Here is a 115,343-nt window from a genome sequence, read left to right as displayed (position 1 = left end):
TCATTAGTCATACTCCTGAGACAGTGAAGGAAGCGATTCATTTGATCGAAGAAGCTGTAGCCACCGGTGATTTGGATGAAGCGCTAATTGATGCAGCTGTTACAAAAATTTTAGCTTATAAAGCACAATATGCGACGATTGAGGAGCTAGATTATGAACTAGTTGGCTGCGATGTACATCGCCGAGCAAATGAGCTAATGCGTACGGAAACGATCTGCCTCATTAAAGGTGAGCTCCAGCCCATTCATACCGGTGACGAGCAAGTGTTATTTATGGGTTCCTATTCATACCGCACCGATCTTGCGTCCAGCAGCTTGAATCAAGCTCTTAGCTTTCCGCAATATATGGGGGAGCATTTTAATACAGCTTATGAGATTATCGACATTGACCCGAGCGAGGAGCAAATCAACGCTGCGCTGCCAAAGGTACAAGGCTACAAGCATATTGTTATCGGCTTGTTCAATGCGCGTGAAAACAAAGGTCAGCTTGCGCTTGTTCAGAAGCTGCTGGCGGCAGGCTGCAAAGTAACGGCCATTACATTAGGTCGCCCGTATGATTTACCGTTAATCGAAGGCGAGTTCTGCGGAATTGCGGCATTTGAGTATACACTTGATACATTCAAATCACTCCTTCCAATCCTAAATGGTGAGGTTGTACCCACCGCCAAGATTACGATACAGATGTAGACAAGCATAAACGCCTTCGGCGTCCTTTCAAGGACGGCAAACGTTTATGCGAGAAATATAAGGATAATATATCGCGTGAAACATATAAATTCTTATCTTTGAAAAAAGTACAACAAGGGGACATAAGTATGGCATTTATCGTTGGAATTGATGGGGGTGGCACGAAAACAGCTGTCACCATTACGCATGACCAGGAAGACTCTTTATTCACCTTTACTGTAGGGCCTATTAATTATAACGGTGGTGATGCTGATGCTATTGCCGCCTCCTTTGAGGAAATTTTTAGTCAAACGAAGCTCTACTGCGGTAATTTACAAGAAGTTGCTCATATATGTATAGGTGCGGCAGGAATAAGTAATCCGCTGGTCATCAATTTTTTGGAGCAGCATGTGAGAAATAACGGTTATATCGGGTCATTAACGATTACAGGCGATCAAGAAACCGCATTATACGGGGCACAAAATGCGATGCAAGGCATCATTCTCATTGCCGGTACAGGATCGATTTGCTTTGGGGTCAATGAAAAAGGAGAGCAGCATCGCACAGGAGGCTTTGGTCATCTGATTGATGACGAGGGAAGCGGTTATAGCATTGGGCGCGATCTATTATCCGTATTAGTTCAAGTGGAGGACGGAAGAATAACCGATACGGTCATCCCAGCGATGGTATATGAGCAGCTTGGATTAAGCACTGTGAAAGAGATTATTGGCTTTGTTTATGATAAAAATACGACGAAAAAAGATATTGCGCAGCTCGCACCGATTATGACGACCGCATGCGAGAAGGGCGATGCACATGCAATAGCGTTAGCGGAGAAATGTGCAGCCAATCTATATGAGCTTGTTGTGCCTGTTATTGAACGGCTTAAGCTATATGAAAGTCCGATTGCGATTGCAGGAAGTGTGCTGCAAAAGTCTCGCTTTGTGAAAGAAGCCTTGGAGCGAAAACTCGCACAGAGCTACGCGCAAACAAAGCTGACTTTGCCGATTAAGGATGCAGCCTACGGTGCTGTCCTGTTAGGAAGATCAAAAATGAACAACGACTAGTTTTTGTCGCTATGGAAAATAAGGGTGTGTCATAAGTCCGAGCAGTTGGACTTGCGACACACGCTTATTTTAAAATGGTAGGAATCAAAAATGGCTTAAAATTTATCGGTCAAATAAAACACGGCTTGTTGTTTCGGAAATAGAGCTTGAAGGATGTTAGCGTGCTCAGTACTGTCCTTTGCTGCGCCTGCTTCATTATAGCCGAACATGATATAAGTCATTAGCTCACGTTCATCTACTTCTATTGAAGTATAGGGATTGGTATGATTACTAGTATCGGAAACAGTAAGCCGCTTTTGCTTATAATCCAAGTAGATACAGTCCTCATTGCTGCGAAGTGCAATATGCAGTTCCTGGTCTGCAATTATGTTGCTACGGTTTAGGCGATCTTCTAATTCAGGCTGAAGCTTATGGAAAGTTGAACTGAGATTGATCATTTTCCACATCGCCATATTGATTTGAATTGAATTTGCTTGATGTTGTTGGTAATAGGAATATAGCTTATGGTCCTCTGGGAGCATCGCTAATATTTGCTTTGCATTTTGGCGCAGCTGACATAAGGCATGAAACAAAGCTTCAACGCCGTTTTCGGCTTCGTTCAAATACAATAATTCATTAATAAATACTTGTTCAGTATCTTTCTTTTCAATGATGCCATAAGCGACGATTTTTCCATTTCTGCGAAGGAGCAAGCAGTCAACTTTCTTCCATTCCGGCCAGGTCAATAAATCATTCCAATACGTTCTACTTCGGATCACGGTGTAGGTACGATTCTTATTGAATTGTTCATAGATGAAACGGATATCATCGAGATAACATGCTTCAAAAGGAATGATTTCATCACTGTTTTGCTGCTGCTCCAAACTTGCTGGTTTTTCAATTGCGAAAGCAGTCTCCGGAATAAGTCTCCAGCCAGCCTTTTCATAAAACGCATGCTTGCTAGCCAAAAGCAAGCTTATATCATAATCGGTTTCTTTCATATAGTTGGTCTGCGCATGAAGAATTTTGTGTGCAAGCCCCAGCCCGCGGTAATTTAGATCTGTACCGACACTCCCCATTGCACCCGTTTTCAAGATCGCTTGACCGACTCTAATATGAAACGGAAAAATTTGTACATTAGATGCAATCTTATCGTCAACCATCGCAAACCATGTTGTATCTGGATCATATGTGGTGTCTAGGTCTAATCTTTCTTGGAAAAAAGCTCGGCCTACGGAAAAGCATTCATCTAAAATATCGTAAATCTTTTCAAGCTGCTCTCTAGTTGGATGGTTCATTACGATGATGTTTGGTGTCGTCGTCATCTTTCATTTCCTCCTGCGCCGTAATGTTGGGATAAATTTAATAAATGAAAAAAACGGTTTTTTTGAAATTTAATTTCTTAACTTATAGTTTAATGTTGAAAAAAAAATTCGTCAATAATGGAACGTGTGGAATCATAGAAGTGATACAAAATTTAGATTGCTCAATATAGTCTAAATGAGTATTAGGAAAATAGCGACTTCGGCTGAGCAATTACAAGCACAAAGCGCACAAATGAAGGCGCAGCTTAAAAAGAAGAATGATAAACCGTTCAAGAACTTTTTGCGAAAAATCGGAAATAATTTCATACCAATGATTCCTGCATTTGTTGGAGCGGGTTTAATTGCAGGGAAGTATGATTTCGCAAATTGAGCTAGACTTAAATGAATTGCCAGAATCAGAGAAAAAAGTAGCGGAGTACATTCTTGCAAATGCTAAAGAAGTGCTGCATATGACCATACATGAGTTAGCGACAAAAGCGGAGGCAAGCAGTGCGGCGGTTGTTCGTTTTTGTCGGTCGCTTGGAATAGAGGGCTTTCCAGCGCTGAAAATCCGTTTATCCGCGGAGGTAGAGAACACGCCGCATGTTAGATACTTTGATGTTGAATCGAATGAAACGTTGATTCCATCATTGATAAATTTCTGTCGAACACCATACTGACCTTTCAGAATACGGCCAGTTAACTCGACGCACAATCTATAGAGCAGGCAGTGAGCCTGTTACAACAGGCAGAAGTGATTTATGTTTATGGGATAGGTGCCTCATTTATTATTGCAGAAGATGCAGCACAAAAATGGCTTCGGCTAGGCAAAAATGTATATGCGATTTCAGATCGTCATTTATTGGCGGCAGCCATGGCTACGAAATCAGAAAATGCCGTCTTCTGGGGGATTTCGTATAGCGGTGAAACGAGAGAGGTTATTCAATTATTAAAACGAGCTAAGGAACAGGGGATAAAAACAATCAGCCTCACTCGTCCTGGTAATAACAAGCTCTCTCAGCTTGCCGATGTTTCTTTATTTACATCACGTGCGCCGGAAACGCAGCTTCGTAGTGCGGCAACAAGCTCAAGATTTGCGCAATTATTTGTGCTCGATATTGTCTTTAGCGCATATGCATCTGCTCAGCATGATTTTACTGTGGAGCAGCTAGCGAAGACAAGAAAAATGATTGAAATTTTGAATGATTAAATTGCGATAAGAAGCTTCTACCAGAGTATGGTGGAAGCTTTTTTATTGTAAAGTGCTTTAAGTAGATCGAACTATTCTTCCACTTAATAGTATAATCAAATAGTATTCCTTATTTTGAATGGAGGAGATTTTCTGGAAGCTAAAGTAGTAACATTATCCCCTTTTCATGTTGTAGGTTACAAAATTGAAGCAGATATTAATGAGTTTGAGTCTGGTCTTGGTAAGAACATTTATGATTCGCTATTTGAAAGAAAAGACGAAATTCAAGACAAGAAAAATGAGAATGTAATCTTAATACAGATTTATCCTATGGAGCCCGATTTTAATCCTCAGGTTGACAGGTTTACACATATTCTTTGTTATGAAGTAAGTAAACAAGGTGATGTTCCGTTAGATATGATAGGTCATGCTGTCGGTGAGAGTAAGTATGTTACTTACACACATCAGGGACTTGAATCCGATCTCAGTCGTTCATATGACTATGTATATGGACAATGGATTAGAGAAACTGGAAATGAACCAAAGGATTATGATTTTGAAATTTGGGATGAAAGATATAAACCAGAAAGTCTAGAGAATGAGATTGATTTGTTTGTAGCATTGAAGTAATTATTTATGCTTTAGCCTAGACGTGAACAAGCTCCTGTGAATATCACAGAAGCTTGTTTGTGTTGCGGATTATTAATTATTGCTGGGATAGCGCTTAGGGTTATCTGTCTGACCCAAAATATAGTCGATGCTTACTTTATGGAATTTAGCTAGCGTAATTAAAACGGCGCTGGGAACATCCAAATTTCCATTCTCGTAGCGGGAGTATCCGAATGAGCAAGTATTATATTAAGCATGGACGGACTTATTTATACTCTGACGCAGTAATCCGCACCATTGCAGATACGAGGCGAGTCCTTTACCTACATAGAATTTCAAACAGATGTACTTGCCATAATTCAGTTGTCAGATGAGTAGCTCTGCGTAGCGAAAAAACTGGATAAATTGTTAATTTCACCCCAATAGTCACTAAAATCGATTATAATAAAATTTATGTTCAAGTCGATTACCTATCCTAAGTTAATAGGATAATCATACGCAAAAAGGCATAGTGATGAATCGCCTATGCTATAAGGGTTATAGAGTTTTGAATACACACTTATATATAAGAGGAGGCGAATGATATGACGATAATGCCTGTTATAGTAATGATCTTTGTATTTGTACCTGCCATTGTACTCATGGTAAGCATGCCTTATTTAACAAGAGAGACGATTAGTTTTGGGGTCACCGTCAGCCCTGTACAATTCCATAGTGAGCCTCTGCGCCAGATGCGGAAGTCATATGCTAGGATTAGTGCTACCTTGCATACCATCCTATTCATGGTTTGTATCATCTGTCTAATATACGGTGATGAACATTCCAAGCAACAAAGTTGGATCATTGTCACTTATTCACTCGCCATGGTCGTAATCTCCCTAGTCATAAACATTAGCTATCATTTCAAAATGAAAAGTTTACTACCTATGCTGCCTATTGCTCTGGAACCATCGATCATGGCAGTGGACACTGGATTTCGGAAAAGAAACATTGGCTTGTCTAATAATTGGTTCCTCATTCATGTTTTAATTACTGTTGTTAGTATTGTAACTGTGCTATACAACTACGATCTGATTCCTGATCAGATTCCGATCCATTACAACAGCAGTTGGAACGTAGACCGCTATGCAGCTAAATCTTTTAGTTCTGTGTTTATGCCTACAATAATGCAAGTGTTCATAACACTTTTGTTCATATTTGAGAATTGGAGTATTCGCAGAGTAAAGCAGCAGGTTCAACCCAATGATCCTAACCGTTCCATCAGACAAGACGCAACTTACCGCCGTACTTGGTCATATTTTATGCTTACAGCAAGCTTCTTAATGGTTATCCTGTTTTCTGTCGTGCAACTAAACATGATATCTCTGCTTAACATGAATTTCGCTATCCCTATTATCCTAATCATAATAGCCCTTATTATCCTATACGCCTTGGCCTTAACGTTCTGGGCTGGTCAGGGCGAAAGCCGCTTGGAGCGATCTGCCGATAGCTCCAATGTCAGACCTGTCCATGATGATGATAAATGGCGATTTGGTATGATTTATTTCAATCCCAAAGATCCAAACCTAATCGTCAAGAAAAGGCTCGGAGTCGGCTGGGGATTAAATTTCGGTCACCCATTAAGCTGGCTGTTTTGGCTCGGAATTATTGTACTGTTAGTTGTGGTGCGGTAACAAGGCTTGGAGGTTAATACTCACCGGAGTATAGGCGAAGTTAGAGTTTCAAAACAAAATATTTACCGAAAAAAACGCCTAAAGGGCGTTTTTTATTATCTTTAAGTATCTCAGTAATATCTTTTTTGAATTAAATCGCATATCAAAGAGTATTTCTCGTATTAATATCTCTTTGTTACAATCAGATTGTTATCTAAAGGAGGGTATAAATTGAACTATCGCAAATTAGGAACGAGTGGTTTACATCTAAGTGAGATTGCTTATGGTAATTGGATTACACATGGTGCTCAAGTGGACAATGATACTGCCCATGCTTGTGTTCTCGCTGCATTGGATGTAGGGATCACAACATTTGATACTGCAGATGTATATTCCGATACGAAAGCTGAGATGGTGCTGGGCCAAGCATTAAAAGGAGTGCACAGAGCTGATATCGAATTGTGTACCAAGGTGTGCCATCCCACAGGGACGGGACGTAACGCAAGAGGTCTGTCTCGCAAGCATATTATGGAGGCGTGCCATGCTTCACTGAACAGATTACAGACCGATTATATTGATATCTATTATGCGCATCGCTTTGACGCAACAGTATCCCTTGAAGAGACCTTCTTGGCTTTTTCGGATCTGGTGCGTCAAGGTAAGGTTCTCTATGTCGGGATAAGTGAGTGGACGGCGGATCAGATAGCAGAAGGTGCTGTTTTGGCGAGGGAATTGAAGGTGCCATTGGTGGCTAGTCAACCTCAATATTCGATGTTATGGCGCGTAATGGAGACGGAGGTAGTTCAAGCTTGTGAGCGGGAAGGGATTGGACAGGTGGTCTGGTCACCGCTTGCTCAAGGGATTCTTTCAGGCAAATATATGCCAGGGCAACCATTGCCAGAGGGTTCTCGTGCTTCAACAGCTGCGGGCTCACCTTTTATGAATAAATTGGCGGGTCAATGGCTTCGGACTGAGGTGCTTGAGGCGATCTCGAATCTCTCTACCATCGCCAGCGAAGTTGGGTTGACGCTTCCGCAATTGGCTATAGCATGGGTGTTGCAAAATCCACAAGTCTCATCTGCAATTATTGGGGCATCCAAGCCTGAGCAAGTAATAGAAAATGCCAAAGCTGCGGGAGTTCGTCTGGATAGGGAAGTTATGATGCAAATCGATAGGGTGCTAGAAGGGCTCGTTGAACGTGATCCTAGAAAAACGGGCTGAATATTATATCATTCACCATTAATAACTTCTGAACTCATTTGTCCTATGATCTCTAGTAACGCGGATAAGGAGGCACGATCGGAATCGGTTCTCCAAGCGGCATAAAGGGGAATCGATGGTGTGCTTTCTTCAAAGGGACGAAATACGACACCTTCGCGCTGAAAAATAGCAACTGAAGAGGGCACAATGGAAACTCCAAGATTAGCAGCTACCAAGTTTACAATGGTGTACATCTGAATGGCTTCCTGTACAACATTCGGATACATGTCGTGTTGGGCGCAGAAGCTCATAATGAGGTCATGAAAAGGAGCTCCTAAATGACGTGGGAACGATATAAACGGCTCTAAAGCTAAAGAGCGAATGGATAACACCGGTAAATGAGCTAGGTGATGCTTCTCTGGCAAAACGGCAACAAGCGATTCATTGACTAAGGGACGATGGTCGATATGCTTGCCCGACTCTGTATAACGTACAAATCCAATGTGAATCGTTCCTTCATGTAAAGCCTGCCACTGCTGAGCAGATGTCATCTCATGTAATGTGAGTTGTACTTGTGGATAACGTTCCCGAAACATTTTTAACATATCGACCAATACTCCACCAGCTGCAGAATCTATAAATCCAATGTTCAAATGTCCGATAATTCCTTGATCGACTAATTGTGTTGTTTTAATAGAGCGTTCCAGTTGAGATAGAATGGATTTAGCCTCCTCTAGAAATACCGCCCCCGCTGGCGTTAGACGAACTTGTCTTTTGTTCCGTTCTAATAGTTTCACACCAATCTCATTCTCCAGAGCTTGAATTTGCTGGCTTAAGGGAGGCTGCGTCATATTCAGCTTCTCTGCTGCACGGTTAAAATGCAGTTCCTCTGCTACTGCGATAAAGTATTGCAATTTTTTTATGTCCATACTGTTCAATCTCCCTTGAAATGCTTCTCCAAGCAAGTATAAGGATCTTTGAACGAAAATGAAAGGAAGGGCTTGTCGTCCCCCCATAAGCCTCCTACCCCATCTTAATTTTTGACAAAAAACATTATTGCAATTAGATCGTAGAATTTGTTAAAGGGGACTAGAGATGGTTTTATTCGAGTGCACGATGCGCTAGACTAGATATGACGAACTGTTAGATTGGTCATAAGGGGGAGAACGACGATGATAAGAGGATTAACAACAGCAGGTTTGGGTGAACTCAGTTCTAATGAAGAATATATCAGACTTGCGAGCCAATTCGGCTTTCAGTCGATAGACGCAAATCCATTGGAGTTAGTGCAGCAGTATGGTAAGGATGGGGCTGTTCAATTGCTGGAAAGCCATGGCATCATGCTAGGATCATTTGGTTTAGTGGTAGATTGGCGCACAACAGAGGAAAGCTTTAGAGAAGGGTTGAAATCGCTTACCCAAATGGCTGAGGCCGCTGCTGCATTAAATTGTACGACATGTTGTACATATATTTTACCTTCGACAGATCTTCCGGTCGCAGCTTTTATGATTGCAGCCACGAGACGTTTAAGACTATGCGCGGAAATATTAGGCGCTTATGGAATTACATTAGCATTAGAGTTCGTAGGCCCTCATCACTTACGTACACAATGGGCAAATCCACTGATCTGGACGATGCAAGATACGTTGAGCTGGATGGAGACGATTCAAGTAAGGAACATCGGATTGTTATTGGATTCTTACCATTGGCATACGAATGGATTAACGAGTGAGGATCTGCTGAAATTACAACCGTATCAAATTGCATATGTCCATATTAATGATGCTAAACCTCTATCGACAGAGGAATTGTTAGATTTCGATCGATTGTATCCAGGAGAAGGTTCTATTGATCTCACAGGATTCTTGGGAAGCCTGAAAAAGATCGGGTATGCCGGTGTGATCGCCCAAGAAGTTCTGGCGCCAGCTTCCGCGCAAAGTTCATCTGAATTATTTTCTCGTTCTAAAGCAGGCTTCGATAAAGTATTCTCATCACTGGAAAACGTACCAATATAGAATGAACTTGAAAATATTCAAAAAAGGGAAAAGTGGTGGAAGGGAATTTTGGAACTGTAGGAGCGGTAGCGTCCGCCCGAAAGCTTACCGTAGGAAAGCTCGCTTCGAAAGCATAGGCAGTCTGCGGATTTCAACCGTTAAGAACGGTATAAATCAAGAAATCTGCAGACAACAGCGGCCGGAAGTCCAAACATTCTCTGGAGTCGCGACCAACCCGAAATAGGAAAATCATCAGATCAATCTATATAGCATTTGATGATCTCGCGTAAATTAAGTTCTATAAAAACTTCTGCCGAAGTGTTGGTAGAAGTTTTTTTCTGTTAGCAAACGCTCTCCCCATGTGATAGTATTTCACTAAAATACGGAGATGACTATTTAGCGGATCCAATGTTAGTGAGAGGGGAACAGTCGTGTCGATTCGGATAAAATTACTGTTATCTTATACGGGAATGCTAGTCGTTAGTTTACTTATCATCGTAATGACGGCAGCTTTATTTACAATTGCATCAACTGGAGATGTTCATAGTCTTAGGGATTTTTATAAAGTGCACTATCAATTAAATCCGTTGTCGGAGCAAGAAGAGTCGATTTTTTTAGAATTAAAGTATTTAGCCAAGCATGACCCGGATGAATTGCAGAACAAGGATTTGTTACTGGAATATGATTTTAAGCTAAAGACAGAGAAAGCGGGACTATTTGTAAGGCGAGTAAATGACCCTGTGTTTGAATCGCGCACCTTCAATCAACCTGAATTAAAGGATGCTTTACCTCCTTACGATCTCAATAACTATCAGATTCGTAACACGTTTAATATTAAAGAAAGATTTTATGGCTATGCCAAATTTGACTTTAAATATTCGGATGGGGCGAAAGGCAGTGTTTTCGTCATCAAAGAGCATAGCCCTTTTGCGGAACTCACACGGAGGCTGCTACCGATCTTTTCATTGATATTAATTGGCGTTCTTGTGGTTGCGAATGTACTATTATATCGCTGGATTACACGAAGTGTTATTAAGCCACTGAACAAGTTAAGGGATTCCGCAGAACGAATTCAAGAGGGTGACCTTCAATTTGAACTTAACCTGCAATCCAAAGATGAGATTGGGGAGTTAAATAAAGCGTTTGAGACGATGAGACAGAGGTTACAAGAGTCAGTGAGCCTTCGTCTGCAATATGAGGAGAATCGGAAAGAATTAATCTCAAATATTTCACATGATTTACGTACTCCGATTACGAATATTAAAGGGTTTATTGAAGGCATACGAGATGGTGTCGCCAATACACCTGAGAAGATGGACATGTACGTCGACATTATTTATAACAAAACCATTGGAATGGATAAATTGGTTGATGAATTGTTCCTATATTCCAAGCTGGATTTGAATCAGGTCCCATTTTCGTTCGAAGCTGTGGATATTATTGCATTCCTTGAGGATTGTATCGAAGAGATGCGCTACCATAACGAAAATAAAGGAGTTTCATTTCAGCTAGACGACCATAACTCCGAGCGTATTGAGGTTGTTGCAGATTTAGATAAATTAAAACGGGTATTACTGAATGTAATTGGAAATGCGCTGAAGTATATGGACAAGCCGGACCCTTTCATCCGTTTTTCTCTGCAAGTGGATAGTGAATGGGTGACTGTTGAAGTGAAGGATAATGGAATGGGTATTGATGCTGAAGCACTTCCACATATCTTTGAACGGTTTTATCGTGCAGAGCCTTCTCGGAATCTATCGACAGGCGGTAGCGGACTTGGTCTTGCGATAGCTCGTCAGATTATTGAAGGGCATGGTGGGTCGATATGGATGGAAAGTGAACCAGGTGTGGGATCAAGCTTGTTCTTTACTTTAAAGCGAACGACCGATGAAGGAGGATTTCATTCGCATGACACGGATTCTGATTATTGAAGATGAGGCAACGATAGCGCAATTGGAAAAAGATTATTTTGAACTGAACGGTTTTGCCGTTGATATATGTCATACAGGTTCTGAAGGGCTTGGGCAGGCTCTTGAAGGGGATTATAATCTTATTATCGTAGATTTGCAGTTACCTGGCATCGATGGCTTTGAATTATGCCGCCGTATTAGGGAGGCTAAGGAAGTGCCGATCTTTATCGTATCTGCGAAGAAAGAGGAGATCGATAAGCTTCGGGCGTTTAATCTCGGAGCGGATGATTATATTACGAAGCCCTTTAGTCCAAGTGAATTAGTGGCAAGAGCGAAAGCGCACCTAACGAGATATGAACGCATGCTCAGCAAGCTAGAGCCAATGGAGAAGCATGAGATCCAAATCCGTGGAGTTCATATCGATAAAAATGCCCGCAGAGTGTATGTACGTAATCATGAGGTTTTGTTTACCGCTCGGGAGTTCGATGTACTGGTCTTTTTAGCGAGTCATCCGAATCGGGTATTCAGCAAAGATGATTTATTCGAACGGATCTGGGGGATGGACTCCAGCGGAGATATCGCAACGGTTACGGTTCATATTCGCAAAATACGGGAGAAGCTGGAAGCGGACCCCTCGAATCCACAATATATTGAAACGGTGTGGGGTGCGGGATACCGGTTTACGGTGTAATGGCGTTTTTCTTTAAGGTTTTCGATAATTTTAAGCTCTAGTTAATACTTTATTAATAAATCGTTTCTGGGGAGTTTATTTCTTTCCTTTATCATTCAGTTATAGACATGAGCAACAAATAACTTAATGATTTTAGAGGGGGAAATACAGTGAGAATCGTTTCTAAAAAAGCAGCAGCATTAATGATCGCAGCAACACTAGGCGCAACCTCTTTACCCTTTGCCGTGTTAAATGTACAAGCAGCACCTACATCAGGCAACATAGGAATATCCGCAGCTGCATCTAAGTTATCAGATAAAGAAATTCAAGAAGCCGTTGAAGTACTTGCGGGATTAGGTGTGTTACAGGGTTATGCAGATCATTCGATGGGTGTGAACAATCCAATCAATCGTGCAGAATTAGCGAAAATGGTAGTATTGACTTTTAAATTACAAAGCACTGAAGAGAACACTGCCCCATTCACCGATGTGAATTCGAACGTATGGTATTACAAATATGCGTCAGTACTTGTTGGTTTAGGGATAATGGAAACGGAAGATGGTAAATTCAGCCCTAATAAAACGGTAACGGATGAAGAAATCGTGCAAGTTGTATCGAAGGCGTTGAAGCGTGATGTCTTATCGGTTAACTACTGGGCTAATAAATTGCAATCCACTTCTGGACCTGTAACACGTGGCGAAACAGCGGCCTTACTGAATACAGCACGTAAAGCAATGCCATCCGATAAAGCTCAAATTACAAGTGTGAAATCGATCAATGAAATTACATTAATCGTAACCTTAGATGCTCCTTTGACAGCTGAGAATGAGGTGTTTGCTAAAGCAAAAGAAGATTTTGTATTCAATGACGGTCTAACCTTAACGAATATGCCGCGGCTGAAATCGGGTTCTGTTGCAACGTACATTGTTCCTACATCGGTGCAAAAAGCTGGAACAACCTATAATTTAACGTACAAAGGTAAGAATGCAGGATCATTTGTAGGAAACGCAGCCAAGGTGGATATGACAGCAACCACTCAGGTAACCAACGACACCTTTGAGATTGAAGCACTGAAAACAAATGGCGTCATTGACTATGGATATGTCATCTCTGCATACAGTGGTGGACGTGGTGCTAACGCATTTGTTTTGGATGAGAACAACAGAGCAAATGGCATCACGTATCAAATCATTCCTTCCATGCAAGGTAGACAAGTAACGATTACCCCAGAAGATGGAGAATCCATCGTTGCCAAGTATGTTCCATTTACACAATCGACAGATGGTAAGATTGAGCCGAAATTCCGGCTTCCTGAAGGACAAGTCTTGAAACCAGGTGTGAAATATACCGTAACATCCGACTGGGCCAATATATCAAATCCTTCATTCGAAGCAAAAGAAATAGCGCCACTGCAAATCTCTGGCGCTGAAGCTGTCAGCGATACATCCATCAATGTATCCTTGGCTCAAGACCCTGGTGATGAATTGTTTTCGGGTCGTAGTGTACAACTAACCGCTCCAAACGGAGACAAATGGGCTGCAACCTATAAATTCTCCAGTCGTAAAGGTGCCGTAGGTGTATTCGATATTACGGATAGCGGTAAATTGGCTGCTGGGACAGTGTATACTGTGACACCACTAGGCGCATGGGCAACCTCTCAAGCCACATTCACTTCGAAATAAGGCGAGTCTACATGAAAGGTGTTGAATGTCATGCGCTTTCTCGTCTTAACACTCTTACTTTTTATATCAGGATGTCAGACCGATGATTTCAAGGTGTTAAACAACCAAGGGCAGCAATCAACTCAGGAGGTGAACAATGAAATGGATAAGCTGAACCAAGCACTGTTAGCTGCGACTCGTCAAGGAGATAAGGAGCTTATAACAAAACTATTAACAGACGGTGCAGATATTGATGTTACAGATAATGAGGGTAGAACGCCCGCTTTAATCGCTGTACACACGAATCAACTGGATATATTCAAATTATTGCTTGAAAAAGGTGCCAACATCAATATCCGCGACAATCGCTCGGATAATCCACTTCTTTATGCAGGAGCTGAAGGAATGCTTGATTTTGTGAAGGTATCTATTGCTGCAGGTGCTGATACCTCAATTGTGAATAGGTTTGGGGGGACCGCACTCATCCCTGCTGCAGACCGTGGTCATATGGATATTGTGGAAGAACTTCTTACAAGTTCTGACGTCAATATTGATCATGTCAATAATCTGGGTTGGACTGCATTACTAGAAGCTATCATACTGGGCGATGGGGGCAAAGAACATCAGGCTATAGTGCAATTGTTAATACATCATGGTGCTGATATTCATATAGCAGATTCTAACGGAGTTAGTCCCTTACAGCATGCGCAAAATAGGGGTTATCAAGAAATGGTAGAAATGCTAATGAACAAGAGTAGTGATTCGATATAATTTAAAAAAAGGGAACTCCGCTCAAAACGGAGTTTCTTTTTTTTGTCCTTTGAAACTAGGATTACCCACCTCTAGAAACCTCATAATATAGTATAATCAGACTATAATATTCAATAGCGGAAGATGGGAATATAGCACTATTAAATTTATCGAAGAATGAGGCGTACATGAGAACTTCGGAGAATAAAATTAAGTTAAGTCATATGTTATACATAGTAGTATTTATCAGTATTTTAATTATTGTACGTTGGGGCTGGTATAATCATTTTTCGTTATCCAATCCTCCTGCTGTGAAGCAAGGCGTGTTAGATTTACGTGGGGTGGACATTGAATCACTAAGCACCTTTCCGCTGGATGGTGAATGGGAATTTTATCCTGAACAATGGGTGAATGCTACCAATATCGACAACGCTACGAAGGGGCAGATGCTTCAGGTACCGGGTAACTGGAATGCTATATTTAAGCCTGAAGAGCAAAAAAAGGCATATGGATACGGAACTTATCATTTGCGAATTCTGCTGGATCAACCCTTATCTGAGCCACTTAGCTTTTGGTTCCAATCTATCTATACTGCATCTGAAGTGGAGATTAATGGAACAGTTCTCTCACGGTTTGGTGTGTTATCTGATGAGAAAGAAGGCCATGTTTCTGTCACCAAGTCATTCCTGATCAGTTATACATCGATAGATCAGAAACAAATGGATCTGTTTGTTCGGGCATCAAATTATGAGTCTCCGTTAAAAGGAGGCATTGTTAGGTCTGTAGAGTTTGGCATTCAACATGAGATAGATACAGTCTACTGGAATTCCATCGGCTTGCAGCTAATCGTAGGGGTACTGCTTCTACTACATGGGCTGTATTTATTGATCATCTATTTGATGGATGTGCGAAAAACAGAGTTGATTATTTTCTTCTCGATGATGGTTGCAGCGGCTGTATCCATTGGGGTTGAACATAATGGACTATTGTTCCGGTTTCTTCAGGTTGATTTTGCCTGGACGTTGAAGCTAAAGGTTCTTTCGTATATAGGGTTCTGCTTGTTCCTGTTCCTGATGGGTAGAGAGCTTTATGGGAATCTGCGGAAAGGCAAGGCCTTTTATAGTTACATCTTCTCACTCCTCGTTTTTACACTATTTATAATCTTTGGTCCAGAAGAGACAGTGCTATATTCAATCGAAAAAGGGGTCTATATGATCCTGTATTACGTTCCAGTATGTTGGACGGCTTATTATTTTATAAAGATGGTATCCATTCGAGCTGAGGGTGCACTATTTTTATTATGTTCAGTGCTTGCTGTGATTAACAATATACTATGGGCGTCTGTTTATTACGTAGGAACCTCGCAATTTATGTTTTATCCGGTAGATTTAATTGCTGCACTAGCCACTTTTTCTGCCTATTGGTTTAGAAGATACTTTAATCAGTCCCATCAGAATGTGTTATTAAACGCTCAATTGGCAGAGACGAATAAATTAAAAGACCGTTTTCTGGCGAATACGTCACATGAACTACGGACTCCCCTACATGGAATTATGAATATTGCCCAGAGCGTGTTAACGAGGAAAAAACATGTGCTGGATGAAGAGAGTCAACGTGATATGGAACTGCTAATTATGGTTAGTCGGCGGATGTCGCTCATGCTGAATGATTTGCTTGATGTGGTGAGATTGCAGGATAAACGGATTGTGATGAATATAAAAGCAGTGCATGTAAGCTCCTTGGCTGAGGGCGTGCTGGATATGTTACGCTTCCTTACCGGTGGAACAAAGGTGGAGCTTAGCATGCATATTAATGAGGATTTGCCGCGTGTACATGCTGATGAGGAGCGATTGGTACAGATTCTGATAAATCTTGTTCATAATGCACTTAAGTATACCGAACAGGGTAAGGTTGAACTGGTCGCTGAACAAGTGGGTAGGGATGTATGGATACATGTTACGGATACAGGAATAGGTATGGATGAGGCATTGAAGAAACGTGTCTTTATGCGCTATGAACAAGGGGCTTACGGGGAAGGTGGTATTGGACTGGGACTTAGCATCTGCAAGGAACTGGTCGAGCTGCACGGGAGTGAATTATTGCTGCAATCGCAGCCGGGTCAGGGGAGTAAGTTCAGCTTCAAATTACCCGTAGTAGATGAGCGTGTTCAATCATCTATTTCGGATGTTCAACTAGAAAAGGATACGATAACATTATCACCATTCAGCGCATGGATAACAGCTGAGACATCTACTATGGTAGCTGCCACATATTCCACGAAGGAAGTAGAGCCACTCTCTATGGTTGATTCAGACTCTGATATTATACGTGTTCTGGCAGTTGACGATGATTCGGTCAATCTAAAAGTTTTACAAAATATTTTGTCAGATGGAACCTATCAGATGGTTACTGCGACTTCTGCACGGGAAGCGCTGGATAAGTTAAACCATGATCGATTTGATCTGATCATCACTGATGTGATGATGCCGGGCATGTCTGGTTATGAATTGACAAGATTGATTCGTGAGCGGTTCACGATGTATGAATTACCTATTATACTACTGACTGCTCGTAGTGAGCGGGAGGATGTCTATGCGGGCTTCTTGGCTGGAGCAAATGATTATGTCACCAAACCGGTAGATGCGATGGAATTGAAGTATCGAGCCTTGTCCCTTTCATCTATGAAGCGAGCGGTCAATGATCGGTTGAGGATGGAGGGGGCTTATTTACAAGCGCAGATCCATCCACACTTTCTCTTCAATACACTGAATTCGATCATGTCCTTAAGTGACTTTGACACTGCCAAAATGAGAGAGCTATCAGATGCATTCACAACTTATTTGCGTATAAGTTTTGACTTCTTAAATGCAGGCAAGCTCGTTACGCTGTCACAGGAGCTTAAACTGGTGGAGAATTATATATATATCCAGCAGCAACGTTTTGAAGAGAGACTCCTTGTGGAATGGGAAGTAGATGCAAATCTTGAAATGTTGATGCCTCCGCTTACGATTCAACCACTAGTTGAGAATGCTGTTCGACATGGCGTTTTAAGTCGGGCTAAAGGTGGAACACTGCGCATTCACATTGAGACACGTGCGGATGCTGTCCATTTTAACATTGTAGACACAGGGTTGGGAATGGACGAAGCACAAGTCAGCATGCTGTTAAATCCGAATGGCTATAAGAATCAAGGTATTGGGCTGCTTAATACGGATAGAAGATTGACACAACTATATGGACGTGGCTTGCAAATTCAAAGTATCCCTGGTTTGGGAACTACGGTGTCATTTATCATTCCTGATAAGGATTGATTGTGATCATGGGGGAACTCCTTGGAGTTATCCCTTTTTGGTGTTTCTTTAGAAAATTATGTGAATATTTCACTATTGTTGCATCATTGATTGTAAAAATAAAAGCTACCTGCCATTATTACAGAGAAAGGAAAATTTGTGATCAAAAAACCATTCATGATAGGAGAATTAGAATGACTAATAACTTATTTGTAAAAGAGACAAGAGAACAACTGAGCTGGATGAATTGCCCCGAGCGTTGGGAGTTTACAGACTTAGATGAGCTTACAATAATTGCACCACCTAAATCGGATTTTTTCCAAGACCCGGCAGGTAAACATTTCGCAAGTTCAGCGCCATTCTTATCCATCCCTGTGGGTACTTCCTTTGAAATGACGACCAGAATTAGTGTCGATATGCGGCATAAATATGATTCAGGCTGCCTCATGTTTATGATGGACCATTATAACTGGGCCAAAATTTGCTTTGAGTTTGACGGACAGTATCCCATAATCGTGTCTGTGGTGACAAGGGAAGGGATGTCAGATGATTGTAACTCCGTACAAGTTGCTGTAGACAATCCGTATTTGCGTATTACCAAACAAAATCATTGTGTTACCTTCTCCTATTCAGAGGACGGAGCGAATTGGACACTGATCCGATATTTTGGAATGAAGGAAGGTGCTGAATGCGTAGCAGGTGTTGTCGCACAATCTCCCCAAGGTGAAGGCTGCTCAGTGAAATTCGACTATTTGAGTTTGTCGGAATCGAAGGGTGAAAGCCGCTTCTAACCAATCCAATGAAGCGAGGGATTCTATGAAAGCAGTTATCTGACTTTGATGGTTTAGTGCTTGATACGGAAACGCCATGGTATTACGTATTCAAAGAAGCTTATTTTGCGTATGGACTGGACTTGCCGTTGTTGCTTTGGGCACGGAATGTGGGCACAAACTTTGAAGAGTTTTACCCTTATCAATATTTGAAAAGCAAGTAGGGAAGCCAATTGACTAAAAGAGACTTCAGTCAGAATTAGAACAGAACTATGAGCTTCGTATGAACAATGCACAATTGCTTAATGGGTGCATAAGTATTTGCAATGGTTTGGGCTGCTTCCGCTATTTGATGCAGGAGTTACATCTGATGATGTCAAATGTGTAAAGCTAGACCCGGAACTATATAAGCCGGCGATGCAGCAATTAGGCGTAAGCCCAAACGAAACCATCGCGTTCGAAGATTCACCTAATGGCTTGAAAGCAGCCAATGCTACAGGAATTCGTTGTATTATTGTTCCGAATGAAGTGACTAGAGAGCTGGACTTTCCACCTTATGAAAGAAGACTTGAATCTCTCCTAGAATTTGTGATTTTGGGCAATTGTTGTTGGAGGGTGAGCTAACTCGATCTGGCATAAGGAAGTAAAAATAGGAGTTTAAATCAAGAGGTAACTCCTTGGAGTTATCTCTTTTTTGAGTAGATAATCAATTCCTAATAAACAATCCTTTTCGGTCCAACTGCAATTCTTTTGATGTGATTTGGATGATGAATTCCTCCACAGCAGATAAGGTTGCAATGATACATACAAAGACAGTCCAAATGGTGGAATGAATGAAGGAAAGCCATAGAGGAGTAACAAATAAGAGGAACCCGGTGAACTTATTGCCATAGGTGTGAATGCTTGCGTAAGTTTTGAATCTGCGAAGGGCAATCCCAATTGATGTTATACGGATGCCCCCAATCAAGAAGATCCACAAGATGATTACATGCGTAAGTCCGAGAAACGGATACAATGTAAATAAAGAGACAGCTATCAGTATTGTGTCGGCTACAGAATCTAGCTTTGCACCAAGACTACTTGTTGTGTTCGTCTTTCTAGCAATAGGTCCATCTATCAGATCGGTGATCCCACAAAGGACATAAATTACGAGGAAGACCGAACTTAGCGGCTTGAAGAATAACAGCATTATTGCCAAAATGATTCTGCTAAGCGTGATATAGTTAGGCACAAGCTTCAACTTCAACCCCACCTTTATTCATGACCTTATTTTATTCTATTTTACCAGAGGGAATCATGCATTATGCTTTCGATTATCTACTTTTTTAAAACACCGAGTAAGCTCATTAAAACAAATGAAGAAGCCGATAGATAATAGGATGCTTTCAATAAAAAACAGGGAGAATTATTATAAGATGCTAAAAAAGAGAAAAAAAGGTTATTTTGTATTTGGTCTTCTGATTACGGCATTTATTATGGCTTATGGAAGCTTAGATCCACAAGTAGCGGTAGCTCAGACAAGCGTTCCAACTACAGCAGCAAGTTATGATGTTGTTGTCATTGGCAGCGAGATTCAAGGTGTTTTACTGGCCAGAGAGGCCAAGAACTTGGGCTTAAAAGTGATGATTTTAGATCCTCGAAGTAAGCCAGGCGGTGAATTGATTCAAGGGCAGATGTTTTTTCTGGATGATGTGAACGACAATAAGAAGCGAAGTCTCGTGCAAGGGGAGATTAAAAATCTGTTCACAGCTTATAAGGCTGGATCTATACGTAAAAAGGAAGATTTCGAGAAATATTTCAACAAAGTAATTAAAGGGATTCCTTTAAAAAGTGGAATTGTCATTGATGCCGTTGCTACTGTTCCATCAAATAAAGATAAGGCACTAAAGACTCTTACATATCATACAAAGGATGGCACCCAAACTACTATACAGTCTAAATACTGGGTTGAAAATACAGATTTTAATGCGCTTAGCAGCCACTTGCAGGTTAAACGAATTCCAGGTATGGAGAGCATTTATAAGGGGAAACAAGCGGATTATATGGCGGCCACTTATATGTTGAATTTCAAAAATGTAGACTGGAACCGACTGCATCAAGCCATTCTGGAAGATTATCCATTAACAAATGTTCGTAACAAATATGGCCCTAACACCTACGTCGATTGGAATTTCGCCACAGGGTTCAGCAATATTACCAATAAGTACAAAGCGGATAACAGTGATCTTAAGCTTCGTGGACTGAATGCAACGTACCAGAAAAATGGACAGGTTATTATAAACGGACTCCTTATTTATAACGTGAATCCTGCTGATCCGAAGTCTGTTCAATCTGCGATTACAAAGGCTCGAGCCGCAGCCCCTAGTATATTAGCTTTTTTACGCAGCAATATACCTGGATTCTCCAAAGCAGAGCTTAATGGATTTCCTGAGTATCTTTATATTCGCGATTATAACCGTCATGAGACTAATTATGTGCTTGAATATTCTGATCTAATGAATGGGACGATGTTCTGGGATAATGTCAGTATTGGCGGTTATTCCATCGATCTTCAAGGAACTAAAACGATTCCTACCGGAATTGGCTTTGGTAAACCGGACCGTTATGGATTGCCTTTACGCTCTTTTGAATTGAAATCGTATGACAATGTTCTAGTAGTAGGAAAAAATGTAGGAGCTAATATTAAGGCTTACGGTAGCGCCCGTATCATGCCAACGACAGCTCTGGCGGCACAGACCATCGGGATTATCCTTGGTAAGGAGAGTAAGCGATTAGCGGATCTAAATCCTGCTGATTTTGAGCGGATTCATAAATATCTGGAAAAGGATTATAAGATTATACTGAAGAAATAAATGTAGATTAGAGATTGAAAGTTAATACGGTTTATACAAAAACAAGCCGGAGCGAATGAATCACGCTCCGGCTTATTTCTATATTTGTTAAAGCTTATTGCGCGGAAACAGACTTGAACCATTCGTTAACTTCTTTAGTGATTTGGTCACCGCCATTGGATTTCCAATTGGCAACGAATTGGTCAAAGGAATCTACTGGCAGTTTGCCGTAAATAATTTTGTTGAAAGTTTCCATTTCGGACTGACGAAGCAGGTTCCATTTGGAAACCATTGTTGGTGTAGCAGCACCAGTAAAGTAGTTTTGTTTACGAACGTCTAGTTGTGACATAACCACTTTTCCTGCCGCCCAGTTTTCTGGTTTACGGAACTCTGCCATTTGTTTTTCATAAGGTGTTACAGGTGTCTCGCCGTCAGCAAGTTTAACCAAAGTCTTCATAAACAGATCAGGAATACGGGCCGGACCTGTTAAGAATGGGAATTCATTGGAGAAGTCTTTAATCTTGTCTTTATCACTTGTTGGTTCTCCATCAATCATATCCCAGTCGTAACCTTTAGCAAAGCCATATTCATATTGACTGCCTGCAGCAGGGTTAGCTAAGTTATCAAGCAAGTAGTTATAGTACAAGAAAATAGCTTCTGGATGCTTAGCATCCTTGTTAATCATGATACTAGCATTTACACCGGAATTCTGCCATTTGGTTCCAATCAAACCATCTGGTCCTGCTGGAACCGGATAACCTTTAATCTTCGCTCCAGGTACATTCTTCATAAGATCGGGAGCAGGCCAGTCTGGAACCCAGTTGGCGCCTGGCAGAATACCAGCTGCACCTTTCGTGAAGCTCTCAGCGGATTTACCTTCATCCCAAAGGGCGGAGTCCGTGTGAATATATCCTTTATCCATCCATTCGCTAAGCTTTGCGAGTGCTTGCTTAGCACCTGGGTTAATGGAACCATATTCAAGATTGCCATCTTTATCTTTGTTCCATTGTTCCTCAATTGTACCGTATGCCCCGAATAACCAGTCTAGTTGGCCCATCCAGGTATTTGTGTTGTTTTTCAAAGAAATTGCAAGCGGGTACACATCTTTAGGCGCTAAGCCATCAGGGTTTTCGTTCTTAAATTTGTCCATGATGTTCTCAAGATCGGCGATGGTCTTAGGCGCTTCCAGCTTCAGCTTTTCCATCCAATCTTCACGTAACCACAAGAGCGTATCATCATTGTCGGTATATTCAAGGATCGGCAGATTATATTTCTTACCGTCTTTAGTGAATGGGTACCAAAGTTCTGGATGTGCTGCAACGTGATCTTTCAGAATTTTGTTTGCATACTTATCAAACAACTCATCGATAGCGATGAACTGACCGGAATCAATAAGCTGATTGGTCAATACTGCGTTAGTTGGTGCAAAAACGAAATCAGGAAGCTTTTCGCCGGAAGCAATGGCAAGTTGAAGCTTTTGTCTGTATTGATCGTCATTTGCAGGATACCAAGTATCTTTATGCTTCATACCCAATGTTTCAAGCATCCAGCGATCGTGAACGTTGTTTTCTTTGGTATCACCTTGAACATACTTCTTAGGCATCAATACGGCACTGAACTCGATCGGTGGATCGTATTTGCCTTTTGCGAAAGCAGCATCTGCTTCGGATTGGGTATTATTGGTAGCGTTACCATTTTTGGCATTCTCATTAGATGTGCCGCTACTGCCACATGCTGTGAGAGTGATAAGTGCTGTGACCGTGAGAAGCGACCACATTTTCTTGAACTTGATCATTCTTTAATTCCCCCTACTGTGTATGATCTTTACAAGTGTAACTTTAACAACTTGTCGGGGATGTCATCTATATGAGATTTTTAGTTTCGATAGGACTCTATCATGTTATTTGTTAGTATCTCTATATTCCTGCGGCGTTACCCCAAACTGCCGTTTGAATACTTTGATAAAATAAGCAGGGTCCATATATCCAATTTCCATGCTGATTTCATAGACTTTTTTATTGGTGGTCTTCAGCTTATGACAGGCACGATCCATCCGCAAGCGCGAGATATAATCGCTAATGCCTTCACCTGTTTCAATCTTATAAATTTTTGATAAATGGGTCGGATGGAGATTTACATGGTCAGCCAGAACACGTAATGATACATCATCATGCAAGTTCTTATCCGTATAATCTTGAATTTTCTTTACATACTCGGAACGTATGTCTTTGATTTCGTTGGATGTGCCTTCTTTTAGATTGGCTAGAACACTTAGCGACCATTTTCTTAGTTTACTAATGCTGGTAAAAGCATCCCCACTTTGCAACGCTTCTATATCGGTCCCCATTAAGTTTGCTAGCGTATGACCATTGCGATGTGCAAGATTCGTGAAAGAAGCAGTAATTAAAAAGCCAGCCTCCATGCAATGCTCCCACGATTCAGACCATTTCTCATCCAGTTCGGCACAGACGGCAAGCAATTTCTCTTCAGCCGCATCCCAATGTCCACTCTCCAGTAGATGAATCAAAGAGGGTGGGGTATAAAGAGCGTCTAAAGGCCCTTGTGTTGAGGGAAGCTCCAAGTCACTGACCCGCATAATGAATTCTCGCTCATCTCCGACAATTTGGCGGAAAGAGGAGGAGGCCTGATGAAAACGATTCGACAGCTGCTCAGGAAACTTGAACCACTCCGTGATTACAATGGATAGTGAGCCTTTCAGAAATTGCTTGACCTTATATTGAAGTTGTAAAGAAAGCTTCTCTAATATGGATTCTTTTCCAAGGTCAGTTCCTTGTTCTTTAAGCTGGAGCAGAAACACAAGATATCCATGTTCCTCTTTAACGCCCCAGACTTCCATAAATTCTCCCATAATCTCTTCAGCCATATTAATAATCGCATATTCAATCAAGGTTTGATCGGTATTATCAAATTCTCTGAATTCTTCTTCCATTCGTACCAGCATCAATGCGGATTCTCCGGATTGGAAGGGCAGATCGTAACTCACGAGCTTCCGTTCCCATTCACCGGCTTGAAAACGATGACCTTGTAAAGCATCCAGTAGCAAGCGCCCCCGTAAAACAGGGAGGTTCTCCCTGAGGGTAAACTGGGTTCGTTTAAGAGAACTTATAAGCTCCCATTCAGCATTCAATTGATTGATCGCATTTTTGACTGCTCCGAGTAATTCATCATCAGTCGGCGGTTTAAGCAAGTAATCCACGGTCTTGTTCTGAAGTGCTTTTTTGGCATAATCGAATTCTGAATGGCCGGATAATATAATACATTTAATTTTTTTGTTATGTTTTCTTATCCGCTCTATCAATTCGATTCCCGTCATTTCTGGCATTTGAATATCTGAGATTACTATATCAATGGGATGCGTATCGATAATTTGTAGCGCTTCACGTGCGGAATAAGCTTTATGCACATGTTCAATTCCTAGCGTATGCCAGGGTTTAGTCATGGAAAGATTATCTACCCAGTGTGCTTCGTCGTCTACTATGATCATCTGCATGTTGTTAGTCTCCTTGATGTTCCTTTAATTTATAACTATCATCCTCAGTTGGGATTTCCCAGATAATTTCTGTTCGGAATCCACCGAGAGGGGATGGCTTGAAGGTAAGACTTGAATGATTGCCGAACAGGTGAATGATCCGCTGATTTGTATTCCAAAGACCACAACCCATTTCCTCCTGCAAAGGCTCCTGCATTTTACAGTTTAATGCTTCTAGCTGATCCGGATTCAGGCCAGGACCATCGTCATCGATATAAATTCTACAGAAGCCGTTTGACTTCTCACCACTAATCTTGATCTCACCTGATGAATAGGACTTCGCTACTCCATGAATCACAGAATTCTCCACCATAGGTTGAAGCATTAGGCGAGGTACAGATTGGCTAAGCATATCCTCAGGAATATCAATATGATAATCAATTCTGCCATTGCGCAGTTTCTGGATATCTAAATAGTTGACCAAGAGCTTGATTTCTTCCTCCAAAGAAGCCGTCTCCCGTTCCATCCGGGTGGTATAACGATAGTAAGCACTTAGATTATAAGCCATTGAGACGACTGCGTCCTCATCTTTCATCTGGGCCATATTGATAATATAACCAAGACAGTTATAGAGAAAATGCGGGTTAATTTGTGCTTGGAGCTGCTTCAGGGTAGCTTCTCGAGCACGGATCTTTTCATTAAATACATTTTCTATCAGGTCTTGAATTTGATGGGACATATCGTTAAAACGACGGAACAGAAACGAAAACTCATTTTGCTCATTGCTATGAAGCCGTACGGAGTAATCACCTTGCTGTACGCGCTGTAAACCACTGACTAGTTTTTTAATCGGATATTGAACGTTTCTATACAGCAGAATGGAAGAGGATACTCCCACAACAAACAGCAGAATCATTGTGATATAGAATAAATCTCGACTAAGAGAAATCGGTTTGAGAATTTGATAAAGGGGGACAACATCTACTAAATGCCAATCCAAAGAGGCTGATTTCACAGAACTGACCAAATAGTTCTTCCCATTTAGCTTCACTACATCCTGAGTTGTATTCTCCGGAGAGTGATTATCCAGGTAATTAACTAGTTCGTCGGATAGCTGCTTGTCCGCGCTACGGTTGAGGATCGGTTTCTCCCCTTTGTGATAGAAGAACGGATCGCCTTGCCCACCTGCTTTGTACGAATCGAGCATGTTCTGAATGTTCGTATAACTGAAGCTGGCTTCAATGACTAGGCTACTTCCTGTTAACGTCCCCGGCTGAGCTAAGGAATCCGTTAAGAACCAGTAAAAGGATTTTAAATCGCCTTGAGATTCCACACCATGATCACCATACGTCCATCTTCCGCTCATATTTGCTTTTAAATAATCCTCATCATACCCGATGGGTCTGTCGTAATTGGCGATGACATCTTTATTCTGCTGTGAATGAACGGCGTATCTGGTCGGCCAAATATCTGTAACCCCAGCTTGAAGCACCATCTTTTCCTGGAGGATATATCTGGTCTGCATCTGATCATATCGATCTTCCCATACATTTAGTCCATTGAATGCCCTGACGTTGGGATCTCTTGAAAGAATAAGGGTGAAGTCCATCATCTGATTAATTCGAGAATCGATCTGATTGGATAAAAAAGTGAGTTGTTTCGTATTGGACGTCTGCAACTCTTTGCCTACAACCTCGAAGGTGACGTTATTTGAAAAGGTATACATGATAATGATGGGAATGAATAGGAGTATGATCAAGCTGTTTATTTTGGCAAACAGACTAAATCGAGATTGTAAGTTTCCTCTAAGTATTGTAAAGCGCTTCCATAAATTCATAAATGCCCCTCCAGATGTTGTCCTAATAAAACCCTATCAAGCCTAACAATGTTATATAGTCAAACCTGAGAAACGCCTGATACTATTTATAGCAGAGATCCCCATCACACACAAAATATTTTTTTTGGGAACAGGAGAGAGCTATGGAGGCTAATATGGAGGTTAACTCGATACCACAGGCGAGCCTAGAAAGTCAGCCGAGTAAAAAAAGAAAAAAAGGCTTTAATCAACCATGGATTCTCCATTTTATGGTGTTGCCAGCGGCAATCATGGTTTTTATTTTTTCTTATATTCCGATGTCCGGAATTCTTATGGCATTTCAAGACTATAAACCTGCACTAGGTTTTTTTGATTCCGAGTGGGTCGGACTTAAGCATTTCAGGTACATGTGGGAGAATGATTATTTCCTGTCCATTACGTGGAATACGTTGTTTTTTGCTTGCTCTAAAATTGTTTTGAACTTGATTATTCCGTTTATCTTCGCCTTATTGCTTAATGAGGTAAGAAGAATGGGCCTTAAAAGAACTATTCAAACACTCGTTTATCTTCCGCACTTTCTGTCTTGGGTTACACTTTCAGGGATTCTCATTGATATCCTTGCTCAGACAGGTATTGTCAATCAATTCCTCACATCTGTATTCGGCATCAAGCCGATTTTCTTCCTAGGAGACGGCAACTGGTTCAGGTTCACTATCATTGCTAGTGATGTTTGGAAAGAGTTTGGTTTCAATACGATTATCTTTTTAGCGGCACTTTCGGGTATCAATCCATCACTTTATGAAGCTGCTGAAGTGGATGGGGCGGGGCGTTGGAAACAAACGATGTATATCACAATTCCTGCGTTAATCCCAATCGCTATCGTAATCGCCACCTTGGCACTGGGTAATGTGCTCAACGCAAACTTTGACCAGATCTTTAACTTGTACAGTCCATTGATCTATCAGCAGGGAGATATCATTGATACTTTCGTGTATAGAGAAGGTCTACTAAGCGGACAGTTCAGTTTCGCAACCGCAGTTAATCTATTCAAATCGTTAATTAGCTTAGTCTTAATCGTAGTCTCTTACCGACTTGCTTATAGATTTGCAGGGTACAGAATTTTCTAGAAAGGATGACAACTGATGTACCATAAAACAATTCCATATCGAATATTCAGTATTATCAATAATGTGTGCTTGACTATCCTTTCCGTGCTCTGCCTGCTACCTTTGTACCACTTACTCATGGTATCTCTTAGTGCATCCGCACCTGCTAATGCTGGATTAGTCACATTCTGGCCGATTGGCTTTACCTTTGAAGCCTATGCAAAGACGTTTAATAATGTCAATTTCCTTAACTCCTTGTGGGTGTCTGTGGAACGGACAATACTCGGAACAGGACTTGCGCTGGTGGTAAATACGGTTGCAGCTTATGCGCTGTCTAAGGAAACAAGAGTCTTTCGTGCTAGAAACGTCTATCTTTGGTATTTTGTTGTCACCATGCTGTTCAGCGGTGGTCTGATACCGGGTTACATTCTAATTCTGAAGCTTGGTCTTATGAATTCATTGATGGCACTTATTCTTCCTGGATTAGTTGCTGTATTTAACATCATTTTACTTCTGAATTTCTTCCGTACCGTACCTAAAGATCTTGAGGAAGCAGCTTTTATTGATGGGGCAGGACACTTTCAGACCTTTGTGAAAATATATTTACCGGTCTCCTTACCTGTTATTGCAACCGTCTCTCTATTCCTTATGGTAGGACACTGGAACGCTTATTTTGACGGTATTATTTATATCAGAGATGCAGACAAGCTTCCGCTAGCGACGTTTATGCAGACGATTATCGTTCAAGCAGATATGTCTAAGCTTGATCCGGCAGCCGTTGCTAATTTATCACAACGAACCATCCGGGCCTCGCAGATTTTTATAAGTGCTTTGCCAATTCTATTGGTTTATCCTTTCCTGCAACGTTTCTTTGTAACTGGGATTGTGGTAGGTGCTGTAAAAGAATAATCTCTTTTTAGAAAAAGAGTTTGAAGAAGGAGCTACGGTTCTAGTCCAAGACTAGAACCGTAGCTCTTTTTTTATTTAGATGGATTTCATGGCTAAACTGGATAATTATTGAAAACAATAAAAATATTCAGAAAATTTTCATATGACGATCAAGCTAACATAGGCTATAATGAGGTCTAAAAAAGAAAAAAAGAAAACGGGGCATAAGAATGAATCAATTTAAAGGTGAAAAAAATCTTCTCACAGAGAAGAAGGAGCGGTTCTCTTCCGCCGGCTTTATTTTCGCAGCTATCGGGAGCTCAGTAGGACTGGGGAACATGTGGAAATTTCCGTATATCACTGGGGAAAATGGGGGAGCGGCTTTCTTCCTTCTTTTCATTGTATGTTTAGTGTTGATCGGTTTACCCGTATTGTTGGCAGAGTTGGCCATCGGTCGTAGCGGACGTGGAAGCGCGGCTACTGCATTTGTACGAGCCGGAGGCGGGAAGAACTGGATGGCAGTCGGATTTCTGCAAGTCCTTGCACCATTTTTAATTCTTTCCTTTTATATCATTGTTGCAGGATGGACGTTGAACTACGCAATGATTGCCTTCAATGGACAATTGTTCAGTTCCAGTAATTATGCAGGTGAATTCAGCTCCTTTATATCTGGACCTATGCCAATTGTTTGGCAGGGGATAGCAATCCTTATAACGGCGGGTGTTGTTATTCTTGGAGTATCAGGCGGGATAGAGAAATTTAATAAGGTATTGATTCCTGGTCTGGTTGTTCTCCTAATTGTATTGATGATTCGTGCGGTTACCTTACCAGGTGCAAACGAAGGAGTAGCCTTTTTCCTAAAACCAGACTTTTCGGTGCTGACGGCGGAATCTGCGCTAGTCGCATTGGGACATGCTTTCTTTTCATTGTCGCTTGGGATGGGAATTCTCCTGACTTACGGCTCTTATGTGGATAAAAAACAATCGCTAGGAACTGCTGCACTCGCAGTCGGGGCAGGAGATTTGTTATATGCGTTTATCGCAGGATTGATTATTTTTCCGACGACATTCTCATTTGGCATTGCTCCTGATCAAGGTCCTTCGCTAATTTTCATTGCTTTGCCAGCAGCTTTCTCAGCAATGCCATTTGGTGCATTCTTTGGTGGTTTGTTCTTTATCTTGCTGGCGATTGCCGCTTTAACTTCTGCCGTATCTCTGCTTGAGGTGCCTGTATCTTTCGCGATGGAGCGCTGGAATTGGAGCCGGAAACGTTCAGTTTGGATTTTGTCATTAGTATGTTTCCTCCTCAGTATTCCTTCGGCGATGTCACTGGGAATGGTCCCTGAGCTATCGTTTGGCGGCAAAGCGTTGTTCGATTGGGTGGATTTTGTAACTTCTAACATTATGTTGCCACTAGGCGGTCTGTTGGTTACCATCTTTGCCGGTTATTTCTGGAAAGGGGCAGCAGAAGCGGCTGGGCTTAAGGCAGGTTGGTTCCGCGTTTGGTTATTTATGCTCCGGTATGTTGCGCCGATTCTGGTGTTCTTGGTATTGCTTCATACTTCAGGGATTATTAAATTTTAATTTAATTCAATTTCTAAAAAATCATCAAAAAAAGCTCTACGACCCTTGTGGTTGTAGAGTTTTTTTTGATATTGAAGATAAATACATTATTCCTCTAAATCCTACTTGACTAGGTGGATTAATTGGAATATAGTATAAAAAAGATTGAACGAATCAATTCAAAACTAATAATTGTATACAATTATACAAATATATTGTTGAGGCTCTTGCCCGACAGATTATCGATGAGGAGCTACATAAATATGGCGATACGATCACGGAGGTTGTCAAAGGATAATACCTATGATGCATTAAAACAAAAAATTATTGATAGTGAATTAGAGCCGAATCAACCTGTACATGAAGAAAATTTGGCAGCGTTACTAGGGGTTAGTCGTACTCCACTAAGAGAGGCAATACAGAGATTGGAGAACGAGGATTTTCTCATTCGACAGCCAAATGGAAGACTGCGGGTGGCTTCTGTGACACTCAAAGAGGTTGAAGAAATATTCCAAATTCGCAGCATGCTTGAAGGCTATATCGCAAGAAATGCAGCTAAGCATGCTACAGAGAACGATATTGTTAATTTAACGACGATGATTACAAAAATGAAACACTCCTTCCAACTTGGCGACAATCAGAATTTTGTAACCTATGGATTTGAGTTCCATGATTATTTATCAGAAATCAGTGAACTAAAAACATTCGAGAAAGTTCTGAATCAATTAAGAGATCATTCCCTTCGCTATTGTCGATTCGTCTCCATGCATGGAGATTGGAATACACAGGCGGATGAAGAACATGATCTTATCTTGCAAATGATCGCTGACCACAATGAAGATGGCGCTGAAAAAGCAATGCGAGATCATATTTTAAGCAGTCTAGCTACTGCACTTGACCGGATTAAAGGTATTGAAGAAAAGTTGGAAGCATAAAGAAAGGGGAGCACTTTACTATGAATATACTTAATGAGGTTGATCAAGCATTAGCGAATCAATTAATTGATGTTCGTAGAAACCTACATAGAGAGCCTGAATTAGCTTATGAAGAATTTAAGACCACAGAGAAATTACGGGAATGGCTGACCCATGCCAATATTCATATTCTAGACCTTCCTTTACAAACCGGACTTATCGCAGAGATCGGACAAGGTAATGGACCTGTTGTAGCTATTCGCTGTGATATTGATGCACTTCCGATAGAGGAACAGACTGGATTATCTTTTGCTTCTGAGATTCCTGGAAAAATGCATGCTTGTGGGCACGATTTTCACACGGCTACGATTCTAGGAGCTGCCTTATTGTTAAAGGCACGTGAAAGTGAATTGCCTGGCAAGGTTAGAGTATTGTTCCAACCAGCAGAAGAAACAGGGCATGGAGCGGAGAGTGTCTTAGCATCAGGAGGACTCAAGGGTGTTGACGCTATATTCGGTTTACATAATTCACCAGACCTGCCTACAGGAGCTTTTGGAACAAGAACAGGAGCTTTAACAGCAGGTGTTGATCGGTTTGAAATTACGATAAAAGGTGTCGGCGCTCATGCTGCTTATCCTGAAAAAGGTGTGGATTCCATTGTCACTGCGGCTCAGATCATTACCTCGCTACAAACCATCGTAAGCCGTCAAAACAGTACCACTGAACCGGTTGTGTTAAGTGTCACCAGAATTAATGGGGGCTTCACATGGAATGTCCTACCGGAAAAAGTGGAATTAGAAGGTACGGTGCGAACTTACAATGAAGAGATTCGTCGCCAGATTCCAATCCAAATGACCCGAATCATCGAAGGAATTGCTGCAGCTGCTGGAGCAGAGGCTAAGCTACATTGGTATCCAGGACCACCAGCAACGATTAATCATGGCGAATGGGCTGACTTTACCAAAGAGGTCGCTTCAGATGCCGGATATATAGTACATGATATCCCTCCGCAAATGGGAGGAGAAGATTTCTCTTTTTATTTACAACAGATACCGGGTGCTTTTGTAAATATAGGATCAGGCCCAGCCTATGCTTTACATCACCCTCAGTTCGATGTGGATGAAGCTGCGATTTTACCCGCTGCGAAGTACTTCGCTTTATTGGCAGAACAAGCGCTGGTGAAGCTACAAGTCAAAGCTTAATTAATCTCCTAGACCTAAATCCTAAAGATGATTGAGAGGAATGTATATGATTGAACTAAAACAGGTTTCCAAAACGTTCACTCGGAAAGGAATCACGATTGATGCGCTTAAAGGGATCGATTTAAAGGTCGATAAAGGCGATATCTTTGGCGTTATCGGCTATAGTGGTGCGGGGAAAAGTACATTAATTCGTTTAGTCAATTATTTGGAAAGACCTACTGAAGGACAGGTCTTCGTTGCTGGGCGTGATTTAGGAACCTATAACGATAAAGAGTTACGGGCGGCTAAGAAGAATATCGGCATGATTTTTCAACATTTTAATCTATTAGAATCTAAAAAAGTATTTGATAATGTAGCGATTCCTCTTGTTCTCTTAAAAAAGAATAAGAATGAAATCCGCCAGCGTGTACAAGAGTTGCTAGAGTTTGTTGGATTAAGTGACAAAGCAGGGAGTTTCCCTAGTGAATTGTCAGGTGGACAGAAGCAGCGGGTCGGGATTGCCAGAGCGCTTGCCTCGAATCCATCCATCCTATTATGTGATGAAGCGACTTCTGCCTTAGATCCACAGACAACACATTCTATTTTACAGCTATTAAAAAAAATCAATGCAGAGTACAACATTACTGTGATGATCATTACACATGAAATGTCTGTCATTCAAGAGATTTGCAACAAGGTGGCGGTGATGGAAGAGGGCCGAATTATTGAGCAAGGAAGCGTTCTGGATGTATTCGGTAGTCCGAAGCATAAGACGACACAGAATTTTGTGAAGACGGTTATTCAAAATAGCATTACGCCAAGCGTCCAAAAATCCATCAAAACAGAACCCGGAAGTGTCCTTTATAAACTTAATTTTGTTGGAGAAAGCGCCTCTGAGCCTATCCTGTTCGAGATGATTCGATCCTTCGATATGAAGGTCAATATTTTATTTGCGAACACGACCGAGATTCAGGAAACGACACTGGGTACAGTAATTATTCAATGCAGTGGAGATACAGCTGAGATTAACAGAGCGTTATCTTTCTTAAAACGTCATGGAGTCGGTGTAGAGGAGGTAGAATCTAATGTTTTCGACCACATTAACAGGTGATCAATTTCTGCAGGCGATTATTGAAACGATTCAGATGGTTGGCGTCTCCTTGTTTGTTGGTTCTTTGATAGGGATACCCTTTGGTATATTGCTTGTAATCACTCGTCCTGGTGGGGTTTTGGAGAACAAAGCGCTTTACGCCATACTAAATCCGATCATCAACATTATACGCTCTCTGCCTTTTATTATTTTACTTGTAGCGATTGTACCTTTCACACGTTTGATTGTTCATACTTCGATTGGGACAAGCGCAGCGATCGTACCTTTAATTATCTACATCGCACCTTATATTGGCCGTTTAGTAGAGAACTCCTTGCTTGAAGTGAACCCGGGAATTCTCGAAGCTGCTGAAGCGATGGGTGCTACGCCATTTCAAGTGATTTGGTACTTTTTGTTGCCAGAGGCGGTTGGATCATTAATTCTGTCTTTGACAACGGCAACGATCGGGTTGATCGGTGCAACTGCAATGGCTGGAACGGTAGGGGGCGGCGGTGTCGGCGACTTGGCGATTGTATATGGATACCAACGTTTTGACACGGTTGTAGTCGTAGCCACTGTGGTTATTCTCATTATTTTAGTGCAAGGCATTCAATCTTTAGGCAACACGCTAGCAAGAAAAATTCGCCGTTATTAGTCATTACATATTCCGGGAGGGAGTTTGGCAGATGAGTGAATGGAGCAAGCAAGATCGATTTAAAGCGATATTATCTGGAGAAAAGGCAGATCGCCCAATTGTAAGTGGTTGGCGGCATTTTATCGACAAAGAACAAACTGCAGATGATTTAGCGCAAACTACGATTTCTTTTACGAAACAATATGATTGGGACTGGGTCAAGATCAATCCTAGAGCAACTTATTTGGCGGAAGCTTGGGGCAATCAATATGATTTTACGGATTATCAGACTGTATTTCCAAGGCAGCAAACAACAGCAATTCCATCAGCGGTTAATCTATGGGATATCGAAGTTAAAGAGGCGGTGCATACAGCTTCCTTGGCAGAACACTTAGAGGGTGTTAGAAAAATTCGGCAAGGACTACCTGATACCCCACTAATCCAAACGGTATTCTCACCATTGACTGTATTGCTATTTATTGTAGGACGTTCTGCTTATGTTACAAAAACAGTGTTTGGCATTGAGCATCCAGTAACTTTGCAGTCGTTATTTAAGGAGCATCGTGCGGCAGCGCACCATGCATTACATGCGATTTCATTAACCTTAGCCGATTATGTACAAGAGCTGCAGCAAGTGGGTTCTGACGGTTTGTTCTACGCTGTGACAGGCACCGCTCACCCAGGATTATTTGATGAAGCCATGTTTGACGAGTTCTCCAGACCTTATGACTCTATTGTCTTAGAAGCTGCAAGCTACGGCAAAAACATTCTTCATACTTGTGGGGCTTATGCCCAGCCTGAGAAATTTAATGATTATCGAATTGATGGGATCAGCTGGGATACTGTAGCCGAGGGGAACCCTGGTTTAGAGGCGGATCTTAAAGCTACTAAAGTAGGTGGCGTCGATCATGGGCTGTTCGCTGTAAACGATATCGCACAAATTAAGCAGCAGGCTAAAGAAGCACTGACATTAATGAAAGACCAGCCTTTTATTCTTTCTCCAAATTGCGCTATCCCGCTTAATGTGACGGATGAGGCGTTAGCACAACTAAAACAATCTATATTTGAATAGGAGATGAAGTTATGAAAAAGTTGATAGTAGTGTTGATGATAGGGGTTCTAGCGGTGTTGACGGCTTGCGGGAATAGTCAATCCGATAATTCTGGAGATAAGAAGAAGCTTACCATTGGATTTGGTGTGGGAACCTATGAGGAGCAATTCCGCCAATCGATCCTTCCGATCCTAGAGAAACAAGGCTATAGCGTTGAAATTAAGTCCTTTTCTCAAAACATGCAGGTCAATCCTGCGATGAAGGAAGGCTCCATTGACGCAAGTATCTTCCAAAGCACAGCATACATGGAGGCAATTAACAAAGAAATCAAAGCAGACATGGTAGGAATTGCTTATGCGCCTGGTGCACCACAAGGTCTTTATTCCGTAAATCATACTACACTTGACGATGTTAAAGATGGTACAACCGTAGCTGTTCCGAATGATCCGGTGAACCAAGAGCGTGCACTTCGTATCCTGGAAGAATTGGGTTGGATCAAGATTAAAGATGGCGCAGGCGTAGCTGATTTTAACATCAACAGCATGGAACCGGATAAATATAACATTGATATTAAAATATTGGACCCTGCTCAAATCCTAGTTTCACTGCAAGATGTTGATTACGGCGTTGTAAACGGGAATTATATTGCTAATTCAGACAGAAAGATTACGGATGCCTTGAAAATCGAAAATACGCCTATGGAACACAGAATTATCGTATCGGTTAATAAAAAGGATGAAAATACACAGTGGGCGAAAGACTTGAAAGCAGCTTATGAATCTAAAGAGTTCGAAGAATATATTCGTGGAATAGAGAAATATGATGGTTTCATTCTGCCTGAAGCATGGGACAACAATTAAGTAAGGAAGTGAACGCAAGTGACACAAGAAAAGATTCATTTTATCGGTGGAGGACAGATGGCGGAAGCGATCATTCGCGCATGTATATCCAACAACACCCTGTCGGTAGATCAAATTAGTGTATCTGACATTAATGAAGCTCGTCTTCAGTTTTTGAGTACCAAATACGGAATAGATACGAAGAGCTCACAGGAGCAAAGCCTATCTACTGCAGATCTGATTGTGGTTGCGGTGCGTCCACAGGATGATTTAACTACACTTGGACAAATCGTACAACAATTCGCTTCACCTACCGCAGTCATCGTATCGATTGTGGCAGGTGTGACGAATGTCCAATTAGCTGGTTATTTTGGAGCTGAGAGGTCCATTATCCGTGTCATTCCAAATACATTGACGGATACAGGCTACGGATATAGCGGTGTAGCATTAAATGCTTACGCTAGCCGTGATCAAGTGGAGCATTTCTTACTCGGATTTGGTAAAGTGCAATATCTGGATGAGACATTAATGGATATTTTCACTGGATTTGGTGTGGCTGGCCCCAACTATATTTATTATTTCATTGAGTCTTTTGTAGATGCAGGTGTGCTTGCCGGATTGCCGCGTGAGCAAGCCTGGAATGTTGCACTGGAGAATATGATGGGATCGGTAGCTATGCTGCAGCAGACAGGGCTGCATCCAAGACAACTGCTAGATATTAATAATTCACCTGGCGGAGTTGGGATGCATGGCTTGTACGAATTAAATAACAGTGATTTCGCAGCAGGTCTGCAAAGAAGTGTTCTGGCAGCTGTGAAGCGTACTACTGAGCTAGGAGTGAAGTAATCATGGCAACAGTGAAATGGGATCATTTAGTACACTACGTCAATGATCTGTTTAAACCGGTTGAAATTTTTGGAGCTCATGATTTGGTTGCTTTTAAGGGAGGTTCTCATAAAGATTGGGGAACCTATAACGCATTAAGTTATTTCGGGCTAACCTATCTGGAATTTCTGGGCATTGAGAATCTTGAGTTGGCAAAGGCAACTGAACATAATCTAGTGGTGAAAGACGCTGTAAAACTTCTGCCGGAGCATGAAGTCTTGAGCAGAGTAGTCATCCGGACAGATGATATTGAAGAAGTAGCGGATTCCCTTAAGGCAGCGGGTTTATCACTATCTCCAATCATCGATGGGAAGCGTCTAGATAACGAGGGAAGATTAATCGAGTGGCGCATGATGACTATCGGTGGTGACTTTCAAGGCCTAGTCTATCCGTTCATCATTCAATGGAGCGGGACAGATGCAGAGAGGTTAGAAAGATTATCATCGTCTGGAGTCATCCAACCTCATCCTGCAGGTCATGTTGAAATCGTGCGCGCAGTATTCCATGTCTCCGATCCTGCAGCTACCGCTAAACACTGGGGATCGATATTCGGATTGCCTGTAACAGAGTCAGAGGACGGTACTTTTATCCTTACGATTGGAGATAAGTCTTTTGCTTTCGTACATGGGGACGAGAACCAGTTCAAACAGGTGTTTTTTGAAACGGATTCGTTAGCGCTGAAAGGGAAGACGATTCAGATCGGTGACGGGGAGTATGTTTTTGTATAAGGCATTAGTTTCTATATAATTTAAGATGAAAAGACTTGCTCGAAGGTATTGATACCTCGAGCAAGTCTTTTTGCTATCCATTGATGTGATCTTTTTGTTTTAATCAATTTGTAAACCAGATGAAATTCCATTTTATAGTAAGATAACCATGATAACGAAGATTGAAAACCTCGAGTATGCAGTTAAGAGATAACTTTCAACGGATTAATTCATGTACCAAAAGTATAGTGTCCACATTGATTGGGATTGCAATTGAAGAAGGATGTATCCCTTCTGTTGAGATTACTTTGAATAACAAATGTTTTTTGCGATGATAACTTTTTCAAGTACAGATAATCGGCAGTCATCGAAATATCGTTGTTGTCACAAAACGACTCCTTATCTCGTTTTATATGCAGACGGAATAAGGAGTGGTTGCAATGAAAGAATTGACATGCATCGTTATTGGCGGAGGATATGCAGGTATTAATGCAGTTAAAGCGATTCGGAAAACATTTAAGGGGCAAGCAAGTAAACGAACACTCCGACTTATTTTAATCGATAAGAACCCTTATCACTTTCGCAAAGTATTGCTTTTTAAGCCCGCGGTCGGAGATGAAGAGATTACTATCCCTCTGACTAGGTTATTTCCCGAGGGGGTTGAATTCGTTCAGGCTACTGTAACGAAAATCGAATCAGGGGAAAGAAGGCTACTTTGTCAGGATGCTGTAGGAAATAAGAATTCGATAAAATATGACTTCCTCGTTCTGGCGGTGGGCAGCGTCGTGCGGCAACCCGACTCTGATCTAGGAGGTATAGCATTAGCGAGTTTAGACGCTGCGTGGAAGATCCGAGAGGCATGGCGCGCGAATATAAAGAAAGCTGTAAAGGAAAAAAGCTCGAAAGAACGTCAGAGATTAATGACCATTGCCGTTGTTGGAGCGGGCATAAGCGGCATCGAGACATCTGCTGAACTAGCTTATTTTTTTCGTGATGATGCGGTATCATTGGGACTTGACCCGAATGCTGTAAGGATAAATTTATTTAACGCGAATAAGAGACTTTTCCCAGAAGGCCCGGCAAAAGTAGGGCTTAAACTGGAACGTTCACTTGACGCTTGCGGAGTAACTACCTTACATGGAAGTAGGGTATTACAGGAGAAAGAGGGAGTGCTAACCTTATCTAACGGCGAGACGATGTCCGCTGGCCTATGTGTCTGGACGCTGGGGCTGTCACCCAACCCAATGCTGCAAAGCATCGGGTTACCGATCACTCCGGAAGGATACGTGATCGTAGATGCAAGTTATCGGGTTCAAGGGGCCCAGGGTGTATACAGTATCGGCGACTGCGCGCGAATCGTAGACCCTGCTACCGGACGGGTGGACGGGAAGACGTGTAAGGAAGCGACCGCCCAAGCAGCAAGGCTTGGAAAGATTTTATCGGCGGATATTGCAGGGCGTCCGGCACCCATGCATAAGGAATTTATTGACTTTTTTTGTTTTGCCTTAGGTCCGGAGCAGGGAATGGTATGGACACATCAATGGGGGTTAGATATTATTTTTACAGGAAAGCTGGGTTGGCGAATAAGGAAATTCACATGGGATTCGGCAAGTCTGTTAAAATAATGTAAACAGAGGGTTAGTGGAAAAGGGTGGAATTTTAAGATGCAAGAGTTATATGAGCATTATAAAGGGCTGCTTTTTACGCTTGCCTACCAACTGACTGGATCGGTCTCCGATGCGGAGGACGCTGTGCAGGACGTATTCCTGAAGTTGTATGATGTAAAGCTGGATCGATTGGTTGAACCTAAAGCATATTTGTGCAAAATGGTAACTAATCGCTGTCGGGATTTATTCAATTCGGCGCGTAAGCGGCGGGAACAGTATTTCGGGCAATGGCTTCCTGAGCCCCTTCTTACTCCGAATAATGAATCGTTTGAATCGGTTGTTCAAGGCGAGCTGCTGTCTTATGCTATGCTCGTCTTGCTTGAAAGGCTGTCCCTTACGGAACGGGCAGTGTTCGTGCTTCGTGAGGCGCTCGGCTTTGAATATGCTAATATTGCTGAGCTCGTTGGCAAAAGCGAAGCGAATTGCCGCAAGCTGATCAGCCGTGCGAGAGGAAAAATGGGGATTACCCCCGATGAACCAGTCAATCCCGAAGCTGCAAGCGAAGAGTGGGTCCGTCGACTCCTAGCGGCTCTCGAACAGGGTAACGTGGATAGGGTTGTATCCATGCTCGCCAAAGATGTCGTGTTGGTCTCAGATGGAGGGGGTAAAGCCTTCGCCGCCGTCCATCCTATTGAATCGCGCGATCTCGTCGCCCGTTTCCTTCTCGGCTTAACTCGTAAGGCTCCTCATTACGAAGGAGGCGTGCATGTAGAAATGAGGGATATAAATGGCCAAACAGGACTCGTTGTCCGTTCAGGAGATGGGATCGTAACTGTTGCGCTAATGCATGTCGAGAGAAATTCGATTCGCAACTTATACTTTGTTAGGAACCCAGATAAGCTGAGGCATTTATTGAAATGAAAAGAGGATTTGAAAAAAATCGCCGTTAGAACAGTTATGGAGATGTGGGGGAGTGAGCACTCCGGTAACACTAACGGAGTTGATTAGTAATAACAAGGAATTCAGGAGTGTATCAACACTACTAGAATCAGAATAAAGGAATACAGTGGATTAGCAAACAAATCACTTAAAGTGCTTGTTAGAAGTTAAGTATAGTGGTAATCAAAGGTGAGGGTTATGTTATGCCAAAAAATGATAATATGCTAACAATTCTATGGATGTTGAATTCGGGAGAGAAATTGACTGCAAAGCAAATATCGGAAAAGTTAGAGATAAATATAAGAACAGTTTATCGGTATATTGATGCACTATGCGTCAGTGGCGTCCCTATCATATCCGACACAGGGCACAATGGAGGGTATAGCTTGCTGCACAATTTTATCAAATCTCCTCTACTATTTAGTATTGATGAAAAAAAAACACTGCTTCATGCTGCCCTATTTGCAAAAGAAGCCGGATATCCTTTGAGTGAGGCATTAGAGAATGCAACATCCAAGTTGAAAATGTATTCGAATCAGGAGCAGGAAAATATACTAAGCCATCATTTAGCCGGATTTGAAGTAATAAACCGCAGGGGATACCCCGCTGTTCAGCCGGTATTGCAGGAATTGGAGCACGCTGTAGCAAATGAATGTTCTGTAGAAATTTCTTATCGTAACAGTCATGAAGAGCAGTCCCCAAATAGGGTAATAGACCCCTATGGCGTGGTTAATTGGAACAATAAGTGGTACACAATTGCATTTTGCCACCTGCGGAATGAGATCCGCAGCTTTCGGGTAGAACGAATTCTGAACATCACACGCACGCCATTCTCATTTAGGCGTCCCAATGATTTTTCAGCGCGTACTTTTTTTATGAAAAATCTGTTACCAGATGTAGTAGGTAAATCCGAATTAATTTCTTTAATTATTGGTGGCAGGGCAGAGGCGTTGGATGATTTATGCATACATTGGTTTTTGGAGCATCATTTGCAGGAGCGGACATCAACGCAAGCAATTTTTTTACTTGAGGAAGAATCACTGTATACATATGTTCCGTATATAATTCTTCCCTATGGGAAATCCATTCAAGTTTTAGAGCCACAGAATCTAAAGAATAAACTTGTGGCGGTTGCTTCAGAGTTAATGGAATATTATCAAGTTTAACAACTTCACTGACAGCAGATGTCAGTGAAGTTGTTTTATTATAATGATAACCACTCATTAAAGATGAATGGTTGCTGTTACCTAATAAACTTTATGAGGAGCACTTAGAAATGAATAATACAGTATATCTTTATGTGTTTGATACCATGTCCGATTGGGAAATAGGTTATTTAGCCGCCGAACTGAACTCTGGAAGACACTTCAGACAGGGGCTGGCTCCAGCAAAAATAGTCACCGTTGGGATAGAAAAGACTCCAGTAACTACAATGGGCGGATTGAAAATAATGCCTGACATTAAAGTGGATGAGTGCAGCATTAAAAGCGTAGATGCACTGATTTTACCTGGTGGAAATACATGGACAGAAGCTATTCACGTGCCCATATTAAAAATTGCCGAGATGTGTTTAAAGGAAGGGATAGTAGTTGGAGCAATTTGCGGTGCTACCTTAGGACTTGCTCAAGCAGGATTGTTAGATTCACGTTGGCACACAAGCAATGATTTGGCCTACCTTAAAATGATTTGCCATTCTTACACGGGCGAAGAATATTACAAAGTGGAATCTGCTGTCACCGATGGGAAATTGATCACCGCATCCGGAGTAGCTCCATTAGAATTTTCTGTTCATGTTTTAAAAGCGCTAGATGTATTTTCTCCAAAAACATTAGACGCTTGGTATCGACTTAATAAAACTCAGGAACCTAAATATTTCTACGAGTTAATGAATTCAATCCAATGAAGTATAGGGATATTAGGCATGTGGAGTGCTGTGTGTTGTTGATTCACTAATAATGTCTGAAGACCACATTTACCTATAAATAGAAGCCCAGGCGTATTCAACGCTTGGGCTTTTGCAGTTTGGTCTAAGCCGCGCTATCATCCAATAATTCTCTAGGGGGTCATGATTTTTATTTGATCGGAATGTACAGATCTACTTTGGAATCAGGATGATCATATCCTAAATATCGTTGATCGTATAGCTCAAAATCCTCACGCTCGTCCATTTCCTCTTTCGTGTTAAGGAACCACGTTCCCCAAATATAATGGAACGTTTGGGGAAGCGTGCGCAGTGTACCAGTGTGAGTGAATACGGCGTAACGCCCCTCTGGAATTACCTTTTGCACAAATTTTGCAGGAAGTCCTTCAAAAGAATCCACTTCGATGCCAGCGACCTCCGTAAATAACACCTCATCACTCATGGAGTACAGGCTGTTTTCATGACAGGCCTCGCAGATGCCAAATCCTCGTCCATTAAGTGAACGATGGGGAATTCGAGTAGAAATTTTGTTGAATTTCTGCCACAGTTCGGCTAGTTTGTTATCCTTGAGCGTTGTTTCTCCACGTATTCCGGCGACCTTCGTCTCTGGGAGTTTTACAATGGTAGGATGTACGGTAACATTGCAAGTTAGATGCTCCAATAAATTAGCGTGCAGTTTAGTCTTGGAAGCAATGAAGGTGTCCAGTCGATTGATACGGTATTCCTGCGGGCTGACCTTATATATGAATTTAAACGCACGACTAAAAGACTCGGCGGACTCAAAGCCGTTGTCTAGCGCAACATCTATAATTCTTTTGTTTGTGTAAAGCAAAGCTTTTGCAGCATTGGCCAGTCGACGTTTCTTAATATAGCTGCCGATGCTTTCCCCTAATATAGCGGTGAATTGGCGGTTCAAATGATAGTAGGAATACCCTGCTGCCCGAGCAACATCCTCTACTTTAATCGCTTCGCCAAGCATGTCTTCAATATAGATTATCGCTTGCTCTAACGCCAGCCGATAGTCCAATTTGAATCCCTCCATCGGTCAACTGTTCAAAGATTGATAATCGAACATAGCTTTGTCCGCTCTCTCCATACAAATCTGGATATTTGTTGTGGAGTCTGGTATAGCTTGTTTTAAATCATAAGTCTGCCAGCCATTTTCCGCTCTGCCGCCCCAACATAGCTCTATTATACCGTCTGCGGGGGAGAACACCATGCTTTTGGTTGTACCGAAGTAATCCTCATAATAATGACTGCACAGCCCATTCGGGTATTTGGACAACAGCATCTCCTTTAGATGTTCATTCGTCATAGCTGTTGCTCCTTTCAGTTGGGAAGCGATCCACTCCCCTCGCCGCAAAGAATGAATGGCAGCCTGGGGCTCATAACGAACTAATGGTGGAAGAACTGGATGATTGGTAGCCCAGAGGAACTGCTCTTGCGAAGCTGGACTAATTTGCTTCGTTGCTTGCATGCCGTTCATCGTTTCAAACAAGGCGGCATTCCCATTTTTATCTAGCAGCATCAAATTGACATTACAGGCGATAGGCATCTCTTTCAAATAAAAAAGTGATTCTTCGACATTTTTACAATTTTCCAGTAACGCCCGAATGGCCGCCCAGAAATGTAATCCTTTTACTTTAGGTGCACGCAAAAAGGGCACAGCCCCGACAGGAAAGCCGCAAGCACTCATTGTAACAGCAAGTCCGTGCTCATTAAAACCGTCGTCTCTCCCAAAGCTCATTGTACTTGTGCCCATGTGCGTATATTTACCTGTTACTGAGGTTCTGACTAACACAAAATCCTCGATCTGATGATTGAATTCATAGTTGCGAGCTAACAATGGCTTGTTCTGTGCTGTCATATTTGGCAGCAAGGCAATCTGACTGCATCGCGGCAGCAGATACGTCATGGCGTAGTAAGCGATTTGCTCGGTATTAACCTTTAATGCATCGGCAAAGCCAACAATTTCTTCTGAAATGCCTGGGCACCACTCATCGAATAGTTTGACAGCGTCTTTATATTCTGTTAAACCAAAGCCTTCGAGTTTACGAGTGTAAGCAATCTTATGTGCTGTATTTTCTGAAATAATATTGCCTAGCTTATACCCAATTTCATAGCTTGTTCCTTTCAAATCCAGTGTATGAACGGAAATCGTTAACATCCTGTTCCCTCCTTTTTTCTACAGTTTAAGGTGGAAAGGGAAGCAGTGCATGATATTTTGTGCTGTTTTTTTCGCTCAATACCAAAATAAGTTTTTTTACCGCATAACAGAAGTTAATGGAGGATATAACAAGGGACCAATTCGTAATTATTTCCGGCGTGAGTAGGAATTTAAAATCCGTCAGCTCATGTTATTTAGGTGATAGTCCATACTTTTAGAATAGTGGCGCATATTATATTTTAGGAAGTAAAAGGGAGGGATAATCAATGAGCTGTGGAGTTGGAGGCAGATTTACTTCTACTGGAGAAATTTTGGTTCTTTATATCTTATTGGTAATTATATTATCTGCTTGTTTCTTTGTATAATAGCAGGCTATCAGAAAGAACAATAGCCACTGTTCCAAGGCTATTGTTCTTTTTTTGCAAATGTTGATGGACATGCCAATCCTTTATTTCGTTCCAATAACGAGAATAAATCCGATGTATTCATGATAACGGTCCATTATACTGTTGTACTTACTGATCACTTCCCAAATCGTGTGGTCAAGAAAGGAATCAGTGTCCATTTGTTGATAATGGTCTGGATGCTCTGTAAGATCCTCACTTGATTTAGGGAACAAGAAGGGACCATCTATCTGTGAATGATAAAATCCCATAGTGTTTACTAATGCTGACCATTTATTAAAGTCCCATAGATTCTTTACATGATAAAATGTACTAATCATTTGATTAATTTCTGTAGACATAGGTTTATATTGAATCATTTCTCTGTCAAAAAGCTTGCCTCCAGTCCGCAGAACCCTATAATATTCCGAGAATGCCTTTTCTGTATCAGTGAAAATGGATACAGACTCAACAAGAATCACATCAAATGACTCGTTAGGAAAAGGAAGCGAACTTGCGTCACCTACTAAGAATTGAATTATAGATTTCTCTTTTTCAGCCCGTATTTTTGCTTTTGAGATCATATCTGGGTGAATATCTATACCTATTACATCATGACCTTGTGCAGCTAAATAACAAGATGTTCTGCCAGTGCCACAACCAACTTCAAGGATTCGGGAAGCAGGTGGTAGTGGATATTGTTCAAATTGCTTTAAAGTTGCAGTAAACCCTCCAGGATGAGCATTTCCAACACCTAATTTAGCAAGCATATTCAAATATTCCATGAGTGTAAATTCCTTTCACTGCGGGTCTTATTTTATAATATGAAAAAAAAATAACTTTGTACCGCAGTGCTAAATATTAATGACTTAAGAACATACATAAAAAGAAAATGTTGGTTTATTTTTAAATTAAAAGCCAGGTCGTCAAGCAATGTGCGTAATTGCTTGACGATCTGGATTTTTTTGCTAAAAAGGATATGATTGTCCGTTCTTTTAGTAGTCTCCGATTACAAGTTGGGGTTTTATTTAATTTATTCAAGAACACTTGAAAATAATGTAAATGTAGAGTATTGTAAGTGATAAGTAGTAAGTAGTAAGTAGTAAGTAGTAAGTAAATCAAAACGCTCACCATACGGAATAAATATCATCCAGTAAATACGAATTTATGGATAGGGGTGGATGGTTATGATGGATTTAAAATTAGCACCGAGTTTTTCAGTGATCGCGCTTAATGCACAGAGAAGTCTTCATATGACTACTGTCAAGAAAGTGTCTTTACGCTGTATGGCAGCAGCGGTTATATTGGAGCTTTACTTAGAGGGATGTTTTACGCAATCAGAGAACAAGTTAACTTTGCCCAAGGAAGGATTTGATCAAGCTCATTCAGCACTTTATAGAGAAACGGTTCTACAGCCCTTGCTTCATAAACATGCTGAAGTGAAGGGTGATCTTAATTGGTGGGTAAAAAAGGCCTCCATGCTGTCTAACAAACAATTAAAAAAGTTCGAGACCGCGATTTCAGATGATCTTAAAGCAATGGATTTGCTTGAAGATATCCCAAGTCTGTTAGGGAGCGACATGTATTTTGATACTGCCGAAGTTGAAGTTAGAGCGTATCGCAGTAATATGGAGGCGTACACAAGCATTACAGAGAACATTCGCGCAGAGATTTTGGAAGAGGGTTCAGTAACGGATGAGGTCATTTGTATGCTGTGGCTGCTTCGTGAATGTGGATGCATGCATGATTTCTTCTCGCTAAATGAAATAGAAAAGGTAAATATCAAACTACATGATCTATACCAAAGTAATTTATGGGCAAAGGCATTGCTTCCAATACAAATTCGCCATGGAATTGAGCTGGGAATCAAACGCTTTTTAGAATTGAAGACAAAGTTTGCGAAGACTTTTATCGGTAGTAGCATCAATCTTTTATTCCCTGCCCTAGAGCCATCGCGAGCTGTCTTTATAGAAACAGAGTCTTGGTTTGATAATTCTAATCAAAGACTAGACGCAGTTATTACAAGATTATTGTCCTATGGACATGAAGTTAAGGTGATGGAGAGAGGATCGATTGCGACCCTTAAAATTGATAATTTGTTATACGATGCGATCCCGCATTTTGTAATGATGAAAGTGCCAATCCAAGGTGTGCGTCTTGTTCCGAAGCGCCCGCTGTAAAGGAGTTGGTAATCAATGTCTAGACAACGCTCCATGGAGAATATTTTGGCTTCAGAGTATGTATCTATAGGTGAATTGGTAAGAATCACAAACTCTCGTTATAGTACACTCAAACATTACACAGAAGAAGGCATGCTTCCCTTTGAACAGGCCGAGGAGAATTTAACACGCAGATATAAAAGAGAGAAAACCGTCGCACGCATTCTTTGGATCAAAGAGATGAAAACAAACGGTTTATCTATCCCGCAAATTAAAGAAGCTTTAGGAATGAATTAAACATCGGGATTCCCGGTGTTTTTTGCTTTTTTAGTCAAAGAATTATAAACCCTCAGATAGCCGTGCCCCAATCATCTGAACAAATTGCTCAGCCGCAATAGACAGCTTTCGATCCCGTCGTACTGCAAAACCTATACTGCGAGGTAAAAGCGGATCTTCTAACTTCAACTCATGAAGCTTTCCACTATGAAGATCCTCTTGCACGAAAGAACGGCTGATAAAAGCTGCCCCATACCCTAATCTGGCGAACTCTGCTAGCAGTTCTATGCTCCCCAATTCAATATCTGGAATTACCGATAATCCCTTAGTCGCAAACCATTGTTCAACAAATACTCTAGTACTGCTCCCTTGAGAAAATAAGATTAAAGGCAGCTCTGACACTTCTCTCATGGTAAGTGAACGACTAGCTAATTCTTGATAGGCTTCACCTACTACAAAACAATCCTCTAACACAGCCAGCGTCTGTATATTTAGCAGTGGATCGTGAAGCGGCATATGGACAAAGGCACAGTCGATCTCACCATCTTTTAAACGCTTAGTGATGTCTGGCGTCTTCCCATGAGAGAGACGAATTCGTATACCTGGGTATGTGCTATGAAAGGTATTCAACTGCGGCAACAAAAGGTGCTTGATCAGATAATCACTGGCTCCGATTCGTATTTCTCCCTCATTTAACTGCTTCAAGCTCTCCAGATGCTTCTGTGCAGAATCCAGCATGGAAAAGGATTGCTCCACATATTCAAATAGCGCTCGTCCTTCTTCTGTAAGCTCTACACCTTTGGACAGCCTGTGAAACAGCTTCAGCCCTAAGGCTTCTTCCATTTGTTTAATGGCATAACTCACAGAAGGCTGTGTAATATGTAGTTCCCCTGCAGCTTTTGTTAAATTTCGATGACGTGCCGTTTGCCAGAAAATACGATACCACTCCAAGTTGAACATGTGGTATAGATCACCTCTATATCATTATGGTAAAAATCCAATTTCATTTATTTCATTTCATTCATTATAATCAGGCTAGAGGAATAATTCAAAGGGGTGGATGAAGTGGAATCCAATCAACCGGACTTAGAAGCACGTTCTCCATGGTCAACGAATAGCGATAAACACATAGTGAAGATTAGCCCAGCGAAAGCGGTAATCAATGGGACGATAACCATATCAGGAAGCAAAAGTCTGACGAATCGGGCCTTGGTAATCGCTGCTTTAGCTGATGGACGTTCAGAAATAAAGGGAATATTAAGAAGTGATGACTCTTACTGGTGTATTGAATCATTAAAAAAACTGGGGATTCCCGTTGTGATAGAAGAAGAGACAGCTGTTGTGGATGGAAGTGGCGGCAACTGGCCGAATCCGACTGGTGAGCTATATGTAGGAGCGGCAGGTACGGTTGCGAGATTCTTACCGGCTGCACTCGCGGCAGGGACTGGCACTTGGACAATGAATGGAAGTAAACGGCTTTGTGAGCGACCACTCGCGCCATTACTCAATGCATTAACAACCCTGGGTGCACAATTTGAGTATAAACAAGCCGACCGTTGTTTACCTTTTACATTAGAGGCAAAAGGTCTGCAAGGAGGAAAGGCAACCCTGCCCGGCTCCACTTCAAGTCAATTTATAAGTGGATTACTGCTAGCCGCACCGTATGCCAAAGAACCGGTAACCGTGTATATTGATGGAGAAGTTGTGCAAAGAGACTATGTAGAGATGACCCTTACTATGATGGCCTCCTTTGGTGTAAAACCAGAAGCATCTCAGGACGGTCAATCGATAACGGTTCCTGCAGGAAAGTATCAAGGTCACACGATCACTTTAGAGCCTGATGTATCCACATGCTGTTACTTTTGGGCGGTAGCTGCACTTACGGCAGGACGTGTACGAATTGAAGGGATCAATGCTAGCAATACAAGTCAACCTGATATCGAGTTCTTAGACGTTCTGGAGGTAATGGGCTGTACCGTTGTTCGTGGGGAGAACTTTGTTGAAGTACAAGGTGTCCCACGGCTTAAGGGTGGATACACAGTGAGTATGAAGAAGTGGTCGGATCAAACACTAACAATGGCTGCTATGGCTATTTTTGCAGATGGTCCAATCACTCTAAAGGATGCCGCACATATCAGACATCATGAATGTGATCGGATAGCCGCGATATGTGAAGAAATAAGTAAGACCGGAATACGTGTGGAAGAGTTTGAGGATGGTCTAACGGTATATCCGGGTCAGCCAATCCCAGCTTTACTAAATTCTCATGACGATCACCGGATGGCTATGGCGCTTTCTTTAATCGGCTTGAAGATTGAAAATATTCAGATTAACGACCCTGGTTGTGTCTCAAAGACCTGTCCAGATTATTTTGACCGTTTGTCAGCGTTAGGCGTACAGGTCCAATACTAAATAAGGAGTGCATATATAATGGCAGGAAATACATTCGGTGAAGTGTTCAAAATTACAACCTTCGGTGAGTCACATGGTGTGTCGGTAGGGGTCATAGTGGATGGTGTAACACCAGGCGTCGAGATTAACGAAGCGTATATACAGAAACAGATGGATCGGAGAAAACCGGGCCAATCTTCAGTGACTACTCCTCGTAAAGAATATGATGTTGTCCACATACAATCTGGAGTATTTGAGGGGAAAACAACAGGTACACCGCTCTTTGTAGTTCTTCAAAACCACGATATGAGACCAGAAGCGTACAGCGAGATCCAGGACGCTTTTCGTCCGGGCCATGCCGATTTTACTTATTTAGAGAAATACGGCATTCGGGATCATCGCGGTAGCGGACGTGCTTCAGGTAGAGAAACTGCGGCAAGAGTAGCTGGAGGTGCGATAGCTCGTAAGTTGTTAGAGAGAAGAGGCGTACAGGTAGTAGCATACACACAAGAAATCGGAGGCATAAGATGTGAATCCTTCGATGAGGGTGTGATTGAACAAAACGCTGTCCGTGCCTGTGATCCAATTGCAGCTGACAAAATGATTAAAAAAATTGAGGGGTTAGCCGAGATTGGGGATAGCTGTGGTGGCATTGTAGAATGCCGTATTCGTGGCGTGGTTCCGGGTCTTGGAGAGCCGGTCTTTGATAAATTGGATGCAGAACTGGCGAAAGCTATGCTTTCCATTGGCGCTGTTAAAGGGATAGAATTTGGAGCTGGCTTCGAAGCAGCAACGATGCTGGGGAGTGAGCATAATGATGCGAGGAATAGCGATGGTTTTCTAACTAATCATTCCGGAGGAATCATCGGGGGGATTAGCACAGGACAAGAAATCGTATTTCGGATCAGTGTAAAGCCTACTTCGTCCATCTCTGTGCCACAGCAAACGACTAACATCAAAGGGGAAGAACAAGAGATACGCACCGAAGGCAGACATGATCCATGTATTTGTCCGAGAATCGTACCTGTCGTAGAGGCTATGGCTTGTTTAGTACTGGAGGATCAATACAAACGACAAGCTGCTATGCTTGGATAATACTAGAGCGGCATAATGGTGATGTTTGATTTTGACATGATCATTGAATTATTTTCCATTTAATGATATTTTTAAGATCGAATCATTGTCTCAGTCTACCCTGGAAGGAGCTGTACCATGGAACGATCAATTTTTATGAAAAGCATTGCTGCCCCTCTCGGCTTAATCCTGTTCTTGACCAGTATCGGTCTTGCCATTTCCTTTGCCTTCCCACAGCGGTCAAAAGCAGCGGTTGTTAAGTCTTCTGCTGCTTTTAGTTTGTTTGAGCAAAGAGTGAAGAAACCTTCATCTCTCAGTCTGGCCCAAGCCACCTTAGTCAATCGTATTGATGAGATGACGCCAGCAGAGGCTAATTTAGCCGTTTTACATTTGGAAAATGCCCTGAAAGCTTATCTACCTACAGCAATCAAACGAATGAATACGTCTGCTATTCAACAAGATATCAAAGATATTTATACTCCAGGCATGTCAATGGTGCTGGCTCGATCCAAGGTGAAGCAGTCCCAGACCCGTGTTGTTCTACAGGACTTGACTGCCATGGACTATAAGCTTGAATTGGGTGGCGGACGCTTTTATCCAATCATTCAATACAAAAGCTTCAAAGTGTTCAAACCTTACGTCTCCAAAGATTTGCAAGCCTATATCGAGCTGATGGCTACTGAGTCTGAGCAACCCTCTGCTGTGAACGGAACTTTGCTGATCAACTGGTACAAGGTCATAGAACGGGCTATGGCATATGAAGATTTTTTGTCAACCTATAAGTCTTCCAACCGTACAATAGCTATTAAGGAAGCCTATAACGTAGCCAAAGAATATGTGTTTAACGGTACCCAAAACTCTCCGCTCTTTGATAAGATAACGCAAGTGATGAGTGAAGAAGCGGCAATTGCATACGAGAATACATTGTCAGAAGCGGGGCCAGAGCAGATTGAAGCCAGCCCACTACTGATCCAGCTTGAAGAATTTTTGATGCTACTGGAGAAGAACGGGGATAAGAAGACGCAGGCTGTTAAGGATTTTCTGAAATCGATTTAAGCTATAAAAATTTCAAAATAATAACTCTTGGAAGGCACTAACGTCCTGTTAGTGTTTTTTTTTGCGAAAGGAGAACCTATGAACCGAATACTAGTCATTGGATCTGCTGGATCGGGCAAATCTACCTTGTCTCGCAAACTACATTACATACTTGATCTCCCTGTTGTACATTTGGATACCTATTACTGGAATGCCGACTGGGTTCCTAAACCAAATGAAGAGTGGAATAATATTGTCGAACAATTTATCAATGAAGAGCATTGGATCATGGATGGTAACTATTCAAGAACGATGGATATCTGAATTAACAAAGCCGATTTAATAATTTTCTTAGATATGCCTAGACTTCTATGCATCTACCGAATTATCAAACGACGAATTATATATCACAAGAAATCCAGACCGGATATGAATCAAGAATGCCCAGAAAAATTAGATTGGGATTTTGTGAAATGGGTTTGGAATTATAGAAAAAAAGGTCGAGTGAACACTATAAAGAAACTTGAGCAGATTAAAGGACGTAAAGAGGTTGTTATTCTGAGAACGAGGAAAGAGATGGATGAGTTTATAGGGAAGGTGGAGAAGGAAGGGGCTGGTCTGGGATGACTTGCAAACTGTTAGTTCAATCTGTAAATAAGTCATTAGAAATTGTTGATTTGTACTTTGTACAAGGATGGTGTAGATACTATCACAACGGGTCATCCTGCGGTTAGAAAGTTTAACAATTCTAAGTTATGGGATGATCCTGAATGGGTGGATGGTGTTTTTGAAAAGCTTGAACAATATAAATTCGAACTGAACTCTTGAGCATGTAATTGGATGAAGAGCCAATAGAAATGATAAGCAATAAAAGCAGCGATGTGCTAAGGTTTTAATTCTCAGCCCTAGCACCGCTGCTTCATTTTTAGAGCATCTAATCCAATTCTGCTATCATCTCAAGGCTTTACCCAGGATCCCTTCAGATCCATTTCTCGAATACATTCAGCCGAGTCGTTCCTGTTGTCGTTAATCATTGGTGTGACCGGGTACACCTGCATTTCATCTGCTGAATAAGGCCGCAGAATCGGATTCAGTGCTTCCAGATCATTTGTCTCCTCATCAAGCCATCGAGTGATATCCTGTGGGGACAAAATCGCCGGCATCCGGCTCTCAAATTCGCTAATTAGTGGGTTAGCTTCTGTCATAACCAAAGAGCAGGTGCGAAGAGGCTCCCCGCGCGTATCATGCCAAATCTCGTATAGACCAGCCACTCCGAACATACTGCGATTATTCATGACTACCCGAACTGGATAAGTCTTCTTTCCTTCTCTTTTCCAATAGTAAAATCCATTGCACGGGATAATACAGCGCTGCTTGTCCACCATCTTACGGTAGGTTGCATTTTGATGTACATTTCGTAGATCCGCATTGATCGCATCTTTACCCCAGTAAGGAACGAATCCCCAGCGGAACTCGTCTAGAATTCGCTCACCATCCTGTTGTAAAACTACCGGCATATCCTGAGTGGGACTAATATTATAGCGGTCTTTATAGTAGTACATCACCCGGTTAATTTCAAAATGATCCCTAATGTCTTGTAGTTCGGCCGCCAGAGAAAAACGTTGACACATGAAACATCAGCCTCCTTTTGTTTCGTAGTGTTTGTAAAAGGAGGTGAATTATTCATGATTTCCATGGTCATTCATTCGCATTTTTTACAGTAGGCGGTTATTTTAGCAATCACTCCGTATTATGATGTAAACAGACTTAAACTGTTTCCAGGTATGGAGGTGGATATCGCGAGACAGGTCATATCCTGCTGATCGGACTTAAGGAGAATGTTCTAGCAGTTCGGGCTTTACTGGATGAGCATACGCAGGAGGGGGATTTTATTACTTTCAAGGTGCTGGACATGGCCGACGAACATAACCTTTGGAAAATCATCCCTTCCGAACTTCTACGCCATTACATCAACTGGACCCGGAGCTGCTTCGGAGATTAGATGCTTTTGATTTCAATGCAAAGGATATTTACATGCAGGGGGCAGAGACTTATAAGAACCTGATCACACCATTTGCTGAAACGCTTGGTGTACCTGTGATTGCCGGTAGTGATAGTCATCAATGTCTGCAATATGGGATGTTCTGAATCGGTTGAATATTACCTGCTCGACGGTTGAGGAATTGAAAGAAACTTTTGAAGCAGCTCATTGGTGAAGCACCTTCCAGAGATGATGCAGAGGTTGGCAACATGGTCTAGCCGATTCCAAACATTCCTGTTATACTTTTTTCGTGAATGTAATCGGAGGTGGTACTGTGCTAATGCTGGTTTGCCCATTAGCTAGAAGTTCCTCACGCAAAGCCTAAATTAGGGCGATACTTTGCGTGAGGTGCGATAGGATGGATGATCGCCCAAACTAAATATTATCGTTTCTAATAATGGGCTTTGCACCTTATGGATTGTTCAAAACAAATAAGGGGCTGAAGAGCAATGAATACACCATTTATTAGAAACCATCAATATAATTTTATTAAAAAACAAACAGACTTCCTTCTAAAAACACTGCGAACTGTAGCGGATCGAAGAGTCTTGGAGACGGTAAGATATCGTTCATCGTTGAATGTAGTAGAAGCTTTTTCAACACTAAGTGATAGTCAGCAGCAGTTGCTGCAACAAATATCTGCCTTTGAGACTGCATACGATTTTCAGAAGTATCTTAGTGGATTAGAGCCTTATTTAGAACCTTTTCCACAGATTACACCGAAACAGATTCAGAAGTTATTCCCTAAGAATAAGAAGCTGAAGGTACCTGATTTATCAGTAATTGATTTTCGATATATGACATATTTGAGCTGGATAGATATTGCTACCAATAAATTATTTATTGTATATCCGTTCGAAGGGCAGTTTATCGGTATTGAGGGTAGAATGACACCAATGAACAAGAAGGGGTATTGCCTGTTCTGTAATCGGCAGCAACAGCTCGCCTTCTTTACGGTCAAGACCAGGCTTGCGAAATCTTCGCCGGATGATTACTCCTCCATTGGACAATATATTTGCATAGAGAGCCAAGAATGTAATCATAGGATTACGGATACAGCAGCGCTAGAGAGATTCATTCTCTCCACTCGTGCATAATGTTAGGATTAGCAATGGCTGCTTTTGTAGGTAGCTTCAGACTATAGAGCAATAGGGTTTTGAAACGAATGATTTCCGTTTCGAAACCCTATTTTCTGTTCGTTCAATTCTGAATTAATTATTTTGAATATTGTTGAAATAGAAACAAAAAAATAATGTGATATAATATTGTTAATGCAAGAGTGGGTAGGAGGACAGGTCATGAACAAAGAAGATCAGATCCTAACGGGTGTCAGGGACCTATATAATAAGATGGTTTGGCTTAACAAAGATAAGATGGAAGAAAGTCTTAAGGGTTATACATCTTCCGAAGTACATTGTATTGAATACATTGAAAAAAATGTAGATTCCAACGTTACAAAACTTGCGGAGTCCTTTTTTATGACTCGCGGTGCTATAAGTAAATTAACTAAGAAACTCATAGAAAAAGGCCTGATCGAAAGCTACCAGAAGTCGGATAACAAAAAAGAAATCTATTTTAGGCTTACTGAGCAAGGAAAAGTAATTTATAAAATCCATGAGAACCTTCACAAAGAGTTTCAAGAGCGGGATAAAGCCGTCTTTGCGCAGATAACCGAGGAACAATTTGATAGTATGCTTAGTTTTGTGGAAAAGTATAGTAGTCATTTGGATGCGGAAATAAAGAAACAGGGTAAAGATATTAAATCGGAATAAAATTTCAATAATGAAAATGAAACCACATGCAGTCGGGCTCTATGGAGAACGGCTGCATTTTTATTGTTATTATTTTGTTGACAAGGAAACAAAATGGCGATACGATAAACATGTTTCCTAGGAATCAAAACAGTAACTTTAAGGAGTGAACATAAATGTCCATATTTAAATCACACAATGAACAGAACACAGGACAATCCGTAGATAAACACGCATTAATATTCGGTCTTATCTCTGTGTTTCTTTGCGGAATAGGCTTTAGTATCATAATGCCTGTCGTCCCATTCTTAGTGCAGCCTTATACAAGCAGTCCTGGAGAACAAGCAATAGTTGTTACGATGCTGACCTCGGTATATGCAGTCTGTGTATTTTTTGCAGCCCCCGTACTTGGAGCTTTGAGCGACAAATATGGCCGGCGTCCATTACTCTTAGTATGCCTGTTGGGTTCCGCCGTCGGGTACTTGGTTTTTGGCATAGGAGGGGCTCTATGGGTACTATTTGCTGGACGTATAATCGAAGGGATAACAGGCGGGAGCATAAGCACGATCTTTGCATATTTTGCAGACATTATTCCTTCGCAGCAGAGAACCAAATACTTCGGATGGGTAAGTGCAGTTGTAGGTGTAGGCACCGTCATTGGCCCAACGATAGGCGGATTACTTGCTAAGTTTGGTTATTCTGTTCCCTTGTATTTTGGAGCAATCATAACTTTATTGAATGTTGTTTATGGATTCTTTTTTATGCCAGAGAGCCTTGCCAAGAAGAATAGACTGAAGGAGATTACCTTTGTAAGACTGAATCCATTTTCACAGCTTGCAAACTTACTTTCCATGAAAAACTTAAATAGGCTGCTAGTCTCAGCGTTTTTACTCTGGATTCCTAACGGATCTTTACAGGCAGTATTTTCGCAATTTACGATGGATACTTTCAGCTGGAAGCCTGCACTAATCGGTCTTATGTTTTCGATTATGGGTCTCCAAGACATCATTTCACAAGGTTTGATCATGCCAAAGCTTTTGAAGAAACTTAGTGATAAACGTATAGCAATTCTTGGAATGGCTTCGGAAATTATCGGTTACAGTTTTATTGCGTTATCTGCGTTGTTCTCATTCTATCCTCTTTTTATCGCTGGAATGTTTATATTTGGCTTTGGGGATTCGATCTTTGGGCCTTCATTTAACGGGATGCTTTCCAAGTCTGTCGATTCTAGTGAACAAGGTAGGATTCAAGGAGGTAGCCAATCTATTCAGGCTTTAGCAAGAATGATTGGGCCTATCATTGGAGGTCAGATTTATGTATCACTAGGCCATGCCGCACCCGCATTTATGGGGATGATCCTTATAGCAGGAGCCATACTCGTTTTGTATAAGCGTCAGGATGTAATTATGTAAACTACCTACGTTTAAGAACATATAAAAATAGGGTTTCAGAACTCAGGGACAAGTTCTGAAACCCTATTTGTCATAGTTATTGTTTGTTTTTGGAATCTTTATTGATAACCCGTGCAGGACGAGTTACCCAGTTCGTACGATTCATCGGTTTAACTGTATCAATTCTGGTATTTGACGGTTCATTTGAAGCTTCAGTCGCTTCTGTTTCAGTAGATGTTGTAACTTCTTGATCCACGCTTTTTTTTCTTGATAGTCCTGTTCCATCATGCTTGCCTCGGTTCCATACTCTTCCCTTACTCATACATACACTCCATTTCTATACGCTTATTCATAAACCATATCATATTAGGACAAGTTAAGGAAGAATGACATAAGCACAAATTGAAGGATTTTTCAAGTTATATTGGTTACTGGAGATTTCATTTGGCGATAGCTATAATAGTACTGATATTGAAAGGAGAGTACTTATATTATGGCAATCAAGATCATAACAGATAGCGGTTCTGACCTACCCCTTGACTACATGGAGAAGTATAATGTTTCCGTGGTCCATCTACCGGTTCATTTTGGGCATGAGTTAATGCCTGCGGATACGGATACGAAAACCTTTTATGCTAAAATGAGTGAATCCAAGGAGCTACCTACTACGGCAAGTCCAAGTCCAAACCAATTCCTTGAGACATTCAGGCAAGTAGAGGAAGGTACTGACATTATGGTCATTTGTATGTCCTCTAATATTAGTAGCACTTATCAGACGGCTATGATCGCTATGGAAATGTACCAAGAAGAAGGACACACCAATGCGATAGAGGTTATAGATTCCAAGACCTTTTCTGGCGGGTTGTCGCTGATCGTGGGCCTTGCGGCGAAGTGGTCACAGACTTGTTCAAGTCTGCAGGAACTGAAGGACAAGGTGCTTCAGCAAATGGATGAAGTTCGCGCATATTTTACACTGGATACACTTGAGAATGTAATGAAGGGCGGACGTCTAAGCCGGATATCAGGAGCGGTTGCTTCCGTGCTAAATATCAAACTACTGCTTAAAATCAGCGAAGAGGGTACTGTTGAGGTAGTGGAGAAGACCCGGGGTCTTACAAAGGCATTAAACCGGCTGCTTGCGCATTTGGATGAGAAGCAGCATGACTACGAGAAGGCTGTTATCGCTATAGTACACAGTAACTGTGAGAAGCTTGCGCTTGAGATTAAAGAACGCATCTTACAAAAGCACCCGTTCAAAGAAGTTTTACTCTCAAGTATGGGACCTGTAATGGGAACCTATGCGGGTGAAGGTGGAATTGGTGTTGCTTTTTAATAGGACTCCGAGGGCGTTTATATTTGCCAGCAGATGTTCAGATTTTTGGAATTATACGATCGTACATGGGACGAGTTCCTGTGTGCGATTTTTATTTAAATATAAGAATTTGATGGATGTAATAATTTAGCTATTCTTTAGATTGCGTTTAGGTGGGTTTAATAATCGAAGATTATAGTTAGATGGGGTGATTACTGTGTATACAATTCTAATCGCAGATGATGAAGCAGAAATTGTGGAATTGTTGAGATTATATTTAGAGAAAGAGTACAACATTGTGGAAGCGAACAGTGGGACTGAAGCGTTAATGCAAGTGCAGAACCAAAAAATTGATTTAGCGATTCTTGATATTATGATGCCTGGTTTAGATGGACTGCAATTATTGAAGAAAATTCGTGAGTTCCATCATTTCCCGGTGTTGTTTTTATCTGCAAAAAGCGAACATTACGACAAAATACTGGGACTTGAACTCGGTGCCGACGATTATATTTCTAAACCGTTTAATCCATTGGAAATTGTAGCTCGTGCAGGAGCTTTACTGCGGCGGGTACATCATTTTGACGCACAGATTATTGAAGAAAAGGCAGCTGAACAAATTGTGTTGGGAGAATTGAGGCTTGATCAAAGCCAGTGTCTGCTCTATCGTTCAGGAGAACCCGTCGTTCTTACCTCTACTGAGTACAAAATTCTGGAATTAATGATGAAACAACCGGGTCGGGTCTTTACACGAAAAAAAATATATGAGGCGGTATGGGAAGATTTCTATGTGTACGAAGATAATAGTATCATGGTACATATCAGTAATATCCGGGAAAAGATCGAGGAAGATTCCAAAAAGCCGGTTTATTTAAAGACTATTAGAGGGCTGGGATACAAAATTGAAGCGCCTATGGAGCAATAGAGATCAACGACCTTTACAATCATCGCTGACGCTGGATTTTTTGTTATTCATCTGCATTTTGTTTTTTCTTGTGATTGTTTATTATTTGTTCATTAACCTTGATGTGACCCATTTGTTCGAAAAAAATAAAATCGCTGATCCTGATTTGAAGGTTGAAGCGAGTGCCTATCGAGATAATCTGGAGCATGGGATAGAAACCAAACGGCTTCTGCGTAGCGGTGGGTGGATTGAGATCTTGGGTCAAGACAAGAAGGTCATCGACGTAGTTGGAGATAAGAAGGACGATGTAACACAATATACCGACAACCAGCTCTTAAATAACCTGGAAAACGGAGAAGATCAGGCGTACTTCTACTCGTTGACTACACGTAATAATGAGAATGAATCAGAGTGGCTGCTTTTGAAAATCCCTAGAGAAGTTATCGACATTTCAATTAATAGTGATCCATTAGTTGAATACTTCAACCACTCGCTTTCATACTATGTTTTTTTAGGAGTTGGAATGGTTCTCTTGCTTATTATCGTGTACAGCTATTGGGTGGCACGAAGAATCAGGAAGCCGCTGCGTATTATTACGCTTGGTTTGAAGCAGATGATTGAAGGAAATTATGATACTCGTATCTCGCTATATGCAGAGAAAGAATTTTCGCAAATTGGGGAGACTTTTAATTATATGGCGGACGTAATTGAGAAGACAACGAAAGAAAAACGTCAAGCAGAAGAAAGTAAGAAACGCATGATGGTTGATCTTTCTCATGATCTGAAGACACCCATTACGAGTATACAGGGGTTTGCACAGGCGTTGGTTGAAGGTCGTGGTGAGGACGAAGAACGCCAGAAACGTTATTTAACCTATATCTATAATAAATCCTCGCAAGTGACCAAGCTGATTCAAAATATGGTGGAGCTACTTAAAATAGATTCCCCAGATTTTTTACTACGAATGGAGCGTCATGAATTGGGCGAGTTTATTCGTGAAATCGTTGCAGACTCCTATGGTGAGATTGAACAAAAGAACTTCATCCTGCAGCTGAATGTTCCTGAACAGGAAGTCTTCGCAAGCTTCGATGCGGAGCTACTCTCGAGCGTAGTTCATAATTTGATCTCCAATGCTTTGACCTATAACCCGCCAGGCACTCATCTGCGAGTGGAGGTTATCCCCTCGGAGAGCGAGGTTACCATTGAAATTGCAGATACCGGAGTAGGCATTCCTGAAGAGCTTTGGTCAACGCTTTTTGATCCGTTTGTTCGAGGAGATAAAGCGCGGTCAACTACAGGTGGGACGGGTCTTGGTTTATCCATTGCTATGAAAAATACAGAGAAAATGGGTGGAACGCTTCATCTCAGTCGCGGAAAGAAGGAACCAACGGTATTCACCATACGTATTCCCAAATAACGAGATGAAAGACACCCGAAAATAGAAGATAGGAGAGAACTATGGCTAAACTGAACACATTCATTCGAGTTTGTATAGCGATCCTTTTGGTGTTAGGCATCGTATTTTTAGGCTCACAAGTTAATTTTATTTTCAGTCCAATCTTGTCTTTGTTTAATGTTATTATCGTGCCCTTAATGTTGGCAGGATTTTTCTATTATTTACTCCGACCTCTAATCAATACTTTGGAGAGATATAAACTAAATCGCTCTGTTGCGATCATCATCGTATATGTGGTCATTGCATTGCTCTTGTTTGGTTTTAGTATTGGAGTATGGCCTTCACTTCGAACACAGCTAATTAATTTTGTCGATAATATGCCAAATCTGATCGCAGCGGTGAATCAGCAGTTATTGAGGCTCGAGGACAGTGGATTCTTGGCTTCTATTATCCCAGCAGATATGGATCTTGCTTCCCAATTGACTGAATATTTGAATAAAGGATTTAATCTGATTTCGAACTACGTAACGGGTCTATTCTCCTTTGTTTCAAATTTCGCGATTATTTTATTTACCTTTCCTATTATGTTGTTTTACATGCTTAAGGAAGGTGGGAAATTTGGTCGTAAGATTGTAAGTTTCTTTCCAAAGAAGTATCGTGGAGAAGGGACTACAATGATGAGTGAAATTGACAGTGCGTTAAGTGGATTCATTGTTGGTCGGGTATTAGTCAATCTGGCACTTGGTGTTCTGATGTATATTGGTTTCCTTATTATTGGACTACAGTATGCATTGTTGTTGACAGTGATTGCTGTTGTGATGAATTTTGTACCTTTCATTGGTGCAATTCTCTCCAGTATCCCAATTTTCATTATCGGATTCATCCAATCGCCGTCCATTGCAGTATGGTCCATCATCATCGTTCTTGTAGCTCAGCAAATTCAGGATAATCTGATTGCTCCCTACATTTTTGGGAAAAAGCTTGATATTCATCCGCTGACAACGATCATCTTAGTGTTGGTTGGTGGAGATATAGGCGGGATTATTGCGATATTGCTGATTATTCCATTGTATATGATTGTGAAAATCCTCTTGACCAAAGTGTATAATTTGTTTGTTAAGAACCACAGGGCAGAGTCAGAGGTAGAAGTAGAGGTAGAGGAGAGCCTTTAATATCTCTTAAATTAACAAATATGGAGGTTGTTTATATGAATGAAGGAACGGAGCAAGGATTAATTCATATCTCAGATGATGTAGTCACATCGATCGTTGGACAGGTGGTTCTGGAAACGCCAGGTATTGCCGGGATGTCAGGAAGTAATATTTCGGACAACTGGGCCAAACGTTTGGGCGGTAAAAATGTGAAAAAAGGATTGTCTGTAGAAGTGAAGGAAGTAGACGTTGCCATCGACCTGCGGGTTATTGTTAATTACGGATGTGTGATTCAAGAGGTCTGTTATATGCTGCAAAAAAATGTGCGTAATGCTGTGGAGAATATGATGGGCTTGTCCCTTGTTTCGGTAAATGTGAAAGTTGAGAAGGTAGCCCTTCCAGTATAAGGATATCTCTCAAATAGGCACCGTGATATAGGCTTCTGCATAGAATGGAGCAAATCCATTTACGGAGGTCAGAGCATCCATGTCGACATATAACACTGGGCAAGAGCAGAATGTGATTTATCAGGCCGATCCTACGGTGATCCGGCACCTGCACGGTGTCCGTGATTCCTTGCATCAATCTTGCAAGCCCTACCTAAACCATAGGGTGAATGTACAGACTTTAGATGGCTTAGTGCATGAAGGCACTATTGCCGGAGTAGATAATAAACATTTGTATTTGAACGTTGCAGTAAATGGGCAAATGACACGCGGATATTATAACCCTTACCAACCGTATCATCCGGGTCCTGGTCATGGTCATGGTCATGGTCATGGTCCGTATCCCGGCCCGGGTCCTTACCCAGGTCCTCCTAATAATAATGTGATCTTGCCGCTTGTGTTGTTCGAACTGCTGGCTATTTCTTTACTCTAAAGTTGAATTCTATTGAATAAGGGCATGTACTGGTTTTGCGATCGTACGTTGACGCGACTAGTCATGTTCTTTTTTTGTGTAATTGATGTGTACTCTTGATATAATTGCTGTAATACTGGAGGTGTCATATGATTAAATATCCGATTTTGAACAAGAATGCGACAATAGGGGTAACAGCACCTTCATCTGGAGTAGGCGCTCAAAATGCAGAGTTAATTAAGTTGGCTTCAAGTCGTTTGGAATCTAAAGGATTTAATATGATTTGTGGAGATACGGTATGGACGCAAGAGAAGGCTAAATCGGCACCGGCCAAAGTTCGTGCTCAGGAGTTTAACGAGATGATGAGCGCTGAGCATATTGATATCCTTATTCCGCCTTGGGGCGGGGAGCTGTTAATTGAGGTTCTTGAGTTTATTGATTTTGATACCATGAAGGACAAATGGATCTTAGGTTATTCAGATATTAGCGTGCTGTTGCTTGCAGTTACTTTAAGAACAGGGATTGCCACGGCCCACGGGACTAACCTTGTTGATTTAAGAGGAGAGTATTCAGATGATACCACAGCCATGTGGGAAGCGGTTCTAGAGACGAAAGCAGGGGATTCTATTGTCCAGCATTCATCGCTTAAATATCAGGGGGAATGGCAACATGATGCTCCTACGCCTTATGTATTTCACTTGACAGAAGATACCCGTTGGAAGACAGTATCCTCTGGTCCTGTAACTATGAAAGGGCGTCTGCTAGGGGGATGTATAGATGTAATTAGGCATCTGATTGGCACACCATTTGGCAATCTGCGGCATTTCCAAGAACAAATGATTAACAATGAACCGATCCTATGGTATTTGGAAAACTGCGAACTGAATACGGTTGATGTACGTAGGTCATTAGTTCAGATGAAGCTAGCAGGTTGGTTTGAGAATTGTTCTGGCATTATGTTTGGCAGAAGTCCTGCTAATCGACCAGTAGAGAACTACACGGTCGAAGACATCTACGCAGAGCTTTCTGAGGAACTCCAGGTACCTATTGTGTATGATATCGATTGTGGTCATATTCCACCGCAAATTACGCTTATTAACGGTGCGTATGCTGAAGTTGATGTGACGGACGGAGTAGGAACGGTAAAGCAATTTTTCTATGAATAAATGCATACAAAAAAAGGGACAACCATTTGGGTTGTCCCTTTTACTATTAGTTCTGTGTATTTACAATTGCAGTGATTTCCTCATCCAGGTCTAGCCTTACATCTTCGCGGTATGCACGAATGCCATATTCGCTAAGCATGTAACGTAGAATCGCCTCGATCATGTTGGACTCAACTAAATATTGACTACGTCCCTGTACCCAAACCTCAGCAGAGTATCCGGTGTCTTCTTCCCAGCTCAGTTCTACTTGAACATCTTCAGGGCGAACCGCTTTACGTTCAGCCATGTGTAGGCAGAGGGCATTGATGATCTCATCCATGCTAAGAACCATTGTTGACATTAGTAACGACCACCTTGATCTTCTAAGCGGCGACGTTCTTTTCTGCGACGGAAGAAGGACATCACCAGCATTACGAGCACATAGATAGCAAGCATATTAATGACGAATCCTAGAATGTTACCGAAGGCACCCATACCGGCGAACATTCCGCCGAACAGTAACCCAGCCAAACCACCGATCATCATACCTTTCATTAAGCCGCCACCGCTGAAGAATCCCCGTTTCGTATTCGCAGTAGATCCTGCTGTGGAACTTTTAGTGCTATCGCTTTTCCTTACGTTATCGGTTGTTGATTTTTTTGGAGTTGTTGAATAACTACGAGTGCCGGATTTAAATCCGCCACCACCTCGCTTCGCATCCACAAAGTTCGGGGTAGCTACGGCGAAAAATAGAGTAAAGGCCATTACAATCATCATTACGCGTTTCATTGGTTTCATTTAGTACGAAAACCCTCCTGTGAGTATGAATTTGTGTGCATGTTCAGTATTACGCAGCTAGTCCTACTAGGTTTCAATTTTTATTTAAAATATAAGAAAGTATATGCTTGTCATAATTTATACTTTTTTAATCAGAAAAAAAGCGTGGATCCAGGATCCACGCAATTAGCAGATAGAAGGTAGTTACTTAAATCATTTATACCCATCAACGACAAGCTCAAGCGCTCCGGTAGCCGGATCGATGATCATGCCATGCACTGGTACATTTGGGGGTAGTAATGGATGCTTATTGATCAGATTCACAGTTTGGGATACCCCTTCTTGGATATTGTCAAACCCGCGTAACCACTTGGTAAGCTTGATCCCGGAATTCTCCAGCGTGTTTAGCACCTCTTCGGATACTCCGCGTTCTTTTATGGAATTGATCATATGATCTGCATTGAGGGAAGCCATACCGCATTCATAGTGCCCAACAACGATAACTTCCTCCGCGTCAAGTTCATATAACGCAACCATGACACTACGCATAACACTACCAAAGGGCTGAGAAATAACCGCTCCGGCATTTTTGATGATTTTGACATCACCGTTCTTAAAGTTCATCGCTTTTGGTAATAGTTCAACCAGACGGGTATCCATACAAGTGATAATCAACATTTTTTTATCTGGATAGCGACTTGTTAAATATGCTTCGTACTCTTTATTCTCTACAAAACTCTTATTAAAGTTAATAATATCGGATACATGGCTCATGGCTGTTTTTCCTCCCTAAAATCACTGAATTGTACTTACATTACGCATATCTCTTACCAGGATATTTTTTCCGTAAATCTGTGAATCACTGTCTAGCTTAAAGGAAGAGAATCTTTCCTCGGCATCCAGACGCATCTTGTCCTCATAAAAGATTTCCTGCTGGCGGCTTACGATAAAGGGAAGGGAATCACTTTCAATCCTGGAATCGCCGTCCTCCACTTCTGAAACAATTAGTAATACATTAATTCCGTCACACCCGCAGCCTTCCGTATCATAAAAGAGCTTGAAAAATCCTGGCCGATCTTCAAGCCTTTCCTTCAACTTCCTTTCTGCGAGAGGTGTAACTTGAATCATCATAGCCTGTTCACGCTCCTTTGAATTTTGTGCGAAGCAAGATCTGCTTCTTATGTAACCCATTGAATATTTTAAATTAGAGATGTAATCTCTGAAGTTGATTATACTCATTCAAAAAAGTATCATCAAGAGGAGTCGGCAAAACAGAGAAAGCAGGTGTAATAAAATGGAACAGCAAGTGAAGGAACAGTGGGAGAAATTTAGCGAGTTATTATCAAAAATAAGTGGATATTCAGAGGCCATAGAATTACTTCACTGGGATTTACGCACCGGTGCGCCACGTAAGGGAGTGGAGGTTCGTTCGGGTACGATAGGGATGCTGAGTGGAGAACTGTTCAGACTCGGAATTTCGGAGGAGATGGGAGATTTTACAGCATTTTTTACCCGTCCTGAAGTGATTTCCCAGCTATCACATGATCAGAAGAAGATCGTTACCGATTGCCGTAAAGAATATGAGCGCAGCAAGAGCATCCCTTCCAAAAGATTTGAGGAGTACGCTGTCCTGTCCGCACATTCCCAAACCATCTGGGAAGAAGCCAAGGAGAACGATGATTTTGCTACTTTTGAACCTTACTTAAGCAAGATAGTTGCTCTAAAGCAAGAATTTATCGATTATTGGGGTGTAAAAGGAACGCGGTACGATACGCTTCTTGATATGTATGAGCCTGATCTTACGGTAGAAAAAGTGGATGAAGTATTCAGCCGCCTGCGCAGCCGTTTGGTACCATTGGTAGAAGCTATCGCTGCTTCGCCCAATAAACCAGACACAAGCTTCTTACAGCAGATCTTCCCTAAAGAACAGCAGGAAAAGTTCGGCAACTTTATTTTAGAGCAAATGGGCTACGATTTTGACGCAGGTCGTTTAGATGAGAGTGTGCATCCTTTTGCAACAGGATTGAATCCAGGCGACGTTCGTATTACAACCGCTTATCTGCTTGATAATGTGACTAGTGCCATATTCAGCTCACTACATGAAGGTGGACATGCGCTTTATGAGCAAAATATCAGCAAGGATTTTGTTGGAACACCACTGGCACAAGGTGCATCGATGGGGATTCATGAATCTCAGTCGAGACTATGGGAGAACATGATCGGACGCAGCCGGGCTTTCTGGCAACGTTATTACGGGGATCTTCAACAACAATTCCCGGAACAGCTTGCAAATGTGGAGTTGGAAGATTTCTACCGGGCGATCAACAGCGTGGAGAACTCATTTATCCGGATCGAAGCAGATGAGCTTACATACAATCTGCACATTATCGTGCGTTATGAGATCGAGAAGCTTATTTTTAATGAAGGCCTTTCTGTAAAAGACTTGCCTCAAGTATGGAATGCTAAGTATCAAGAGTATCTGGGTATTACTCCGCCATCTAACGCACTTGGTGTGCTGCAAGATGTCCATTGGTCTGGCGGGGATTTCGGATACTTTGCTTCCTACTCCTTAGGTAATATGTACGCTGCACAGATTCTGAATACACTTCGCAAAGAGTTACCGGAGTTTGATGAGTTAATTGCTGCAGGGAACCTGTTACCTATTAAAGAGTGGCTAACCGATAAGATCTATCGTTTCGGCAATAGCTTAACGCCTTCACAAATTATTGAGCAAGTAACGGGGGAACCACTGAGTCCAGATTATTTAGCTGATTATTTAGAAGCGAAGTATACGGAGATTTACAAACTGTAATCCAGTAGGGTACGCGTGGTATAATAGAAAGAAAGCTTAGACGGAAGGATATGGATATGGCAAATACTCACACCTACAGCCGGAGAGAAGAAGTCGCGAATGCGATTACGCACGGGATTGGAACGGTATTAAGCGTGGCTGCACTTGTTCTGCTTGTTGTTTTTGCAAGTCTGAAAGGAACGACATGGCATGTGGTCAGCTTCTCCATCTATGGAACGACAATGCTGCTTCTGTATCTGAATTCAACACTAGTGCATAGTCTCAAAGAGGGTAAGGCGAAGGATTTGTTCGAATTTTTCGATCATTCCGCTATTTATCTGTTTATTGCTGGCACGTATACCCCCTTTTTGTTAGTCGCCATTCGGGGAACGCTTGGATGGAGTTTGTTCGGCGTTATTTGGGGAATCGCAGTGTTCGGCGTTTTCTTCAAGGCATTTTTTGTTAAAAAGTTTCTGTTCATGTCCACCATATTCTACATCGCAATGGGCTGGCTGATTGTAATCGCTTGGAACCCTCTTTCGGCTGTTGTAGCAGACGGAGGAATGATCCTGCTGATGGCTGGAGGTATACTCTATACATTAGGTACTGTTTTTTATGTATGGAGAGGGTTTCCATACCATCATGCGATTTGGCATGTATTTGTCCTTGCGGGTAGTGTCACACACTTCTTCGCCGTATTGATTTATGTACTGCCGATCCAATAATTTCAAGCGAATTTATTGCGTGAAAAAGGGATTTTTAATAAAGAAAGAGATGACAAGCAAAAATGCTTGACATCTCTCTTTCTTTTAGGTATCATAAGGGACGTTGTGAAGGTGTAAAGTGTTTTTCCTTGACGAAGGGAGTGCCCTTAATGAGTCAGGAGAATAGGCTCGAGAAAACGAATCGTATCAATCTGCTTTTTGCCTTTTATGAACGGCTGCTTACAGATAAGCAGCAAACGTTTCTTAAATATTATTTTCACGACGATTTTTCCTTGGGAGAGATTGCCGCTGAATTTGAAATCAGCCGCCAAGCCGTTTATGAACATATTAAACGGGCGGAGCAAGTCCTAGAAAATTATGAAGAAAAACTTGGTTTATTAGTGAAGCATGAGAGTCGTACCAAATATTTAGAAGAACTGCGCAGACTGCCGGAGAATGGGATGCTGCCTGAGCAATATAAACTTCGGTTCGCGGAGATCGTGGATCGCTTGCAGAGGTTAGAGTAGCATGAAGGGAGAAACTGCATATGGCGTTTGAAGGTTTAACCGGAAGATTGCAGAATGTGTTCAGCAAGCTGCGCGGTAAAGGTAAAGTATCCGAAGATGACGTAAACGAAGCTATGCGCGAAGTACGGTTGGCCCTTCTGGAAGCCGACGTTAACTTCAAGGTAGTTAAAGAATTCGTGGCTAAGGTGAAAGAAAAGTCTATTGGCACAGAAGTGATGGACAGCTTTACACCTGGGATGGTCATTATCGACATCGTTAACAAGGAACTAACCGAGCTGATGGGCGGAAGCCAAGCGAAGCTGGCCAAGTCGAACAAGCCACCAACTGTCATTATGATGACGGGTTTACAAGGGGCGGGTAAGACAACCACTTCGGGTAAGCTGGCGAAGCTGTTACAGAAGGGCAATCATCGTCCATTGCTTGTTGCGGCAGATATTTATCGCCCTGCTGCGATCAAACAGCTTCAAGTACTTGGAGAACAAATTAAAGTTCCAGTATTCTCGCTAGGTGATCAGACTAGTCCGGTAGAGATTGCCAGACAAGCTGTACAACATGCGAAGGATAACGGACTTGATTATGTAATTATTGATACTGCAGGCCGCCTGCACATTGATGAAGAATTGATGGAAGAACTGAAGCAGATTCACAACATTGTAAATCCTGATGAAGTTCTGTTAGTAGTAGATGCAATGACCGGTCAAGACGCCGTGAACGTAGCTGAGAGCTTTAATAAGCAGCTTGAGCTTACAGGGGTTGTATTGACGAAGCTTGACGGCGATAGCCGCGGTGGTGCTGCGCTATCCGTCAAAGCCGTAACTGGTTGCCCGATCAAATTCGCTGCGCTAGGTGAGAAGATTGACGCATTGGAGCCGTTCCATCCGGAACGTATGGCTTCGCGGATTTTGGGTATGGGTGACATGTTGTCGCTGATTGAGAAAGCTCAAGCGAACATTGACACTGATAAAGCTAAGGAAATGGAACGTAAGATGCGCAATGCAGAATTTACGTTTGATGATTTCCTTGAGCAAATGGATCAGGTGAAGAAGCTTGGCCCGATCGATCAAATTCTTGACATGCTGCCTGGCATGAACAAAGCCAAGGGCATTAAGGATTTGAAGGTTGACGACAAGCAAATGGGTCGCGTTGAAGCCATAGTTCATTCTATGACTAAGACGGAAAAGCGTCAGCCCGAAATCATCAACCATAACCGCCGCAAGCGTATTGCTGCTGGTAGCGGAACTTCGGTTGCCGAGGTCAACCGTCTCATTAAGCAATTTGATGAGATGCGTAAGATGATGAAGCAATTCTCAGGCATGATGGGCGGAGGCGGCAAAGCCTCTAAGAAGAATGCGATGAAGCAGCTTAAAGGTCTAGGTGGAAAAGGTATGAAGTTCCCTTTTAAATGATCTTGCTGTTCTAATATCTCGAAACTATTATAAGGAGGTGATTTTTCGTGGCAGTACGTATTCGTCTGAAAAGAATGGGAGCGCATAAAGCGCCTTTCTATCGTGTAGTGGTTTCCGATTCCCGGTCCCCTCGTGACGGTCGTTTTATCGAGGAAATCGGTTATTATAATCCGATTGAACAACCGGCAGTAGTTAAGATCGATGAGGAAAAAGCTCTTAAATGGCTTCAAACAGGTGCGCAAGCATCTGATACAGTACGCAACTTGCTTTCCAAAGCAGGCGTAATGAAGAAGTTTCATGAGCTTAAGCAACAGAAATAATGACTGATTGCGAGGGTCCTCTATGGAAGAATTAGTTGGAGTAATTGCTAAGGCTTTAGTGGATCATCCAGAAGATGTGACGGTACGAGCGGTGGAGAAGGATCACCTAATTGTCTATGAACTGTCCGTACATCCTGATGATGTTGGAAAGGTCATTGGCAAACAAGGAAGGATCGCTAAGGCGCTCCGTACAGTAGTCACATCTGCAGCAGTCAAGAGCGATAAACGCGTAACTGTAGATATTTTATCTTAAATGATGCGTACAATGAGGGGCTAGGGATAGTATATCCCGGCTCCTTTTTGTTCAAATATAGATTAGATGAAGCTTGTAAAGGAGAGGGTTGTATGACAGAAGAGTTAACCGTAGGCAGACTTGTGAATACGCATGGTATTCGCGGGGAGATTAAAGTACTATCCCATACCGATTTCCCTGATGTTCGTTTTGCTGCAGGTAAGAAGCTGCAGGTGATCCCTGCAGATGGCAGTTCTAAATTCGAAGTAACTGTAGAATCCGCTCGTGAGCACAAGGGTATGTTCATCATTAAGCTCAAAGGGTATACGAACATCAATGAAGTGGAAAAATATAAAGGAAGCCTCCTGAAGGTTCCGAGTAATGATCTGGTGGATCTCCCTGAGAACGAATACTACTTCCACCAAATCGTCGGTTGTGAGGTATACACGGATGAAGATGAAAACAAACCTCTCGGTACGATTACAGAAATCTTACAGCCTGGTGCGAATGACGTATGGGTTGTTAAGCCTGCAAAAGGACAAGACATTCTAATTCCTGTAATCAACGATGTAGTCCTGAATGTGGATATAGAAGCCAAACGAATTGTTGTCCATTTGATGGAAGGGTTATTGCCATGATGAGAATTGATGTGCTTACGCTCTTTCCGGAAATGTGCGAAGGCGTATTCAGCACAAGCATTCTTGGTAAAGCACGTGAAAAAGGAATCGTCTCCTTAAATGCTGTGAACTTCCGTGATTTCTCGGGAAATAAGCATAATAGTGTGGATGATACACCGTATGGCGGTGGCGGGGGTATGGTGCTCAAGCCTGATCCGATTTTTAATGCAGTCGAGCATGTGCTTGGTATTACACCGAACGAGGAAGATCACAATCGATCTGATGAAGTGGTTTCTGTGAAACCACGTATCATCCTTATGTGCCCACAAGGAAAAACTTACAATCAGAAGATTGCAGAGGAACTGGCGCAAGAGCAGCACCTAATCTTCATATGTGGGCATTATGAGGGATATGATGAGCGGATTCGTGAGCATCTGGTAACTGATGAACTTTCAATGGGTGATTACGTGCTAACAGGTGGAGAGCTGCCTGCGTTGACGGTTATAGATTCCATAGTCCGGCTTCAGCCAGGAGCACTTGGAAATGAAACCTCTGCGATATCTGACTCGTTCAGCACTGGACTGCTAGAATATCCACACTACACACGTCCTGCCGAGTTTCGCGGCTGGAAGGTACCGGATATTTTGCTGAGTGGTCATCATGCTAACATCGACATATGGCGGAGAGAGCAAGCACTGCTGCGCACGTTGGAACGCAGACCGGACCTGCTTGAGACTGCAGAACTTACATTGAAAGACAAAAAGACACTGGAACGTCTAAGAAATGTGGACAAACCGGAGTGATAATTTAATGAAACAGGTATATTTGACGTCTTTTTAACGTATCTTACGTTGAGGAGGCGTTTTTGTTATGTGTACCTGAGAACAAATAAAATAATAGTTTTCAAAATAATATGAGTATTGGTGCGTTAAAAGCTTCTTTTTAGGGTAATGAATAGAGGTGCCGCACTAATATATGCAGCTGATAACGCAGCAAGCTTAACTATTGAAGGGAATGAACTGAAGTGACTACGAAGACGCATGAAGAATTCAAGCCTAACGTGGACACAATCCACAAGGAAGCGGAGCCGCTCCGCACCGTGAATGATATTATCGATTTTTATACAAATCGCAATTCCCATTCGCCATTTAAAGAGTGAACATATAGGATTGAATGTTAGGGATTGATTGTTAGGCTTAATAAAACCATTAGATACAGTGAATTTTGTGTTCGCTGTCGCTAATGGTTTTATTCTTTTAGAAGGTAACAAAGCTTGAATCCTATTACTCCGGTTAAACTGTAAATAACCACTTTCCGATGAGATCTAGTATCTCAGCGAAAAGTGGTTATTTTTGAAATTATAAGAAAGTATAAGTTTCACGATATACTTTATTCTTATAATTCTCGCACAAACGCTTACCGTCCTTAAAAGGACGCCGTAGGCGTTTTAGCTTGCTATAAAAGTTCGTGGAGGCACATGTTATTCTTTACGTAAGATTTTGTGTACTCCTGTAAGGAGTGAGTACAGCGCAACACATACGAGAACAGTAACAGCCCATGCGTAGTTGCGAACGGTGTAAGTAAGTGAAGCTAAAATAACGAAAATGGTGATACGCAGTACGCCTTCTTTAATAAACTGTTTTCTTTCTACATTCATGAGATTGGCCTCCTCGAATGGATGGGATATTGCGGACTGCTAGCCGTAGATAGGTCTTACATTATCTATAGCCTTGAGGAATACGAAAGATACAAGGATCGAAAAAAGTAAATATTGACCCAAAGTCCGACCTATGTAAGTTCGCCGTTACCGACCTGTACTCCTACACATAGATTATATCATTACGAACAAGGAGGAGTACACTAGTGGAAGCTTATTATAATTGTTTGCGTTGTAAGGATAGAAGGGTGCGGATTCTGACTAGAGACGGTAGACAGCATGAAGGCGTTATTACAGATGTAGACAGATACAATGTTTACTTAAGAACTGACAATGGTTCTGTGCATACTTCTGCTTTTTGGGGAAATTCTTTTGCCGGAAATCAGATCTTAACTTTAAGTTTATTCACTCTGCTAGCCATCGCATTAATCTAATCGTTAGGAACCAAAAACAGACCGCCCGATTATCCCGGACGGTCTGTTTACTGCTGATTACTGTACTGTAATTGCACCTATATTTGAGCTTAGGGACAATAAGGGGCCGCCCCCATTGATATCGGTCTTTCCGCCTTCTACACCTTTGATTTGCCCGAGATCACTATTGGCTTCTAAGCTGCATTTCATACCATCGGCTAGGACAGCACTGAGGCTGCCGACCTCTGTTTTGGCTTTTAGGCTGCTATCATCCTTCATCCCTGCTATATCCATTCGTATGCTGCCAGTATCGGATTCTATAGTGGATTTGCCAGTGATTTTAGCTCTTTCAATATTGATCGCTCCAACGTTGCTGACGATTTGATAATTCCCCTCTAGATTGTGAAGACGAATTTGACCTACGTTATTTGTGATTTTATATTTATTCATGCTGGCGGGGAGCTCTATATTATAGCTTATGCTAAAATCTGAATATCCATATTTGTCTTGCGCCCATGTCCATAAGTCCTTTTTAGGACTTGATTTGGAATGCGTGGACACCTTCAACGTATCACCACTGACCTCTACTAAAACTTCAGCATCATCCATAATCTTTTGACGGTCAGACGCATGGAGAGAGCTGTTGTGGGCTGAGATCGTTGCATTTACATGGATCAGATCTCCTGTAACAGCTGTAACTTCTATTTCTCCTACTGCATTGTCCATGCTGAGTACGGATGCTGAACCGATCGCTTGAGATACGGAGAGTTCTTTGCTAATGCTGTCTGCTTTAACTTCGTCAACTACCTTAGTAGCTGTTTCCTCAACGGCTTGCTGCACAGTTGCAGCTGCTTTTCCTAGCTCTTGCTTGACAACTTCACCAATGTTCTGGTGCACATCCTCAGAAATACTCTTTTCAACCTCATTTTTGGCAGATTGTCTGCCTGGTAATTCAGTGCAACCCGCCAAAAGTACGATAGATAATACGGCTACTGCTGCTAATACACTATTATTATTCCTTTTCCTCATTGAAAAAACTCCTCCTCATATATGGGTGTATGTGATTTGACATATGTGATTTCGTTATGTACTTCTGTAAGTATAGCTTATGGAATTTATCTGTAAAAACGGCTGGAGGCGGGTTATTATACTGGACCAAAGACTAGGTCTCAAAAGTGTTCACTACACTTCGATTTTTAATTGTGCTAAAATAAATGAAAGATCACTCGCTGAATAAATACGGTACGGGTACATATTTAAAAGGGCGCGGAAATCCTCATATAGAACCTTCAGCAGCAACTGGAAATCGCTTTTTTCGGATAGAAGTGCATAGGTGTGCTAAGGCTACATTGTATACAGATATAGACCGTTACCTCACTTGCAGAACAGGGCGGTCTTTTTACTTTCTTTCTTTAATAAATCCTGAAGGGTGGAGGGAGCCAAATGAAATATGTAGCCATTTTGCTTGCCTTAGTAGTTTTGACAGGCGTATATTTTTTAGTCTGGAAACGGAAAATAAATACCACAAAAAATTATCCGCGTACCACTCAGAGCAATGTAATCTCAATGGATAGTCATCGTAAAGCCAAACAAAGCCCAGGGGAGCAGCCTTGCTCTTCTTGTAAGAAGAAGAATGGAAAGCTAGTCTTCTATGCACAAGATAATGGAACTGTGGTTGGTCTTTGTAAAGATTGCCAATCGAAGGCGAAAAAAAGAGATATGCTACCGCTTTAAATAGAAAAAATAAGTTGTATTAGCCCGTCCTTTATGGTATTATTATCTCTGTTGTGTGGAATACGGTGGTCCGCTGCGGATAATGAGGGAGAGCAAAGATCTCTCCGGAAGAGGCAAGAACACCTGTACGGAAGGAGGAAGTCCTTAATGAATATCCTACAAGCTATTACGCAAGAGCAACTTCGTAAAGATATCCCGAGTTTTCGCCCGGGTGACACTTTGAAGGTGCATGTAAAAGTAATCGAGGGAACTCGTGAGCGTATCCAGTTGTTCGAAGGCGTTGTAATCAAACGTCGTGGCGGTGGAATCAGTGAGACTTTTACGGTTCGTAAAATTTCTTACGGTGTTGGTGTGGAAAGAACATTCCCAATCAACTCGCCTAAAATCGAGAAAATCGAAGTGGCTCGTCGTGGTAAAGTGCGTCGTGCTAAACTTTATTATCTTCGTGAACTACGTGGTAAAGCAGCGAGAATTAAAGAAATTCGTCGCTAGAATAGTGACAAAGGAAAGGGGCTTGAATTCAAGCCCCTTTCGTTTTATTATTTTATGAAAATATAAGAAAGCATCAGTTTCACGTTATACATTATTCTTATATTTCTCGTATAAACGCTTACCCGCCTTAAAGGACGCTGAGGGCGTTTTAGATTGGCATACAATGCGTGCGACATATACGCTTGGGGATCAGCTTCTCCGAAAAGGCCTCCTGAAGGAGTATCTGTGGAGGGGTTTTTGGCAGGAGCTTTTTTGTGTTGTATAGTAAGAGTAGTATTAAGAGAGGACGGTGAACTATGCAGCAGGAACAAAGTGAAACTTTGGAATCAAGCGCGCAGAACCCACGTAAACCTAAAAATGAAGTCTTGGAATGGGTCAAGGCCATTGCGATTGCTTTAGTGTTGGTTTTTCTGATTCGCTGGCTTTTGTTCAAGCCTTTTATTGTAGATGGACCTTCCATGCAGCCTAATTTCCATACTGGTGAACGTGTTATCGTAAATGAGATTTTGTACGATATTAGATCTCCGCAGCGGGGCGAGGTTATAGTATTCCACGTGCCATCTGAGGGTAGAGATTTTATTAAACGTGTAATCGGTGTCGCTGGAGATACTGTGAAAGTAGAAGGGGATGTAGTTACAGTTAACGGGGAAGTTGTTAATGAGACCTATATCCAAGATGCAATTGATGCAAAGCATAGTATCAACGCTCTGTATAATAATAAAGATTTCCCTAATGAAGAGTTCCCAGATGGTACTGTACCTGAAGGACATGTGTTCGTTATGGGGGATAATCGCTCGGATAGTACGGATAGCCGAATGATCGGTTATGTACCTCTGGGGGATATTGTAGGCCGTGCAGATTTAATCTTCTGGCCGATAAAGGATATTTCACTGATTAACCATTAAGTTGACAGAAGTCAAAGGAGGTGACGGCAATGGCCATTCAATGGTTTCCTGGTCATATGACGAAGGCTAGGCGGCAAATCGAGGATAAGCTGAAGCTGATTGATGTTGTAATAGAATTGCTCGATTCCCGTCTGCCGCTTTCCAGCCGCAATCCGATGATTGACGATATTTTGCGGGACAAGCCAAGATTGATTATTTTGAACAAAGCGGATCTGGCAGATCCAGAAATTACACGGAAGTGGCTGGCGTACTTCAAGGCACAAGGGCATGTTGCTTATCCTGTTGATGCATCTACTGGAACAGGTGTAAAGGATATTCCAGAGCAAGTCAAGCTGCTGCTAAAAGAAAAGATTGACCGGCAGATTGCAAAAGGAATGAATCCGCGAGCGATGCGTGCATTGATCGTTGGTATTCCTAACGTTGGTAAATCAACACTCATTAACCGGATGGCTGGTAAGAGTATTGCTGCTACTGGTGACCGCCCAGGGGTAACCAAGGGTCAACAGTGGATTAAGACAGGCGGCAACTTGGAGCTTCTGGATACCCCAGGTATTTTATGGCCGAGATTTGAGGACCAAGAAGTAGGTTATCGCCTAGCGGTAACAGGTGCAATAAAGGAAGAAATCCTGAATATTGAGGACATCGCCTTTTATGCAGTGAAATATTTGGTGAAGGACTACGGCTCTAGATTTCAAGAACGCTTTGGCATTGAGAAGCTTCCTGAGGATCTGGAGAATCCAGATGAGATCGTAGCTGTTATGGAAGCCGTGGGTCGTAAACGCGGTTGTCTAATTAGCGGTGGACGTGTAGATCTGGAAAAAGCTTCGCGGGCCTTGTTGCATGAGCTACGGGCAGGTAAGCTTGGACGCTTTACGCTGGAAACGCCTTAAATGGTGTGAATTCTGCGTTTAATGGACTAGGTATGGAAGAGCCATCCGAAATTTCGGAGGCTCTTTTTTTATGTTTTGGGTCCTCGACAAAGTAGCTGAGTACGCCTCAAGCTAAGCCCCACTTTGTGGGGATATTTTATGGGAATGGATTAAATTGGAACGTCTATTTTAAGATGACCATGTAAGCTTTACTATGATAAGCTGACTTATATAGATCATAGAATAATTCATAATTGGCGGTGACAAATTAGTGAGTTCGTTAGATATGTTGGCCTATGAAAAAGAAGGCTGGGAACAGTCTTATCGCCGAATAGCAGGCGTAGATGAAGTAGGAAGAGGTTGCTTGTTTGGGGACGTCGTCGCAGCAGCGGTGATTTTGCCAGAGGGGCTTATTATTGATGGAGTAAATGATTCCAAAAAACTTACAGCTAAAAAGAGAGATGCTTTATACGAGATTATAATGGATCAAGCACTGGCCGTGGGTGTGGGGTATGTAGACTCTACTGTCATTGATGAGATTAATATTAAGCAAGCTTCACGCCTGGCCATGAAAAAGGCGGTTGAGAGTCTAGAGCACACTCCTGACTATATGCTGATCGATGCTGAAAAGGTAGACCTCCCTTTGCCACAACAGGCAATTATTAAAGGAGATGCTAATAGTCAGTCCATAGCAGCAGCTTCGATTATCGCTAAAGTGACACGAGACAGGTTGTGTGAAGGTCTGTGGGAGGAATTATACCCTGATTATGGGATTGCGATACATAAAGGTTACGCGACCAAGCTTCACCGGGAACAAATTACGGCTCTAGGTCCAACACCTATGCATCGGCGCAGTTTTATTGGGCGGATTCTCGCGGAGCAGCAAACGTTATTCTAGAAGCAATGCTTAAAAAAGTAGGATGAATACCGATATAGTAAGAAGAGAGAAAATGGAGGGAGGAGAAACGGTATGAATATCGGAACATTGATCCGTGGATTGCTTGGAGAACAAAAACCGGGTGCAGCGAAGTCTTTAGAGTTAAAAGAAGGGCAAGTTGTTCGTGGTGTTGTTCTCTCTGTATCGGATTCAGGCAAAGAAGCGGTTGTGCAAATCCAAGGTACACCTGTTCGTGCAGAATTAGAAACACCATTACTGCCTGGAGAAACCTTGAATTTACAGGTTGGATCACCCGGAGAAGGTGGATTACCCGTATTGAAGCCGGTCTCCCTCGGTGAAACGGCGTTAGTCACTCCCCAAAGCATGGGTGAGGCCTTGGAGTCGCTCGGATTAGCTGATTCCAAAGCAGGTCGAGAAATTGTACTAGCGATGCAAGCAGGAGGCGTTCCACTTACAAAAGAGACAGCGGCTTTGCTGGATGCGGTAATGAGTGCAAAACCAGCTGGTGTGCCTGCTTCAGAGTGGCTTGACGCAGCTGTCATTTCTGTAAAACGGGGACTACCCGTTACAGCTGAGAGTGTGAGAGGATTGCAGCAGGCTGTATTTGGCCCGCAGTTGCATCAGCTTTTATCAGCACTGGAAGATCAGATTACAATATGGGCAGGTCAAATTGCTAATGAAGAAACAATAACCGCAGAATCTAAAGCTGGAATGGGTACAATTACTGGAAAACTCGAACCTTCGGTAACTGCAGGTGCTGGAAGTGGGAATAACATGGGTGTTGTAGAGGGTGACGCTACAGAAGCTGACTCTGTACAATTGGCAGCTAAAGGAAATGGACAAGCTACAACTAAAACTGCTGAAGGCACTATCGCAAACGGAAGTACCGCTATTTCGGAAGGAGCAGCTGAAGGTGCTCTGAAACCGGTTGAACAAGGTGCGCCAGTCAAGGTGACTCTTAATATAGCTTCTGATAATGAAACGGGGATTGAAACTGGCAAGCCAGTTGTAGTTGATGAGTCAGGTGAAGGAGCTCAGATCTCGAAGGGTGGTATTGTTACAGAGCCTATGGCTGGTAAATCAACACCTGGCCTGACATCCGGCGCTCTAAATAGTGCTTTAAGCGCTCAAGCTGATAGTGCGGTGAATAATCCTATCCGTTCCAGTGAAGTTGAGATTCAAGGTAATGCCTTGAATTTGAATAAGGATGGGGCATTGGATAGTGCTATACAGGCAGATAAGAGTCGGGCTGCCTCGATGGATAAGAGCGGGGCTATGCCGGGTGGCGCGAGTGTGAGCGCCGAAGGAACTGCTGCTGGTGCGGCGCCCCACGCAGCAAGTGGTGCCGCCCTGCTTGCGAAGCTGCAGGGCGTGCTCACCGAGCTGCGCGGCAGCTTGCCGCAGCTCGCCATGGTCCCGCCCGCTGACGCGGCGGGAGCAAGCCCTGCCCCCGCGGCTACTGCGCCGCGCGGGGAGGCCCCGGCTGCGACGGCTTCGCCGGTGCAGCCGGACACCGCCCCACCCGCGGACGCGGAGTCGTGGGTGGGGCGGGTGCTGAAGCTGCTCGGTGCGGAGCACGAGCAGCAGGCGGTGCGCGGCGGCGCAGTAGCCGCCGCTGAGACGGCCCGCGCGGCGACAGGTACGGCCGCGCTTGGCAGTGCGGGTGTCGGAGGCGAACAAGCCACCGACACCTTAAAGGGCGTGCTGCTGCAGATCATGAGCAGCAGCGAGGTGCCGCCCGCGGTAAAAGAAGCCGCGAGCGGACTAGTGCAGCAGCTGACAGGACAACAGCTGCTGCTCAATACAGATCGAACGGCTCCTTTCGCGCAAGTAACTTTGTTCTTGCCGCTGCAAGGTCCAGATGGGCAGGAGACAGCTTCCGTTCATATTCAGTCGCGTCGGGGACGCAAGGGTGAATTAGATGCTGCCAATTGCAGGCTCTGGTTTGATTTGGATATGAAGCAGCTCGGCCAGACACTGGTTGATGTGCAGGTTGTTGATCGAATCGTTAGTCTTAAGCTGCATAATGATCATCCTTGGGTGCTTGAGCTGCTGGAACAGCGGCGTGATGACATTAAAACGGCAGTAGAATCTATTGGTTATCAGTTGTCGGGATTAAGAACTGAACCTTTACCAGAACTAAAGCTATCTACAGAACTTGCCAATCCCCATAGTAAGCTTGTTGATTATGTTCCTGATGCTTATAAAGGAGTGGATTACCGTATATGAACGAGAATGAGCCTGTACCTCCAATTTCACAAGGGCTCAAAAAAGCGGTCGCTCTCAAATATAGCCCAGGACAAAGCGAGGCACCTGTCGTTGTTGCCAAAGGACAAGGGGCGATAGCGGATCTGATTCTGCAAAAAGCTAAAGAGAGTGGGGTTGCTGTCCAAGAGGACGCAGCTCTCGTAGAAGTTCTTTCAAAGCTCGATCTAGATCAACAGATTCCATCTGAACTTTATCAGCTAGTGGCTGAAATCCTCAGCTTTGTGTATCAGAGCGACCGTTCCGCCGGTGAACGGAGACCGGAATGAAAGAGCCATACACAAGAGAACGCTACAACCGCAAACAGAAGGGAGCCGCTGCTGAAGACGGGGCTGTGCAGTACTTATCTACTTGTGGGTACAAGATCTTAGAACGAAATTGGCGTTGTCGAACCGGAGAACTTGATATTATTGCGGAGAACGAAGGCTGTATTATTATTGTTGAAGTTCGCAGTCGTAGTGGAGAGCTATATCAAGGGACTCCGGAGGAATCAGTGAATACTCGAAAAATACATCAAGTGCGAAATACAGCACAGGTTTATTTGCATATGAAAGGTTATGATGATCGAAGAGTAACTTTTGACGTCATTAGCATTTTACTGAATGAAGATTTAAGCATCGCTTCTTTGGGGCATATACGTGAGGCTTTTTAAGCTGCACCCCATATTCTCATGCCACTCATTATGGGCACTAGCATTCTTATGAAAAAAGTCTTTACAATAGCCTCCGCACAGTGGGTCATTTCTCAAAAGAAATGGGTAAACATTAGAGTAACTTTTTAATGTCATCATGAGGAGGGCTGTTTAAGTGAAGAATAAACCTTTTGAAATGCAGGTTAGTTTTGCTTGCCAATATTGCCAGCAGAAGATTGAAGTGAAATTTACCGCAGAACCAGTATCCGTTGTCTGTTGTGCAAATTGCAATAAGAACTTCACGGTTATGCGGCCCACTATAGCTGAGGAAATATTAATCGATTGGAAAAATGAGGCGCTATTTCAAAAAATCCGTGCTGATAAATCACAAAACAGCAATAGCAGTCTCTTAGCGCTTGTTATAAAAGTCATAGAGCTTCTTACATGGCGTGATAAAGGAAATGGACAGGTGGAAGCGATTAAAGAGATGCGTGGCTGGCTCATTGAGAATGAAGAGACTCCTCCTCTAGCTGAACTGATCCAGAGCGATAATAAAAAAAGATCACATAAGCGGCGTGACTGGAGATAATCATACAAACTATGATCAAAAAAGAAAGAAGGGTGAACATGGCTAACGTTTTTTTTACATCCGACCATCATTTTGGACATAAGTTGATTATTGATTTTGAATCCAGACCCTTTATAGATGTGGGGCAAATGAATGAAGCCATGATTGAGAGTTGGAATTCGGTAGTAAATCCGGATGATAAAGTGTTTCATTTGGGAGACTTTTCGTTTCTTAATAAGGAAGCGACACGTGCTATTGTGGAGAGGTTACATGGCTATAAGATTCTAATTCTCGGCAATCATGATCGGGGACGCGGTCGGGATTGGTGGCTTGAAGCAGGTTTTGACGAGGTTAGTGAATATCCGCTGATTTATAAGGATTTCTTTTTTCTCTCACATGAGCCTATGTATATGAATAAACATATGCCTTACGTAAATGTGCATGGTCATATTCACGGCCAAAAATATGAAGGAAAGAATTATTTTAACATTTGTGTAGAGCATTGGAACTATAAACCGTTGACCTTTGAACAGATTAGGGACTCTGTCATAGTGAGTGAAGAAGGTTAATGTGGGTCTATGGGATTATTTATGCGTATTTATGCAATTCGATGTTTATTAATAATTCTTGATTACGTAAAGATTCCCTATATATAATGAGATATAATAGCAAATTTATTACCGGAAAATAAGGAAGCACCTTTTTTCTTGAAGATGTGACACCCAAACAGGGGTGTATTTCAGGAGATGAGGTGTTTTTATGTATGGAAAAATGCATAGTGCATGTCTGTATGGAATTGAAGGGGTAATGATAGGTGTAGAAATTGATCTTGCGAATGGATTGCCACAGACGAATATCATTGGTCTGCCTGATTCTGCGATTCGTGAGGCAGTAGAACGAGTAAGAGCCGCTATTAAGAACTGTGGTTATCGGTATCCCCAGCAGCGCATTACGATAAATCTTGCACCAGCCGACTTACGCAAAGAAGGCTCTGCTTTTGACCTTGCGATTGCCCTGGGGATACTGATAACTAGTGGTCAACTGATAATGCCCTCAGCCAATGAGGTGCTTTTTATTGGAGAGCTTGCGCTTGACGGTAGTCTGCGTCCAGTATCAGGTGTTCTACCAATGGTGGAAGCTGCGCGCAAAAATGGATTTAAGGCTGTACTGCTTCCTGAAGGGAATGCTGCTGAGGCAGCTTTGATCAGTGGTATAAATATATACGCAATCGATCATTTGTGCGCATTACCGAACCCGGAAGAATCACTGTCCAATTCAGCAAAAGGTGAAGACGAACAGAACCAAAGGAATGGGGGAGTTTCCGAAGATATGCCTTCTTTATCATCTCTTCCTTTTCCTGTAACTGTGACCAAGGGGATAGATGCTAATGACCGACCTCCGGTTCTTGTCCTTTCTTTGGAACATCTTAAATATACCCCAGTTTACGGTACTTCTGAGGACTCCTCATATGGAATGAACGAGATGATGGATGATTACAGTGATGTGCTAGGGCAACAACATGTAAAAAGAGCCCTAACCATTGCGGCAGCGGGTATGCATAATATATTGCTCATCGGTCCACCCGGTACAGGGAAGACGATGCTGATTAAACGCCTTCCAAGCATCCTTCCGAAATTGTCTGAGAGTGAGGCAATAGAGGTAACCAAAATATTTAGCGCAGCAGGAACTTTAAAAGATGCCCACAACGGCTTACTGCGTAGTCGTCCTTTTCGCTCTCCGCATCATACCATATCGGCCGCAGGCCTTATTGGGGGTGGAGGCATTCCAAAGCCGGGAGAAGTTAGTCTTGCGCATCGAGGGATTCTCTTTTTAGATGAGTTGCCCGAATTCTCTCGGAATGTACTTGAAGTGTTACGCCAGCCGCTCGAAGACGGGGTTGTTACCATAAGTCGTGCTCGAGCTTCTTTTACCTATCCTGCAAAATTCATGCTGGCCGCATCGATGAATCCCTGTAACTGCGGTTATTTTGGGAGTAATCTTTCTCAACAACATTGTACATGCAGCCCCGCTAGGATTGCTCAATATCGCGCAAAGATATCAGGACCCTTATTGGATCGTATTGATTTACAGGTGGATGTTCCTCGCCCGAAGGAATGGGATCGTCAAGGGCATGTTCTATCTTCGGCTGAGATGTATGCAGAGGTGATGGCGGCACAGACGATACAAGCTAAACGGTTTAAGCGTTTGCCTATTTCTTGGAATAGTGAACTTTCCGGCGCTTCCCTTCGGAGATATGCAAGTCTTAGCCGTGAAGGTGCCCAATTGCTGTATGACATTCTGGAGAATTTAGGTTTAAGCATGCGAGCGCATGATCGAATTATTAAGCTATCCCGTACAATAGCTGATCTGGAAGGCGCACCGGATATTACTTCCGCGCATCTTGCGGAGGCTGTGCAGTACCGTAATTTAGACCGGCAAGCGATGACAGAAGAATAAACTAAATAGAGCAGCGATTCCCGTTATTGGCGAATTGCTGCTCTGTTTTTGGGTTATTGATTTCACCCGCGAAATTGTTAACGTCTCTGGAATCTTATGGACCCGAAAGACGTGATATGGGCATTTTTAGCTTTTGGAGCGTGCTTTCGGACTCCAGAGACACTATTTTTTTAAAAACGGCCCAAATATAGTCTTTTTTTATCAATAGCGTCGATGGGGCTCATTAATATTCAAAAGTGGACGTATGTTGCATTTAAAATCATCTGTATCCGTTAGGGCTTCGTTTGAGAAAATAATTCTCTATAGTTCCTTTACAGCACATTCAATTCTACAGCGATATTGCCGCGGGTTGCGCGGGAGTATGGACAAGCGCCATGAGCAGCCTCTACTAAAGAGGTTGCGGTTTCTCTGTCAACGCCTTTAACTAGCACATCAAGTTTAACTGCTATGCCAAAACCTCCATCTTCAACTTTACCAAAGCTGACTGTGGCCGTTACTTCGCTACCTTCAATTTTCACTTTTCCGAGTCGGGCAACCATGTTCAGTGCACTATCGAAACAAGCGGAATAACCAGCTGCAAATAATTGCTCAGGATTTGTACCTTCGCCACCGGCACCTCCCATTTCGCGTGGTGTGCTGATTGTAAGATTGAGCTTAGGGCTTTCTGATTCGATAAAACCGTTTCTTCCTCCTACGGCTTTAACAGTGGTTTCATACATTTTTTGCTGGATCGTCATCATTGTGTATCTCTCCAATTCCTAATTAGTTTGTGTAAAATTTAATTTATCACAATTAACTATAATGTCAAATTATTTTTTCCTATTAACATGATGTTATGAGTGAATTATGATAAAATAAGGGTATAAGGCAGGTGATTAAGATATGAAAATGAATGAAGAAGATATGCAAAAGATGACGACTACACCTGAGCTGCTGATTGAGAATCAACTCTGTTTTACGATTTATGCTTGCTCTCGTGAGATCACAAAGCTGTATCAACCTTATTTGGATAAGATCGGTTTAACATACTCGCAATATCTGGTAATGCTTGTGTTATGGGAACGGCAGCAATGTACGGTTAAAGAAATTGGTGAGGCGCTATTTTTGGATTCGGGTACGCTGACACCTCTTTTAAAACGCCTACAAGCTGCAGGGTTGATCGTGCGTGAACGTTCGACACAAGATGAGCGAAAAGTTCTGATTTCACTAACGGAACAGGGCTGGGCACTTCAAAGCAACGCGGCTTGTATTCCCGGGAAAATGATGGAAGAAACGACTATGTCCGGCGATGAGACTGTAGAGCTGCTTGAGCAGTTCAAAAGCTTGCTAAATCGTGTTCATGATGCGAACACTCAAGATAGTAAAAAGTAAGTATAATCAGGAGTCTGTGCGATCGTTCGCATTCCGGCATGAAATCAAGCGAAAAAATGTGTACAAATCATGAATATATTTAAGGAAAGCGTTTTAAAAACATGTTACACTATTCTGGGTTCCTTTATATGGCATATAGGTAAGTATAAGCTTAGTCTTATAGATTTACTCAATGTCTCTCACAGAAATAAGGCCATTCTTTTACGAGTGGTAGAGCAGTTTCTGTTGGTTCCGGAATAGTGCTGCATGTTTAGCATCAGCCTATCCCTAACCCCGCGGCAATCAAAACGGAAGGCGAGATGACAACAGGCTGCCTGTTAAGTCACCACGCTACTTTAGGAGGCTACCGCTATGAATATCCACGAGTATCAGGGAAAAGAAGTGCTTAAGAAGTACGGTGTGGCCGTACCGAATGGAAAAGTAGCTTATACAGTGGAGGAAGCGGTAGAAGCCGCAGAGTCACTGAGTACACCGGTTGTTGTAGTTAAAGCTCAGATTCATGCAGGTGGACGAGGTAAAGCTGGAGGTGTAAAGGTTGCTAAGAATATCGATGAAGTGCGTACTTACGCAACCGAAATTCTCGGTAAGACTTTAGTTACTCACCAGACTGGTCCGGAGGGTAAGGTAGTAAAACGGCTGCTCATTGAAGAGGGCTGTCAAATTGTTAAAGAGTATTACATCGGTATCGTTGTTGATAGAGGAACTGGTCGAGTGGTTATGATGGCATCTGAAGAAGGTGGCACAGAGATTGAAGAGGTTGCAGCTACACATCCGGAGAAGATTTTCAAAGAAATCATTGATCCGGCAGTAGGTTTGCAGACTTTCCAAGCTCGTAAATTAGCTTACAGCATCTCTATTCCTAATGAACTGGTAGGCAAGACTGTGAAATTCATGCAAGCGCTATATCTAGCTTTTGTGGATAAAGATTGCTCTATTGCCGAAATTAACCCATTGGTAGTTACTGCGGATGGGAATGTGATGGCTCTAGATGCTAAATTGAATTTTGACCCCAATGCCTTGTTCCGTCACAAAGATATTCAAGAGCTTCGGGATCTAGATGAAGAAGATTTGAAAGAAATCGAAGCCTCTAAGTATGACCTGAGCTATATTGCACTTGATGGCAATATTGGTTGTATGGTGAACGGTGCAGGCCTAGCGATGGCAACGATGGATATAATTAAATATTACGGAGGCGAACCCGCCAACTTCCTTGATGTAGGGGGCGGTGCAACTACCGAGAAAGTTACAGAAGCCTTTAAAATCATTCTATCGGATGAAAAGGTAAATGGAATTTTCGTTAATATTTTCGGCGGTATTATGCGCTGTGACGTTATTGCTAACGGTGTTGTGGAAGCGGCAAGTCAATTGGGATTGACTAAACCGCTTGTTGTACGTCTTGAAGGAACAAATGTTGGATTGGGTAAGCAAATCTTGGCTGGATCGGGACTTAACATTGTAGCTGCTGATTCTATGGCGGACGGTGCCCGTAAGATTGTATCTCTTGTGCAATAATGGCTCGGAAGTTGAAGCCAGTTATCGTATTTGACAATATAAGTAGGGATGTGACTTAAGGCATGAGCATTCTTGTAGATAAAAATACGAAAGTTATCACGCAAGGTATTACGGGAGCAACTGGCTTGTTCCATACTAAGGGTGCGCTTGATTATGGAACTCAGATGGTTGGAGGAGTAACGCCGGGTAAAGGTGGAACGACAGTTAATATCACCCTTGAAAATGGCAGTGAAGTTAGTCTTCCGGTATTTGATACAGTCGCAGCTGCTAAGGCAGCTACTGGTGCAACTGCTAGTGTGATTTATGTACCGCCAGCATTTGCGGCAGATTCCATCATGGAGGCTGTAGATGCAGAGCTGGATTTGGTTATCTGTATTACCGAAGGTATTCCTGTGCTTGATATGGTAAAAGTCTCACGTTATATGGAAGGTCGTTCTACAGTGTTGATCGGTCCAAACTGTCCGGGTGTTATCACTCCTGGAGAGTGTAAGATTGGAATCATGCCTGGCTATATTCATATGCCTGGTTATGTAGGAGTGGTCTCGCGTAGCGGAACGCTAACCTATGAGGCGGTTCATCAGCTGACCACGCGTGGAATTGGGCAATCTTCGGCTGTAGGTATTGGCGGAGACCCGGTTAAAGGCTCTGAGTTTATTGATATTTTGAAGCTGTTTAATGAAGATCCGGGTACGAAGGCAGTTATTATGATCGGAGAGATCGGTGGAACTGCAGAGGAAGAAGCAGCAGAGTGGATTCGTGAACACATGACCAAGCCAGTTGTAGGCTTCATTGGAGGAGCAACTGCACCTCCAGGCAAGCGTATGGGGCATGCTGGTGCTATCATTTCTGGAGGGAAAGGTACAGCAAGCGAAAAAATTGCCGTACTGGAAGCTTGCGGAATCAAGGTAGCCCCTACACCTGCTGAAATGGGTTCAACACTCGTAAGTGTGCTTGAAGAGCGCGGTATTCTCAATGCTTTTACATCGCACTAATTAGTGAAGTTAAGACAGAGAAATCACTCCGCGTAGTGAGGTTATTTCGTGTATAATTAATTAAAGAGGTAAGCAACCTTTTGTTCCTATTTAGGGATGAAAGGTTGCTTTTTTTATTTTAAATAGAAATTTATTGAATTTAAAGAAATGCTTGCGTTTTCAAGAGGTGTAACACAAAATAGGGAAGGCTAGGCCTTCCATGTTAAGGGGCGAAAAATGATATGGAAGAACGGGAACTACTATTCGGCTTTAATGAAGTGGAAGGCATTGGCTGGAAAACTATCGACAAAATTCGCAGAGCTGGGCTTTTGTCAGAAAAAGCATTTTCTTGTAGCTCAGAAGACTGGGAACAGGTTGGATTGAGCGAGAAAGTGTCGATTCAACTTGCTTCAATATATACGTTGGAGTGGATAGCAAACCGCCGCTTACTAATGGAAGAAAGTGCTGTAAACATGGTTACGATTTTTGATGCAGACTATCCCCATTTATTGAAGGAGACGGCTCAGCCACCATGGATTCTTTATTATCGTGGGCGTTTGAATCTGTTATCGACACCCAGTGTAGCGATGGTCGGTACTCGTGTGCCAACAGCTTATGGACGGAAGGTAGGGGAGATCCTCACGAAAGAGCTTAGTGAAGCAGGTCTAACAGTGGTTAGCGGATTAGCTAGGGGGATTGATAGCGTTTGTCATGAAGCTGCGCTAAGAAGCGGTGGAGGCACAATAGCGGTAGTGGCTACAGGACTTGATCGGGTCTACCCGCCTGAGAATAAGGAGCTTGAACGATTGATTTCCCTTGATGGGTTAGTGCTAACAGAGTATCCCCTTGGAACCAAAAGTCATCCAGGGTTATTTCCGCAGCGCAATCGAATTATTGCAGGCCTCACATACGGGACAGTGGTCGTAGAGGCGGATAGTAGAAGTGGATCACTCATTACAGCAGATGCTGCCTTGGAGGCAGGACGGGATGTTTTTGCTGTCCCTGGACCTATTACGTCTCCAAAAAGTAGAGGTGCTCTTGATCTGATTAAACAGGGGGCAAAGCTGGTAACCGGTGCACTAGATATTTTAGAAGAATACACTTCTTTTCTCCCGGCAAACCTCTCAAAAACAGGTGAAAGCGGTCCCTCTAAACAGGTAGCTGACGATTTGTTAATTGAAAAGAAATTGACAAATGAGGAGTTACACCTATACCATATACTGCATCAAGGCCCCTTTATTTTGGACGATCTGCTTGTGAGGACAGGATGGGATTTTGGACATTTGCATTCAGTTCTGTTATCTTTAATCATAAAAAAAGCGGTAGCACAATTACCAGGAGCTATTTATAAGGTAATTTAATATAGAGGTACGAGTGTTAACGAGGAGGAAGAGTCTATGGCAGATGCATTGGTTATTGTCGAATCGCCCGCGAAAGCGAAGACAATTGGCAAATATCTAGGTAGTAAGTATATTGTAAAGGCATCTATGGGACACATCAGAGATCTACCGAAGAGTCAAATTGGTGTTGAGGTGGAGAATGATTTCAATCCCAAATATATTACGATTCGTGGTAAAGGTTCTATATTGAAGGAATTGAAAGATGCTAGTAAAAAAGTGAAAAAAGTCTATCTCGCAGCTGACCCCGATCGCGAAGGAGAAGCGATTGCTTGGCACTTGGCACATGCCCTGGATTTAGATAATACACAGGAATGCCGAGTTGTATTTAATGAGATCACCAAACAAGCGGTGAAGGATGCTTTTAAGACGCCACGCAAGATTAACATGGATCTTGTGAATGCACAGCAGGCAAGACGTATACTGGATCGGCTAGTAGGTTACAAAATTAGCCCTCTATTATGGAAGAAAGTCAAAAAAGGGTTATCTGCTGGACGTGTTCAATCTGTAGCTGTAAAGATCATAATGGATCGTGAGAATGAAATCTCCGCTTTTGTACCTACTGAATATTGGAGTATTACAGCTAAACTTGGGATTCGAGATTCTGTCTTTGAAGCTAAGTTTCATAAGCTGAATGGTGTGAAGAAGGAACTTAATCAGGAAAGCGATGTTCAAGAGGTCCTTGAGGCAATCAAGAACGCAGCTTTTAAGGTAAGTAATGTGAAGGAGAAGGAAAGACAACGGCATCCTTCGGCTCCTTTTACAACAAGTTCCCTTCAACAGGAAGCAGCTCGTAAGCTTGGATTCCGTGCAGCTAAGACAATGTCTGTTGCCCAGCAATTATACGAAGGTGTGGAACTAGGCAAAGAGGGAACCGTAGGTTTGATCACCTATATGCGTACGGACTCGACACGTTTATCTGTCACTGCACAGGATGAAGCTAAAGAGCTGATTACTGCTAAGTATGGTGAAAAGTTCTTACCTGAAGCCCCTCGCCAGTATTCAAAGAAAGCGGCTGGAGCGCAAGAAGCGCATGAAGCGATCCGACCAACTTCAGCACTTCGTGAACCGGAAATGGTCAAAGAGTTCTTAAGCCGGGATCAATTCCGTCTTTACAAGCTGGTGTGGGAGCGGTTCGTATCCAGTCAAATGGCGTCTGCTCTTCTTGATACACTCTCGGTTGATATAGAAGCAGGTACAGCCACATTCAGAGCGGTGGGTTCGAAGGTTTCATTCCCAGGGTTCATGAAGGTTTACGTGGAAGGTAACGATGATGGAACTACAGATGAAGATAAGTATTTACCGCCTCTTGAAGCGGGAGATGCTTTAAATAAGCAAGAGATCGAGCCGAAGCAGCATTTTACACAGCCACCACCGCGATATACAGAAGCAAGGCTTGTAAAGACACTTGAGGAATTAGGGATAGGACGCCCAAGTACGTATGCACCAACGCTTGAAACGATTCAGAAGCGTGGTTATGTAGCGATTGAAGAGAAAAAATTCATGCCTACAGAGCTTGGAGAACTTGTCATCGAGCAGATGGAACAATTTTTCCCGGAAATATTGAACGTAGAGTTTACGGCTAATATGGAAGGCGATCTTGACCATGTGGAAGAAGGCTCAGAAGATTGGGTGAAGGTTCTTGCTGAATTTTACGAGTCTTTCGAGAAGCGCTTAGTGTTTGCCGAAGAAGAAATGAAAGAAATTGAGATTGAAGATGAAGTCTCTGATGAGATCTGCGAGAAATGTGGTAAACCACTTGTATATAAATTAGGACGCTTTGGGAAGTTCCTAGCATGTTCTGGCTTTCCAGATTGCCGAAATACGAAGCCGATTATCAAAGATATTGGTGTAACTTGCCCTAAATGTAATGAAGGAAAAGTTGTAGAGCGTCGTAGCAAAAAAGGGCGTGTCTTCTATGGCTGCGATCAATATCCTGGGTGTGATTTCGTCTCTTGGGATAGACCATCCACTAAACCATGTCCATCTTGCGGGGCTTGGATGATTGAGAAACGCAATAAGCAAGGTACCAAACTGCAATGTACGTCTTGTGACCATACAGAGGCAGTTTTAGACAACGAAGAAGAGTTAGCAGAATAATAGTCTCTACAGGAGGAAATAAGACAGTGACAGATACAGCAAAGGTAACAGTAATTGGAGCAGGTCTCGCAGGAAGTGAAGCGGCCTGGCAAATAGCCTCTCAAGGCGTACCGGTAAGATTGTATGAAATGAGACCAGTGGTGAAGACGCCAGCACACCACACCAATCAATTCGCAGAACTAGTATGCAGCAACTCCTTGCGTGCAAATGGTTTAGGCAATGCGGTGGGTGTATTAAAGGAAGAAATGCGACGTTTAAACTCTCTTGTATTAGGTGCGGCTGATCGCCACGCTGTACCTGCTGGCGGTGCACTTGCCGTGGATCGGGATGGTTTCTCGGGAGAAATTACGAGTACATTGCATAATCATCCGCTTGTGGAAGTCATAAATGAAGAACTTACGCATATACCGGAGGAAGGGATTGTTGTTATTGCAACGGGTCCACTAACTTCCCCTGCATTATCTGCTGAAATTAAGGGTCTATTAGGTGAAGAGTATTTCTATTTTTATGATGCTGCAGCACCGATTGTTGAGAAGGACAGTATTGATATGAATAAAGTGTATCTGGCTTCCCGTTATGACAAAGGTGAAGCAGCATATCTGAACTGTCCTATGACTGAAGAGGAGTTTGACGTGTTTTATGACGCGTTGATTTCTGCAGAGACGGCGGCACTCAAGGATTTTGAGAAAGAGATATACTTTGAGGGCTGTATGCCTATCGAAATCATGATGAAGCGCGGTAAGCAAACTGCATTGTTTGGTCCGATGAAGCCTGTTGGGCTTATCAATCCGCACACAGGTAAGCTACCTTACGCGGTAGTACAACTTCGTCAGGATAACGCTGCTGGAACGCTTTACAATCTGGTGGGCTTTCAAACGCACTTGAAATGGGGCGAACAGAAGCGGGTATTCTCGCTGATTCCAGGTCTTGAGAACGCTGAATACGTTCGGTATGGGGTAATGCACAGAAATACCTTTATTAATTCTCCTAAACTCTTGCATCCTACTTATCAAATGAAGGGTAAAGAAAGGCTGTACTTTGCTGGACAGATGACTGGTGTGGAAGGTTATGTGGAATCAGCAGCTTCAGGTCTGATTGCCGGCATTAACGCTGCTAGAGCCGCACTTGGTCAAGAAGGACTGATCTTCCCACAAGACACGGTGCTTGGTAGTATGCCTGCTTATATCACTTCCGCTGATCCGGAGCATTTTCAGCCTATGAATGCCAATTTTGGTCTTCTGCCGAAGGTGGAGAAGAAAATCCGTAATAAGAAAGAAAAGAATGAGATGTTAGCGCATCGTGCACTAGACAGTCTTGCCGAGTACGCCAATGGTACGGGCCTTGCTTATAAAGAGCCGGAGGCTATCGACAACCAAGAATAAGCGCCTTGGGCGTCCTTATAAGGATGATAAGCGTTAGCGTTTAAGTGAGAAATATAAGGATAATGTATAACGTGAAACGTATACTTCTTATTTTTGAACAAAGCCCATCTTAAGGAGGTAACTACAATCATGGTACCCAGCTTTCATGCGACTACAATTTGTGCTGTAAGACATAACGGACAGGCAGCTATAGCAGGTGATGGTCAGGTTACATTCGGAGAGAGTGTAATTATGAAGACGACGGCCAGAAAAGTTCGTCGCTTATACAGAGGACAAGTAATAGCAGGGTTTGCAGGATCTGTGGCCGATGCTATCACTTTGTTCGAAAAATTCGAAGGCAAGTTGGAGGAGCATCATGGAAACCTGCAACGGGCAGCCGTAGAATTGGCGAAAGACTGGCGTCAAGATCGTATTCTTCGAAAACTTGAGGCATTGATGATTGTGATGGACAAGGAAGGAATGCTCTTGATCTCCGGAAATGGTGAAATTATCGAGCCAGATGATGATGTGCTCGCTATTGGTTCCGGTGGTAACTTTGCACTTGCTTCCGGTCGCGCGCTCAAACGTCATGCTCCAAATCTTGCTGCTGCGGATATCGCTCGTGAAGCTCTTCAGATTGCATCAGAAATATGTGTGTATACTAACTCCAATATTATTGTTGAGCAATTATAGGCTCAGTGCCATAGAGACAAGGAGGAATTCACGATGGTGAATCAATCGCTAACACCCCGTCAAATCGTAGCTGAATTGGATAAATATATTGTAGGTCAGAAACAAGCTAAGAAATCGGTAGCTGTTGCCCTTCGTAATCGTTATCGGCGCAGTCTGCTGGCTGAGGAATTGCGTGATGAAGTTGTTCCTAAGAACATCTTGATGATCGGACCTACTGGTGTAGGGAAAACTGAGATTGCTCGGCGTCTAGCTAAGCTGGTTAATGCTCCGTTCATCAAAGTGGAGGCAACCAAATTCACTGAGGTGGGTTATGTAGGGCGAGATGTGGAGTCTATGGTGCGTGATTTAGTTGAGACCTCTATTCGTATGGTGAAGTTAGAGCGTACGGAAAAGGTGAAGGATCGTGCAGAAGAACTGGCTAATGAGCGGATTGTCTCTATTTTAGTGCCTACGTCTTCAAAAAATAAATCTCAGAAGAATCCTTTTGAGATGATTTTTGGCGGGAACTCTTCACAAGAGGATTCTAAAGAAGATTCCGAACCAGATGGAAGCTTAAGCGAACGCCGTCGCGGGGTTAGATTTAAGCTGCTAGCTGGTCAATTGGAAGAAGATATCATTGAAATAGATGTTGAGGATACAGCGCCATCTATGCTGGATATGTTTGCAGGGCAAGGGAACGACCAGATGGGGATGAATATGCAAGAAATGTTTGGCAGCTTGCTTCCAAAGCGGACGAAGAAACGCAAGCTTCCTATCCGTGAGGCTCGTAAAGTGCTAATTCAGGATGAAGCAACCAAACTGATTGATATGGATGATGTCATTCAGGAATCTGTGACACGCGCTGAACAATCGGGTATTATTTTTATCGATGAGATTGATAAGGTTGCAAGTCAAGGTAAGGGTTCGGGCCCTGATGTATCACGTGAAGGTGTGCAAAGAGATATCCTTCCAATTGTAGAGGGTTCTACAATCATGACAAAATACGGTCCTGTGAAGACGGACTACGTGCTCTTCATGGCTGCCGGGGCTTTTCATGTTGCTAAACCTTCTGATCTGATTCCAGAGCTTCAGGGGCGTTTTCCGATTCGCGTAGAACTAAGCAGTCTGACACTGGAGGATTTTGTTTCCATCTTAACAGAGCCAGAGAACGCTTTGACGAAACAATATGTTAATTTGTTAAAAACCGAGGACATTGAAGTGGAGTTCCAGAAAGATGCTATTTATGAAATTGCCAAAATAGCTGCTTCAGTGAATCAAAATATGGAGAACATAGGTGCTCGGCGTCTTCATACGATTTTGGAGAAGTTATTGGAGGATCTTTCTTTTGAAGCACCTGAGCTGACGCTGGACACTATGGTTATTACACCAGAGTATGTGCGTGAAAAATTGGCAAGTATTGCGCAGGATCGTGATCTAAGTCAGTATATTCTTTAATGCGACAAATTCTTATTCTTTTGGATTTGGGCATATTGAATTAGAAAATTACAATTTAGTGTCATTAATAGGTAAAAAAATGTAAAAAAATGCAATCAAAAAGATAATTTCAAGTTAAAAAAGGAATAAAATAGCAATAAAGTGCTAAAAGCCCTGTCTTTTTTAAAAAGATAGGGCTTATTTCTTATTGTAATAATATACAAATTAAATGAAAATCAATGTATGTGAAAATACTAATAAGTTATACTTTGCGACAGGGTTCGACGTAGAAACTGATAAATAGAGGACTTTTATACTTTATTTGTCGAAATCAAGCAGGTTTTTAAGGAAAGTTGTGGAATTCATTTCATTATGATAGCTTTGAAAGGAGGAATTATCTTGGGATTGCTGAATAGTGTCAGTTTTCAACGATTACAGGGAGGCATTGATGCTGCCTACAAACGACAAAATGTTCTAGCGAATAATGTGGCTAACGAAGATACGCCAAATTTCAAACGTTCTGATGTTTCATTCGAAAGTTTCCTTCAGCAACAAGAAAGTGGAATAAAACCTACACTTAACGCGAAGGTAACGGACTCCCGACATTTTCAATTTGGTACCAACAGAATTGTACCAGCAGCTGTCGTTAGTACAGATGAAACTACCTCGATGAATAATAACGACAACAATGTGGATGTAGAACGAGAAATGGCGTTAAGTGCTGAGAACCAACTCAGGTATAGTTCTTATGTCGAGCAGATCAACAGTCAAATTTCGATGATGCGAGCTGTAATTCAAGGAGGATAAGATTGCATGAACTTTGGGAGTAGTTTTGGGATAAGTGCATCAGCATTAACAGCTCAACGATTGCGGATGGACGTGATTTCCTCCAACGTGGCCAATGCGGAAACTACAAGAGCATCGGTGGTTGATGGCAAAGCCGTTCCTTACCGTCGAAAGCTTGTTGTTATGGAGGCTACCGAAAGCAATAAGTTCTCGAATATACTAAATTCGAAATTAAACGGTAGTAGTAGTGAAGGCGTAAAGGTGCAGTCCATTATAGAAGATACTTCACCGTTAAAGCCAGTTTACAACCCAAGCCATCCTGATGCGGATGCCGAAGGTTATGTCTATATGCCAAACGTAGATATTACCAAAGAAATGGTAGATATGTTATCTGCATCACGTTCTTATGAAGCCAATGTCACGATGCTGAATGCATCTAAAGCTATGGTAAGTAAAGCACTCGAAATTGGGCGCTAAACGTAATTGACACAAGGAACGCTTCCGAAGTGAGTTTTGTACGAAGTGACTCTAGGAAGTATATGCTTACAAAACTTTTAGGAGGGAAACAGTTGATACAGAATATCACTAATGGGGTTCAAGCTGTACAGCAGCTTGCCATGAAACCAACATCTACCGAAGTTTCATCCACTCCTGCTAATGCCATGGAGAGCTTTGGTTCTTATCTTGAGAATGCACTCACTAAAGTAGCAGATCAGGAACAACAAGCAAAGGATATGAGTAATAAATTTGTATTGGGAGAAGTGAACATAGACGAGGTGATGATTTCTTCCCAACAGGCTTTACTGAGTTTGCAGTTGACTACACAAGTCCGGAACAAAGTGATAGAAGCCTATCAAGAAATTATGAGAACTCAAATTTAATTAATTCCTAGCTTAGTTCCGGATGGGGTGACACTGTGAATGAAAGATTTGCCCAATATCGGGAGAAGGTGACCCTGTATTGGAATAGATTTAGTGGTAAACAGAAGATTTTATTTTTTTCAACATTGTTTATCATTCTAATAATAATCGTAGTATTAACCATGCAGCTTTCAAAGACAGAATATGAAGTAGCGTTTCAAGATTTGGACAGCACAGATTCAGCTGGAGTAATGAACTACTTGGATACAGCAGGTGTTTCATACCGATTAAGCCAAGATGGAAAGAGCATCTCCGTGCCAAGCACAGAAGCGGCTCGAATTAAGGTGGATATCGGTTCTCAGGGGATTGTTCAGGGGGGCTCTATCGGTTATAAGGTCTTTAATGAAAATTCGTCAATGATAGGGACGACAGATAGTGAGTTTAATGTGAAGTATAATAATGCATTAAACGGTGAAGTGGAACAGTTAATGAGACGTATGCAAGGAATTAAGGATGCTAAAGTGCTGATTAATCTGCCTAAAGAAACAGTTTTTGCTTCCCAGGCTGACCAAGAGCAAGCATCTGCATCCGTTGTGCTTTCATTTAATCCGGGATTCAGACCCAGCCAAGATAATATTGATGGGTACTTTAACCTAGTAAAGACGGCTGTTCCAAATCTACCAATCGATAACATTACGATTGCTAATAATGAAGTCGAGTTAATGCCTACGGCCAAAGGTGGACAAGCTGGAGTTTCCAGCCAAGTCGAAGAGAACTTCGCTCTTCAGAAGAAATTCGAAGAAGAAGTAAAGAAAGATGTGAAACAATTCCTTAGCACACTCACGGGTCCAGACAAAGTTGATGTTCTTGTATTTTCGAAGTTGAACTTTGACAAGGAAAACCGGAAAGAGAACCTCGTAACCCCTGTGGATACAGAGAACATGAAGGGGATTGAGATCAGTTCACAAATCATTAGTAATTCGTATTCGGGTCAAGGAAATACAACTGGCGGAGTGGCAGGCACTGGTTCACAAGATGTAGCGGGCTATCCTTCACAAGCCGGTACGGATACTTCTACTTCGGAAGAATCTTCTGAAACGAGGAACTATGAAGTAAACCGAATTACAAAGGATGTTATCGCAAGTCCCTTTACTGTTAAAGATTTAACCATAAATGTTGCAGTTGAACCACCTACAGGACAAAATTCTTTGGACGCTGCTACATCGGCAGCAATTCAAAACATTTTGGTAAATATTGTTCGTGCTTCGCTCGCAGATTCAGGTACTACATATACAGACGCTGATTTAACCAAAAAGGTTTCGGTGTATTCTCAACAATTTGGCGGAACCGCTGCTAATACAACACCAGGCGGTCTTGCCACGTGGATGTTATGGGCTATCGGAGCAGCTGCATTGCTGGTTGGAGCAGGTGGAGGATATCTAATCTATCGGAGTCGTAAGAAGACTGTGGAAGAGGAAGATGAAGACATTCCATTGCAGGTTCCTACCGAATTTCCATCTATTAATTTGGAAAGTGTGACGAATGACAGTCAAGTTCGTAAGCAATTGGAAAGTTTGGCCAAGAAAAAGCCAGACGAATTCGTAAATCTGCTGCGTACATGGCTTGCAGACGAACAGAGGTGAACTAATGGCAAAGGCTAGTCAGCAGGGGCTTAGTGGCCGTCAAAAGGCCGCGATCCTGCTTATCACACTAGGGCCCGAGGTATCGGCGCAAATATTCAAACATTTAAGAGACGAGGAGATTGAACAATTAACTCTTGAAATTGCCAATGTCCGTAAAGTTGACAGCAGTGAAAAAGAGACGATCATGTCTGAGTTCCATCAGATATGCCTCGCCCAGGAATATATATCACAAGGCGGTATTAACTACGCCAAAGAGATTCTGGAGAAAGCACTTGGTTCCGCAAAAGCAATGGAGGTCATTAACCGTCTGACTGCGACTTTGCAGGTAAGACCTTTCGATTTTGCACGCAAGGCTGATCCAAACCAGATTTTGAACTTTATCCAGAATGAGAATGTCCAGACTATCGCACTTGTATTGTCTTATCTGCAATTCGAACAAGCCGCAGCTATTCTCTCCTCATTACCTCAAGAGAAGCAGGCGGAGGTGGCTAGAAGAATTGCTGTAATGGACAGCACCTCTCCGGAGGTCATTACTCAAATTGAACGAGTGCTGGAGCAAAAGCTTTCTGCTACAGTAACTCAGGATTATACAAATGCTGGCGGTATCGAATCAATCGTACAAATCTTGAATGGAGTTGACCGTGGGACAGAGCGCACAATTCTGGATTCTCTCGAAATTCAAGATCCAGAGCTCGCCGAGGAAATCAAGAAGCGGATGTTCGTATTCGAGGATATTGTCAATGTGGATAATCGTTCGATTCAGCGTATTATTCGTGATATTGATAATGCGGACCTGCAGCTTGCTCTTAAGGTTGCAAGCGAAGAAGTACGAGATGTTATTTTCCGGAATATGTCCAAACGTATGGCAGAGACATTCCGAGAAGAAATGGAATACATGGGTCCTGTGCGGCTACGTGATGTAGAAGAAGCGCAAACGCGTATTGTAGGTACGATCCGCAGACTCGAAGAGTCTGGAGAAATTATCATCGCTCGTGGCGGAGGAGATGACATCATTGTCTAAGCTGATTAAGCATTCTCAGTATGTTCCAGTTGATGTACTGAAAAGATTGGAGCAGGCCCGGCACTATGCGGGCCTAACTGAGGAGCCCGTTCCAGAGGAGACTGTAAGCGAGACTCACTATCATGATCCCGCTCGTGAAGAGGCTGAAGTGGCACGTAAGCAAATGCTTAAAGACGCCCAAGAATTTGCTGAAGAGCAAGTACGGAATGCCTCTCTTGAAGCGGAACAGATTGTTGAATCCTCAAAAGCGGAGGCTGAAGAGTGGTGGAACGAGCGGCGTGAGCAGGATGAACATCTGGTCGAGGCCGTCAAAGCCGATGCTTATCAGCTAGGGTATCAAGAAGGTGTTTCTCAAGCTGAGCAAGAGATGAAGCTCAAAATTGCAGCGATGATGGATGAAGCGCGTGCTGTTTTAACTGAAGCCTATAAGGCAAGGGATGTCATTATTCAGGAAGCTGAACCTTTCTTGGTTGAGCTAAGCTGTGATATTGCGGAGAAAATTGTGGATAGACAGTTAACGGTTGAGCCGCAGTTTGCAATGGATTTGATTCGGAAGAATCTAGCTCGTAAACGTGAGCAGGGGCTGATCTCACTGTGTGTATCACCTGCGCAGTTCGCTTTCGTAAACGCAGCAAGGGAAGAATTGTCATTAGCGGTTGACTCGCAGGCTGAACTACAGATCTTGCCTGACTCGACTGTGAAAGATCAAGGTTGTGTAATCCGCTCCTCCTTTGGCAGCATAGATGCCCGAATTGATACTCAGCTTGCAGAAATCAAGAAAGAGCTGGTTAGAGTCGCGCTGGACATCGATGAGCAGAGAAATGGGGAAGAAGATGCTTGATAGTAACCGTTATAAGGAGCAACTTCGTAATCTCGATCCGGTGAGGATCAATGGGAAAGTGACGCAGGTTATCGGTCTTATGGTTGAATCGGAAGGACCTGATGCTAGCATTGGTGATGTGTGCTATATCTATCCTTCTAAAGGAAATAAGCCGCTGCAAGCTGAAGTCGTTGGTTTCCGTGACAACAAGGTGCTATTAATGCCACTTGGAGAACTGCAGGCCATTGGACCTGGTTGTGATGTAGTGGGAACAGGCAAGCCGCTTAGTGTTCAGGTGGGTTCAGAATTGCTGGGTAAGGTACTGGATGGTCTAGGGCAACCGCTTGATGGTTCCCTGATCCCAGCTCGAATGCCACATAGTTCGACCTTTAACATTCCGTCCAATCCACTCAATAGACCGCGAGTGCAAGAACCTATTAGCATCGGTGTAAGAGCGATAGATGGTTTGCTAACAATTGGTAAAGGTCAGCGGGTGGGGATTTTCGCTGGTTCAGGGGTCGGCAAAAGTACGCTCATGGGAATGATTGCACGTAATACATCAGCAGATGTTAATGTTATCGCTCTGATTGGGGAACGTGGCAGGGAAGTACTGGATTTCATCGAACGCGATTTGGGACCTGAGGGTTTGCAGAGGTCAGTCGTTATTGTCGCTACATCTGATCAGCCTGCATTAATTCGAATTAAGGGAGCACTTATTGCTACTACGATTGCTGAGTATTTTCGGGATCGTGGACTTAATGTGATGCTGATGATGGATTCGGTCACTCGTTATGCTATGGCTCAACGTGAAGTTGGACTTGCAGTCGGGGAACCGCCAGCTATGAGAGGTTACACACCATCGGTGTTTGCAAGCTTACCCAAACTACTAGAACGCGCCGGAACTGGTCCTACGGGCTCTATCACAGCTTTTTACACTGTGTTGGTTGATGGTGATGACATGAATGAGCCAATCGCCGATGCAGTGAGAGGAATACTCGATGGACATATCGTCCTTAATCGAAGTATTGCGAACAAAGGACATTTTCCAGCAATAGATGTGCTTTCCAGTATTAGTCGTGTAATGAAGGATATTGCGCCAGAAGAACAGATCGCCGCAGCAGAGAATGTTAAGCGACTAATGGCCGTGTACAAGGATTCAGAAGATTTAATTAACATCGGAGCGTATCAGAGAGGCTCCAATGCTCAAATCGATGAGTCGATGGAGTATATAGACAGTATATGGGAATTCACCAAACAAAGAGTGAATGAAAAAGTTACGCTGGCTGAAGTTCAACAGTCTTTAATTTCACACTTCTCGAGGAGTTGATTCAGTATCATGAGATTTCATTATACTTTTCAAAAAGTCGTTGACTTGAAGGGCAATGAGAAGACACAGGCAGAATGGATGCTCTCAAGCGCACTTGGAGAATTGCAGGCACAGGAAAGAAGCCTGGATGAACTCACCTTTCAGCGGAGCGCTATTATGTTATCTTTACAAAATGCCGCAGAACAAAAGACACCTGTGGCGAAGATTCGTGAAATGCAAGAATATGTAGAATACCTGGATATTTGCATTGCCCGTAAGCATAGGGACATTAGAAGTGCACATCAGGAAGTCTTGAAGAAACAAGATCAGTTAAGCACAAAAGTGTTAGACGAGAAAGTATGGTTAAAGGCAAAAGATAAGGCTGAGACACAGTTTCAGCAAAGTATGATTTTACGGGAACAAAACGAACTGGATGAGATGGCAACCGTCCGCTTCGCGATGAAATCCCTCTAACCCGGGAGGTTTCCGCTAGTGGCTAACAATGATATGGAACTTGAAAATGAAGGGTCAGCGGGGAAATTTGAGCGGTTCTTATTTTTAATGATACCGATTATCTTCACGCTAGTACTGCTTGGAGTACTGTTGATGCTTTTTAATATGGACATTCGTAATAATGTGCTTCAGGTTGCGAATAAAATTCCTCTACTGGAAAAGTGGGTTCCAGATCCACCGGCAGATCCAGCAGATCCGAAACAGCAGAGCAAAAAGCAGGAAGTGAGCTCAAACTCAACGATTAAGGAGCTCAAAGCTCAGCTTGCCCAGCAGGCAGATGAATTGAAGAAGGTCACAGATGAAAAAACAGCCCAGGATACCAAGGTTCAGGCGCTAGAGTCGCAAATTGAGGGAATGAAGACGGAAGCTGCTGCAGCTGCTGAAGTAAACAGTGAGGAAACAGAAGACCCTTATCAGAAGCAGGTTACTGATCTGGCGAAGCTGTACGCAGGCATGAAAGCTTCCAAAGCTGCACCGATTATGGAGAATTTGACTACAGAAGAGATGGTGCAGATATTCAGCGTAATGAATAAAGCGAGTAAAACTGCGATTCTGGAAAAAATGGATCCTCAAAAAGCGGCAGATGTGACGATTAAGTTGAAAGAAACTACCTCTTCGGGTGATATGGCTATTGCTGCTCTTCAATCTAGATTGAAAAAAGAAGCAGGGACTACTCAAACGACTAAAACTAGTACAAATCTGGATAAGGAAAAGTTGAACCAAACCTTTAGTTCAATGACGCCTGCCAATGCAGCTTCTCTACTAGGAGAAATGTATAAGATTAGCCCTGATAAAGTAGTAACGATTATGAATACCGTAAGTGATAGTGTTCGTTCTTCGATTTTAGGGGAAATGACTAAAAATGATAGTGCGCAAACCGCGAAGATTGTTAACCGTTTGATGGGTGCTAAATAAATATTGAAAGGAGGTGAAAAATAATATGAGTTTAGTGGTTCAATCGCTTGTGAGCGCAAATGCTACAGCTGCAAGTGGTAGCTCATCGACTTCTACTGGCACAACAGCTGCTGTACCTTTCGCGCAGACTTTAGTGCAAACTATGGGAGGAAACACAGCTAACACCACATCGGTAGCTACTGATCCGCTTCTGGGAAATCTAGCCTCTTTATTGCAAGGTCTTTTAAAGGAAGTGCAGACAACTGGAGAAGATCAAGGGGGACAAGATACGCAGAATTCTGATCTTATCGTGAAGCTAACTGCTGATGTTGAAAATCTAGATGAAAGCATCAATAGCGATCCAGCTATGCTGGCTGCTTTGCAAGCTTGGCTTCTTCAGGTATCAGCTCTTTTATCAGGAAGTCAAGCAACTGAGGGTAATGCTACATCTGAAACGGGGTCGGCAGGAAGCTTATCGCCGTTAGCTCAGAATGCGGATACGCTGCGATTTGCTGTTCAAGATGATTTGCACAGTTTAGTTACTATGATTCAGGAAGCTGCTGTCAGTGGGAACGAAGAAGCTGCTAGTAAAGGGATAAGCCTGTTAAATAATTTCACGGCAATACTAGAACAGACCTCCGCTAATAAGGGGAAGGGAAAGAACTCCAGTTTAACTGAAAATTCTGGTGTATCTACACAACAACCTTTAGTGACTGAAAGCAAGGGGAATTCGACGGACAAATCCATTCAAAATCTAAGCAACCGTACTGGAGAAGCTGCTGCAATTAAAAATGAAGTAATTCTAACTTCGCCTGTGGCCTCAGGGACTGTTCAAGATCCTGAAGCTGAGCCTACGAACACGCCATTGATTAAGACCAGTGCAGCTGGAGAAACGAATCTGGGAGAATCATCACAAGATTCCATATCCGGGACTTCAACCTTAGAAGGAGATCATGAGGTTGTCACTGCAGGTCAACTAGCTCTTCGGGGAGGAATTACAGCTCCGCTGAAGACTGAGGCACCAGTAGCTCCTGTACCTGTTCATCAGTTTGCACAGGAAATGACCAGTTTTATTACAGGTAAATTGGAGATTGTGCAAAAAGGTGGATTAGCTGAAGCTACGATATCACTCTTTCCAGAAAATCTCGGACAAGTGGATGTTAAGATTACCATGCAAAACGGTCATCTGGTTGCACAGTTTATGACTGAACATTCTGGAGCTAAGGATATGCTGGAACAGCAGATGAACCAACTTCGAGCAGCGTTACAATCACAAGGCCTCCAGGTAGAGAAATTGGAAGTCACCCAAAATAATACCCCACTCAATTCACAATGGGGTCAAGAAGGACGCCAACCTGGTTCTGGCAGTGGGCAGCAGGGTAGACGCTCTAAAGAAAGCAGCGAGGAAGCTAATGATGCCGTTTTAGCAGCAGAGTTAAATGGTGAATGGAAAGAATGGGTTTCAAACGCAGGGCAAGAAGATCAGTTTCAGGGTGGATCTTTCTCTGCTAAAGCTTAAACATATCAGAAGTGAAAGAGAGGTGAACGGTTATGACGGCAACGACTCCTCCTGTTTCTACCAAAGACCAGTGGAATTATACAGTTCCTGAATCTACTAAAACAACAGGAAGTTCTGCCTTGGGGAAGGATCAATTTTTGAAGATATTGATCACCCAGCTACAGAATCAAGATCCGATGCAACCGATGCAAGATAAAGAATTTATTGCTCAAATGGCACAGTTTACATCTGTAGAGCAGCTGATGAACATCTCTACACAGCTTACATCCATGAATCAGTCTCTTGGCTCAGTATCCGGCTTGATTGGTAAAGATATCACATGGACGGATACTGCCACAAATTTACCTAAGACAGGGAATGTTGAATCAATCGTTGTCAGCAAGGGGATTCAATATGCGGTTGTTGGGAAAGACAGAATCGCTTTAACTGATATTACACAAATTCAAAATGCATCTGCAGAAAGTGGTTCTGGCACAGAAAGTAATACTCCGGAGAATGGCGGAGGAAGCGGGGAGACAGTATGAGTGACAGGCTAACTATTGGCCAATTGTATCCTGCGTCCCTACATTCCTCAACGTTACAGCGCTCTTCGATACCGAAGCAGATTGTGCCTGGAGAAGCAACCTTTGAGAGCGTACTGCAACAGAAGCTACTAAAATTCAGCAATCATGCTGCTAAGCGTCTTGAACAAAGAGGAATAGAGCTTGGAAGCAGACAACTGGATCAGATTTCTTCTGCTGTAGATAAAGCTGCAGCTAAAGGAAGCAAAGAATCCTTGATATTAATGAAGGACTTGGCATTTATCGTAAGTGTTCCGAATCGTACGGTTGTAACCGCTATGGATGGTAATTCGATAAAAGATAATGTGTTTACACAAATAGACAGTGCCATTGTGATTTCATAATCGGCTGGTCCTAACGGAAAGCCGAGGCGGCCGCTGACCGACTGACGTGGTCCCAATTCACTTAGTAAGTTATTAGGACTCTATAATCTGGGAGGACAACAATTATGTTAAGATCTATGTATTCAGGGGTTTCGGGGATGAGAGGCTTTCAGACTAAGCTTGATGTAATCGGTAATAACATTGCCAATGTCAATACAATTGGCTTTAAATCGGGACGCGTTATGTTTAAGGACATTATGAGCCAAACCGTTTCTGGAGTAACAGCTCCAAGTGACGATGGGGCAGGTGGTGTGAATGCTAAACAAGTCGGACTGGGTGTAAGCATCGCTTCTATTGATACACTCCATTTAGCTGGTAGTGCTCAAACTACTAACAATCCGACAGATTTGCGTATTGACGGAGATGGTTTTTTCCTAGTGAAGCTTTCAGAAGATCAAGAAACACCTTTCTTGACTCGTGCAGGAGATTTCCACATAGATGCTGCGCGTAACCTTGTTACTTCTGACGGACTCCATGTACTAGATTCCGGAGGTGGACTGATTCAACTGGCTGAAGAAGTAACTGCATTCTCCATTTCCAATGATGGAACAATTATTCAGACCATGGAAGATGGAACGACTGAACCGGGTTTGCAAATTGGAGTAGCCAAGGTAACCAATCCGGCAGGTTTGGAAAAAATAGGTGGAAATTTATACCGTATGACACTTAATGCGAATGCAGAAGGCGAACTTGTTCCGACTACAGCGAATAATACAGAAGATGGCACTGGGGCGATCATTTCTGGTCAACTCGAAATGTCCAATGTGGACCTTACGAATGAATTCACAGAAATGATCGTGTCGCAACGTGGATTCCAGGCGAACTCCCGTATCATTACGACTTCTGATGAAGTGCTGCAGGAAGTAGTTAACCTGAAGCGTTAATTTTATCAATAATTTAATATCTTTTTTAAAGGTTAACGTGGAGTCGTGGGGGAGATACCCCCTCCCCCAATTTTTGTTAGGAGGCCTGTTATGATATCGGTAACGAGATTAAATGGAACACCGATGTGGATCAATGCCCTACTGGTAGAAATGGTAGAAGAAAGCCCGGATACATATATTACGCTGGTAACCGGAAAAAGACTGATCGTGCTTGAAAAAGCGGATGAAGTTATTACGAAGATCCGGGATTATAACAGGGACATAGGCACATATGCTGCCACCATTAAAGTCCAGTCAATGGAGGAGCTAACATGAAGAAGATGCTGCCATGGTTACTTACGATTTTACTTGCGATTACACTTATCGTGATAGCCGCATTTCTATTAATGGACAAGATCTTTCCAAAAGATACGAATGATGTAAATGCTGCGGTTCAAAGTGTGGAAACCAAGCATTTAACTGCAGATGAAATCGTCGAATTAACGGCAGAGATCACAGAGATCAAAACAAATCTTGCTGATCCCGATTATATCGTTCAAATAGATTTCGCCTTCCAACTGAATTCTGCGAAATCAAAGGAAGCATTCGAAAAAATAAAAGAGATCAAAATCAAACCAATTATTATCAAAACGCTTGCAGATACCAAACCTGAGGAGCTTAATGGAGCAAATGGCAAGGACCAGCTTAGCAGCAAGCTTGTTAATCTGATCAATAAGACATTGACCGAAGGCAAAATCACTCAGATCGAAGTCACCAAATACCTTTTGGCTTCTATGTAGCTTCAGGCATGATAATTCTTTGATAGGGGGGTGATTGAATTGGTTGATGTACTATCACAAAACGAAATAGATGCTCTACTTGCTGCACTTTCTTCAGGTGAGATGGATGCCGATGAACTTAAAAAGGAAGAAACTCAGAAGAAGATCCGATCTTATGACTTTAAACGGGCTGTTCGATTTTCTAAAGATCATATTCGAAGTCTTACAAGGATTCATGACAATTTCGCACGCTATCTTACAACGTACTTTTCAGCCCAATTACGCACCTTTGTGCAGATTAATGTCGTTCAAGTAGAGCAGCTCCCTTATGATGAATTCATTCGTTCCATTCCGAAAATGACAATACTGAACATTTTTGAAGCCGAACCTTTAGAAGGTCGAATGGTAATGGAAGTTCATCCAAACATCGCTTTCGCTATGCTGGACAGATTGCTGGGCGGTTTTGGGACTGCGCCATCTAAGATTAATGCTTTAACTGAAATCGAAACAACGATTATGGAGCGTATCTTCAGCAGATGTTTTGAGAGCTTGCAGGAAGCTTGGAAGACTGTGCTTGATATCCATCCGCGCATGGAAGCGCTAGAAACGAACCCACAGTTCATGCAAATTGTATCGCCCAATGAGACCATTGCATTAATCTCATTAAGCACCAAAATTGGAGATACAACAGGTATGATCAATCTTTGCATACCGCACGTCGTTCTGGAACCAATAATGTCTAGACTATCTGTTCACCAATGGTTTGTAACAGAGAAGAAGACGCGGGATGCAGATGAACTTGAAGCTATTAAAGCTAGAGTTCACAAGGCGAAACTGCCGATTGTCGCTGAACTTGGTGAATCGAGCTTATCTATATCTGAGTTTCTTGGGCTTAGCGTCGGTGACGTGATCTCACTGAACAGGAATGTAGATTCTGGACTCTCGATTAAGGTAGGGGAGAAGCTTAAGTTCATCGGAAGTCCTGGAATGGTGAAAGACCGGGTAGCCGTGCAAATAGACGAGATTGTCAGTGAAGGAGTTGAAGAATTTGACGAGTAAAGATTATTTATCCCAAGACGAAATCGACGCCCTTCTGAGACAATCTGCGGAAGGCTCATTGGCTCCTTCAGAGAAAACGGTAAATGACTATTTAACACCGTTTGAACAGGATGCTTTGGGTGAAATCGGTAATATAACGTTTGGTAGTGCAGCGACAGCTCTTTCCACATTACTGGGGAAAAAGGTTGATATTACAACCCCTCAAGTTTCCATCATTACACGCGGGGAATTTGAAGTGGCTTTTCCTAAACCACATGTAGCTGTACACGTGGAATATGTAGATGGATTTCAAGGTATAAATTCACTTGTTATTAAGATTAGGGATGCACAGGTCATCGCTGATTTAATGCTTGGTGGAGAAGGTGAACCCAAGGATGAAGAATTGAATGAAATTCATATAAGTGCTGTTCAGGAAGCTATGAACCAAATGATGGGTTCTTCTGCCACATCAATGTCTACTATTTTCAATCGATTTGTTAATATTTCGCCTCCGGGTATCGACATTCTGAATATGTCCAGCGGTGAAGGCGTAGGCAGCTTGCCAACTGACGAAACCTTAATTCGTATTTCTTTCCGACTTAAGATTGGAGATTTAATCGACTCTACCATTATGCAGCTCTTGCCTGTTCAGTTTGCTAAGGATATGGTAACGATGCTTCTAGGTGATGTGAGCCCTGCAGCGCAGGAGGCTGCAGTTACGGCAACAGAGACTCCAGATCATGAAACGCCGCCTGTAGCTCCTTCATTGCAACAGGCACCTTCACAGCCCACTGGAGGATATTATTATCCTCCAGCAGGAATGCCGGCGTATGGCATGCCAGGGATGCCACCCTACGGAATGCCGCCTCAAGGCATGCCGCCTCAAGGCATGCCTTATGGGCAGACACCACCGCTTAGTCCTGAAGCGAATCGCAATGTAAATGTACAGCCTGTACAATTTGCTAACCTTAACGGTGGAGCTTTTGGTCATATTGATGAAAACAATTTAAATTTATTGATGGACATACCGCTTAGAGTAACCGTAGAATTAGGAAGGACCCAGAAGCAGATTAAAGATATTTTAGAAATGTCTCAAGGCTCGATCATTGAGCTGGACAAGCTCGCCGGTGAGCCTGTAGATATTTTGGTTAACAACAAGCTTATTGCCAAAGGTGAAGTCGTAGTTATCGACGAAAACTTCGGCGTACGCGTTACGGATATCGTCAGCCAGTGGGACCGAATTCAGAAATTACAATAAGCATACTTAGGGAGGATTTTGTAAAAATGGCTAACCGAATTCTAATCGTGGACGATGCAGCATTTATGAGAATGATGATCCGTGACATTTTGTCGAAAAACGGATTTGAAGTAGTGGGCGAAGCTCAGGACGGTTCTCAAGCTATAGAGAAATTTAAAGAACTGCGTCCGGACCTCATCACGATGGATATAACTATGCCTGAGATGGACGGAATCGCCGCCCTGAAAGAAATCAAGAAGGTAGATCCGGCTGCTAAGGTCATCATGTGTTCAGCCATGGGCCAGCAGGCTATGGTTATCGATGCTATTCAAGCAGGAGCAAAAGACTTTATTGTGAAGCCTTTCCAAGCTGACCGAGTTATCGAAGCTATCAACAAAACGTTGGGTGTGTAGGAAAAAGACATGCCCCTCAATTCAGAACCGCTCGGGAGCAATAACACCCTGCTGAATTTGCTTAACGTTATTATTGTCCTTGCGGTAATCATTGTACTTATTGTGCTGCTGATCCGTTTTCTTGGACGTCGTAATCAGACCTTTATGAGCGGGCGCTCCATTCGAACGCTTGGTGCTGTAGGGCTGGGACCTAACAAGTCGATGCAGGTTATTGAACTGGGAAGCAGCCTTTACTTAATCGGGATTGGTGAGAACATATCCATCTTGGATAAAGTCACTGATCCGGATGAGGTGGCTTTGATCATTGCAGCATTTGAGGATCAGTCCTCCAACCAGAATAATTTTCTCGCACCGCTTATTGCCAAGGTTAAGGTTAAGCTGCGTGGGGAGGTTCCATCAGAAGAAATCGAGCTTAGTGAAACATCATCTTTTTACGAGACACTGCAATCCAAGCTTCGTTCTGCACCAGAGCGTAAAGAGAAAATGGAAGAGCTGTTCCGGGATGATGCTACTAAGGATGAGTCGAGGAATTTATGAAAAAGAAGCTAATTCTTGCTATTCTGCTGTTCGGGTTCATTAGTATAGTTATGATGCGGCCGATACATGCTGATCCTATACCTAATGTTAATATTCAGGTCGGTAATGAAGATGGTTCAAGCGGTGGTACCAGTTCCATATCAATTCTTCTTCTCGTTACGGTTCTGAGTATTGCTCCGGCGTTTCTAGTTCTTATGACCAGTTTTACTAGAATTGTAATCGTGCTCGGTTTTGTTAGAACCTCACTTGGTACTCAGGCCATGCCTCCGAATCAGGTGCTGGTAGGGCTTGCTCTGTTTCTGACCCTGTTCATTATGTCGCCAACTTTGGCGCAAGTGAATGAAACGGCATTACAGCCGTATATGAAGGGGACGATTACCCAGACTGAGGCTTTTGATAAAGCTGCTGATCCGATGAAAGAATTTATGTTTAAACAGACCAATTCCAAAGACCTTTTGTTATTTATGAAATATACCGGTTATACGGGATCGGCTAAACCGGCTACATACAGTGATATTCCACTGACGGTGATGGTGCCAGCTTTCGCAATTGGAGAATTGAAAAAAGCTTTTACAATGGGCTTCTTAATTTTCATTCCATTTCTGATTATTGATATTGTTGTGGCGAGTACGCTGATGGCCATGGGGATGATGATGCTTCCCCCGGTCATGATTTCATTACCTTTTAAAATTATGCTCTTTGTACTGGTAGACGGCTGGTACTTAGTCATTAAATCACTACTTCTTAGTTTTAACACCTGACCTTAAGAGGAGGCATGAGGATTGAGTACGGAGTTTATTATCGGTCTAGCAAGCCAAGCCGTATATTTAGTGCTGGAAGTCAGCGCTCCCATGCTGATTCTTGGTCTGGTGGTAGGGCTAATAATCAGTATCTTTCAAGCTACGACACAGATTCAGGAACAGACGCTAGCGTTTGTTCCAAAAATCGTCGCAGTACTGCTGGCTTTATTGCTATTTGGACCGTGGATCATCACGAAGCTAATTGACTTTACTAGCCAAATTCTAGGCAATCTCTATATGTATATTGGTTAACCAATGAACATGGATACCTTATTGCAAAGTTTACCCGTCTTTTTGCTTATTTTTTGTCGAATTACAGCCTTTTTTGTTGTCGTTCCTGTATTTTCTTCTCAAGGGGTACCGACAACTTTTAAGATTGGCATATCTTTTTTTGTAGCATTGGTAGTCTTTAGTGCTAATGGAACAGGGATTACGATTCCGCAGGATTTTAGTTATATTTTGCTGATTATGAGAGAAGTATTAATAGGTTTATTGCTAGGTTTCATTGGATATTTGATGTTTATGGCGATTCAGACAGCAGGTTCTTTCATTGATATTCAGATTGGCTTCGGTATTGCCAACGTCATTGATCCTATGACAGGAACGTCAGCACCTATTCTCGGTAATTTCAAATATATGATAGCCCTGCTAATGTTTTTGAGTATGAATGGACATCACCATTTACTAGATGCCATTGTGTACAGCTATAAATGGATTCCTATGAATAATGATTTATTTCTACGCATGGTTGATGGTAGTTTGTCAGAGTTTCTGGTCCGAACATTTGCGCAGTCGTTTGTATTAGCTTTTCAAATGTCGGCTCCATTAGTAACTGCACTGTTTCTGACCGATGTTGGTCTTGCTTTTTTAGCGAGAACGGCTCCGCAATATAATGTATTTGTTATAGGGGTTCCTCTAAAAATCATCATAGGTATTGCACTTCTTTTAGTGCTGATGCCAGGTCTGGCTGTGTTGTTTCAGAATCTCTTCGAAATCATGTTCGAATCCATGGAGAATTTACTGGGTCTCATGGGGAAGAAGCCGTAGGTGACCGTAAGGGGAGAGTATTATGCCTAAGACGAAGCGTTATAGACTAGATCTTCAACTCTTCGCCGGTGAAAAGACGGAAAAAGCAACCCCGAAGAAACGGCAGGATGCTCGTAAAAAAGGCCAAGTAGCCAAAAGTGCGGAGCTGTCTGGTGCGGTTGTATTGCTAGCTGCGGTAGTTAGCTTGATGATGTTTGGTGGTTTTATGAAAGAGCGTTTTATGAAGCTATACACGGACGTATTTCAGAATCGGATGATGCTGGACGTTACGCCTGAGAATATAACGCTGTTATTTAATCAGTATGGCTTGCAAATCTTGATTTTGCTAGCTCCATTACTTGGAATTACGTTTGTTATGGCACTTGTTTCCAACTTGGCGCAGGTGGGCTTTATGGCTACAGGAGAGGGGATTACTCCTAAATTCAGTAAGATTAATCCGATAAAAGGATTCAAAAATATTTTCTCTATGCGTTCGTTTGTAGAATTCCTGAAATCAATATTTAAGCTTCTAATTATTTCTTATCTGGTATATAGCACATTATGGGGAGAAAAGAAGAACTTTGCATCCCTGTCGCATATCAGTGCGGAGGGAATTTTTAAGTTTGCGGCCAAGCTGACGATGAGTCTTGGTTTGAAAATCGGGGTTGCCCTGCTAATTATGGCTTTTCTAGATTTTATGTATCAGAAGTACGAGCACGAAAAAAGCCTGAAAATGTCTAAGCAGGATATCAAGGATGAATACAAAAAAATGGAGGGTGACCCTCTAATTAAAGGTAAGATCAGGGAACGCCAACGCAGAATGGCCATGCAGCGTATGATGCAGGAAGTTCCTAACGCGGATGTAATTATTACAAATCCAACTCACTTTGCTGTTGCGCTAAAATATGATGGTTCCAAAATGGAGGCGCCACAGATTATTGCAAAAGGGCAGGATTATGTAGCACTTCGTATACGGGAGCTGGCTAAAGAACATGGCGTCGTGACTATGGAAAACAAACCGCTGGCACGGGCATTATTCCAAAGAGCAGAAATTGGAGATGTCGTTCCAAATGATCTGTTTCAGGCTGTAGCTGAAGTGCTGGCATATGTATATAAACTTAAAGGTAAGAGGAAATAAGGCGGGGGGTTAGGACATTGAAAGCTAAAGATTTAACAGTTTTGCTAGGCATCATCGGTATTGTGCTTATGATGATTCTGCCTATCCCGTCCTGGCTTTTGGACGTTTTGCTAGTTATTAATATTTCAATAGCATTAATTATCATATTAGTTGCTATGAACACGAAGAATGCGCTCGAATTTTCAATTTTTCCTTCATTATTGCTTGTTACGACATTGTTTCGTCTGTCACTAAACATTTCGACAACGAAATTGATCCTGACTTACGCAGATGCCGGTTCTGTGGTATCTACTTTCGGAAGCTGGATCGCCGGTGGACAAATTGCCGTTGGATTTATCGTGTTTCTGATTTTGGTAGTGGTCCAGTTTATTGTTATTACTAAAGGTTCAGAGCGTGTAGCTGAGGTAGGGGCGAGATTTACCCTGGATGCGATGCCCGGCAAGCAGATGAGTATTGATGCCGATCTTAACGCAGGCATGATTAATGAAACACAGGCACGTGAGCGTCGCCGCAATGTTGAACGGGAAGCGGATTTTTTCGGAGCCATGGATGGTGCGAGTAAATTCGTTAAAGGAGACGCGATTGCGAGTATCATTATCCTGTTGATCAATCTTATTGGTGGTTTTATTATCGGTATGGTTGTGCATGGAATGGATTTCTCCACTGCGTTATCTACTTATTCCGTATTGACGATCGGGGATGGTCTAGTCAGCCAGATTCCTGCTTTGCTCATTTCGACTGCAGCAGGTCTTATCGTTACTAGAGCTTCATCGGAAGGTAATCTGGCAGAAGAATTAACAGGTCAGTTACTCTCCTATCCAAAGTTATTATATATTGTTGCAGTTACTGTTGCTTTTCTAGGTCTCTTTACACCTATACATATGATTACTACGCTCCCGCTAGCTGGTTTGCTGGCTTTTGCAGCCTATAGTATGGGACAAAATTTAAATCGAAAACAGATTGCCGAAGAGCAGCTTGTTGAAGAGAAACAGATTGAAGAGGTACGAAGTCCGGAAAGTGTAATTAATTTACTCTCTGTAGATCCTATTGAATTCGAGTTCGGCTACGGTCTTATACCTTTGGCAGATACAGGTCAGGGTGGAGATTTACTAGATCGTATCATCATGATTCGACGGCAATGTGCACTTGAAATGGGTCTTGTAGTGCCTGTTATTCGCATTCGCGACAATATTCAACTAAAACCGAATGAATATGTCATAAAAATTAAAGGAAATACTGTCGGCGGCGGTGAATTATTACTTAATCACTACTTAGCTATGAGTCCAGGCTATGATGATGAATCTATAAACGGTATTGAGACCATTGAACCATCTTTTGGACTTCCAGCGTTGTGGATTGACGAATCGGTTAAAGAGCGGGCTGAACTGTCCGGCTATACCGTGGTAGATCCACCATCCGTTGTTGCAACACATTTGACGGAGCTGATTAAGCGTTATGGACATGAGTTGTTAGGACGACAAGAAACTAAGATGTTGGTGGATAACCTAAGAGACAATTATCCTGTGCTTGTTGATGATCTTATTCCTTCGGTATTAGCGATTGGGGATGTGCAAAAGGTACTTGCCAAGCTGCTGCGCGAGAAAATATCGATCAGGGATTTGGTTACTATCTTTGAGACGTTGGCGGATTACGGGACGTACACCAAGGATCCTGATATTCTTACCGAATATGTTCGTCAATCCTTGTCCAGACAGATTACTCAGCAATTCTCGCAAGTTGGAGAGACTCTGAAAGTTATTACGGTAGGACCTAACCTAGAGAAGAAAATTTCTGAGAGTGTGCAGCAATCTGAACAGGGCAGTTATTTGGCATTGGATCCAGCATCGACTCAAACGATCTATCAGCGGTTAAGTGAACAGATCAATCGACTTCTGCAGTCAGGACAACAGCCCATTGTACTCACATCACCAACCATTCGTATGTATTTGCGGCAGGTGATTGAACGGACAATGCAGGATATTCCTGTACTGTCTTATAGCGAACTAGAGCCTAACATTGAAATACAAAGCGTCGGAGTGGTGAATTTATGAGAGTGAAGCGTTATGTGGTCGATACGATGCCTGACGCCATGCATTCCATTCGTAGTGAGCTTGGAAGCGAGGCTGTAATTTTAAGTACTAAAGAAATTAAGATTGGCGGATTTTTAGGATTGTTTAAAAAGAAAAAAATAGAGGTAGTAGCGGCTGTTGAAAAAGCTCAAAAGGAGAGTGCTCCTGAAAAGCCTGTGAAGCCTGCGATGAACATTCCGCGCAGCGCTGTCCCGCAAGCTTACCAAAAAGCTTCATCTTCATCATCTGCTTCTACTGTAACGTTGGAAAAGCCGGAAGAGCCTCGGTCCTTTGCGGAAATCGCCGCTGCCTTGTCGGAAGCTATTGATGTAAAAGAATCGATAACCAAACATCCAGAGCCTGATCAGAAATCTCTTGAATCCAATCCAGATGAAACTACCTCTGTATCAGCCTTATATGAATCTTTAGGGTTAGATCAAACGCCAGAGGTTGCC

125 protein-coding genes and 1 pseudogene (2 of these 126 only partly in view) are annotated in these 115,343 nt (G+C 42.5%); 106 read left to right on the top strand and 20 right to left on the bottom strand.

Annotation, left to right across the window (positions count from 1 at the left end; translation table 11 throughout):
* A protein-coding gene (locus NST34_RS20670) for a glycoside hydrolase family 3 protein (protein ID WP_341128677.1) crosses the window boundary here: on the top strand, nucleotides 1-686 show its final stretch. The gene continues 877 nt to the left of window position 1, outside the view; only the last 686 of its 1,563 coding nucleotides appear in the window; its start codon lies beyond the left edge, outside the window; it ends in the stop codon at nucleotides 684-686.
* Nucleotides 687-814: 128 nt separating this feature from the next.
* Nucleotides 815-1,732 carry an N-acetylglucosamine kinase gene (locus NST34_RS20665; protein WP_341128676.1) on the top strand — a complete coding sequence of 306 codons (918 nt, stop codon included), beginning with the start codon at nucleotides 815-817 and terminating at the stop codon, nucleotides 1,730-1,732.
* A gap of 95 nt (nucleotides 1,733-1,827) precedes the next feature.
* On the opposite strand, the gene NST34_RS20660 is transcribed toward NST34_RS20665, so the two are convergent.
* Entirely contained in the window at nucleotides 1,828-3,036 is a 1,209-nt protein-coding gene (locus tag NST34_RS20660) for a GNAT family N-acetyltransferase (protein ID WP_076299290.1), read from the bottom strand.
* Between the two features lie 175 nt (nucleotides 3,037-3,211).
* Between NST34_RS20660 and NST34_RS20655 the strand changes: the two genes are divergently transcribed.
* From NST34_RS20655 to NST34_RS20640, 4 genes are all read left to right on the top strand, one after another.
* Nucleotides 3,212-3,406 (top strand): hypothetical protein, encoded by a 195-nt coding sequence (locus NST34_RS20655; RefSeq protein WP_076299289.1) that lies wholly within the window; start codon nucleotides 3,212-3,214, stop codon nucleotides 3,404-3,406.
* Nucleotides 3,390-3,695, top strand: a complete 306-nt coding sequence (locus NST34_RS20650) for a MurR/RpiR family transcriptional regulator (RefSeq protein WP_256716288.1) — start codon at nucleotides 3,390-3,392, stop codon at nucleotides 3,693-3,695. Before NST34_RS20655 ends, NST34_RS20650 begins: the two co-directional genes overlap by 17 nt.
* 50 nt (nucleotides 3,696-3,745) lie before the next feature.
* Nucleotides 3,746-4,225, top strand: a complete 480-nt coding sequence (locus tag NST34_RS20645; RefSeq protein WP_256716281.1) for an SIS domain-containing protein — start codon at nucleotides 3,746-3,748, stop codon at nucleotides 4,223-4,225.
* A gap of 114 nt (nucleotides 4,226-4,339) precedes the next feature.
* On the top strand, nucleotides 4,340-4,834 hold the full coding sequence (locus NST34_RS20640) for a GyrI-like domain-containing protein (protein WP_256716280.1): 495 nt from the start codon (nucleotides 4,340-4,342) through the stop codon (nucleotides 4,832-4,834).
* 72 nt (nucleotides 4,835-4,906) lie between these two features.
* Here NST34_RS20640 and NST34_RS20635 read toward each other — a convergent pair.
* A pseudogene (locus NST34_RS20635) lies at nucleotides 4,907-5,041 on the bottom strand (helix-turn-helix domain-containing protein); the annotation flags it as partial.
* A gap of 356 nt (nucleotides 5,042-5,397) precedes the next feature.
* Between NST34_RS20635 and NST34_RS20630 the strand changes: the two are divergent.
* Both NST34_RS20630 and NST34_RS20625 read left to right on the top strand, forming a co-directional pair.
* Complete coding sequence (locus NST34_RS20630; protein ID WP_076299288.1) at nucleotides 5,398-6,486, top strand: DUF1648 domain-containing protein; 1,089 nt, start codon at nucleotides 5,398-5,400, stop codon at nucleotides 6,484-6,486.
* A gap of 210 nt (nucleotides 6,487-6,696) precedes the next feature.
* A complete protein-coding gene (locus tag NST34_RS20625) occupies nucleotides 6,697-7,686 on the top strand; it encodes an aldo/keto reductase family protein (RefSeq protein ID WP_076299287.1) in 990 nt (329 codons plus the stop codon).
* A gap of 8 nt (nucleotides 7,687-7,694) precedes the next feature.
* Here the strand turns inward: NST34_RS20625 and NST34_RS20620 are convergent, their stop codons facing one another.
* Nucleotides 7,695-8,594, bottom strand: coding sequence for a LysR family transcriptional regulator (locus NST34_RS20620; RefSeq protein WP_076299357.1), 900 nt, complete (start codon nucleotides 8,592-8,594; stop codon nucleotides 7,695-7,697).
* A gap of 243 nt (nucleotides 8,595-8,837) precedes the next feature.
* Between NST34_RS20620 and NST34_RS20615 the strand changes: the two genes are divergently transcribed.
* The 8 genes from NST34_RS20615 (at nucleotide 8,838) to NST34_RS20580 (ending at nucleotide 19,334) form a co-directional block, all read left to right on the top strand.
* On the top strand, nucleotides 8,838-9,680 hold the full coding sequence (locus NST34_RS20615) for a sugar phosphate isomerase/epimerase family protein (protein WP_076299286.1): 843 nt from the start codon (nucleotides 8,838-8,840) through the stop codon (nucleotides 9,678-9,680).
* Nucleotides 9,681-10,090: 410 nt separating this feature from the next.
* A complete protein-coding gene (locus tag NST34_RS20610) occupies nucleotides 10,091-11,590 on the top strand; it encodes a sensor histidine kinase (RefSeq protein ID WP_076299285.1) in 1,500 nt (499 codons plus the stop codon).
* Complete coding sequence (locus NST34_RS20605) at nucleotides 11,568-12,260, top strand: response regulator transcription factor (RefSeq protein ID WP_076299284.1); 693 nt, start codon at nucleotides 11,568-11,570, stop codon at nucleotides 12,258-12,260. The genes NST34_RS20610 and NST34_RS20605 overlap by 23 nt, the downstream gene beginning before the upstream one ends.
* A 149-nt stretch (nucleotides 12,261-12,409) precedes the next feature.
* Nucleotides 12,410-13,921, top strand: a complete 1,512-nt coding sequence (locus NST34_RS20600; protein WP_341128675.1) for an S-layer homology domain-containing protein — start codon at nucleotides 12,410-12,412, stop codon at nucleotides 13,919-13,921.
* A gap of 141 nt (nucleotides 13,922-14,062) precedes the next feature.
* Nucleotides 14,063-14,671, top strand: a complete 609-nt coding sequence (locus NST34_RS20595) for an ankyrin repeat domain-containing protein (protein WP_081393152.1) — start codon at nucleotides 14,063-14,065, stop codon at nucleotides 14,669-14,671.
* Between the two features lie 167 nt (nucleotides 14,672-14,838).
* Nucleotides 14,839-17,961: an ATP-binding protein gene (locus NST34_RS20590; protein ID WP_341060220.1), complete on the top strand. Its 3,123-nt coding sequence runs from the start codon at nucleotides 14,839-14,841 to the stop codon at nucleotides 17,959-17,961.
* 173 nt (nucleotides 17,962-18,134) lie between these two features.
* Nucleotides 18,135-18,731, top strand: a complete 597-nt coding sequence (locus NST34_RS20585; protein ID WP_341128674.1) for a DUF1349 domain-containing protein — start codon at nucleotides 18,135-18,137, stop codon at nucleotides 18,729-18,731.
* Nucleotides 18,732-19,031: 300 nt separating this feature from the next.
* Nucleotides 19,032-19,334 (top strand): HAD-IA family hydrolase, encoded by a 303-nt coding sequence (locus NST34_RS20580; protein WP_341128673.1) that lies wholly within the window; start codon nucleotides 19,032-19,034, stop codon nucleotides 19,332-19,334.
* Between the two features lie 82 nt (nucleotides 19,335-19,416).
* Here the strand turns inward: NST34_RS20580 and NST34_RS20575 are convergent, their stop codons facing one another.
* On the bottom strand, nucleotides 19,417-19,941 hold the full coding sequence (locus tag NST34_RS20575; protein ID WP_341129577.1) for a CDP-alcohol phosphatidyltransferase family protein: 525 nt from the start codon (nucleotides 19,939-19,941) through the stop codon (nucleotides 19,417-19,419).
* A 184-nt stretch (nucleotides 19,942-20,125) separates the two neighbouring features.
* On the opposite strand from NST34_RS20575, the gene NST34_RS20570 reads away from it, so the two are divergent.
* On the top strand, nucleotides 20,126-21,562 hold the full coding sequence (locus tag NST34_RS20570; RefSeq protein ID WP_341128672.1) for an FAD-dependent oxidoreductase: 1,437 nt from the start codon (nucleotides 20,126-20,128) through the stop codon (nucleotides 21,560-21,562).
* Nucleotides 21,563-21,656: 94 nt separating this feature from the next.
* Here NST34_RS20570 and NST34_RS20565 read toward each other — a convergent pair whose 3' ends face one another.
* The 3 genes from NST34_RS20565 to NST34_RS20555 form a co-directional block, all read right to left on the bottom strand.
* Complete coding sequence (locus NST34_RS20565) at nucleotides 21,657-23,336, bottom strand: ABC transporter substrate-binding protein (protein WP_076299279.1); 1,680 nt, start codon at nucleotides 23,334-23,336, stop codon at nucleotides 21,657-21,659.
* A 105-nt stretch (nucleotides 23,337-23,441) separates the two neighbouring features.
* Nucleotides 23,442-25,052, bottom strand: coding sequence for a response regulator transcription factor (locus NST34_RS20560; protein WP_076299278.1), 1,611 nt, complete (start codon nucleotides 25,050-25,052; stop codon nucleotides 23,442-23,444).
* A gap of 4 nt (nucleotides 25,053-25,056) precedes the next feature.
* A complete protein-coding gene (locus NST34_RS20555; protein ID WP_341128671.1) occupies nucleotides 25,057-26,868 on the bottom strand; it encodes a sensor histidine kinase in 1,812 nt (603 codons plus the stop codon).
* A 155-nt stretch (nucleotides 26,869-27,023) separates the two neighbouring features.
* Here NST34_RS20555 and NST34_RS20550 point away from each other — a divergent pair, with 155 nt between their 5' ends.
* From NST34_RS20550 to NST34_RS20480, 15 genes are all read left to right on the top strand, one after another.
* The gene (locus NST34_RS20550; RefSeq protein WP_042132288.1) at nucleotides 27,024-27,974 is read left to right on the top strand and encodes an ABC transporter permease; all 951 of its coding nucleotides are present in this window, start codon (nucleotides 27,024-27,026) and stop codon (nucleotides 27,972-27,974) included.
* A 15-nt stretch (nucleotides 27,975-27,989) separates the two neighbouring features.
* Nucleotides 27,990-28,862 (top strand): carbohydrate ABC transporter permease, encoded by an 873-nt coding sequence (locus tag NST34_RS20545; RefSeq protein ID WP_076285371.1) that lies wholly within the window; start codon nucleotides 27,990-27,992, stop codon nucleotides 28,860-28,862.
* 209 nt (nucleotides 28,863-29,071) lie between these two features.
* Nucleotides 29,072-30,424 (top strand): sodium-dependent transporter, encoded by a 1,353-nt coding sequence (locus NST34_RS20540; RefSeq protein ID WP_076285372.1) that lies wholly within the window; start codon nucleotides 29,072-29,074, stop codon nucleotides 30,422-30,424.
* A gap of 242 nt (nucleotides 30,425-30,666) precedes the next feature.
* Nucleotides 30,667-31,338, top strand: a complete 672-nt coding sequence (locus NST34_RS20535; RefSeq protein WP_042189543.1) for a GntR family transcriptional regulator — start codon at nucleotides 30,667-30,669, stop codon at nucleotides 31,336-31,338.
* Between the two features lie 20 nt (nucleotides 31,339-31,358).
* Nucleotides 31,359-32,519 carry an amidohydrolase gene (locus tag NST34_RS20530; RefSeq protein WP_076299276.1) on the top strand — a complete coding sequence of 387 codons (1,161 nt, stop codon included), beginning with the start codon at nucleotides 31,359-31,361 and terminating at the stop codon, nucleotides 32,517-32,519.
* Nucleotides 32,520-32,565: 46 nt separating this feature from the next.
* On the top strand, nucleotides 32,566-33,609 hold the full coding sequence (locus NST34_RS20525) for a methionine ABC transporter ATP-binding protein (RefSeq protein WP_341128670.1): 1,044 nt from the start codon (nucleotides 32,566-32,568) through the stop codon (nucleotides 33,607-33,609).
* Nucleotides 33,584-34,243, top strand: a complete 660-nt coding sequence (locus NST34_RS20520; protein WP_042189536.1) for a methionine ABC transporter permease — start codon at nucleotides 33,584-33,586, stop codon at nucleotides 34,241-34,243. The genes NST34_RS20525 and NST34_RS20520 overlap by 26 nt, the downstream gene beginning before the upstream one ends.
* A 31-nt stretch (nucleotides 34,244-34,274) precedes the next feature.
* On the top strand, nucleotides 34,275-35,294 hold the full coding sequence (locus NST34_RS20515) for a uroporphyrinogen decarboxylase family protein (RefSeq protein WP_340971075.1): 1,020 nt from the start codon (nucleotides 34,275-34,277) through the stop codon (nucleotides 35,292-35,294).
* Between the two features lie 11 nt (nucleotides 35,295-35,305).
* Nucleotides 35,306-36,133 carry a MetQ/NlpA family ABC transporter substrate-binding protein gene (locus NST34_RS20510; protein ID WP_076299273.1) on the top strand — a complete coding sequence of 276 codons (828 nt, stop codon included), beginning with the start codon at nucleotides 35,306-35,308 and terminating at the stop codon, nucleotides 36,131-36,133.
* Nucleotides 36,134-36,151: 18 nt separating this feature from the next.
* Nucleotides 36,152-36,958 (top strand): pyrroline-5-carboxylate reductase, encoded by an 807-nt coding sequence (proC, locus tag NST34_RS20505; RefSeq protein ID WP_340971073.1) that lies wholly within the window; start codon nucleotides 36,152-36,154, stop codon nucleotides 36,956-36,958.
* A 2-nt stretch (nucleotides 36,959-36,960) separates the two neighbouring features.
* Complete coding sequence (locus NST34_RS20500) at nucleotides 36,961-37,725, top strand: VOC family protein (RefSeq protein WP_340971071.1); 765 nt, start codon at nucleotides 36,961-36,963, stop codon at nucleotides 37,723-37,725.
* A 419-nt stretch (nucleotides 37,726-38,144) separates the two neighbouring features.
* The gene (locus NST34_RS20495; protein WP_341128669.1) at nucleotides 38,145-39,329 is read left to right on the top strand and encodes an NAD(P)/FAD-dependent oxidoreductase; all 1,185 of its coding nucleotides are present in this window, start codon (nucleotides 38,145-38,147) and stop codon (nucleotides 39,327-39,329) included.
* A gap of 39 nt (nucleotides 39,330-39,368) precedes the next feature.
* A complete protein-coding gene (sigJ, locus tag NST34_RS20490) occupies nucleotides 39,369-40,232 on the top strand; it encodes an RNA polymerase sigma factor SigJ (RefSeq protein ID WP_341128668.1) in 864 nt (287 codons plus the stop codon).
* A 221-nt stretch (nucleotides 40,233-40,453) separates the two neighbouring features.
* Nucleotides 40,454-41,416, top strand: coding sequence for a helix-turn-helix transcriptional regulator (locus NST34_RS20485; protein WP_341128667.1), 963 nt, complete (start codon nucleotides 40,454-40,456; stop codon nucleotides 41,414-41,416).
* Nucleotides 41,417-41,526: 110 nt separating this feature from the next.
* Entirely contained in the window at nucleotides 41,527-42,153 is a 627-nt protein-coding gene (locus NST34_RS20480; protein ID WP_076285381.1) for a type 1 glutamine amidotransferase family protein, read from the top strand.
* Nucleotides 42,154-42,322: 169 nt separating this feature from the next.
* Here the strand turns inward: NST34_RS20480 and NST34_RS20475 are convergent, their stop codons facing one another.
* Entirely contained in the window at nucleotides 42,323-43,198 is an 876-nt protein-coding gene (locus NST34_RS20475; protein WP_341128666.1) for an AraC family transcriptional regulator, read from the bottom strand.
* A gap of 18 nt (nucleotides 43,199-43,216) precedes the next feature.
* Nucleotides 43,217-44,338 (bottom strand): C45 family peptidase, encoded by a 1,122-nt coding sequence (locus NST34_RS20470; protein WP_341128665.1) that lies wholly within the window; start codon nucleotides 44,336-44,338, stop codon nucleotides 43,217-43,219.
* A 266-nt stretch (nucleotides 44,339-44,604) separates the two neighbouring features.
* On the opposite strand from NST34_RS20470, the gene NST34_RS20465 reads away from it, so the two are divergent.
* Nucleotides 44,605-44,703, top strand: a complete 99-nt coding sequence (locus NST34_RS20465) for a sporulation protein YjcZ (RefSeq protein ID WP_139328621.1) — start codon at nucleotides 44,605-44,607, stop codon at nucleotides 44,701-44,703.
* A gap of 83 nt (nucleotides 44,704-44,786) precedes the next feature.
* Here NST34_RS20465 and NST34_RS20460 read toward each other — a convergent pair whose 3' ends face one another.
* Nucleotides 44,787-45,506 (bottom strand): class I SAM-dependent methyltransferase, encoded by a 720-nt coding sequence (locus NST34_RS20460; protein ID WP_076285383.1) that lies wholly within the window; start codon nucleotides 45,504-45,506, stop codon nucleotides 44,787-44,789.
* A 402-nt stretch (nucleotides 45,507-45,908) separates the two neighbouring features.
* Between NST34_RS20460 and NST34_RS20455 the strand changes: the two genes are divergently transcribed.
* Together NST34_RS20455 and NST34_RS20450 are read left to right on the top strand one after the other, a co-directional pair.
* On the top strand, nucleotides 45,909-46,901 hold the full coding sequence (locus NST34_RS20455) for a hypothetical protein (RefSeq protein WP_341128664.1): 993 nt from the start codon (nucleotides 45,909-45,911) through the stop codon (nucleotides 46,899-46,901).
* 15 nt (nucleotides 46,902-46,916) lie between these two features.
* The gene (locus tag NST34_RS20450; RefSeq protein WP_339796899.1) at nucleotides 46,917-47,177 is read left to right on the top strand and encodes a helix-turn-helix domain-containing protein; all 261 of its coding nucleotides are present in this window, start codon (nucleotides 46,917-46,919) and stop codon (nucleotides 47,175-47,177) included.
* 42 nt (nucleotides 47,178-47,219) lie between these two features.
* Here the strand turns inward: NST34_RS20450 and NST34_RS20445 are convergent, their stop codons facing one another.
* Nucleotides 47,220-48,116 (bottom strand): LysR family transcriptional regulator, encoded by an 897-nt coding sequence (locus NST34_RS20445; protein WP_076285386.1) that lies wholly within the window; start codon nucleotides 48,114-48,116, stop codon nucleotides 47,220-47,222.
* A 105-nt stretch (nucleotides 48,117-48,221) separates the two neighbouring features.
* Between NST34_RS20445 and aroA the strand changes: the two genes are divergently transcribed.
* The 6 genes from aroA (at nucleotide 48,222) to NST34_RS20415 (ending at nucleotide 52,484) form a co-directional block, all read left to right on the top strand.
* On the top strand, nucleotides 48,222-49,568 hold the full coding sequence (gene aroA, locus NST34_RS20440) for a 3-phosphoshikimate 1-carboxyvinyltransferase (protein WP_341128663.1): 1,347 nt from the start codon (nucleotides 48,222-48,224) through the stop codon (nucleotides 49,566-49,568).
* Between the two features lie 18 nt (nucleotides 49,569-49,586).
* Entirely contained in the window at nucleotides 49,587-50,642 is a 1,056-nt protein-coding gene (gene aroC, locus NST34_RS20435) for a chorismate synthase (RefSeq protein ID WP_042189513.1), read from the top strand.
* Nucleotides 50,643-50,759: 117 nt separating this feature from the next.
* The gene (locus NST34_RS20430) at nucleotides 50,760-51,677 is read left to right on the top strand and encodes a hypothetical protein (RefSeq protein WP_341128662.1); all 918 of its coding nucleotides are present in this window, start codon (nucleotides 50,760-50,762) and stop codon (nucleotides 51,675-51,677) included.
* Between the two features lie 78 nt (nucleotides 51,678-51,755).
* Complete coding sequence (locus NST34_RS20425; protein ID WP_341128661.1) at nucleotides 51,756-51,980, top strand: hypothetical protein; 225 nt, start codon at nucleotides 51,756-51,758, stop codon at nucleotides 51,978-51,980.
* A 105-nt stretch (nucleotides 51,981-52,085) separates the two neighbouring features.
* Complete coding sequence (locus NST34_RS20420; protein WP_341128660.1) at nucleotides 52,086-52,283, top strand: hypothetical protein; 198 nt, start codon at nucleotides 52,086-52,088, stop codon at nucleotides 52,281-52,283.
* A gap of 45 nt (nucleotides 52,284-52,328) precedes the next feature.
* Nucleotides 52,329-52,484, top strand: coding sequence for a hypothetical protein (locus tag NST34_RS20415; RefSeq protein WP_341128659.1), 156 nt, complete (start codon nucleotides 52,329-52,331; stop codon nucleotides 52,482-52,484).
* 128 nt (nucleotides 52,485-52,612) lie between these two features.
* Here the strand turns inward: NST34_RS20415 and NST34_RS20410 are convergent, their stop codons facing one another.
* On the bottom strand, nucleotides 52,613-53,287 hold the full coding sequence (locus tag NST34_RS20410) for an SOS response-associated peptidase (protein ID WP_341128658.1): 675 nt from the start codon (nucleotides 53,285-53,287) through the stop codon (nucleotides 52,613-52,615).
* Nucleotides 53,288-53,588: 301 nt separating this feature from the next.
* Between NST34_RS20410 and NST34_RS20405 the strand changes: the two genes are divergently transcribed.
* The 4 genes from NST34_RS20405 (at nucleotide 53,589) to NST34_RS20390 (ending at nucleotide 56,860) form a co-directional block, all read left to right on the top strand.
* The gene (locus NST34_RS20405; protein WP_076285392.1) at nucleotides 53,589-53,804 is read left to right on the top strand and encodes a hypothetical protein; all 216 of its coding nucleotides are present in this window, start codon (nucleotides 53,589-53,591) and stop codon (nucleotides 53,802-53,804) included.
* Between the two features lie 342 nt (nucleotides 53,805-54,146).
* Nucleotides 54,147-54,794 (top strand): FusB/FusC family EF-G-binding protein, encoded by a 648-nt coding sequence (locus NST34_RS20400; protein ID WP_076285393.1) that lies wholly within the window; start codon nucleotides 54,147-54,149, stop codon nucleotides 54,792-54,794.
* 201 nt (nucleotides 54,795-54,995) lie between these two features.
* Nucleotides 54,996-55,469 carry a MarR family transcriptional regulator gene (locus NST34_RS20395; protein WP_339265685.1) on the top strand — a complete coding sequence of 158 codons (474 nt, stop codon included), beginning with the start codon at nucleotides 54,996-54,998 and terminating at the stop codon, nucleotides 55,467-55,469.
* 155 nt (nucleotides 55,470-55,624) lie between these two features.
* On the top strand, nucleotides 55,625-56,860 hold the full coding sequence (locus NST34_RS20390) for an MFS transporter (protein WP_341128657.1): 1,236 nt from the start codon (nucleotides 55,625-55,627) through the stop codon (nucleotides 56,858-56,860).
* 76 nt (nucleotides 56,861-56,936) lie between these two features.
* On the opposite strand, the gene NST34_RS20385 is transcribed toward NST34_RS20390, so the two are convergent.
* Nucleotides 56,937-57,161, bottom strand: a complete 225-nt coding sequence (locus NST34_RS20385; RefSeq protein ID WP_339796863.1) for a hypothetical protein — start codon at nucleotides 57,159-57,161, stop codon at nucleotides 56,937-56,939.
* 171 nt (nucleotides 57,162-57,332) lie between these two features.
* Here NST34_RS20385 and NST34_RS20380 point away from each other — a divergent pair, with 171 nt between their 5' ends.
* The 7 genes from NST34_RS20380 to NST34_RS20350 all read left to right on the top strand — a co-directional run bounded on the left by NST34_RS20380 (nucleotide 57,333) and on the right by NST34_RS20350 (nucleotide 63,623).
* The gene (locus NST34_RS20380) at nucleotides 57,333-58,172 is read left to right on the top strand and encodes a DegV family protein (RefSeq protein ID WP_076285397.1); all 840 of its coding nucleotides are present in this window, start codon (nucleotides 57,333-57,335) and stop codon (nucleotides 58,170-58,172) included.
* A 196-nt stretch (nucleotides 58,173-58,368) separates the two neighbouring features.
* A complete protein-coding gene (locus tag NST34_RS20375) occupies nucleotides 58,369-59,073 on the top strand; it encodes a response regulator transcription factor (protein WP_042189491.1) in 705 nt (234 codons plus the stop codon).
* Nucleotides 59,051-60,469, top strand: a complete 1,419-nt coding sequence (locus NST34_RS20370; RefSeq protein WP_341060232.1) for a sensor histidine kinase — start codon at nucleotides 59,051-59,053, stop codon at nucleotides 60,467-60,469. Before NST34_RS20375 ends, NST34_RS20370 begins: the two co-directional genes overlap by 23 nt.
* 41 nt (nucleotides 60,470-60,510) lie before the next feature.
* Nucleotides 60,511-61,620 carry an AI-2E family transporter gene (locus tag NST34_RS20365; protein WP_042189487.1) on the top strand — a complete coding sequence of 370 codons (1,110 nt, stop codon included), beginning with the start codon at nucleotides 60,511-60,513 and terminating at the stop codon, nucleotides 61,618-61,620.
* A 35-nt stretch (nucleotides 61,621-61,655) separates the two neighbouring features.
* Nucleotides 61,656-62,006 carry an Asp23/Gls24 family envelope stress response protein gene (locus NST34_RS20360; protein ID WP_042129003.1) on the top strand — a complete coding sequence of 117 codons (351 nt, stop codon included), beginning with the start codon at nucleotides 61,656-61,658 and terminating at the stop codon, nucleotides 62,004-62,006.
* Nucleotides 62,007-62,085: 79 nt separating this feature from the next.
* A complete protein-coding gene (locus NST34_RS20355) occupies nucleotides 62,086-62,478 on the top strand; it encodes a hypothetical protein (RefSeq protein ID WP_341128656.1) in 393 nt (130 codons plus the stop codon).
* 128 nt (nucleotides 62,479-62,606) lie between these two features.
* A complete protein-coding gene (locus NST34_RS20350; protein ID WP_341128655.1) occupies nucleotides 62,607-63,623 on the top strand; it encodes a S66 family peptidase in 1,017 nt (338 codons plus the stop codon).
* Nucleotides 63,624-63,669: 46 nt separating this feature from the next.
* On the opposite strand, the gene NST34_RS20345 is transcribed toward NST34_RS20350, so the two are convergent.
* The 4 genes from NST34_RS20345 to NST34_RS20330 form a co-directional block, all read right to left on the bottom strand.
* The gene (locus tag NST34_RS20345) at nucleotides 63,670-63,954 is read right to left on the bottom strand and encodes a YxcD family protein (RefSeq protein WP_339804402.1); all 285 of its coding nucleotides are present in this window, start codon (nucleotides 63,952-63,954) and stop codon (nucleotides 63,670-63,672) included.
* 8 nt (nucleotides 63,955-63,962) lie between these two features.
* Nucleotides 63,963-64,391 (bottom strand): membrane protein, encoded by a 429-nt coding sequence (locus NST34_RS20340; protein WP_042194151.1) that lies wholly within the window; start codon nucleotides 64,389-64,391, stop codon nucleotides 63,963-63,965.
* Nucleotides 64,392-64,592: 201 nt separating this feature from the next.
* Nucleotides 64,593-65,153 (bottom strand): beta-class carbonic anhydrase, encoded by a 561-nt coding sequence (locus NST34_RS20335; RefSeq protein ID WP_042189481.1) that lies wholly within the window; start codon nucleotides 65,151-65,153, stop codon nucleotides 64,593-64,595.
* Nucleotides 65,154-65,174: 21 nt separating this feature from the next.
* Nucleotides 65,175-65,510, bottom strand: a complete 336-nt coding sequence (locus NST34_RS20330; protein WP_341128654.1) for an iron-sulfur cluster biosynthesis family protein — start codon at nucleotides 65,508-65,510, stop codon at nucleotides 65,175-65,177.
* A gap of 163 nt (nucleotides 65,511-65,673) precedes the next feature.
* Between NST34_RS20330 and NST34_RS20325 the strand changes: the two genes are divergently transcribed.
* The 9 genes from NST34_RS20325 (at nucleotide 65,674) to NST34_RS20285 (ending at nucleotide 72,135) form a co-directional block, all read left to right on the top strand.
* On the top strand, nucleotides 65,674-67,191 hold the full coding sequence (locus tag NST34_RS20325) for a carboxypeptidase M32 (RefSeq protein WP_339796846.1): 1,518 nt from the start codon (nucleotides 65,674-65,676) through the stop codon (nucleotides 67,189-67,191).
* A 56-nt stretch (nucleotides 67,192-67,247) separates the two neighbouring features.
* On the top strand, nucleotides 67,248-67,895 hold the full coding sequence (gene trhA, locus NST34_RS20320; protein ID WP_042189474.1) for a PAQR family membrane homeostasis protein TrhA: 648 nt from the start codon (nucleotides 67,248-67,250) through the stop codon (nucleotides 67,893-67,895).
* Between the two features lie 149 nt (nucleotides 67,896-68,044).
* Nucleotides 68,045-68,401: a YlxM family DNA-binding protein gene (ylxM, locus tag NST34_RS20315; RefSeq protein WP_036688609.1), complete on the top strand. Its 357-nt coding sequence runs from the start codon at nucleotides 68,045-68,047 to the stop codon at nucleotides 68,399-68,401.
* 20 nt (nucleotides 68,402-68,421) lie between these two features.
* A complete protein-coding gene (ffh, locus tag NST34_RS20310) occupies nucleotides 68,422-69,807 on the top strand; it encodes a signal recognition particle protein (RefSeq protein ID WP_076285402.1) in 1,386 nt (461 codons plus the stop codon).
* Nucleotides 69,808-69,854: 47 nt separating this feature from the next.
* On the top strand, nucleotides 69,855-70,127 hold the full coding sequence (gene rpsP, locus NST34_RS20305; RefSeq protein WP_036688604.1) for a 30S ribosomal protein S16: 273 nt from the start codon (nucleotides 69,855-69,857) through the stop codon (nucleotides 70,125-70,127).
* Between the two features lie 22 nt (nucleotides 70,128-70,149).
* Nucleotides 70,150-70,380 (top strand): KH domain-containing protein, encoded by a 231-nt coding sequence (locus NST34_RS20300; protein WP_042128982.1) that lies wholly within the window; start codon nucleotides 70,150-70,152, stop codon nucleotides 70,378-70,380.
* 92 nt (nucleotides 70,381-70,472) lie between these two features.
* Nucleotides 70,473-70,997, top strand: a complete 525-nt coding sequence (gene rimM, locus NST34_RS20295; RefSeq protein ID WP_076285403.1) for a ribosome maturation factor RimM — start codon at nucleotides 70,473-70,475, stop codon at nucleotides 70,995-70,997.
* Nucleotides 70,997-71,779, top strand: a complete 783-nt coding sequence (gene trmD / locus NST34_RS20290) for a tRNA (guanosine(37)-N1)-methyltransferase TrmD (protein ID WP_076285457.1) — start codon at nucleotides 70,997-70,999, stop codon at nucleotides 71,777-71,779. The genes rimM and trmD overlap by 1 nt, the downstream gene beginning before the upstream one ends.
* Nucleotides 71,780-72,000: 221 nt before the next feature.
* Nucleotides 72,001-72,135 carry a hypothetical protein gene (locus NST34_RS20285; RefSeq protein WP_279306913.1) on the top strand — a complete coding sequence of 45 codons (135 nt, stop codon included), beginning with the start codon at nucleotides 72,001-72,003 and terminating at the stop codon, nucleotides 72,133-72,135.
* Nucleotides 72,136-72,456: 321 nt separating this feature from the next.
* On the opposite strand, the gene NST34_RS20280 is transcribed toward NST34_RS20285, so the two are convergent.
* Entirely contained in the window at nucleotides 72,457-72,633 is a 177-nt protein-coding gene (locus tag NST34_RS20280; protein WP_156113147.1) for a hypothetical protein, read from the bottom strand.
* Nucleotides 72,634-72,839: 206 nt separating this feature from the next.
* On the opposite strand from NST34_RS20280, the gene NST34_RS20275 reads away from it, so the two are divergent.
* Entirely contained in the window at nucleotides 72,840-73,067 is a 228-nt protein-coding gene (locus NST34_RS20275; protein WP_042189469.1) for a hypothetical protein, read from the top strand.
* A 57-nt stretch (nucleotides 73,068-73,124) separates the two neighbouring features.
* On the opposite strand, the gene NST34_RS20270 is transcribed toward NST34_RS20275, so the two are convergent.
* A complete protein-coding gene (locus NST34_RS20270; RefSeq protein ID WP_341128653.1) occupies nucleotides 73,125-74,075 on the bottom strand; it encodes a DUF4097 family beta strand repeat-containing protein in 951 nt (316 codons plus the stop codon).
* Nucleotides 74,076-74,489: 414 nt separating this feature from the next.
* Here NST34_RS20270 and NST34_RS20265 point away from each other — a divergent pair, with 414 nt between their 5' ends.
* The 11 genes from NST34_RS20265 to NST34_RS20215 all read left to right on the top strand — a co-directional run bounded on the left by NST34_RS20265 (nucleotide 74,490) and on the right by NST34_RS20215 (nucleotide 83,865).
* Nucleotides 74,490-74,780, top strand: a complete 291-nt coding sequence (locus NST34_RS20265; protein ID WP_042189467.1) for a hypothetical protein — start codon at nucleotides 74,490-74,492, stop codon at nucleotides 74,778-74,780.
* 147 nt (nucleotides 74,781-74,927) lie between these two features.
* Entirely contained in the window at nucleotides 74,928-75,272 is a 345-nt protein-coding gene (rplS, locus tag NST34_RS20260; protein WP_042128973.1) for a 50S ribosomal protein L19, read from the top strand.
* A gap of 296 nt (nucleotides 75,273-75,568) precedes the next feature.
* Nucleotides 75,569-76,177 carry a signal peptidase I gene (gene lepB, locus NST34_RS20255; RefSeq protein ID WP_042189466.1) on the top strand — a complete coding sequence of 203 codons (609 nt, stop codon included), beginning with the start codon at nucleotides 75,569-75,571 and terminating at the stop codon, nucleotides 76,175-76,177.
* 29 nt (nucleotides 76,178-76,206) lie between these two features.
* Nucleotides 76,207-77,067 carry a ribosome biogenesis GTPase YlqF gene (gene ylqF / locus NST34_RS20250; RefSeq protein WP_042189465.1) on the top strand — a complete coding sequence of 287 codons (861 nt, stop codon included), beginning with the start codon at nucleotides 76,207-76,209 and terminating at the stop codon, nucleotides 77,065-77,067.
* A gap of 265 nt (nucleotides 77,068-77,332) precedes the next feature.
* Nucleotides 77,333-77,944, top strand: a complete 612-nt coding sequence (locus NST34_RS20245) for a ribonuclease HII (protein ID WP_341126742.1) — start codon at nucleotides 77,333-77,335, stop codon at nucleotides 77,942-77,944.
* Between the two features lie 72 nt (nucleotides 77,945-78,016).
* Nucleotides 78,017-80,173, top strand: coding sequence for a DNA ligase (locus NST34_RS20240; RefSeq protein WP_341128652.1), 2,157 nt, complete (start codon nucleotides 78,017-78,019; stop codon nucleotides 80,171-80,173).
* Nucleotides 80,170-80,478, top strand: a complete 309-nt coding sequence (locus NST34_RS20235; RefSeq protein ID WP_042128964.1) for an EscU/YscU/HrcU family type III secretion system export apparatus switch protein — start codon at nucleotides 80,170-80,172, stop codon at nucleotides 80,476-80,478. Before NST34_RS20240 ends, NST34_RS20235 begins: the two co-directional genes overlap by 4 nt.
* Entirely contained in the window at nucleotides 80,475-80,861 is a 387-nt protein-coding gene (locus NST34_RS20230; RefSeq protein WP_042189462.1) for a YraN family protein, read from the top strand. Before NST34_RS20235 ends, NST34_RS20230 begins: the two co-directional genes overlap by 4 nt.
* Nucleotides 80,862-81,015: 154 nt before the next feature.
* Complete coding sequence (locus NST34_RS20225; protein WP_139328534.1) at nucleotides 81,016-81,429, top strand: hypothetical protein; 414 nt, start codon at nucleotides 81,016-81,018, stop codon at nucleotides 81,427-81,429.
* 38 nt (nucleotides 81,430-81,467) lie between these two features.
* On the top strand, nucleotides 81,468-81,977 hold the full coding sequence (locus NST34_RS20220; protein WP_076285407.1) for a phosphoesterase: 510 nt from the start codon (nucleotides 81,468-81,470) through the stop codon (nucleotides 81,975-81,977).
* 190 nt (nucleotides 81,978-82,167) lie between these two features.
* The gene (locus NST34_RS20215; protein ID WP_341128651.1) at nucleotides 82,168-83,865 is read left to right on the top strand and encodes a YifB family Mg chelatase-like AAA ATPase; all 1,698 of its coding nucleotides are present in this window, start codon (nucleotides 82,168-82,170) and stop codon (nucleotides 83,863-83,865) included.
* 311 nt (nucleotides 83,866-84,176) lie between these two features.
* Here the strand turns inward: NST34_RS20215 and NST34_RS20210 are convergent, their stop codons facing one another.
* A complete protein-coding gene (locus NST34_RS20210; RefSeq protein ID WP_042189459.1) occupies nucleotides 84,177-84,605 on the bottom strand; it encodes an organic hydroperoxide resistance protein in 429 nt (142 codons plus the stop codon).
* 142 nt (nucleotides 84,606-84,747) lie between these two features.
* Here NST34_RS20210 and NST34_RS20205 point away from each other — a divergent pair, with 142 nt between their 5' ends.
* From NST34_RS20205 to flhF, 33 genes are all read left to right on the top strand, one after another.
* The gene (locus NST34_RS20205; protein ID WP_305953481.1) at nucleotides 84,748-85,236 is read left to right on the top strand and encodes a MarR family winged helix-turn-helix transcriptional regulator; all 489 of its coding nucleotides are present in this window, start codon (nucleotides 84,748-84,750) and stop codon (nucleotides 85,234-85,236) included.
* 351 nt (nucleotides 85,237-85,587) lie between these two features.
* Nucleotides 85,588-86,748: an ADP-forming succinate--CoA ligase subunit beta gene (gene sucC / locus NST34_RS20200; protein ID WP_042128955.1), complete on the top strand. Its 1,161-nt coding sequence runs from the start codon at nucleotides 85,588-85,590 to the stop codon at nucleotides 86,746-86,748.
* A gap of 62 nt (nucleotides 86,749-86,810) precedes the next feature.
* Entirely contained in the window at nucleotides 86,811-87,740 is a 930-nt protein-coding gene (gene sucD, locus NST34_RS20195) for a succinate--CoA ligase subunit alpha (protein ID WP_042128953.1), read from the top strand.
* 221 nt (nucleotides 87,741-87,961) lie between these two features.
* The gene (gene dprA / locus NST34_RS20190) at nucleotides 87,962-89,080 is read left to right on the top strand and encodes a DNA-processing protein DprA (protein WP_076285410.1); all 1,119 of its coding nucleotides are present in this window, start codon (nucleotides 87,962-87,964) and stop codon (nucleotides 89,078-89,080) included.
* Between the two features lie 36 nt (nucleotides 89,081-89,116).
* Nucleotides 89,117-91,216: a type I DNA topoisomerase gene (gene topA / locus NST34_RS20185; protein ID WP_042189457.1), complete on the top strand. Its 2,100-nt coding sequence runs from the start codon at nucleotides 89,117-89,119 to the stop codon at nucleotides 91,214-91,216.
* Nucleotides 91,216-92,598 (top strand): FADH(2)-oxidizing methylenetetrahydrofolate--tRNA-(uracil(54)-C(5))-methyltransferase TrmFO, encoded by a 1,383-nt coding sequence (gene trmFO, locus NST34_RS20180; protein ID WP_143764098.1) that lies wholly within the window; start codon nucleotides 91,216-91,218, stop codon nucleotides 92,596-92,598. Before topA ends, trmFO begins: the two co-directional genes overlap by 1 nt.
* Nucleotides 92,599-92,727: 129 nt before the next feature.
* Nucleotides 92,728-93,270: an ATP-dependent protease subunit HslV gene (gene hslV, locus NST34_RS20175; protein WP_042189455.1), complete on the top strand. Its 543-nt coding sequence runs from the start codon at nucleotides 92,728-92,730 to the stop codon at nucleotides 93,268-93,270.
* A gap of 33 nt (nucleotides 93,271-93,303) precedes the next feature.
* Nucleotides 93,304-94,704: an ATP-dependent protease ATPase subunit HslU gene (hslU, locus tag NST34_RS20170; RefSeq protein WP_341128650.1), complete on the top strand. Its 1,401-nt coding sequence runs from the start codon at nucleotides 93,304-93,306 to the stop codon at nucleotides 94,702-94,704.
* Nucleotides 94,705-95,082: 378 nt separating this feature from the next.
* Entirely contained in the window at nucleotides 95,083-95,490 is a 408-nt protein-coding gene (gene flgB, locus NST34_RS20165) for a flagellar basal body rod protein FlgB (RefSeq protein WP_094869604.1), read from the top strand.
* Between the two features lie 6 nt (nucleotides 95,491-95,496).
* On the top strand, nucleotides 95,497-95,946 hold the full coding sequence (gene flgC / locus NST34_RS20160) for a flagellar basal body rod protein FlgC (protein ID WP_042189452.1): 450 nt from the start codon (nucleotides 95,497-95,499) through the stop codon (nucleotides 95,944-95,946).
* A gap of 92 nt (nucleotides 95,947-96,038) precedes the next feature.
* Nucleotides 96,039-96,350 (top strand): flagellar hook-basal body complex protein FliE, encoded by a 312-nt coding sequence (gene fliE / locus NST34_RS20155; RefSeq protein WP_042189451.1) that lies wholly within the window; start codon nucleotides 96,039-96,041, stop codon nucleotides 96,348-96,350.
* A 35-nt stretch (nucleotides 96,351-96,385) separates the two neighbouring features.
* Nucleotides 96,386-97,972 carry a flagellar basal-body MS-ring/collar protein FliF gene (fliF, locus tag NST34_RS20150; RefSeq protein WP_341128649.1) on the top strand — a complete coding sequence of 529 codons (1,587 nt, stop codon included), beginning with the start codon at nucleotides 96,386-96,388 and terminating at the stop codon, nucleotides 97,970-97,972.
* 4 nt (nucleotides 97,973-97,976) lie between these two features.
* The gene (gene fliG, locus NST34_RS20145; protein ID WP_341128648.1) at nucleotides 97,977-98,993 is read left to right on the top strand and encodes a flagellar motor switch protein FliG; all 1,017 of its coding nucleotides are present in this window, start codon (nucleotides 97,977-97,979) and stop codon (nucleotides 98,991-98,993) included.
* Nucleotides 98,986-99,834, top strand: a complete 849-nt coding sequence (locus NST34_RS20140) for a FliH/SctL family protein (RefSeq protein ID WP_341128647.1) — start codon at nucleotides 98,986-98,988, stop codon at nucleotides 99,832-99,834. The genes fliG and NST34_RS20140 overlap by 8 nt, the downstream gene beginning before the upstream one ends.
* Nucleotides 99,815-101,140, top strand: a complete 1,326-nt coding sequence (fliI, locus tag NST34_RS20135; RefSeq protein ID WP_042128931.1) for a flagellar protein export ATPase FliI — start codon at nucleotides 99,815-99,817, stop codon at nucleotides 101,138-101,140. The genes NST34_RS20140 and fliI overlap by 20 nt, the downstream gene beginning before the upstream one ends.
* Nucleotides 101,141-101,149: 9 nt before the next feature.
* Complete coding sequence (gene fliJ / locus NST34_RS20130; RefSeq protein WP_341128646.1) at nucleotides 101,150-101,593, top strand: flagellar export protein FliJ; 444 nt, start codon at nucleotides 101,150-101,152, stop codon at nucleotides 101,591-101,593.
* Between the two features lie 18 nt (nucleotides 101,594-101,611).
* Nucleotides 101,612-102,547 (top strand): MotE family protein, encoded by a 936-nt coding sequence (locus NST34_RS20125; protein WP_341128645.1) that lies wholly within the window; start codon nucleotides 101,612-101,614, stop codon nucleotides 102,545-102,547.
* Nucleotides 102,548-102,572: 25 nt separating this feature from the next.
* Nucleotides 102,573-104,045, top strand: coding sequence for a flagellar hook-length control protein FliK (locus NST34_RS20120; RefSeq protein WP_341128644.1), 1,473 nt, complete (start codon nucleotides 102,573-102,575; stop codon nucleotides 104,043-104,045).
* Between the two features lie 32 nt (nucleotides 104,046-104,077).
* Nucleotides 104,078-104,569 carry a flagellar hook capping FlgD N-terminal domain-containing protein gene (locus NST34_RS20115; protein ID WP_341128643.1) on the top strand — a complete coding sequence of 164 codons (492 nt, stop codon included), beginning with the start codon at nucleotides 104,078-104,080 and terminating at the stop codon, nucleotides 104,567-104,569.
* A complete protein-coding gene (locus tag NST34_RS20110) occupies nucleotides 104,566-104,949 on the top strand; it encodes a TIGR02530 family flagellar biosynthesis protein (protein ID WP_341128642.1) in 384 nt (127 codons plus the stop codon). The genes NST34_RS20115 and NST34_RS20110 overlap by 4 nt, the downstream gene beginning before the upstream one ends.
* A gap of 104 nt (nucleotides 104,950-105,053) precedes the next feature.
* A complete protein-coding gene (gene flgG, locus NST34_RS20105; protein ID WP_341128641.1) occupies nucleotides 105,054-105,872 on the top strand; it encodes a flagellar basal body rod protein FlgG in 819 nt (272 codons plus the stop codon).
* 90 nt (nucleotides 105,873-105,962) lie between these two features.
* Entirely contained in the window at nucleotides 105,963-106,187 is a 225-nt protein-coding gene (locus tag NST34_RS20100) for a flagellar FlbD family protein (protein ID WP_042128923.1), read from the top strand.
* Complete coding sequence (locus tag NST34_RS20095) at nucleotides 106,184-106,651, top strand: flagellar basal body-associated FliL family protein (RefSeq protein ID WP_341128640.1); 468 nt, start codon at nucleotides 106,184-106,186, stop codon at nucleotides 106,649-106,651. The genes NST34_RS20100 and NST34_RS20095 overlap by 4 nt, the downstream gene beginning before the upstream one ends.
* Before the next feature lie 39 nt (nucleotides 106,652-106,690).
* The gene (fliM, locus tag NST34_RS20090) at nucleotides 106,691-107,689 is read left to right on the top strand and encodes a flagellar motor switch protein FliM (RefSeq protein ID WP_042189444.1); all 999 of its coding nucleotides are present in this window, start codon (nucleotides 106,691-106,693) and stop codon (nucleotides 107,687-107,689) included.
* Nucleotides 107,679-108,926 (top strand): flagellar motor switch phosphatase FliY, encoded by a 1,248-nt coding sequence (fliY, locus tag NST34_RS20085; RefSeq protein ID WP_341128639.1) that lies wholly within the window; start codon nucleotides 107,679-107,681, stop codon nucleotides 108,924-108,926. The genes fliM and fliY overlap by 11 nt, the downstream gene beginning before the upstream one ends.
* Nucleotides 108,927-108,952: 26 nt before the next feature.
* Complete coding sequence (locus NST34_RS20080; RefSeq protein ID WP_036688523.1) at nucleotides 108,953-109,318, top strand: response regulator; 366 nt, start codon at nucleotides 108,953-108,955, stop codon at nucleotides 109,316-109,318.
* Between the two features lie 9 nt (nucleotides 109,319-109,327).
* Complete coding sequence (locus NST34_RS20075) at nucleotides 109,328-109,855, top strand: flagellar biosynthetic protein FliO (protein WP_076119560.1); 528 nt, start codon at nucleotides 109,328-109,330, stop codon at nucleotides 109,853-109,855.
* Complete coding sequence (gene fliP / locus NST34_RS20070; RefSeq protein ID WP_042189441.1) at nucleotides 109,852-110,616, top strand: flagellar type III secretion system pore protein FliP; 765 nt, start codon at nucleotides 109,852-109,854, stop codon at nucleotides 110,614-110,616. The genes NST34_RS20075 and fliP overlap by 4 nt, the downstream gene beginning before the upstream one ends.
* A gap of 21 nt (nucleotides 110,617-110,637) precedes the next feature.
* Complete coding sequence (gene fliQ / locus NST34_RS20065) at nucleotides 110,638-110,907, top strand: flagellar biosynthesis protein FliQ (protein ID WP_036688516.1); 270 nt, start codon at nucleotides 110,638-110,640, stop codon at nucleotides 110,905-110,907.
* A 9-nt stretch (nucleotides 110,908-110,916) separates the two neighbouring features.
* Nucleotides 110,917-111,702, top strand: a complete 786-nt coding sequence (fliR, locus tag NST34_RS20060) for a flagellar biosynthetic protein FliR (protein WP_042194135.1) — start codon at nucleotides 110,917-110,919, stop codon at nucleotides 111,700-111,702.
* A 22-nt stretch (nucleotides 111,703-111,724) separates the two neighbouring features.
* Nucleotides 111,725-112,819 carry a flagellar biosynthesis protein FlhB gene (flhB, locus tag NST34_RS20055; protein ID WP_042189439.1) on the top strand — a complete coding sequence of 365 codons (1,095 nt, stop codon included), beginning with the start codon at nucleotides 111,725-111,727 and terminating at the stop codon, nucleotides 112,817-112,819.
* A 17-nt stretch (nucleotides 112,820-112,836) separates the two neighbouring features.
* Entirely contained in the window at nucleotides 112,837-114,870 is a 2,034-nt protein-coding gene (gene flhA, locus NST34_RS20050) for a flagellar biosynthesis protein FlhA (RefSeq protein WP_042189438.1), read from the top strand.
* On the top strand, nucleotides 114,867-115,343 hold the 5' portion of the coding sequence (gene flhF / locus NST34_RS20045; protein WP_076299239.1) for a flagellar biosynthesis protein FlhF. The gene runs 885 nt beyond the window's last position; only the first 477 of its 1,362 coding nucleotides appear in the window; it begins with the start codon at nucleotides 114,867-114,869; its stop codon lies beyond the right edge, outside the window. The genes flhA and flhF overlap by 4 nt, the downstream gene beginning before the upstream one ends.

Origin of the sequence: Paenibacillus sp. FSL H7-0714, assembly GCF_038003765.1 — a bacterium.
Taxonomy (GTDB): Bacteria; Bacillota; Bacilli; order Paenibacillales; family Paenibacillaceae; genus Paenibacillus_AQ.
This window is presented reverse-complemented; position numbering and strand designations above follow the sequence as displayed.

Excerpts from the sequence above, each read along its gene's own strand:
- NST34_RS20665 (WP_341128676.1), top strand. The coding sequence starts at position 815 with ATGGCATTTATCGTTGGAATTGATGGGGGTGGCACGAAAACAGCTGTC.
- NST34_RS20660 (WP_076299290.1), bottom strand. The coding sequence starts at position 3,036 with ATGACGACGACACCAAACATCATCGTAATGAACCATCCAACTAGAGAG.
- NST34_RS20655 (WP_076299289.1), top strand. The coding sequence starts at position 3,212 with ATGAGTATTAGGAAAATAGCGACTTCGGCTGAGCAATTACAAGCACAA.
- NST34_RS20650 (WP_256716288.1), top strand. The coding sequence starts at position 3,390 with ATGATTTCGCAAATTGAGCTAGACTTAAATGAATTGCCAGAATCAGAG.
- NST34_RS20630 (WP_076299288.1), top strand. The coding sequence starts at position 5,398 with ATGACGATAATGCCTGTTATAGTAATGATCTTTGTATTTGTACCTGCC.
- NST34_RS20620 (WP_076299357.1), bottom strand. The coding sequence starts at position 8,594 with ATGGACATAAAAAAATTGCAATACTTTATCGCAGTAGCAGAGGAACTG.
- NST34_RS20615 (WP_076299286.1), top strand. The coding sequence starts at position 8,838 with ATGATAAGAGGATTAACAACAGCAGGTTTGGGTGAACTCAGTTCTAAT.
- NST34_RS20605 (WP_076299284.1), top strand. The coding sequence starts at position 11,568 with ATGACACGGATTCTGATTATTGAAGATGAGGCAACGATAGCGCAATTG.
- NST34_RS20595 (WP_081393152.1), top strand. The coding sequence starts at position 14,063 with ATGGATAAGCTGAACCAAGCACTGTTAGCTGCGACTCGTCAAGGAGAT.
- NST34_RS20590 (WP_341060220.1), top strand. The coding sequence starts at position 14,839 with ATGAGAACTTCGGAGAATAAAATTAAGTTAAGTCATATGTTATACATA.
- NST34_RS20585 (WP_341128674.1), top strand. The coding sequence starts at position 18,135 with ATGACTAATAACTTATTTGTAAAAGAGACAAGAGAACAACTGAGCTGG.
- NST34_RS20570 (WP_341128672.1), top strand. The coding sequence starts at position 20,126 with ATGCTAAAAAAGAGAAAAAAAGGTTATTTTGTATTTGGTCTTCTGATT.
- NST34_RS20565 (WP_076299279.1), bottom strand. The coding sequence starts at position 23,336 with ATGATCAAGTTCAAGAAAATGTGGTCGCTTCTCACGGTCACAGCACTT.
- NST34_RS20560 (WP_076299278.1), bottom strand. The coding sequence starts at position 25,052 with ATGCAGATGATCATAGTAGACGACGAAGCACACTGGGTAGATAATCTT.
- NST34_RS20555 (WP_341128671.1), bottom strand. The coding sequence starts at position 26,868 with ATGAATTTATGGAAGCGCTTTACAATACTTAGAGGAAACTTACAATCT.
- NST34_RS20550 (WP_042132288.1), top strand. The coding sequence starts at position 27,024 with ATGGAGGTTAACTCGATACCACAGGCGAGCCTAGAAAGTCAGCCGAGT.
- NST34_RS20545 (WP_076285371.1), top strand. The coding sequence starts at position 27,990 with ATGTACCATAAAACAATTCCATATCGAATATTCAGTATTATCAATAAT.
- NST34_RS20540 (WP_076285372.1), top strand. The coding sequence starts at position 29,072 with ATGAATCAATTTAAAGGTGAAAAAAATCTTCTCACAGAGAAGAAGGAG.
- NST34_RS20535 (WP_042189543.1), top strand. The coding sequence starts at position 30,667 with ATGGCGATACGATCACGGAGGTTGTCAAAGGATAATACCTATGATGCA.
- NST34_RS20530 (WP_076299276.1), top strand. The coding sequence starts at position 31,359 with ATGAATATACTTAATGAGGTTGATCAAGCATTAGCGAATCAATTAATT.
- NST34_RS20525 (WP_341128670.1), top strand. The coding sequence starts at position 32,566 with ATGATTGAACTAAAACAGGTTTCCAAAACGTTCACTCGGAAAGGAATC.
- NST34_RS20520 (WP_042189536.1), top strand. The coding sequence starts at position 33,584 with ATGTTTTCGACCACATTAACAGGTGATCAATTTCTGCAGGCGATTATT.
- NST34_RS20515 (WP_340971075.1), top strand. The coding sequence starts at position 34,275 with ATGAGTGAATGGAGCAAGCAAGATCGATTTAAAGCGATATTATCTGGA.
- NST34_RS20510 (WP_076299273.1), top strand. The coding sequence starts at position 35,306 with ATGAAAAAGTTGATAGTAGTGTTGATGATAGGGGTTCTAGCGGTGTTG.
- NST34_RS20500 (WP_340971071.1), top strand. The coding sequence starts at position 36,961 with ATGGCAACAGTGAAATGGGATCATTTAGTACACTACGTCAATGATCTG.
- NST34_RS20495 (WP_341128669.1), top strand. The coding sequence starts at position 38,145 with ATGAAAGAATTGACATGCATCGTTATTGGCGGAGGATATGCAGGTATT.
- sigJ (WP_341128668.1), top strand. The coding sequence starts at position 39,369 with ATGCAAGAGTTATATGAGCATTATAAAGGGCTGCTTTTTACGCTTGCC.
- NST34_RS20485 (WP_341128667.1), top strand. The coding sequence starts at position 40,454 with ATGCCAAAAAATGATAATATGCTAACAATTCTATGGATGTTGAATTCG.
- NST34_RS20480 (WP_076285381.1), top strand. The coding sequence starts at position 41,527 with ATGAATAATACAGTATATCTTTATGTGTTTGATACCATGTCCGATTGG.
- NST34_RS20470 (WP_341128665.1), bottom strand. The coding sequence starts at position 44,338 with ATGTTAACGATTTCCGTTCATACACTGGATTTGAAAGGAACAAGCTAT.
- NST34_RS20465 (WP_139328621.1), top strand. The coding sequence starts at position 44,605 with ATGAGCTGTGGAGTTGGAGGCAGATTTACTTCTACTGGAGAAATTTTG.
- NST34_RS20460 (WP_076285383.1), bottom strand. The coding sequence starts at position 45,506 with ATGGAATATTTGAATATGCTTGCTAAATTAGGTGTTGGAAATGCTCAT.
- NST34_RS20455 (WP_341128664.1), top strand. The coding sequence starts at position 45,909 with ATGATGGATTTAAAATTAGCACCGAGTTTTTCAGTGATCGCGCTTAAT.
- NST34_RS20450 (WP_339796899.1), top strand. The coding sequence starts at position 46,917 with ATGTCTAGACAACGCTCCATGGAGAATATTTTGGCTTCAGAGTATGTA.
- NST34_RS20445 (WP_076285386.1), bottom strand. The coding sequence starts at position 48,116 with ATGTTCAACTTGGAGTGGTATCGTATTTTCTGGCAAACGGCACGTCAT.
- aroC (WP_042189513.1), top strand. The coding sequence starts at position 49,587 with ATGGCAGGAAATACATTCGGTGAAGTGTTCAAAATTACAACCTTCGGT.
- NST34_RS20430 (WP_341128662.1), top strand. The coding sequence starts at position 50,760 with ATGGAACGATCAATTTTTATGAAAAGCATTGCTGCCCCTCTCGGCTTA.
- NST34_RS20425 (WP_341128661.1), top strand. The coding sequence starts at position 51,756 with ATGAACCGAATACTAGTCATTGGATCTGCTGGATCGGGCAAATCTACC.
- NST34_RS20420 (WP_341128660.1), top strand. The coding sequence starts at position 52,086 with ATGAATCAAGAATGCCCAGAAAAATTAGATTGGGATTTTGTGAAATGG.
- NST34_RS20410 (WP_341128658.1), bottom strand. The coding sequence starts at position 53,287 with ATGTGTCAACGTTTTTCTCTGGCGGCCGAACTACAAGACATTAGGGAT.
- NST34_RS20400 (WP_076285393.1), top strand. The coding sequence starts at position 54,147 with ATGAATACACCATTTATTAGAAACCATCAATATAATTTTATTAAAAAA.
- NST34_RS20395 (WP_339265685.1), top strand. The coding sequence starts at position 54,996 with ATGAACAAAGAAGATCAGATCCTAACGGGTGTCAGGGACCTATATAAT.
- NST34_RS20390 (WP_341128657.1), top strand. The coding sequence starts at position 55,625 with ATGTCCATATTTAAATCACACAATGAACAGAACACAGGACAATCCGTA.
- NST34_RS20385 (WP_339796863.1), bottom strand. The coding sequence starts at position 57,161 with ATGAGTAAGGGAAGAGTATGGAACCGAGGCAAGCATGATGGAACAGGA.
- NST34_RS20380 (WP_076285397.1), top strand. The coding sequence starts at position 57,333 with ATGGCAATCAAGATCATAACAGATAGCGGTTCTGACCTACCCCTTGAC.
- NST34_RS20365 (WP_042189487.1), top strand. The coding sequence starts at position 60,511 with ATGGCTAAACTGAACACATTCATTCGAGTTTGTATAGCGATCCTTTTG.
- NST34_RS20360 (WP_042129003.1), top strand. The coding sequence starts at position 61,656 with ATGAATGAAGGAACGGAGCAAGGATTAATTCATATCTCAGATGATGTA.
- NST34_RS20355 (WP_341128656.1), top strand. The coding sequence starts at position 62,086 with ATGTCGACATATAACACTGGGCAAGAGCAGAATGTGATTTATCAGGCC.
- NST34_RS20350 (WP_341128655.1), top strand. The coding sequence starts at position 62,607 with ATGATTAAATATCCGATTTTGAACAAGAATGCGACAATAGGGGTAACA.
- NST34_RS20345 (WP_339804402.1), bottom strand. The coding sequence starts at position 63,954 with ATGGTTCTTAGCATGGATGAGATCATCAATGCCCTCTGCCTACACATG.
- NST34_RS20340 (WP_042194151.1), bottom strand. The coding sequence starts at position 64,391 with ATGAAACGCGTAATGATGATTGTAATGGCCTTTACTCTATTTTTCGCC.
- NST34_RS20335 (WP_042189481.1), bottom strand. The coding sequence starts at position 65,153 with ATGAGCCATGTATCCGATATTATTAACTTTAATAAGAGTTTTGTAGAG.
- NST34_RS20330 (WP_341128654.1), bottom strand. The coding sequence starts at position 65,510 with ATGATGATTCAAGTTACACCTCTCGCAGAAAGGAAGTTGAAGGAAAGG.
- NST34_RS20325 (WP_339796846.1), top strand. The coding sequence starts at position 65,674 with ATGGAACAGCAAGTGAAGGAACAGTGGGAGAAATTTAGCGAGTTATTA.
- trhA (WP_042189474.1), top strand. The coding sequence starts at position 67,248 with ATGGCAAATACTCACACCTACAGCCGGAGAGAAGAAGTCGCGAATGCG.
- ylxM (WP_036688609.1), top strand. The coding sequence starts at position 68,045 with ATGAGTCAGGAGAATAGGCTCGAGAAAACGAATCGTATCAATCTGCTT.
- ffh (WP_076285402.1), top strand. The coding sequence starts at position 68,422 with ATGGCGTTTGAAGGTTTAACCGGAAGATTGCAGAATGTGTTCAGCAAG.
- NST34_RS20300 (WP_042128982.1), top strand. The coding sequence starts at position 70,150 with ATGGAAGAATTAGTTGGAGTAATTGCTAAGGCTTTAGTGGATCATCCA.
- rimM (WP_076285403.1), top strand. The coding sequence starts at position 70,473 with ATGACAGAAGAGTTAACCGTAGGCAGACTTGTGAATACGCATGGTATT.
- trmD (WP_076285457.1), top strand. The coding sequence starts at position 70,997 with ATGAGAATTGATGTGCTTACGCTCTTTCCGGAAATGTGCGAAGGCGTA.
- NST34_RS20280 (WP_156113147.1), bottom strand. The coding sequence starts at position 72,633 with ATGAATGTAGAAAGAAAACAGTTTATTAAAGAAGGCGTACTGCGTATC.
- NST34_RS20270 (WP_341128653.1), bottom strand. The coding sequence starts at position 74,075 with ATGAGGAAAAGGAATAATAATAGTGTATTAGCAGCAGTAGCCGTATTA.
- NST34_RS20265 (WP_042189467.1), top strand. The coding sequence starts at position 74,490 with ATGAAATATGTAGCCATTTTGCTTGCCTTAGTAGTTTTGACAGGCGTA.
- rplS (WP_042128973.1), top strand. The coding sequence starts at position 74,928 with ATGAATATCCTACAAGCTATTACGCAAGAGCAACTTCGTAAAGATATC.
- lepB (WP_042189466.1), top strand. The coding sequence starts at position 75,569 with ATGCAGCAGGAACAAAGTGAAACTTTGGAATCAAGCGCGCAGAACCCA.
- ylqF (WP_042189465.1), top strand. The coding sequence starts at position 76,207 with ATGGCCATTCAATGGTTTCCTGGTCATATGACGAAGGCTAGGCGGCAA.
- NST34_RS20245 (WP_341126742.1), top strand. The coding sequence starts at position 77,333 with ATGTTGGCCTATGAAAAAGAAGGCTGGGAACAGTCTTATCGCCGAATA.
- NST34_RS20240 (WP_341128652.1), top strand. The coding sequence starts at position 78,017 with ATGAATATCGGAACATTGATCCGTGGATTGCTTGGAGAACAAAAACCG.
- NST34_RS20235 (WP_042128964.1), top strand. The coding sequence starts at position 80,170 with ATGAACGAGAATGAGCCTGTACCTCCAATTTCACAAGGGCTCAAAAAA.
- NST34_RS20230 (WP_042189462.1), top strand. The coding sequence starts at position 80,475 with ATGAAAGAGCCATACACAAGAGAACGCTACAACCGCAAACAGAAGGGA.
- NST34_RS20220 (WP_076285407.1), top strand. The coding sequence starts at position 81,468 with ATGGCTAACGTTTTTTTTACATCCGACCATCATTTTGGACATAAGTTG.
- NST34_RS20215 (WP_341128651.1), top strand. The coding sequence starts at position 82,168 with ATGTATGGAAAAATGCATAGTGCATGTCTGTATGGAATTGAAGGGGTA.
- NST34_RS20210 (WP_042189459.1), bottom strand. The coding sequence starts at position 84,605 with ATGATGACGATCCAGCAAAAAATGTATGAAACCACTGTTAAAGCCGTA.
- NST34_RS20205 (WP_305953481.1), top strand. The coding sequence starts at position 84,748 with ATGAAAATGAATGAAGAAGATATGCAAAAGATGACGACTACACCTGAG.
- sucC (WP_042128955.1), top strand. The coding sequence starts at position 85,588 with ATGAATATCCACGAGTATCAGGGAAAAGAAGTGCTTAAGAAGTACGGT.
- sucD (WP_042128953.1), top strand. The coding sequence starts at position 86,811 with ATGAGCATTCTTGTAGATAAAAATACGAAAGTTATCACGCAAGGTATT.
- dprA (WP_076285410.1), top strand. The coding sequence starts at position 87,962 with ATGGAAGAACGGGAACTACTATTCGGCTTTAATGAAGTGGAAGGCATT.
- topA (WP_042189457.1), top strand. The coding sequence starts at position 89,117 with ATGGCAGATGCATTGGTTATTGTCGAATCGCCCGCGAAAGCGAAGACA.
- hslV (WP_042189455.1), top strand. The coding sequence starts at position 92,728 with ATGGTACCCAGCTTTCATGCGACTACAATTTGTGCTGTAAGACATAAC.
- hslU (WP_341128650.1), top strand. The coding sequence starts at position 93,304 with ATGGTGAATCAATCGCTAACACCCCGTCAAATCGTAGCTGAATTGGAT.
- flgC (WP_042189452.1), top strand. The coding sequence starts at position 95,497 with ATGAACTTTGGGAGTAGTTTTGGGATAAGTGCATCAGCATTAACAGCT.
- fliG (WP_341128648.1), top strand. The coding sequence starts at position 97,977 with ATGGCAAAGGCTAGTCAGCAGGGGCTTAGTGGCCGTCAAAAGGCCGCG.
- fliI (WP_042128931.1), top strand. The coding sequence starts at position 99,815 with ATGGGGAAGAAGATGCTTGATAGTAACCGTTATAAGGAGCAACTTCGT.
- fliJ (WP_341128646.1), top strand. The coding sequence starts at position 101,150 with ATGAGATTTCATTATACTTTTCAAAAAGTCGTTGACTTGAAGGGCAAT.
- NST34_RS20120 (WP_341128644.1), top strand. The coding sequence starts at position 102,573 with ATGAGTTTAGTGGTTCAATCGCTTGTGAGCGCAAATGCTACAGCTGCA.
- NST34_RS20115 (WP_341128643.1), top strand. The coding sequence starts at position 104,078 with ATGACGGCAACGACTCCTCCTGTTTCTACCAAAGACCAGTGGAATTAT.
- NST34_RS20110 (WP_341128642.1), top strand. The coding sequence starts at position 104,566 with ATGAGTGACAGGCTAACTATTGGCCAATTGTATCCTGCGTCCCTACAT.
- flgG (WP_341128641.1), top strand. The coding sequence starts at position 105,054 with ATGTTAAGATCTATGTATTCAGGGGTTTCGGGGATGAGAGGCTTTCAG.
- NST34_RS20100 (WP_042128923.1), top strand. The coding sequence starts at position 105,963 with ATGATATCGGTAACGAGATTAAATGGAACACCGATGTGGATCAATGCC.
- NST34_RS20095 (WP_341128640.1), top strand. The coding sequence starts at position 106,184 with ATGAAGAAGATGCTGCCATGGTTACTTACGATTTTACTTGCGATTACA.
- NST34_RS20080 (WP_036688523.1), top strand. The coding sequence starts at position 108,953 with ATGGCTAACCGAATTCTAATCGTGGACGATGCAGCATTTATGAGAATG.
- NST34_RS20075 (WP_076119560.1), top strand. The coding sequence starts at position 109,328 with ATGCCCCTCAATTCAGAACCGCTCGGGAGCAATAACACCCTGCTGAAT.
- fliP (WP_042189441.1), top strand. The coding sequence starts at position 109,852 with ATGAAAAAGAAGCTAATTCTTGCTATTCTGCTGTTCGGGTTCATTAGT.
- fliR (WP_042194135.1), top strand. The coding sequence starts at position 110,917 with ATGGATACCTTATTGCAAAGTTTACCCGTCTTTTTGCTTATTTTTTGT.
- flhB (WP_042189439.1), top strand. The coding sequence starts at position 111,725 with ATGCCTAAGACGAAGCGTTATAGACTAGATCTTCAACTCTTCGCCGGT.